At 55.7% G+C, this 114,545-nt stretch carries 106 protein-coding genes and 1 pseudogene; 51 read left to right on the top strand and 56 right to left on the bottom strand.

Translation table 11 applies throughout. The annotated features are described in order from the left end of the window. Positions 1-1,621: 1,621 nt before the first annotated feature. Both ACT3RU_RS13345 and ACT3RU_RS13340 read right to left on the bottom strand, forming a co-directional pair. Positions 1,622-1,747: a hypothetical protein gene (locus tag ACT3RU_RS13345; RefSeq protein ID WP_483392730.1), complete on the bottom strand. Its 126-nt coding sequence runs from the start codon at positions 1,745-1,747 to the stop codon at positions 1,622-1,624. Continuing rightward, a complete protein-coding gene (locus ACT3RU_RS13340) occupies positions 1,744-2,040 on the bottom strand; it encodes a helix-turn-helix domain-containing protein (protein WP_087111202.1) in 297 nt (98 codons plus the stop codon). Before ACT3RU_RS13340 ends, ACT3RU_RS13345 begins: the two co-directional genes overlap by 4 nt. 204 nt (positions 2,041-2,244) lie before the next feature. Here ACT3RU_RS13340 and ACT3RU_RS13335 point away from each other — a divergent pair, with 204 nt between their 5' ends. Further along, positions 2,245-3,255, top strand: coding sequence for a serine hydrolase domain-containing protein (locus tag ACT3RU_RS13335; RefSeq protein WP_483392729.1), 1,011 nt, complete (start codon positions 2,245-2,247; stop codon positions 3,253-3,255). Positions 3,256-3,272: 17 nt separating this feature from the next. Here ACT3RU_RS13335 and ACT3RU_RS13330 read toward each other — a convergent pair whose 3' ends face one another. The 13 genes from ACT3RU_RS13330 to ACT3RU_RS13270 form a co-directional block, all read right to left on the bottom strand. Then, positions 3,273-3,776 carry a tellurite resistance TerB family protein gene (locus ACT3RU_RS13330; protein ID WP_483392728.1) on the bottom strand — a complete coding sequence of 168 codons (504 nt, stop codon included), beginning with the start codon at positions 3,774-3,776 and terminating at the stop codon, positions 3,273-3,275. A 36-nt stretch (positions 3,777-3,812) separates the two neighbouring features. Next, positions 3,813-4,817, bottom strand: coding sequence for a nucleoid-associated protein YejK (gene yejK, locus ACT3RU_RS13325; RefSeq protein WP_483392727.1), 1,005 nt, complete (start codon positions 4,815-4,817; stop codon positions 3,813-3,815). Between the two features lie 58 nt (positions 4,818-4,875). Further along, the gene (locus ACT3RU_RS13320) at positions 4,876-5,637 is read right to left on the bottom strand and encodes an ABC transporter permease (RefSeq protein ID WP_483392726.1); all 762 of its coding nucleotides are present in this window, start codon (positions 5,635-5,637) and stop codon (positions 4,876-4,878) included. Further along, a complete protein-coding gene (locus tag ACT3RU_RS13315) occupies positions 5,634-6,569 on the bottom strand; it encodes an ABC transporter ATP-binding protein (RefSeq protein ID WP_483392725.1) in 936 nt (311 codons plus the stop codon). The genes ACT3RU_RS13320 and ACT3RU_RS13315 overlap by 4 nt, the downstream gene beginning before the upstream one ends. A gap of 183 nt (positions 6,570-6,752) precedes the next feature. Continuing rightward, entirely contained in the window at positions 6,753-7,031 is a 279-nt protein-coding gene (locus ACT3RU_RS13310) for a peptidylprolyl isomerase (RefSeq protein ID WP_087111190.1), read from the bottom strand. 86 nt (positions 7,032-7,117) lie between these two features. Further along, positions 7,118-8,266: a serine hydrolase gene (locus ACT3RU_RS13305; protein WP_483392724.1), complete on the bottom strand. Its 1,149-nt coding sequence runs from the start codon at positions 8,264-8,266 to the stop codon at positions 7,118-7,120. Between the two features lie 11 nt (positions 8,267-8,277). Further along, complete coding sequence (locus tag ACT3RU_RS13300; protein WP_483392723.1) at positions 8,278-9,384, bottom strand: acyltransferase family protein; 1,107 nt, start codon at positions 9,382-9,384, stop codon at positions 8,278-8,280. A 172-nt stretch (positions 9,385-9,556) separates the two neighbouring features. Then, positions 9,557-9,844 carry a hypothetical protein gene (locus tag ACT3RU_RS13295; protein ID WP_192527929.1) on the bottom strand — a complete coding sequence of 96 codons (288 nt, stop codon included), beginning with the start codon at positions 9,842-9,844 and terminating at the stop codon, positions 9,557-9,559. A 501-nt stretch (positions 9,845-10,345) separates the two neighbouring features. Next, positions 10,346-12,091 carry an IlvD/Edd family dehydratase gene (locus ACT3RU_RS13290; RefSeq protein WP_483392722.1) on the bottom strand — a complete coding sequence of 582 codons (1,746 nt, stop codon included), beginning with the start codon at positions 12,089-12,091 and terminating at the stop codon, positions 10,346-10,348. A 57-nt stretch (positions 12,092-12,148) separates the two neighbouring features. After that, entirely contained in the window at positions 12,149-13,159 is a 1,011-nt protein-coding gene (gene araH, locus ACT3RU_RS13285; protein WP_192527928.1) for an L-arabinose ABC transporter permease AraH, read from the bottom strand. Positions 13,160-13,196: 37 nt separating this feature from the next. Beyond that, the gene (gene araG / locus ACT3RU_RS13280; protein WP_483392721.1) at positions 13,197-14,690 is read right to left on the bottom strand and encodes an L-arabinose ABC transporter ATP-binding protein AraG; all 1,494 of its coding nucleotides are present in this window, start codon (positions 14,688-14,690) and stop codon (positions 13,197-13,199) included. 40 nt (positions 14,691-14,730) lie between these two features. Then, positions 14,731-15,723: an arabinose ABC transporter substrate-binding protein gene (locus ACT3RU_RS13275; protein ID WP_172117990.1), complete on the bottom strand. Its 993-nt coding sequence runs from the start codon at positions 15,721-15,723 to the stop codon at positions 14,731-14,733. 75 nt (positions 15,724-15,798) lie between these two features. After that, a complete protein-coding gene (locus ACT3RU_RS13270) occupies positions 15,799-17,019 on the bottom strand; it encodes an aldose epimerase family protein (protein WP_483392720.1) in 1,221 nt (406 codons plus the stop codon). 180 nt (positions 17,020-17,199) lie between these two features. Between ACT3RU_RS13270 and ACT3RU_RS13265 the strand changes: the two genes are divergently transcribed. Then, entirely contained in the window at positions 17,200-18,168 is a 969-nt protein-coding gene (locus ACT3RU_RS13265; protein WP_192527925.1) for a LysR substrate-binding domain-containing protein, read from the top strand. 111 nt (positions 18,169-18,279) lie between these two features. Here ACT3RU_RS13265 and ACT3RU_RS13260 read toward each other — a convergent pair. The 12 genes and pseudogenes from ACT3RU_RS13260 to ACT3RU_RS13205 form a co-directional block, all read right to left on the bottom strand. After that, positions 18,280-18,526, bottom strand: a pseudogene (locus ACT3RU_RS13260) (dihydroxy-acid dehydratase); the annotation flags it as partial. Between the two features lie 73 nt (positions 18,527-18,599). After that, a complete protein-coding gene (locus tag ACT3RU_RS13255) occupies positions 18,600-20,105 on the bottom strand; it encodes a tripartite tricarboxylate transporter permease (protein ID WP_192527924.1) in 1,506 nt (501 codons plus the stop codon). Continuing rightward, positions 20,093-20,587, bottom strand: a complete 495-nt coding sequence (locus ACT3RU_RS13250; protein WP_192527923.1) for a tripartite tricarboxylate transporter TctB family protein — start codon at positions 20,585-20,587, stop codon at positions 20,093-20,095. Before ACT3RU_RS13250 ends, ACT3RU_RS13255 begins: the two co-directional genes overlap by 13 nt. Positions 20,588-20,596: 9 nt before the next feature. Continuing rightward, positions 20,597-21,583 (bottom strand): tripartite tricarboxylate transporter substrate binding protein, encoded by a 987-nt coding sequence (locus ACT3RU_RS13245; RefSeq protein ID WP_225733861.1) that lies wholly within the window; start codon positions 21,581-21,583, stop codon positions 20,597-20,599. Between the two features lie 68 nt (positions 21,584-21,651). Then, positions 21,652-22,449 carry an HpcH/HpaI aldolase family protein gene (locus ACT3RU_RS13240; protein WP_192527922.1) on the bottom strand — a complete coding sequence of 266 codons (798 nt, stop codon included), beginning with the start codon at positions 22,447-22,449 and terminating at the stop codon, positions 21,652-21,654. Positions 22,450-22,715: 266 nt separating this feature from the next. Continuing rightward, a complete protein-coding gene (locus ACT3RU_RS13235) occupies positions 22,716-23,702 on the bottom strand; it encodes a tripartite tricarboxylate transporter substrate binding protein (protein WP_192527921.1) in 987 nt (328 codons plus the stop codon). A gap of 127 nt (positions 23,703-23,829) precedes the next feature. Beyond that, positions 23,830-24,963: a 4-hydroxybutyrate dehydrogenase gene (locus ACT3RU_RS13230; RefSeq protein ID WP_192527920.1), complete on the bottom strand. Its 1,134-nt coding sequence runs from the start codon at positions 24,961-24,963 to the stop codon at positions 23,830-23,832. A 114-nt stretch (positions 24,964-25,077) separates the two neighbouring features. Continuing rightward, on the bottom strand, positions 25,078-26,661 hold the full coding sequence (locus ACT3RU_RS13225; RefSeq protein ID WP_192527919.1) for an aldehyde dehydrogenase (NADP(+)): 1,584 nt from the start codon (positions 26,659-26,661) through the stop codon (positions 25,078-25,080). 66 nt (positions 26,662-26,727) lie between these two features. Beyond that, entirely contained in the window at positions 26,728-27,732 is a 1,005-nt protein-coding gene (araD1, locus tag ACT3RU_RS13220) for an AraD1 family protein (RefSeq protein WP_225733860.1), read from the bottom strand. 7 nt (positions 27,733-27,739) lie between these two features. Further along, positions 27,740-29,002: a TRAP transporter large permease gene (locus ACT3RU_RS13215; protein ID WP_192527918.1), complete on the bottom strand. Its 1,263-nt coding sequence runs from the start codon at positions 29,000-29,002 to the stop codon at positions 27,740-27,742. Positions 29,003-29,011: 9 nt separating this feature from the next. Beyond that, the gene (locus ACT3RU_RS13210; RefSeq protein WP_192527917.1) at positions 29,012-29,515 is read right to left on the bottom strand and encodes a TRAP transporter small permease; all 504 of its coding nucleotides are present in this window, start codon (positions 29,513-29,515) and stop codon (positions 29,012-29,014) included. Positions 29,516-29,572: 57 nt separating this feature from the next. Further along, entirely contained in the window at positions 29,573-30,583 is a 1,011-nt protein-coding gene (locus ACT3RU_RS13205) for a TRAP transporter substrate-binding protein (protein WP_483392719.1), read from the bottom strand. Between the two features lie 261 nt (positions 30,584-30,844). Here ACT3RU_RS13205 and ACT3RU_RS13200 point away from each other — a divergent pair, with 261 nt between their 5' ends. From ACT3RU_RS13200 to ACT3RU_RS13180, 5 genes are all read left to right on the top strand, one after another. Then, positions 30,845-32,374: a UxaA family hydrolase gene (locus tag ACT3RU_RS13200; RefSeq protein WP_192527915.1), complete on the top strand. Its 1,530-nt coding sequence runs from the start codon at positions 30,845-30,847 to the stop codon at positions 32,372-32,374. Between the two features lie 28 nt (positions 32,375-32,402). Continuing rightward, a complete protein-coding gene (locus ACT3RU_RS13195) occupies positions 32,403-33,371 on the top strand; it encodes a GntR family transcriptional regulator (RefSeq protein ID WP_192527914.1) in 969 nt (322 codons plus the stop codon). Positions 33,372-33,438: 67 nt separating this feature from the next. Next, positions 33,439-34,317, top strand: coding sequence for an NAD(P)-dependent oxidoreductase (locus ACT3RU_RS13190; protein WP_192527913.1), 879 nt, complete (start codon positions 33,439-33,441; stop codon positions 34,315-34,317). A gap of 38 nt (positions 34,318-34,355) precedes the next feature. Further along, positions 34,356-35,411 (top strand): Ldh family oxidoreductase, encoded by a 1,056-nt coding sequence (locus tag ACT3RU_RS13185; RefSeq protein ID WP_192527912.1) that lies wholly within the window; start codon positions 34,356-34,358, stop codon positions 35,409-35,411. Between the two features lie 83 nt (positions 35,412-35,494). Then, positions 35,495-36,403: an NAD(P)-dependent oxidoreductase gene (locus tag ACT3RU_RS13180; RefSeq protein ID WP_192527911.1), complete on the top strand. Its 909-nt coding sequence runs from the start codon at positions 35,495-35,497 to the stop codon at positions 36,401-36,403. A 58-nt stretch (positions 36,404-36,461) separates the two neighbouring features. Here ACT3RU_RS13180 and ACT3RU_RS13175 read toward each other — a convergent pair whose 3' ends face one another. The 4 genes from ACT3RU_RS13175 to ACT3RU_RS13160 form a co-directional block, all read right to left on the bottom strand. Continuing rightward, positions 36,462-37,388 (bottom strand): Gfo/Idh/MocA family protein, encoded by a 927-nt coding sequence (locus ACT3RU_RS13175; protein WP_192527910.1) that lies wholly within the window; start codon positions 37,386-37,388, stop codon positions 36,462-36,464. A gap of 73 nt (positions 37,389-37,461) precedes the next feature. After that, positions 37,462-38,232 (bottom strand): FadR/GntR family transcriptional regulator, encoded by a 771-nt coding sequence (locus ACT3RU_RS13170; protein WP_192527909.1) that lies wholly within the window; start codon positions 38,230-38,232, stop codon positions 37,462-37,464. Positions 38,233-38,263: 31 nt separating this feature from the next. Then, a complete protein-coding gene (locus tag ACT3RU_RS13165; RefSeq protein ID WP_192527908.1) occupies positions 38,264-39,208 on the bottom strand; it encodes a DMT family transporter in 945 nt (314 codons plus the stop codon). A 1-nt stretch (position 39,209) separates the two neighbouring features. After that, complete coding sequence (locus ACT3RU_RS13160) at positions 39,210-41,012, bottom strand: IlvD/Edd family dehydratase (RefSeq protein WP_192527907.1); 1,803 nt, start codon at positions 41,010-41,012, stop codon at positions 39,210-39,212. 324 nt (positions 41,013-41,336) lie between these two features. On the opposite strand from ACT3RU_RS13160, the gene ACT3RU_RS13155 reads away from it, so the two are divergent. The 5 genes from ACT3RU_RS13155 to ACT3RU_RS13135 all read left to right on the top strand — a co-directional run bounded on the left by ACT3RU_RS13155 (position 41,337) and on the right by ACT3RU_RS13135 (position 47,011). After that, complete coding sequence (locus ACT3RU_RS13155) at positions 41,337-42,413, top strand: TRAP transporter substrate-binding protein (RefSeq protein ID WP_192527906.1); 1,077 nt, start codon at positions 41,337-41,339, stop codon at positions 42,411-42,413. A 106-nt stretch (positions 42,414-42,519) separates the two neighbouring features. Then, positions 42,520-43,110: a TRAP transporter small permease gene (locus tag ACT3RU_RS13150; protein ID WP_192527905.1), complete on the top strand. Its 591-nt coding sequence runs from the start codon at positions 42,520-42,522 to the stop codon at positions 43,108-43,110. Positions 43,111-43,113: 3 nt separating this feature from the next. After that, entirely contained in the window at positions 43,114-44,397 is a 1,284-nt protein-coding gene (locus ACT3RU_RS13145; RefSeq protein WP_192527904.1) for a TRAP transporter large permease, read from the top strand. Between the two features lie 26 nt (positions 44,398-44,423). Continuing rightward, positions 44,424-45,422 (top strand): AraD1 family protein, encoded by a 999-nt coding sequence (araD1, locus tag ACT3RU_RS13140; RefSeq protein ID WP_192527903.1) that lies wholly within the window; start codon positions 44,424-44,426, stop codon positions 45,420-45,422. Positions 45,423-45,433: 11 nt separating this feature from the next. Beyond that, on the top strand, positions 45,434-47,011 hold the full coding sequence (locus ACT3RU_RS13135) for an aldehyde dehydrogenase (NADP(+)) (protein WP_192527902.1): 1,578 nt from the start codon (positions 45,434-45,436) through the stop codon (positions 47,009-47,011). An 11-nt stretch (positions 47,012-47,022) separates the two neighbouring features. Here the strand turns inward: ACT3RU_RS13135 and nanR are convergent, their stop codons facing one another. The 5 genes from nanR to ACT3RU_RS13110 form a co-directional block, all read right to left on the bottom strand. After that, positions 47,023-47,745: a transcriptional regulator NanR gene (nanR, locus tag ACT3RU_RS13130; protein ID WP_192527901.1), complete on the bottom strand. Its 723-nt coding sequence runs from the start codon at positions 47,743-47,745 to the stop codon at positions 47,023-47,025. Between the two features lie 76 nt (positions 47,746-47,821). Beyond that, entirely contained in the window at positions 47,822-48,898 is a 1,077-nt protein-coding gene (locus tag ACT3RU_RS13125) for an Ldh family oxidoreductase (RefSeq protein WP_192527900.1), read from the bottom strand. A gap of 55 nt (positions 48,899-48,953) precedes the next feature. Then, positions 48,954-50,333 (bottom strand): TRAP transporter large permease, encoded by a 1,380-nt coding sequence (locus ACT3RU_RS13120; RefSeq protein ID WP_225733859.1) that lies wholly within the window; start codon positions 50,331-50,333, stop codon positions 48,954-48,956. A gap of 42 nt (positions 50,334-50,375) precedes the next feature. Further along, complete coding sequence (locus tag ACT3RU_RS13115; protein WP_192527899.1) at positions 50,376-50,918, bottom strand: TRAP transporter small permease; 543 nt, start codon at positions 50,916-50,918, stop codon at positions 50,376-50,378. 57 nt (positions 50,919-50,975) lie between these two features. Then, a complete protein-coding gene (locus ACT3RU_RS13110; protein WP_192527898.1) occupies positions 50,976-51,977 on the bottom strand; it encodes a sialic acid TRAP transporter substrate-binding protein SiaP in 1,002 nt (333 codons plus the stop codon). 327 nt (positions 51,978-52,304) lie between these two features. Here ACT3RU_RS13110 and ACT3RU_RS13105 point away from each other — a divergent pair, with 327 nt between their 5' ends. Genes ACT3RU_RS13105 through ACT3RU_RS13095 form a run of 3 tightly spaced genes read left to right on the top strand, consistent with a single transcriptional unit; the run spans position 52,305 to position 56,241 of the window. Beyond that, positions 52,305-53,468, top strand: a complete 1,164-nt coding sequence (locus ACT3RU_RS13105; protein ID WP_192527897.1) for a fumarylacetoacetate hydrolase family protein — start codon at positions 52,305-52,307, stop codon at positions 53,466-53,468. 35 nt (positions 53,469-53,503) lie between these two features. Then, entirely contained in the window at positions 53,504-54,808 is a 1,305-nt protein-coding gene (locus ACT3RU_RS13100) for an L-fuconate dehydratase (RefSeq protein WP_192527896.1), read from the top strand. Beyond that, complete coding sequence (locus ACT3RU_RS13095; RefSeq protein WP_192527895.1) at positions 54,805-56,241, top strand: FAD-binding oxidoreductase; 1,437 nt, start codon at positions 54,805-54,807, stop codon at positions 56,239-56,241. Before ACT3RU_RS13100 ends, ACT3RU_RS13095 begins: the two co-directional genes overlap by 4 nt. 54 nt (positions 56,242-56,295) lie before the next feature. On the opposite strand, the gene ACT3RU_RS13090 is transcribed toward ACT3RU_RS13095, so the two are convergent. The 4 genes from ACT3RU_RS13090 to ACT3RU_RS13075 form a co-directional block, all read right to left on the bottom strand. Continuing rightward, positions 56,296-57,591: a TRAP transporter large permease gene (locus tag ACT3RU_RS13090; RefSeq protein WP_192527894.1), complete on the bottom strand. Its 1,296-nt coding sequence runs from the start codon at positions 57,589-57,591 to the stop codon at positions 56,296-56,298. Further along, positions 57,588-58,127 (bottom strand): TRAP transporter small permease, encoded by a 540-nt coding sequence (locus ACT3RU_RS13085; RefSeq protein WP_192527893.1) that lies wholly within the window; start codon positions 58,125-58,127, stop codon positions 57,588-57,590. Before ACT3RU_RS13085 ends, ACT3RU_RS13090 begins: the two co-directional genes overlap by 4 nt. A 57-nt stretch (positions 58,128-58,184) precedes the next feature. Next, positions 58,185-59,171 carry a TRAP transporter substrate-binding protein gene (locus ACT3RU_RS13080; RefSeq protein ID WP_087111111.1) on the bottom strand — a complete coding sequence of 329 codons (987 nt, stop codon included), beginning with the start codon at positions 59,169-59,171 and terminating at the stop codon, positions 58,185-58,187. 299 nt (positions 59,172-59,470) lie between these two features. After that, a complete protein-coding gene (locus ACT3RU_RS13075; RefSeq protein ID WP_192527892.1) occupies positions 59,471-60,373 on the bottom strand; it encodes a LysR family transcriptional regulator in 903 nt (300 codons plus the stop codon). 150 nt (positions 60,374-60,523) lie between these two features. Here ACT3RU_RS13075 and ACT3RU_RS13070 point away from each other — a divergent pair, with 150 nt between their 5' ends. After that, complete coding sequence (locus ACT3RU_RS13070; RefSeq protein WP_192527891.1) at positions 60,524-61,729, top strand: CaiB/BaiF CoA transferase family protein; 1,206 nt, start codon at positions 60,524-60,526, stop codon at positions 61,727-61,729. Positions 61,730-61,739: 10 nt separating this feature from the next. After that, entirely contained in the window at positions 61,740-62,681 is a 942-nt protein-coding gene (locus tag ACT3RU_RS13065; protein ID WP_192527890.1) for a hydroxymethylglutaryl-CoA lyase, read from the top strand. Positions 62,682-62,713: 32 nt separating this feature from the next. On the opposite strand, the gene ACT3RU_RS13060 is transcribed toward ACT3RU_RS13065, so the two are convergent. From ACT3RU_RS13060 to ACT3RU_RS13050, 3 genes are read right to left on the bottom strand one after another with little or no spacing between them, the layout of a single operon-like run. After that, positions 62,714-63,910, bottom strand: coding sequence for a WD40/YVTN/BNR-like repeat-containing protein (locus tag ACT3RU_RS13060; protein ID WP_483392718.1), 1,197 nt, complete (start codon positions 63,908-63,910; stop codon positions 62,714-62,716). 8 nt (positions 63,911-63,918) lie between these two features. Next, on the bottom strand, positions 63,919-64,818 hold the full coding sequence (locus tag ACT3RU_RS13055) for a hypothetical protein (RefSeq protein WP_192527888.1): 900 nt from the start codon (positions 64,816-64,818) through the stop codon (positions 63,919-63,921). A 2-nt stretch (positions 64,819-64,820) separates the two neighbouring features. After that, positions 64,821-66,980, bottom strand: a complete 2,160-nt coding sequence (locus tag ACT3RU_RS13050) for a type VI secretion system Vgr family protein (protein ID WP_225733858.1) — start codon at positions 66,978-66,980, stop codon at positions 64,821-64,823. Positions 66,981-67,266: 286 nt separating this feature from the next. On the opposite strand from ACT3RU_RS13050, the gene ACT3RU_RS13045 reads away from it, so the two are divergent. The 5 genes from ACT3RU_RS13045 to recQ all read left to right on the top strand — a co-directional run bounded on the left by ACT3RU_RS13045 (position 67,267) and on the right by recQ (position 73,394). Next, entirely contained in the window at positions 67,267-68,394 is a 1,128-nt protein-coding gene (locus tag ACT3RU_RS13045; RefSeq protein ID WP_192527887.1) for an ABC transporter ATP-binding protein, read from the top strand. A 17-nt stretch (positions 68,395-68,411) separates the two neighbouring features. Next, complete coding sequence (locus tag ACT3RU_RS13040; RefSeq protein ID WP_192527886.1) at positions 68,412-69,692, top strand: ABC transporter substrate-binding protein; 1,281 nt, start codon at positions 68,412-68,414, stop codon at positions 69,690-69,692. Between the two features lie 60 nt (positions 69,693-69,752). Then, positions 69,753-70,637: a carbohydrate ABC transporter permease gene (locus tag ACT3RU_RS13035; RefSeq protein WP_192527885.1), complete on the top strand. Its 885-nt coding sequence runs from the start codon at positions 69,753-69,755 to the stop codon at positions 70,635-70,637. 35 nt (positions 70,638-70,672) lie between these two features. Beyond that, on the top strand, positions 70,673-71,494 hold the full coding sequence (locus tag ACT3RU_RS13030) for a carbohydrate ABC transporter permease (RefSeq protein WP_412767838.1): 822 nt from the start codon (positions 70,673-70,675) through the stop codon (positions 71,492-71,494). 79 nt (positions 71,495-71,573) lie between these two features. Then, positions 71,574-73,394, top strand: a complete 1,821-nt coding sequence (recQ, locus tag ACT3RU_RS13025; RefSeq protein WP_192527883.1) for a DNA helicase RecQ — start codon at positions 71,574-71,576, stop codon at positions 73,392-73,394. A gap of 12 nt (positions 73,395-73,406) precedes the next feature. Here recQ and mtnA read toward each other — a convergent pair whose 3' ends face one another. Next, positions 73,407-74,423 (bottom strand): S-methyl-5-thioribose-1-phosphate isomerase, encoded by a 1,017-nt coding sequence (mtnA, locus tag ACT3RU_RS13020; protein WP_192527882.1) that lies wholly within the window; start codon positions 74,421-74,423, stop codon positions 73,407-73,409. A 140-nt stretch (positions 74,424-74,563) separates the two neighbouring features. Here mtnA and mtnB point away from each other — a divergent pair, with 140 nt between their 5' ends. From mtnB to ACT3RU_RS12990, 6 genes are all read left to right on the top strand, one after another. After that, a complete protein-coding gene (mtnB, locus tag ACT3RU_RS13015) occupies positions 74,564-75,151 on the top strand; it encodes a methylthioribulose 1-phosphate dehydratase (RefSeq protein WP_192527881.1) in 588 nt (195 codons plus the stop codon). Continuing rightward, positions 75,148-75,867 carry an acireductone synthase gene (gene mtnC / locus ACT3RU_RS13010; RefSeq protein WP_192527880.1) on the top strand — a complete coding sequence of 240 codons (720 nt, stop codon included), beginning with the start codon at positions 75,148-75,150 and terminating at the stop codon, positions 75,865-75,867. Before mtnB ends, mtnC begins: the two co-directional genes overlap by 4 nt. Positions 75,868-75,915: 48 nt before the next feature. Next, positions 75,916-76,464, top strand: a complete 549-nt coding sequence (locus tag ACT3RU_RS13005) for a 1,2-dihydroxy-3-keto-5-methylthiopentene dioxygenase (protein ID WP_192527879.1) — start codon at positions 75,916-75,918, stop codon at positions 76,462-76,464. Positions 76,465-76,632: 168 nt separating this feature from the next. Next, on the top strand, positions 76,633-78,126 hold the full coding sequence (locus ACT3RU_RS13000; protein WP_192527878.1) for a sugar ABC transporter ATP-binding protein: 1,494 nt from the start codon (positions 76,633-76,635) through the stop codon (positions 78,124-78,126). Next, entirely contained in the window at positions 78,062-79,150 is a 1,089-nt protein-coding gene (locus ACT3RU_RS12995) for an ABC transporter permease (protein WP_217883891.1), read from the top strand. Before ACT3RU_RS13000 ends, ACT3RU_RS12995 begins: the two co-directional genes overlap by 65 nt. 40 nt (positions 79,151-79,190) lie before the next feature. Next, positions 79,191-80,243 (top strand): substrate-binding domain-containing protein, encoded by a 1,053-nt coding sequence (locus ACT3RU_RS12990; protein ID WP_225733856.1) that lies wholly within the window; start codon positions 79,191-79,193, stop codon positions 80,241-80,243. A gap of 89 nt (positions 80,244-80,332) precedes the next feature. Here the strand turns inward: ACT3RU_RS12990 and mtnK are convergent, their stop codons facing one another. After that, on the bottom strand, positions 80,333-81,610 hold the full coding sequence (gene mtnK / locus ACT3RU_RS12985) for an S-methyl-5-thioribose kinase (protein ID WP_192527877.1): 1,278 nt from the start codon (positions 81,608-81,610) through the stop codon (positions 80,333-80,335). Between the two features lie 127 nt (positions 81,611-81,737). Next, entirely contained in the window at positions 81,738-82,493 is a 756-nt protein-coding gene (locus ACT3RU_RS12980; protein ID WP_192527876.1) for a DeoR/GlpR family DNA-binding transcription regulator, read from the bottom strand. 145 nt (positions 82,494-82,638) lie between these two features. Here ACT3RU_RS12980 and ACT3RU_RS12975 point away from each other — a divergent pair, with 145 nt between their 5' ends. From ACT3RU_RS12975 to ACT3RU_RS12940, 8 genes are all read left to right on the top strand, one after another. Beyond that, a complete protein-coding gene (locus tag ACT3RU_RS12975) occupies positions 82,639-83,631 on the top strand; it encodes an ABC transporter substrate-binding protein (protein ID WP_192527875.1) in 993 nt (330 codons plus the stop codon). A gap of 2 nt (positions 83,632-83,633) precedes the next feature. After that, positions 83,634-85,334, top strand: a complete 1,701-nt coding sequence (locus ACT3RU_RS12970) for an ABC transporter permease (RefSeq protein WP_192527874.1) — start codon at positions 83,634-83,636, stop codon at positions 85,332-85,334. Next, positions 85,322-86,368 carry an ABC transporter ATP-binding protein gene (locus ACT3RU_RS12965; protein WP_192527873.1) on the top strand — a complete coding sequence of 349 codons (1,047 nt, stop codon included), beginning with the start codon at positions 85,322-85,324 and terminating at the stop codon, positions 86,366-86,368. Before ACT3RU_RS12970 ends, ACT3RU_RS12965 begins: the two co-directional genes overlap by 13 nt. Further along, positions 86,365-87,438 (top strand): MBL fold metallo-hydrolase, encoded by a 1,074-nt coding sequence (locus tag ACT3RU_RS12960; RefSeq protein WP_192527872.1) that lies wholly within the window; start codon positions 86,365-86,367, stop codon positions 87,436-87,438. The genes ACT3RU_RS12965 and ACT3RU_RS12960 overlap by 4 nt, the downstream gene beginning before the upstream one ends. Continuing rightward, positions 87,435-87,884 carry a phosphatase domain-containing protein gene (locus ACT3RU_RS12955; RefSeq protein WP_192527871.1) on the top strand — a complete coding sequence of 150 codons (450 nt, stop codon included), beginning with the start codon at positions 87,435-87,437 and terminating at the stop codon, positions 87,882-87,884. Before ACT3RU_RS12960 ends, ACT3RU_RS12955 begins: the two co-directional genes overlap by 4 nt. A 253-nt stretch (positions 87,885-88,137) precedes the next feature. Beyond that, positions 88,138-89,166: an ABC transporter substrate-binding protein gene (locus tag ACT3RU_RS12950; protein WP_192527870.1), complete on the top strand. Its 1,029-nt coding sequence runs from the start codon at positions 88,138-88,140 to the stop codon at positions 89,164-89,166. Then, positions 89,163-90,230, top strand: coding sequence for a FecCD family ABC transporter permease (locus ACT3RU_RS12945; RefSeq protein ID WP_192527869.1), 1,068 nt, complete (start codon positions 89,163-89,165; stop codon positions 90,228-90,230). Before ACT3RU_RS12950 ends, ACT3RU_RS12945 begins: the two co-directional genes overlap by 4 nt. Then, positions 90,227-90,991, top strand: coding sequence for an ABC transporter ATP-binding protein (locus ACT3RU_RS12940; RefSeq protein WP_192527868.1), 765 nt, complete (start codon positions 90,227-90,229; stop codon positions 90,989-90,991). Before ACT3RU_RS12945 ends, ACT3RU_RS12940 begins: the two co-directional genes overlap by 4 nt. A gap of 6 nt (positions 90,992-90,997) precedes the next feature. On the opposite strand, the gene ACT3RU_RS12935 is transcribed toward ACT3RU_RS12940, so the two are convergent. The 5 genes from ACT3RU_RS12935 to ACT3RU_RS12915 form a co-directional block, all read right to left on the bottom strand. Then, on the bottom strand, positions 90,998-91,171 hold the full coding sequence (locus ACT3RU_RS12935) for a DUF1289 domain-containing protein (RefSeq protein WP_087111050.1): 174 nt from the start codon (positions 91,169-91,171) through the stop codon (positions 90,998-91,000). Beyond that, positions 91,171-91,536: a hypothetical protein gene (locus ACT3RU_RS12930; protein ID WP_087111048.1), complete on the bottom strand. Its 366-nt coding sequence runs from the start codon at positions 91,534-91,536 to the stop codon at positions 91,171-91,173. Before ACT3RU_RS12930 ends, ACT3RU_RS12935 begins: the two co-directional genes overlap by 1 nt. A 49-nt stretch (positions 91,537-91,585) precedes the next feature. Next, positions 91,586-92,752 (bottom strand): MFS transporter, encoded by a 1,167-nt coding sequence (locus ACT3RU_RS12925; protein ID WP_192527867.1) that lies wholly within the window; start codon positions 92,750-92,752, stop codon positions 91,586-91,588. Beyond that, entirely contained in the window at positions 92,743-93,789 is a 1,047-nt protein-coding gene (locus tag ACT3RU_RS12920) for a GlxA family transcriptional regulator (protein WP_192527866.1), read from the bottom strand. Before ACT3RU_RS12920 ends, ACT3RU_RS12925 begins: the two co-directional genes overlap by 10 nt. A gap of 87 nt (positions 93,790-93,876) precedes the next feature. Then, positions 93,877-94,560: a GntR family transcriptional regulator gene (locus ACT3RU_RS12915; RefSeq protein WP_192527865.1), complete on the bottom strand. Its 684-nt coding sequence runs from the start codon at positions 94,558-94,560 to the stop codon at positions 93,877-93,879. A 155-nt stretch (positions 94,561-94,715) separates the two neighbouring features. On the opposite strand from ACT3RU_RS12915, the gene ACT3RU_RS12910 reads away from it, so the two are divergent. The 5 genes from ACT3RU_RS12910 (at position 94,716) to ACT3RU_RS12890 (ending at position 100,543) form a co-directional block, all read left to right on the top strand. Further along, positions 94,716-95,711 (top strand): TRAP transporter substrate-binding protein, encoded by a 996-nt coding sequence (locus ACT3RU_RS12910; RefSeq protein WP_192527864.1) that lies wholly within the window; start codon positions 94,716-94,718, stop codon positions 95,709-95,711. An 89-nt stretch (positions 95,712-95,800) separates the two neighbouring features. Further along, positions 95,801-96,322 (top strand): TRAP transporter small permease subunit, encoded by a 522-nt coding sequence (locus ACT3RU_RS12905; protein WP_087111039.1) that lies wholly within the window; start codon positions 95,801-95,803, stop codon positions 96,320-96,322. A 2-nt stretch (positions 96,323-96,324) separates the two neighbouring features. Continuing rightward, positions 96,325-97,659 carry a TRAP transporter large permease gene (locus ACT3RU_RS12900; protein WP_192527863.1) on the top strand — a complete coding sequence of 445 codons (1,335 nt, stop codon included), beginning with the start codon at positions 96,325-96,327 and terminating at the stop codon, positions 97,657-97,659. An 11-nt stretch (positions 97,660-97,670) separates the two neighbouring features. Beyond that, the gene (locus ACT3RU_RS12895; protein WP_192527862.1) at positions 97,671-99,023 is read left to right on the top strand and encodes a malonyl-CoA decarboxylase; all 1,353 of its coding nucleotides are present in this window, start codon (positions 97,671-97,673) and stop codon (positions 99,021-99,023) included. Then, a complete protein-coding gene (locus ACT3RU_RS12890) occupies positions 99,020-100,543 on the top strand; it encodes a malonate--CoA ligase (RefSeq protein ID WP_192527861.1) in 1,524 nt (507 codons plus the stop codon). The genes ACT3RU_RS12895 and ACT3RU_RS12890 overlap by 4 nt, the downstream gene beginning before the upstream one ends. On the opposite strand, the gene ACT3RU_RS12885 is transcribed toward ACT3RU_RS12890, so the two are convergent. Beyond that, a complete protein-coding gene (locus ACT3RU_RS12885; protein ID WP_192527860.1) occupies positions 100,540-100,800 on the bottom strand; it encodes a hypothetical protein in 261 nt (86 codons plus the stop codon). The two genes, ACT3RU_RS12890 and ACT3RU_RS12885, sit on opposite strands and share 4 nt — an antisense overlap. A 214-nt stretch (positions 100,801-101,014) precedes the next feature. On the opposite strand from ACT3RU_RS12885, the gene ACT3RU_RS12880 reads away from it, so the two are divergent. From ACT3RU_RS12880 to ACT3RU_RS12855, 6 genes are all read left to right on the top strand, one after another. Next, the gene (locus ACT3RU_RS12880) at positions 101,015-101,470 is read left to right on the top strand and encodes a DUF2170 family protein (RefSeq protein ID WP_087111029.1); all 456 of its coding nucleotides are present in this window, start codon (positions 101,015-101,017) and stop codon (positions 101,468-101,470) included. Positions 101,471-101,492: 22 nt separating this feature from the next. Continuing rightward, the gene (locus ACT3RU_RS12875) at positions 101,493-102,188 is read left to right on the top strand and encodes a PspA/IM30 family protein (protein ID WP_087111027.1); all 696 of its coding nucleotides are present in this window, start codon (positions 101,493-101,495) and stop codon (positions 102,186-102,188) included. 105 nt (positions 102,189-102,293) lie between these two features. Next, positions 102,294-103,019, top strand: coding sequence for a DUF2491 family protein (locus ACT3RU_RS12870; protein WP_192527859.1), 726 nt, complete (start codon positions 102,294-102,296; stop codon positions 103,017-103,019). Between the two features lie 65 nt (positions 103,020-103,084). Continuing rightward, on the top strand, positions 103,085-103,495 hold the full coding sequence (locus ACT3RU_RS12865; protein WP_172117914.1) for a DUF350 domain-containing protein: 411 nt from the start codon (positions 103,085-103,087) through the stop codon (positions 103,493-103,495). Between the two features lie 11 nt (positions 103,496-103,506). Then, complete coding sequence (locus tag ACT3RU_RS12860) at positions 103,507-104,118, top strand: DUF1190 domain-containing protein (protein ID WP_172117913.1); 612 nt, start codon at positions 103,507-103,509, stop codon at positions 104,116-104,118. 18 nt (positions 104,119-104,136) lie between these two features. Beyond that, positions 104,137-105,303, top strand: coding sequence for a glutathionylspermidine synthase family protein (locus ACT3RU_RS12855; RefSeq protein ID WP_192527858.1), 1,167 nt, complete (start codon positions 104,137-104,139; stop codon positions 105,301-105,303). Positions 105,304-105,324: 21 nt separating this feature from the next. Here the strand turns inward: ACT3RU_RS12855 and ACT3RU_RS12850 are convergent, their stop codons facing one another. From ACT3RU_RS12850 to ACT3RU_RS12840, 3 genes are read right to left on the bottom strand one after another with little or no spacing between them, the layout of a single operon-like run. Beyond that, entirely contained in the window at positions 105,325-106,530 is a 1,206-nt protein-coding gene (locus ACT3RU_RS12850) for a molybdopterin molybdotransferase MoeA (RefSeq protein ID WP_192527857.1), read from the bottom strand. After that, positions 106,523-107,041, bottom strand: coding sequence for a molybdenum cofactor biosynthesis protein B (moaB, locus tag ACT3RU_RS12845; RefSeq protein WP_192527856.1), 519 nt, complete (start codon positions 107,039-107,041; stop codon positions 106,523-106,525). The genes ACT3RU_RS12850 and moaB overlap by 8 nt, the downstream gene beginning before the upstream one ends. A gap of 4 nt (positions 107,042-107,045) precedes the next feature. Further along, positions 107,046-107,372 (bottom strand): DUF1244 domain-containing protein, encoded by a 327-nt coding sequence (locus ACT3RU_RS12840; RefSeq protein ID WP_192527855.1) that lies wholly within the window; start codon positions 107,370-107,372, stop codon positions 107,046-107,048. Between the two features lie 268 nt (positions 107,373-107,640). On the opposite strand from ACT3RU_RS12840, the gene mobA reads away from it, so the two are divergent. Genes mobA through ACT3RU_RS12820 form a run of 4 tightly spaced genes read left to right on the top strand, consistent with a single transcriptional unit; the run spans position 107,641 to position 111,511 of the window. Beyond that, entirely contained in the window at positions 107,641-108,243 is a 603-nt protein-coding gene (mobA, locus tag ACT3RU_RS12835) for a molybdenum cofactor guanylyltransferase MobA (RefSeq protein ID WP_192527854.1), read from the top strand. Then, positions 108,240-109,487 carry a molybdopterin molybdotransferase MoeA gene (moeA, locus tag ACT3RU_RS12830; RefSeq protein ID WP_192527853.1) on the top strand — a complete coding sequence of 416 codons (1,248 nt, stop codon included), beginning with the start codon at positions 108,240-108,242 and terminating at the stop codon, positions 109,485-109,487. Before mobA ends, moeA begins: the two co-directional genes overlap by 4 nt. Further along, a complete protein-coding gene (gene moaA / locus ACT3RU_RS12825; RefSeq protein WP_192527852.1) occupies positions 109,484-110,476 on the top strand; it encodes a GTP 3',8-cyclase MoaA in 993 nt (330 codons plus the stop codon). Before moeA ends, moaA begins: the two co-directional genes overlap by 4 nt. 3 nt (positions 110,477-110,479) lie before the next feature. Then, on the top strand, positions 110,480-111,511 hold the full coding sequence (locus ACT3RU_RS12820) for a CobW family GTP-binding protein (RefSeq protein ID WP_192527851.1): 1,032 nt from the start codon (positions 110,480-110,482) through the stop codon (positions 111,509-111,511). Between the two features lie 2 nt (positions 111,512-111,513). Here ACT3RU_RS12820 and ACT3RU_RS12815 read toward each other — a convergent pair. Further along, on the bottom strand, positions 111,514-114,545 hold a 3,032-nt coding region (locus ACT3RU_RS12815), incomplete at its 5' end, for a bifunctional diguanylate cyclase/phosphodiesterase (RefSeq protein WP_483392717.1).

Genomic DNA, 114,545 nt, shown 5'->3' with positions numbered 1-114,545 from the left:
CTAGCCTTTCTAGTTGCAATAACTGGGAACTCGAGAGAGCTTGATGACACTGCCCTTCTGATACGTCCTTTACCTCTTCTGAAAAGGCTTTACTGAAAAAAATCATTCTTTCATCCTCTTTACGTATGCGGAAAAGAGTATTCCTTGTGTTTGTTTCACTTTTTGTACTCGTTAGCGTTTTTTAGATGCTTCAGGTTCGTTTGCAACGTTTAAAGACATTTTATTCATATCCAGCACGCCACCCCTCTTTATCGCTACATCATTCACTATTTTGCGGCTATCAACGGTACCGCACAGCTATTACTGCTTTTTTATCGGTTAAAATCAATCATCCCCCTGTGGCGGCAGCCTGCCACTAACCACCTTTAAAGCAAACGTTTGAACCATTAAAACGCCGCCACTTAAAAACGATCCTCGATAAAAAACATGAGCTTAACTGATTAATATCAGACATTTTCTGTGTTAATTTTTTATTTAACAAAAATTAACGACATACCCATTTTCGACAAAATATCTTATATAGTAACGATATACTGCATCGCTTACTTATCCCCTTGGCGCGTTACAAAAAACACTATTCATTTGATTTTTAATAGAAAAAACATCCTGGATAATTATACAACGCCTTACCGTCAGCAAAAAACATATCTACACCATACTTTGGCTTTTAGTATGCCTGCTTAATCCGTCGCGTTTGTGAAGTTTTGTTTTTTTCTGCAACATTATTAATCGACCTCTTCGGCCTCAGCCTTGGGCTATCGGTATTTACAATGCTCCAAAATGGGTATCTTCAGCGCTCAACTTGGCCTTTGCTACTGCTGCTCTAAGTAATAGAACTCGCCTTGCGATACCGGTGACGGCTTTGCGCACATTCCGGTGGCCCAGCACTTTTTTACTGAGCGATAACAGCTATTCGAGGCAGGCACGCGGCTACGTTTAATGCCTATAGCCGCTGGGTTATGGCAGTGATGCGGCGATGGTCGCTATATGAAATGTTTGTTTGAAGAGCGAGGTTAATAACGCTTGTGTCGTGCTTACCGCGTCACTTTTGTCACAAGATTGCGTAAGCGGGTGCGTAAAAAGCCCGCAGGGGAAATCTGCGGGCGTGCTGGCGGTCGCTGGCGTTAGCGCAGGCCGAGCAGTGAAAGGATAAACAGCACAACGACGATTAGGCCTACGATATAGATAATATTACGCATGTTGGCACTCCTTGCTGGTTTGCGTTTTGGTTGAAATCAAAGGGTTGCTTACGCCCAGTAACGATTAAAGCCTAGCAGGCTTTTCAACTTTTTGCGTAATGCTCTGCATTTCCCTACCAGAAGGTAGAAGGTGGCTGGGTTTGCGTGGCCGCATGGCTAGCGTTATCCGAGACGTTGGCGGTTCTCGTCGAATGCTCGCTGAATCACTTTCTGTTGCTGGGTATCGATTTCCAATTCACAGCAAAGGGACGACCATTCGGATAAAGCATCAAGGGCTTGCTCAATATAGAGATCCGGGGTTAAGTACCTGAAGGGAGCACACACCTGTTTGAGTTTTTTACGCGTAGCCAAACCTGCCCCACTGAAAGATGTTGTATGCTCGTCTGCATAGCTCCGAACAGGGGCGTAAGTTAGGTCATAAATTAAAGCCCTCCGCCCTCCGCCACCCACTGAGGGTCATAAGCAAAGTAGGTGCCCTGTCGGCTAGCGACCAGCTCACCCACACGGTTATCTGCTAACAGCACCTCTACGGTGTTGATACGCTTCATTTTCGCCCCCGAACACGCCCTGCCTGCTTGATCTCTTCAAGTGATATGGGATGCTCATATGTGAATAGCTCGGCAATTTGGCGTGTGGCGCCCAGCGCCGTGGCAATGAGCACCAAGATATCGAGGGTTATTTGCCCACTGGATTCGAACCGTTTAATGGTGGACTCGGAAACACCCGTCATCTGCGCCAAGGTTTTACGGGAGAGGTTCTTCGCCAATCGTGCTTCTCGTGCATTGGCACCGACCTGCTGAGACAGTTCGCCAGGAGCAAGCAAGGAGTGAGTAAGGGCCATAAAAAAACCTCTACATAATGGGCTATTTATAACCCATTATAGACTAAAATTGACTTTAAAAGCTCAAATATAACCTTTAATAATTATTCGATTAGCTTTATATCTAGAGAGTGCTATCGCACTTTAATTTTAGCGTCTGTGTATGGTGGAACCTCTCTCACTTCTAAACCTCGAACCTTTGCCACTTATACCGAAGGTGTTGTGATGCGCGCCACTGCTTTGCTTGTTTCATTAGCGGTTACTTCATTGCTACCCACCGCCTATGCAGCCGCTAATGAACCTTCTGCGCATGCACTCCAGGCGCTGGATCAGCAAGCCCGCCAATTAAACCGCCTTCACAACGTTGTGGTCGCTTACGACGGCGAGATTATCCACGAGCTTCACCAGGGTGGCCCCGGCGTTGCGCAGCCTGCCAATATCAAGTCACTTTCCAAAACGGTGCTGGCGGCGATAACAGGCGCAGCCATTGAAGAGGGCATTATTGAATCCACTGAGCAGCGCTTGGTAACGCTCCTGGGTGAGCCATTGCCCGCCGGGCTGGACCCGCGCGTGGAAGACATTACCGTAGGGCATTTGTTGGCTCAGCAGGCGGGGCTTGAGCGTACATCCGGCGCTAACTACAGTGCTTGGGTGGCAAGCTCAAACTGGGTTAACGATGCCCTTACTCGCCCATTTGTCGATGAACCCGGCGGGCGGATGCTGTACTCCACCGGCACTAGCCACCTGCTTTCCGCAGCCCTTACTCAGACAAGCGGTGAAACCACGCATGTGCTCGCACAACGCCTGTTGGGGGAGCCGCTTACTATTTCGATTCCCGTATGGCCGCGTGACCCGCAAGGCATTTATTTTGGCGGCAACAATATGCAACTTTCGCCACGCGTGTTAATGGAGGTGGGTGAGCTTTATCGTAACGACGGCGTGATGGAGGGCGTGCGGCTATTGCCAGAGGGGTGGGTGGAGGCTTCATGGACACCCCGTGGTATCTCTGCCTGGACGGGTGATGGCTATGGATATGGCTGGTTTATTACCGAACTCGCGGGGGAGGCGGTGTACTACGGGCGTGGCTATGGCGGACAAGCGCTGTACGTGATCCCTGAACGCGATATGACCGTTGTGATCACCGCAGACCCCACGCCGCCCTCCCCAGGCGGCCAGTTTCAGCAACAGCTGCATCGCTTGGTCGAGGGCCTGCTCAGCGCACCTGAAGAACAGTAACGCAGGAAACTAATATGTTAGTGAGATACGCCGCCTCGTTCAGGCCCATCTTGCGCTGTTCGGCGCTCTTCAACCTGTACTTCAACCTGTAGCTTGGTGCGAATAAAATCACTGTGGCTAACATGCAGTAAATCGGCCAGCCGCCGAATACGGTGCTCTTCAAGCGGGTCAACGCTGCCGTCTGCCCACGCCAGTTGCCACATCAGCGCCACCAGCTCGCAGCGCTGGTCGTAGTGATAGTGCTCTTTGATTAGGCTCACAAACTGGTAATGATCGACGGCCTCATCCACTTCTGCTTGTGCCAACGTCATCAGCTCTTCTACATCGCTTGTGCTGAGCTGGTAGCGCTCGGTAAGCATAAGACGCAGCGCGGCAAGCTCTTCATTGGTGGTGTCGTAATCGGCGCGGACGATTTCACACAGTAGTGCTGCGGTGGCCAGTTCCAGGGTGAGCGTTTGATTTTCGCGCTGCTCGGGCTGCGCAAGCGTGCGCTGGAAGAAATCACTAATAGCGTTCAGCATAAGGGGCTCCTGGGTTGCTACAGCATCGTCCTTACCTCAATCCTTCTTGGTAAGCTGCTCTCTTAACTGCTTGGGCACTTGCTTGATAATCAGGCGATCTTGAGTGGCGTCGTACTCGATGCTTGAGCCCAGCAGGTGGGAGTCAAAACTAATCGAGACACCGCCCGCTCGGCCGGTAAAGCGGCGGAACTGGCTTAAGGTGCGCTTATCGGGGGGAATCTCCGGTGAAAGCCCGTAATCGGCGTTGCGAATATGGTCGTAAAAGGCTTTCGGCTGCTGTTCGTCCACCAGCCCAGAAAGCTCTTCCAAGGTCATTGGCTCGCCACGGCGAAGCTGTTCATTGGCGTAGTCCACCAGCGTGTCGGTTTTTTCTCGACTCACCTCGTCGTCGAAATCCTCTTTTTCCACATAGTCGCTGAAGGCCTTGAGCAGCGTGCGGGTTTCAGCGGGCGCATCAATCCCTTCTTCCATGCCCAACAGGGCTACCATGCCTTCGGCAAGCTTTTTACCGCCACGATCTTTCAAGAAAGAGACGTACTGCGCGCCAGGCGACTCGCTCTGCCACTGGGTTAAATTGACCCGTGCCGCCAAGGTAAGCTGGCTGGTATTAAGCTGCGCGGCAGGCACGGCCTGGTGAGCCTGGTTAATGCCAATACCTTCACGCTGATGTACCAACGCGATAAATAGCGTTTCGGTATCCCCCTGGCGCATGTGCGCAAGCAGCAAATAGCCACTGACGGATAGCTGCTCTTGTAGCTCACGCGCCAGGCGCTCAGCAATTGCGGTCGAAAGCTGGGTAAAGTCCTGGGCACCCGCCATATAATCCCGCAGCCAAGCAAGTAGTGGGCCAGCCTGCTCGCCCTCTTCAGCAAAGCGCCCCCAACCTTTAGCCTTGGTGTTATACGTGTCGTTCAGCGTATTCACCAGGCTTGTCATGGCCGGGTCATCACTTTGGGCAAGCGATGGCGCGGCGGTAAGCGTTAAGCGTTCACCGTCAAGCGAAGGGTCCAAGCGGTGAACAATGCTTTGCAGTAGTGGCATAAGGGCCTTGGCTCCTGGCGTCAATAAAAAGAAGTGCTATGCAAAAAAATACTGCGCGTTAGGGTTTCAGGCGATAGCCGGTACGAAATATCCACGCGATAGTGGCCAGGCTCGCTAGTAAAAACAGGCTGATCATGGCCACACTGGCCACCACACTGACATCGCTAATCCCGTAGAAGCTCCACCGAAAGCCGCTGACCAGATACACCACGGGGTTGGCAAGCGTGACGGTCTGCCAGAAAGGGGGCAACATATCTATCGAGTAGAAACTGCCACCCAGAAAGGTCAGCGGCGTAATGATCAGCAAGGGCACAAGCTGCAGCTTGTCGAAGCCATCCGCCCAAATGCCGATAATGAACCCCAGCAAACTAAACGTGACGGCGGTGAGCACCAGAAACGTCAGCATCCAGAAGGGGTGCGCAATTTCCAGCGGCACAAAAAAACTCGATGTCCCAAGAATGATCAGCCCCAATAGAATCGACTTTGAGGCTGCCGCTCCCACGTAGCCAATCACTATTTCAGGATAGGAAATGGGCGCCGATAAAATCTCATAGATACTGCCCGAAAACTTGGGAAAGAAAATCCCGAAGGAGGCGTTGGACACGCTTTGGGTCAGCAGCATGAGCATAATCAGCCCAGGCACGATAAAGGCGCCGTAACTGACCCCATCAATCTCACTGATACGTGAACCGATGGCCGCGCCGAACACCACAAAGTAGAGCGAGGTTGAAATAACCGGCGACACAATGCTTTGCAATAACGTGCGCCGCGTACGCGCCATTTCTGCCATGTAAATGGCGCGAACAGGATACAGGTTCATGCACGCTCCTTAACCAAGTCGACGAAAATATCCTCAAGCGAACTCTGCCGTGTATGCAGGTCTCTAAAGGCGATGCCTTCACGCTCAAGATTAGCTAACAGCGCTGATATTTTGTGGCCCTCTTGATCCTGACGGCCATCATAGGTGTACACCAACTCATGCCCATCGGCGGTCAGGCTTAACGCCGTTTGCTGTAAGGCGGCTGGTAGCGCCTTTAACGGCGTTTGCAGTTGAAGGATTAACTGCTTGCTACCCAACTTTTGCATCAAGGCCGCTTTCTCTTCCACCAGCACGATTTCACCTCGATTAATCACCCCGATGCGGTCGGCCATCTCTTCGGCTTCTTCAATATAGTGGGTGGTGAGAATAATCGTGACGCCACTTTCGCGCAGCCCGCGAACCACTTCCCACATATCCCGGCGCAGCTCAACATCGACACCCGCCGTCGGCTCATCCAAAAATAGAATACGCGGCTCGTGAGAGAGCGCTTTGGCAATCAACACGCGGCGCTTCATGCCGCCGGAAAGGGTCATTAAGCGGTTATGACGTTTATCCCATAACGCCAAGGACTTAAGCACTTTTTCAATGTGGGCAGGGGCAGGCGCTTTACCGAACAGGCCACGGCTAAAACTGACCGTATTCCACACCGTTTCAAAGGCTTCATTGGTCAACTCCTGAGGCACCAGGCCGATACGCTCACGCGCCTGGCGGTACTGACTAACGCTATTAAAGCCGTCAATCACCACCTCGCCCTGGGTCGGGTTTACTAGCCCACACACCACGCTGATCAGCGTGGTTTTGCCTGCCCCATTGGGGCCAAGCAGCGCAAAAATCTCACCACGCTGAATGGTGAGGTCCACCCGCGAGAGCGCTTGAAAGCCGCCTTCGTAGGTTTTATTCAGGCCGTTAATCGAAATAATTGGGTCGATCATGGTTTTCTCCTCACACCGCAACGTAAACGCCACGACGCTGGAGGCGATTTAACGCGAGATTAAACATGCGATTCTGTCTGAAAAGTGACCGAGCATAAGCGCTTTTCAGGCAGGACCGAATGCCAAAGCGACAATAGCCATGCAGACGTCTTATCGTATTGCACGGCTATAGAGACGCAACGTTTAGGTGCGGTCAGTGATTTCGAGCAGGTGATAGCCAAACTGCGTTTTCACCGGGCCGTGTACCTGACCCAACTCACCGCTGAATACCACCTTGTCGAACTCAGGCACCATTTGGCCGGGGCCGAAGCTACCCAAGTCGCCGCCCTGGCGGCCAGAAGGGCAGCTAGAGTGCTGCTTGGCGACATCGGCAAAATCACGGCCGTTTTCGATTTCCTGTTTAAGCGCTAAACACTGCTCTTCGCTGCTAACCAAAATATGACGGGCGCTGGCGTTTGCCATAACAACCTCCTGCATGTATCAATGAAATGAAGCCGCTAGTTTATCACGCTCGCCTTGGCGGCGGGTGTACCTGCGACACAGCATACTCAAGGCTTCCCAAGCGCACCGCTATAGCGTAACGCATCGCCTACCCGCGCCAACGCACGTTCATGGTCATTCACTGCTACCGGCCCCCGGCTGCAAGCAACGATCACCCAGGGGCCATTAGCCTCCTCGTGCGTAGCAATGCCCGCATCGCAACTGCGCCGATGCTGGGTACCGGTTTTATGTGCAAAACGGGTGGTATCGCTCATCCCGGCCGTTAATCGATTGTTGCCTGATGTTGTTCGCTGCATTATCTCCAGAAGTGCCTGGCTCGGCTGGGCACCTAAGCCACCGCTCGCTGCCTCTTTATACACACTTGCCAACAGGTCGCCGTAGGCACGCAGCGTGCCTACGTTTTCACCGGTCGCCTCATAGGCATCGAACGCGTGGTCATAGTCAGGTTGCTTGAGCGTGGAGGGATCAACATCCAGCCGCTGAGCCAGCGCCGCCGCACGCTGGCTTAACCGGTGCTGGCGCAAGGCGATAAAATCCATGCCGCCCAGCGTTCGTGCGTCAGGGTGTAACTGCCCATAAACGCCCTGACGAACGCCAACCAGTTTGGTAATCGGGCCGATATCGTCAGGGTTGCCTCCACTACCCGCAATCATTGCTCTCGCCCGAGCATTGACATCGGCAAGGCCCACGCGGTCAATCAACATATCGGATGCCGTGTTATCACTGACGGTAATCATCTGTTCAAGTAGGTAGCGAATCGAGATCGGCGTCCCCGGGTCGTGCCAGATCACCGGCCCCGCGCCATCCACGAAGTCACCGCGCGAAAGCGTTAAGCGCTCATCCAGTGACAGCGTGCCCGCTTGACGTTCGGCAAGCACTTGGGCGGCAATAGGCACTTTTACCAACGAGGCCAAATACCAGGGCCTGTCCGCGTGCCACGAGTAGGCCTCTCCGGTGGCCAGGTTTTGTACATATACCCCTAACGTACCTTCAAAGATGCCCTCAATAGCGGCGATTCGGGCATTCAAGTCAGCCTGCCATGTGCTCTGTTTATCAACTTCGTAGTACCAGTTCGTCTCAAAAGCCTGTGCTTCAAGCTCCTGTGTCTCAAATTCCTGTGCTTGAGTACCGTCGGCATAGGCTGGCAGTGCCATTAAACACACTATGGCCAGCAGCCATCGTTGCTGTCGTTGCAAACCATGTCCTCTTAGCGGTGCGCTGCGATCCAACGTGTCACCCAAATCCACACGGCGGCGCCCAGTATCAACACGCCGCTAATCGCCAGCGCCTGTGGATAGGTATACATGCCCTCGCCTTGCAGCAAAAAACGCAGCACGAGAAAGATCATCACAATATGAAAAATAAACGCTTTTAGCGCGTCGCTGCCGACCACGGTGAGCGGCAAAAGTGCCCTGGCGGCAGCCGCTCCACCGGCTAGTGCCAAGGCGAGCAAAATAAGCGCGCCACCTACACTAAACAGCATGAATTCCAGGCCTGGCGGATGTTTGCCTGCGTTATTGGTAACGGCCATCATGGCGGCATAAACACGGTTATCCGCCAACGCGAGACCATAAAACGCCATTACCATTAACGCGCCTACCGCCAGCAGTATTAACACCAAGCGGCGGCGCAAGTGAGCCGTAAAGTAACAGCGCAATAGCGCTTCGCCTACCAATAACCCCACCAGAATAAGGGGCGCCCGGCTAATCTGCCCCCAGGCATAGTGGTCGGGGTGGTCAACCAGTAAGGCTTTCAGGATATCGTTACCGCCAAAGCTCAGCCCTTGTAGCCAGGCAGAAAGTGCGGTTAAGCCAACCAGTGTGGCAATCCGGCTCCAAAGGGGCGCCCGTGCCCATAGCGGTAGAATAAGCGGCACCCAAAGCAGGGCAATGGCATAAAAGCCTAAAATCTCGACCCAGATCCCAAAGCGCCCATAAAGTAGCGTATCGACAATATCGGCAGGGCTACTAAACGGCAGCATCTCGATAATAATGAGCGCCTTGTACCAGAACCACACTTCAATCGCGCGTAGCCATAGTTTAAGGCGTCGTTTAGGCCAATCATCGCTTTGGGTGTGAGAAAGAAAGGCCACTGCCAAGGCAATGCCGAACACCAAAATAAACAGTGATGAGGAGAATTTTGTTAATAGATGAATAGGCACCATGCCCCAGTCAGGCACATTACGTATGCCTATCAACCCGCTAACCGTGTGACTGACAATCATTAAGCCAATCGCAATGCCTCGCGCCAAATCGATAGCCGCGATTCGCCCTTCCGCTTTAGGAAGCTGCGGCGCCTCTTTCCAGTTCACCACTATACAGGCTTCCTTATAGTCATAACGGGCCAAGGGGTACGTAATGTTAACAATAGACGATAAGGCAACAACGTTTGCTTTGGGCTTTAAACGCAAAAATGCCCCGCAAGCGGCGGGGCATTTTGTGGCTCATCCGTAAGCCAGAGCAAGTGTTATTCCATTAGCGGGTTAATTACCACTGGGTGTCGTCATCGTCATCCGTGGTTTCGTACTCCTGCTCCTCTTCCTCTTCTTCATAGGTGAATTCTTGCTCTTCCTCTTCATACTCAGTGGTTACATCTTGATCTTGCTGCTCAGTGTCATACGAATTAAAACTGCCTTGCTCGTCCTGCGTCGTCTCTTCTTGCGGCACGGGCTCTTGCTCAGTGCCACTTTCCATTTCAGCAAACGCAAGAGGGCTTGCGATCAGACCAAATGATACGCCTAAAATACCTAGTTTTTTCAGAGCTTCCATTTTCATGTCGTGCCTCCTAAGTAATCTGCTTTCTGTTGCTTCGTAAAAATAAATCAAACAAGGAACATCTAGCCAAGAACCAACCATCATCCTGATGCTGGGTTCTTGTCCTGGTTACTGCACGCGTCGTACCAGGTTTTTCTAAAAAACAAAAAACATATATAAAGTCAAAAACTTAAACTCAACAAGAGCATGCCAACCTATTGATTTTATGAAATATATTTAATAATTTACTGTTTAACCGTGGCACATGAGCCCGCTTTGGTCATGCCGGGTGCGGTTAATGGCTTCGTCATTTAGGTTTTAAATGAAAACGGGCAGCGACTGATCCACAAACACAATAGACCTTCCCAACAGCTGGCATCAGAACATCCATCTTGAGCAACAGGATGCTGAGGGAAGTGCTTAGACAACATGTGCAAAATACAATAAAAAGTTCAGGAAGGAGGCCCTGCCCAGGCCACTCACGCCATCGATCATAGTTAAAAAATCATCAGGAAAGTCTTATCAGTGAGAATGACGCGGCACGTCAGAGCCTCGACAGCCGATCAGGAAGTCAAAGTCACAGCCTTCATCGGCTTGCAGCACTCGCTCAATATAGAGCTGGCGATAGCCGCCTTGGCTTGCGATGAGGGTCGAGGCCGCCGTGGCATCAAACGCGGCGAGGCGTGCCTGAATCTCCTCTTCACTGACGTCCAGGTGCAGCCGGCCGCTGGCGCAGTCCAATTCAATCCAGTCGCCGTTACGCACCGCGGCCAAGGGGCCACCCGCAGCAGCTTCGGGTGCCACGTGCAGCACCACGGTGCCATAAGCGGTTCCACTCATGCGCGCATCAGAAATACGCACCATATCGGTAACGCCCTGAGCGAGTATCTTAGGCGGTAGCCCCATATTGCCGACTTCCGCCATGCCGTGATAACCGCGAGGCCCGCAGTGTTTCATCACCAGGATATCGTTGGCTTCAACGTCCAGGTCCGGGTCGTTGATGCGCGCTTTATAATCGTCGAAGTCTTCAAACACGACGGCACGACCACGGTGTTGCATAAGTTCGGCGGTCGCTGCCGAGGGCTTTAACACCGCGCCATTGGGTGCAAGATTGCCGCGCAGCACGCAGATGCCACCATCTGCGGTCAGCGGGTTATCCAGCGGACGAATAACATCGTCGTTATACAGCGGGGCGTCCTGGACGTTTTCCCACAAGGTTTTACCGTTAACGGTGAGCGCGTCTTTAAAGGGCAGACGATCGGCATCCCCCAAGCGTTTTAGTACGGCGGGCAGGCCCCCGGCGTAGTAGAACTCTTCCATCAAATAACGCCCGGAGGGCTGTAAATCTACCACCGTGGGCGTACCGCGCCCCACCCGGCTCCAGTCGTCCAGCTTAAGGTCTACCCCCATGCGTCCGGCAATTGCTTTCAGGTGGATCACCGCGTTAGTGGAGCCGCCAATCGCTGCGTTGGTACGAATGGCATTCTCAAACGCTTCTTTCGTGAGAATTTTGGAAAGCTTTAAGTCTTCATTAACCATCTCGACAATACGGTTACCGGAAAGGTGAGCAAGCACATAACGGCGTGAATCCACCGCAGGAATTGCCGCATTGTGGGGTAGCGAGGTGCCCAGGGATTCCGCCATACAGGCCATGGTAGACGCGGTCCCCATGGTGTTACAGGTGCCCGCCGAACGCGACATGCCCGCTTCAGCGGCCATAAAGTCGTGCAGTGAAATCTCGCCCGCTTTGACCTGCTCAGAAAGCTGCCAGACCACGGTGCCCGAACCGATGTCCTTGCCCTTGTGCTTGCCGTTAAGCATGGGGCCGCCGGTCACGACGATGGTGGGAATATCACAGCTCGCCGCGCCCATTAACAGCGCCGGGGTCGTTTTATCACAACCTACCAGCAGCACCACTGCATCAATCGGGTTGCCACGAATCGCCTCTTCAACATCCATGCTGGCAAGATTACGGGTAAACATTGCGGTCGGGCGGAGGTTGGATTCACCGCTGGAGAAGACCGGGAATTCCACCGGGTAGCCACCCGCTTCCAGTATGCCCTGCTTTACATGCTCCGCCAGCTTGCGAAAGTGAGCGTTGCAAGGCGTTAGTTCTGACCAGGTGTTACAGATGCCGATAATCGGCTTGCCTTGGAACTCATGATCGGGAATGCCTTGGTTTTTCATCCAGCTGCGGTACATAAAGCCGTTTTTATCGGCGGTTCCAAACCACTGGGCAGAGCGTAGGGGCGGCTTTCGTTCAGACATGGACGTCTCTCCGTACAATTCGGTAAAAGATAGAAACAAAACAGGAAAAAAGTGTCGTTAGGCGCGCTGGCGTCGCGTCTGTTTCCAGCGGTCAAACATTACCGCCAGCAGCAGAATTGCCCCGCGTACCAGGTACTGGTAGAACGTTGGTACGTTGAGTAGCCCCATGGCGTTCTGCACGCAGCCCATAATCAGCACGCCGACGACTACACCGGTGATAGTGGCAACGCCGCCCGATAGCGCCACCCCACCCAGTACACAGGCAGAAATCACCGCAAGCTCTAGCCCCATGGAGGTATTGGGGTCGCCCAAGCCCATCCGCGAGGCCAGTAACACGCCCACTACGCCTGCAACAACGCCTTGTAAACCAAAGACAATAATCTTGAGTCGGCGGACATTGACCCCCGCGAGCGACGCGGCCTCCGAGTTACCGCCCGTGGCCAGCACATTGCGTCCGAAGGCGGTCATATTGAGCACCACACCGAAGATGACAAAGCAGGCCAACATGGTCCACACCGGCAGCGTCAGGCCTAGAAATGAAGCGCTACCCAGGTCAAAGAAACCCGGCACGGTAATCATCACCGCATCGCCGCCCGAGGTGATATAGGCCAGCCCGCGAACAAACTCCATCGCCGCCAACGTGGCAATCAGCGAGTTAATACCAAACCTGGCAATCACAAACCCGTTAAAGGCCCCCACCGCGCCCCCGGCAACAACGCCACCTATAACGCCGATAAAAACGCTACCGGTGCTAGAGGTCACAACCGCTGCCACTACCCCCGCAAACGCCACGATTGAGGCCACCGAAAGGTCCACCTCGCCCAGCGCCAACACCAGCATCATCGTGGTCGCCAGACTGCCTATCAGGGTGATCGAAAGCAGCAGCCCCACCATGTTTCGCCCGGTAAGAAAGTCGGGGATAAACACCGCCAGGGCGATAAAGAGCAGCATAAAAACGGCGATCAGCCCAGAGGTGTCCAACAGCGTGCGCAGTGGTTTAATGAGCCCTTGGCGCCCCGCAGGGCGCGTTGGCTCAGCACCTTCTTGGGTTAATTTGTTCGATGTCATCACAGGTGTCCTGAACGTGTTCGATAATGGGTACCGCTTAGGCGGGTAGTGCCAGGCCTAATAGTCGTTCGGGCGTGGCGGCGTCTCTTGGCACCACGTCGACCAGCTCACCGTCGCGCATCACTGCGATGCGGTCACAGATGGAGCTAACTTCGGCAAGGTCGCTGGAAATCACGACAATGCTTTTCCCCTGCTCGGCCAAGTCGTAAAGCAGGCTATAAATGTCTCTACGCGCGCCCACATCAATCCCACGCGTGGGCTCGTCCATCACGAAAAGGTCGATCTCTTCCGCGAGCCAGCGGGCCAAAATCACCTTTTGCTGATTGCCCCCGGATAGCTTTCCTATCGGTGCCCGATAGCTGGGGGTTTTAACGCTAAGCTGCTGAATATAGGCTTCAGCATTGCGTCGTTCGCGGCCAGGGTGACGGAAAACGCCCCAGCGCTTAAAAAACCGCCGGCAACTGATATTGAGATTGTCGGCAACACTCGCCACGGGGAAAATCCCTTGAGATTTTCGATCCTCTGGGCACATGGCGATACCGGCACGAATCGCCTCTGCGGGGCTTTTAAAGCGTCGCGATTCGCCCTGGAACGTCACGCTACCCGCTTTAGGGGCTTCTACCCCGCATACCAGCCGCAATAGCTCACTGCGACCGGCACCTACCAGGCCAAACAAGCCGAATACCTCGCCACGCTTCACGGAGAAGCTAACCGGCGCATTCAGGCCGCGCCCTTGAATCTCGTCAACAGACAGCACCACATCGCCCTGCTCGCGGGCGCGATAGCCGTATACGTCATCGATGTCTCGCCCTACCATCTCGCTAACCAATAGATCATGCGTCAGCTGCGACATATCTTCGTGGGTACGAATATGCTGGCCGTCGCGAAAGATAGTGACCGCATCGCACATCTCAAACACTTCTTCCATGCGATGGGTCACGTAGAGCACCACCCGCCCCTCGTCGCGCAGGCGTTTGACGATGCGTTTAAGCTGACGGATTTCCTGAATGGAAAGGCTACTGGTAGGTTCATCGAAAGCGATAACGCGGGCATCACGCAGCAATGCACGGCCAATCTCAATCATCTGCTGCTGACCGATAGAGAGATCGCGCACCTTGGTCGAGGGATGAATGTCACCCTCGCCAAGGTCAGCCAGAATCGCCAGCGCCCTTTCCCGCATCTTTCGCCGATTCACAAACCCCTGCCGCGTGGGCAACTGGCCCAGCAGCAGGTTTTCAGCGACCGACATATTGGGCGAGAGCGTTAGCTCCTGGTAGATAATGGCGATTCCTTCGCGCAATGCTTCACGAGCGTTGCTGAACACGTGGCGCTGTCCATCGATCCAGAGAGCCCCCTCTGCAGCGCGGTTCACCCCGCTAAGCACTTTCAGCAGCGTCGACTTACCCGCGCCGTTTTCGCCCATCAGCGCATGCACCTGACCGGTATGAGCAGAAAAACTCACCCCATCCAGCGCGCGCACCCCAGGGAATACAACACTGATATTGTCAAAGCGAAGATATGGATCAGACATACGTGAGCACTCCACCAAATAGCCCGTCACAAAAAGTCAGTTACAGACCGAGCGCATCGCGCACTTCTTCCCAGTTATCACGCGTCATTAACGTACCAGACGTTTCTGTAATCGCCTGAGGCTCCTGGTCTTCGCTGATCCAGCGGTAAAGGTCTTCAGCCGTTTGTCGACCGTGCATGGTAGAACTCACCGCAACGGTGCCGTGGAAGCCAGTGGGGTTGTCGCGGGAAAACTCAGCAAATGCCGCGCCTGAACCATTGATGCCCACTCCAATGACATCCTCAGCAGCCAGGCCGTACTGTTCGGTCGCCCGAACGCCCCCCAGCACACTCTCTTCATTCAGCGCGTAGATTACCCAGTGCTCATAATCACCGCGCTGAGAAAGCACCGGTGATGCAGCGGAAAATGCACCACTCGTATCCGTACTTTGTTGAGGCGCATCGAAGATGTTCTCTTCGGGGAAGCCTGAAGCAAGCAGTGCTTGGGTCGCTCCATCCGTCCGTTCAACAGCAGTCGGTAGCTCGTTATTGGTAATACGCAGCGCACCGACGTTCTCAACATCCCAGCCACGGGCTTCCATTTCGGCGGCAATTGCCTCACCGACCTGCTGACCAATTTTGGTGCCGGACATACCTAGATGCGGTACGCCTTCCATAGGCTCACCACTGGCGTTAACAAACTGGTCATCGACGGTCACCACTTTCATGCCGTACTGTTCGGCGCGATTCATGATCGCAGGCCCAAGACGTACATCTGGCGGGCAAATGACAAACCCTTGAGCGCCTTGTGAGTAAAGGTTATCAATCGCGCTAAGCACCTCTTGACCATCTTCACCACCCAGACGAACAACCTGGAATCCGAGTTCCTCGCCCGCCTCTGTTGCGGCGCGCTGTTCGTTAATAAACCAGGCTTGTTCCGGCTTTTTGACGATAAAGCCCATCTTCACGTCGTCCTGTGCCTGCACAGAACCCAGCGAGGCCAGCATGACGGCGCTACCCAGCGCCAGGCGCGTAAACGTGGTTACGATGCTCATTGTTGTGCTCCTGATATTCCAATTATTATTGATGTTATTGCTGCAATCGCCGTCTGCTGCTCGTCAGGCGCATGGCTAGACGCCCATATCGTCCTGGGCAGAGAAGCGGAAGATGGTACGTGAACGGTAGGTCTCTCCAGGCTGTAGAACCGTGCTGGGAAAGGCGTCCTGATTAGGCGAATCGGGAAAGTGCTGCGTTTCCAGTGCAAAGCCAGAGCGCTGTGGATAGGCATTGCCACTTTTGCCCGTTAAATCACCGGCCAAAAAATTCCCCGAATAAAATTGAATACCAGGCTCAGTGGTTTCAATTTCCAGCAGCCGTCCACTTTGTGGCTCCCACACCTTGGCGGCCATCACCAGATCGCCTTGCTCGGCGTTATCTTGGTTAAGCACAAAGTTATGGTCGTAGCCCTGCCCAAAGCGCAGTTGATCGTTATCTTGCTCAATACGCTCGCCAATCGACGTGGCCTGGGTGAAATCGAACGGCGTGCCTGCAACAGGCTGCAGCTCGCCCGTCGGAATCAATGATTCACTCACCGGGGTAAAGGAATCGGCATTGAGCATAAGCTGATGATCAAGGATGGAGTCGTTCCCCTCCCCCTTAAGGTTGAAGTAACTGTGCTGGGTAAGATTGACGGGCGTTGCCTTGTCGGTCTCGGCCTGGTAATCGACAATCAGTTCATTTTGATCGGTAAGGGTATACGTCACTTCAACCGTCAGTTCTCCAGGATAACCTTCTTCGCCATCCTCACTGACATAGCTCAGCACCAGCCCCGTCCCTTCATCATTTTCAAAAGGATCGGCCTGCCAGAGCACACGGTCAAATCCTTGCTCGCCGCCGTGCAGGTGGTTATCACCATCGTTGGTGGCTAACGAGTAGGTTTCACCCTCCAGCGCAAACTGACCTTCGGCGATACGGTTGCCGTAGCGGCCGATGAGTGCACCAAAGTAGGGATTAGCTTGCTGGTAAGTGTCAGACAGATAACCATCCAGCGATTCAAAACCCAACGCGATATCGTCAATGTTTCCGTCTATGTCAGGTACTTTCAGGGATACGATTGTGCCCCCGTAATTAATGACCTGAAGCTCAATTCCATTGGCGTTCGTCAGCCGGTAGCTTTGTACCTCACGGCCGTCCGGCAACTGGCCGAACGTCGATTGTTCAACGACGTTCTCTGCTTTACTGTTCGCCATGGGTTCCTTATCACTCTGGGCCTGGGCTACGTTTGTCATCAGCGCGATGACGCCTGCGCTCAGTAACAATCTTGAGCCAACGCTACCTGTATGAGAGGGCATGGTGTTCCTCCTGTTAACATCATTATTGTTATTCGTGCGGTATGCGGTTCACTACCAGGTTCTCTACTAGGTTCACTACTACACGCCCTACACTAGACAGCTCTTACATAACTAACCAATATAGGAACACGTTAATTCCGATACACTTATTGCTATCAAAAGCACTGAAAGGCTTATTCCATGAGCGTTCTTGACAGTAACTGGTTTCTCAACGCTCGACTAAAGTTGCGTCATTTTCAGCTATTTTTGGCGCTTGACGAGCACCGCAACCTGCATCGTGCCGCTGCCCAACTCAACATGAGCCAGCCCGCTGCCTCAAAACTGCTCAGCGACCTGGAAGCGAACCTGGGTATGCGTCTGTTTGATCGTCAGCCGCGTGGGCTAACCCCTAACTGGTATGGGGAGGTCATGATTCGTCATGCGCATAGTGTGCTGTCGACACTACACCACACCGCTGAAGAGCTGACCGCGCTGCGCAACGGCAATACGGGCACCGTGGCTATCGGCACCGTTATGGCACCCGCCGTTACGCTTCTAACCAGCGCTATTGAACGGGTCCACAGAGACCGCCCGGAGCTTAAAATCAGCGTGGATGTGGATGTCAGCAAAGCGCTGGTGCCACGTTTGCTGGAAGGTGAGCTGGATTTTGCAATTACACGCCTCCCGCCAGGAAGCGATCTTGAGCGCTTTGTCTTTGAAGAAATTGGCGAGGAGGAGTTGTGCTTCGTCTGTCGTGAAGGGCATCCGCTAGTAGGCAAAACTTCGTTAAAACTGGCGGACATGGCCGTCTATCCGTGGTCACTGCAGCCACCCGGCGCACTCATGCGACAGCTTGTTGACAGTCTGTTTCTGCATCATCAGGTCGCGCCACCTCGACAAGTCGTTGATACTGCCGACTTATTGGTGTCACTAGCGCTGGTCGATAAATCTGACACCATCACCGTGACCACGCGCGAAACTGCCGATCTACTCTGTACCCCCCAACGCTTCCACCAGTTGCCCTTCGTCGAAGCGCTTAGCGTGCAGCCCTACGGCCTGGTCAGTTTACGCCACCAACGACTCTCACCGGGGGCTGCGCTATTAATGAGCACCCTCCGCGAGATTATCGCTCAGAACGCGCAGCGCGAAGATGGGCGCAGTGAAACATAACGAGGTAGTCGCATGCGAATAATGCGGCACTCGCTCGATATAGGGCTGGTGATAGCCGCCTTGGCATCAAACTCGGCGAGACGTGCCTGAATCTTCTCTTCACGGACTCCAGGGGCCACCAGCGGCAGCTTCTGGTGTCACGTGAGTGCCACGGTGCCGTAAGCGGTTCCACTCATGCGCGCATCAGGGATGCGCACCATATCGGTAACGCCTTGAGCAAGGATCTTGGGCGACAGGCCCATATTGCCGACTTCCACCATGCGGTGATATCTCCGCGGACCGCAGTGCTTCATGATCAGAGTGTCCTTGCTTCAACGTCCAGGCCCGAGTCGTTGATGCGCGCTTTATAATCGTTATAGGGTTTTACCGTTAACGGCAAGCACTTTATAAAGCGCTCTTTTGCAAGCCAGCATGACCCTTGTCAGCACAGATTATGCTGATGCCTCTTCTTTTCTACGCTTCTGATAGCGATAGGCTTTAATCAGCAAGGGGGAGCACCACAGTAAGATGACCGCAATGCCAAGCCCGGCACTGATGGGCCTTGCAAAGAAGCTGGTCAGGTCGCCACCAGTTCGCAACATGGCGCTCATAAAGTTGTTTTCAACAACGGAGCCCAGAACCAAACCGAGTATGGCGGGCGCCATCGGGAAGTCATTGACGGCGAGTAAATAGGCCACTAAGCCAACGATTAGCATTAACCAGATATCCACAACGCTATTATTGATAGCGAAAGCACCCACAATGCAAAAGCACAATATAATGGGCATCAATACTCGGCTGGGTGTAAGGATGAAAAGTTTTGACAATCTAATGGCTATATACCCAATAGGTAGCATCATCAAATTAGCCAATATAAACACAATGAAAAGTGCATAGATTAGGCCACTCCCATCCATAAAAATGGTGGGGCCGGGGTTCATCCCCTTCATATATAAAACGCCAATCACGATAGCGGTAATGGAGTCGCCGGGAATCCCGAAGACCAGAGCGGGCACCCATGCGCCACTGATTCCGGAATTATTGGCCGAGCTGGCATCGACAATGCCCTCGATATTGCCAGTACCATATTTGGAACTGTCTTTTGACCTGCCTTTTCCCACACCATATGAGATCCAGGCAGCGATATCCGCGCCCGCACCGGGTAGCGCACCAATCAATGTACCAATCGAGCTGCCACGCACCATATTGCGCCAATAACGTTTAATGTGTCTCGGCACATTGTGGAAAACACTATCTTTATCAACAACGCTGATGGTTTTTTTCTCGGATTTTGATCCGTAGTAACTCATCAGTTCATTGAGGGCAAACATACCGATCATAACGGGTATGAAGTTAACGCCAGCCATAAGATCGGGCACTCCAAACGTGAAGCGAGGAGCGCCACTCATCATATCCAGCCCTACCGTTGATAGCAGGACGCCAAACAGTAGTGACAGAAATGCTTTTGTTCTAGAGCCTACAGAAATAAAAATTGAGCAGCTTAGCCCCAATACCGCGAGCCAAAAGTATTCAAACGCACTGAACTTGAGCGCTACTTCCGCAAGTGACTGAGCAACGACAATCAAAATGATGGTGCCAAAAATACCGCCGAAAACGGAGCAGACCAGATTAATACCCAGCGCTTCCCTTGCCCTGCCCTTTTTCGCTAACGCATGCGATTCACCCACATAGGCAGCAGAGGCAGGTGTGCCTGGTATATTGAGATATGTACCGGGAATATCTCCCGCAAATATTGCCATGGCCGATGTGGTTACAATGGCAGCAATAGCGGGAATAGTGTCCATATAGAAGGTTAAAGGAACTAATAGTGCGACAGCCATTGTTGCCGTAAGCCCGGGGACTGCGCCAACAAATATACCAAATAATGAAGCTGCCAAGATAACCAATAGGGTATCAACATTTAAAACCAGCCCCACTCCATTCATCAAGATATCCATGGCAGGCTACCCCTTAATAAAACCCCTTGCGGCAATGGAATAAGCAAATAGTGAGAGAAAATAAAATAAATAGCGGATGACATAACCACCGAGGTTACCAGAGCCACGTAAACCTTTGTTTTTCTAAATAACATGAGCAAACACATAATGATCGTTATGGTAAGCATTGCCCCCAGGTAATCGCTTGCCAGGATATAAAAAACAATCGCTATGGGGGGCAGCACCATCGCCCAACTCTTTTTTTCAGATGGCGGGGTAGCGAGTGTCGGATCATCCTGCATTTCTTGAGCAGCCGCTTTTCGTCTCTGCCATAGCGCATTTAAGGTAAGTACCGCGCCGCCGATGCAAAATCCCCCTCCAACAAGAGAGGGAAACAGAGAAGGCCCATACTGAAGGCTGGGTAGAGTAGGAAATTGCTGAGCTGTGATAATCGTCACAACCCCTGCAATCATAAATCCTATGCCGGCGAAAACATCTCTCATTGTCATTCCTTAGTTAGCCAAGCCAACTTGTTCAACAATTTCACCGAGAATACCGTCCATCTCTTCCATCATTTGGCCAAATTCTTCCGCATTGCGCCACTCGGTTCCAAACCCTCTCTGCGTCATGAAATCCTGGTACGTATCACTTTGGTAAGCAGCCTCGAGAGCTGACTCAAGCGTTGCGACAACCTCTGGGTCCATCCCTTGAGGACCAACGATGCCTCGCCACGCACCTACTTGGTAATCACTACCCACAAGCTCGTTGGCGGTAGGAATATCGGGGAAGGCTGAAAGACGCTCTGCAGCCATGACGGCAAAACTCTTTACACGCCCTGCATCCATCATCGAACGAGCCTCAGGCACCGACGTAGAAACAATATCGATCCCACCAGACGCCAGCTCCATCATCGCGGGCGCCGAACCTTCGCTGGGGATCCAGATAACCTGATCGGCGGGAATGTCCTGGTCCATCAAAAAGCCTGTAAAGGCCAGATGCCAGATCCCCCCCTGCCCGGTTCCCGAAGCGGTAAAGCTACCTTTCGGCTCAGTACGAACAACCTCCAGCAACGCATCCAGACTCTCGTATGAAGAATCAGCGGCAACCTGGAGACCCGGGGAGTCGTAGTTGATTTGCGCGATGGGTGTGAAGTCTTCGTAGGTAAGCTCTGTCAAGCCTTGCCAATGCATAGTGTTAACTTCAACAGTGGCTAAGCCGAGCGTGTAGCCGTCGGGTGCTGCGTTAAGTATGGCGGTATGCCCAACCACGCCGCTTCCGCCGGTACGATTCACCACGTTGACGTTCTGGCCCAACTCCTCTTCCAAGGCGCGGGCAATGGTGCGAGCTGTTGCATCAGTACCGCCACCTGCAGCCCAAGGCACAATCAGCGTGATGGGGCGTTCTGGATAATCCGCCAGGGCCGAGCCAGAGGCGACCATAACCGCCGCCGCTATACTGGAAACAAGAATGGTTTTGAGAGAATGGTTTGTCATTATCATTTTCAATATCCTCTAGTAATTGCTTACCTACGTTTTATAGTTATGAAGACGGCTTAAAGCGCCTTATATCAGTACGTTCTGGTTGACGGCTGAGCAGGCAGCTCTTTATAGCGGGCAAGCGTTGCCAGCGCCCCCTGACGGAGCAGGCTGATATCAATACCTACCGCAATAAATTGGCAGCCTAACGCCTGGTAGCGACGTGCATCCTCCTCGAGCGGAGCCAAAATCCCTACCGGCTTGCCTGCCGCATGAACTGTATTAATCACTTTCTGTATCGCACTCTGGACATCGGGGTGGCCAGGATTGCCGGGATAGCCCATTCCCACCGAAAGATCTGCCGGACCAATAAAAACCGCATCGACGCCGTCGGTGGCGGCAATCGCTTCTACCTGCTCAACTCCTTTAGGTGACTCAACCTGGACAATCAGACAAAGCGATTCATGCGCCTTATTCAGGTAGTCATCCACGCCATCCCACCGGGTTGCACGCACAAGACCACCCCCCACGCCACGTATGCCATGCGGTGGGTATCGCGTCGCGCGTACCAGTGCAGCCGCTTGCTCAGCACTCTCCACCATCGGCACCATTAATGTTTGTGTGCCTATATCCAGTAACTGCTTAATCAACGCAGGATCATGGTTAACGCTACGCACAACAGGCGCGGATGAATAAGGCGCCACGGCCTGCAGTTGGGCCAGAATGGTGGGTACCGTATTCGGGGCATGCTCGCCATCGATTAACAGCCAGTCGAACCCCGTGTTGGCGATTATTTCAGCGGCATACCCCGTCGCAAAGCCAGCCCAGCAACCCCACATGGGTTCGCGCTTGATCAGCATGTTTTTAAAGGGATTAGAGGGCAATTGCATGCATTGACTCCTTTGGGAGGTAGATGAAAACCACTGACTGAAGATCACCTACATCATTGACTGACCAAGTTTTATAAGCACTGGTTTCTTGAACGCTACGTCTTTGTTTATTCCATAGCGCGAATACGACCTGTTTAAGACACACTCCTCCCGGTGAGGGAGGAGAAAAGCAAGGGCCATATAAACGTGGAAAATCAGGAAACAGCTAAATAGTGGCGGTTTCTACAACAGATCCTATTGTGAGAAACCGCCTACCGTGTCGTGCCTCAGTTAGCTAAGCCAACCTGCTCAACAATTTCACCAAAGACGCTATCCATCTCTTGCATCAGTTGCCCGAACTCTTCCGCGTTACGCCATTCGGTACCAAAGCCTTGCTGATCCATAAACCCCTGATAGGTATCGCTGTTGTAAGCAGCTTCTAAGGCTGACTCAAGCGTTGCCACTATCTCGGGATCCATACCTTTAGGACCGGCGATACCTCGCCACTCGCCCACTTGATAGCTACTGTCGATCAACTCATTGGTAGTCGGAGTATCAGGAAAACTGGGTATACGCTCAGGCGACATGACCGCAAAGCTTTTAACCCGACCGGCTTCCATCATTGAGCGGGCTTCAGGCACAGAGCTTGGTACGATATCAATACCTCCAGATACCAGCTCTACCATCGCTGGGGCCGCGCCTTCACTAGGAATCCACGTCACCTGGTCGGCGGGAATATCCTGATCCATCAAAAAACCCGCAAAGGCTAAATGCCAAACACCGCCTTGACCGGTGCCGGAGGCAGTAAACGTGCCTTTAGGCTCAGTACGTATAGCGTTGAGCAGTTCTTCAAGGCTTGCATAAGGGGAGTCTGCGGCGACCTGTATGCCGGGGAAGTCATAGTTGATTTGCGCAATCGGCGTAAAGTCTTCATAGGTAAGGTTGGTTAGGCCCTGCCAATGCATCATATTCACTTCGCCGGTCGCCAGGCCAAGCGTATAGCCATCTGGCTTGGCATTAACCATGGCAGTATGGCCGACAACGCCGCTGCCACCGGTGCGGTTAACCACGTTGACGTTCTGACCCAACTCCTCTTCCAGTGCACGGGCGATGGTTCGCGCTGTCGCATCAGTGCCGCCGCCCGCAGCCCACGGCACAATCAACGTAATAGGGCGTTCTGGATAATCCGCAAGGGCTGAGCCAGAGGCCACCAGAACCGCTGCTGCTATGCTGGAAGTCAGGAGTGTCTTGAGAGAATGGTTTGTAATTGTCATATCCACTTTCCTTTAGTCGTTACTGCCTGGATTTGATTATCGTTTTTTGAAACTACCGGATTCCATCCTTTATTGCTTTCCTGCCAAAAACTTCCTTTATTTCTATTAAGTCGAGAAACCTTATCGCTTAGAAAGCCTCATTAAGCATCTTGAAAAAGTCTTCCTTAGAGGGTGCACGCGGATTGGTAGCCGTAGAGTGGTCTTCCAATGCCCACTGTGCCACTTGATCTAGATGCTCTTCCTTAACGCCCATTTCACTCAGGCTGGAAGGCATTCCCAACTTAATATTGAGCTTTTCAAATGCTTCGGCTAAATCGTCATCCTGAGCAAGCCCCATCGCGACTTTGAGGCGAGCGTATTTTTCCTCGCAATCGCGCTGGTTAAACCTGAGAACAGTCGGCATTAACAGGGCGTTGAGCGTGCCGTGGTGGAGTTTTAGCTCATGCAGGCCGCCTAACGCATGGGATAGAGAGTGCACCGCCCCCAACCCTTTCTGAAACGCCATGGCACCTTCCAGAGCCGCCATCATCATTTCATTCCTAGCGGTTAAGTTAGTGCCGTTTTCAACCGCCTCGACCAGATAGGCACTTGCGCGCTTCAGGCCGTCCAATGCAATCGCTTCAGCAGGAGGGTTCACTTTAGGGCTTAAAAAGGTTTCAACGCAGTGAGCGATCGCATCCATGCCCGTTGCGGCAGTTAGAAACGGTGGTAAACCGAGCGTTAAACGTGGGTCGCAGATAGCGACAGAGGGAATCAGGTACGGAGAAAGAAAACCCAGTTTCCGATCATCTTTCATAGTAATCAGAGAGGCTCGCCCCACCTCACTGCCCGTCCCCGCGGTGGTGGGTACCGCAATCAGCGGCAGCACATCGGCATTGATCTTAGCGACCCCGCCCTCGATCGCCGCGTACTGGCGTAATGGCGCGGGATGGTTAAAAAGTAAAGCGACCGCTTTAGCCAAATCAATGCTGGAACCACCGCCCACGGCTACGATGCCATCACACTCGCTTTCTCGCAGGAAAGTCAGGGCTTGCTCTACAGCAGCTTCAGTAGGATTGGAAGGCGTGCCATCGAAAACGCATGCTTGCTCATTAATGCTTGCAGATTCAATCACCTGCGTAATAAGAGGAGTACTACTCAGCCCCTTATCAGTTACAAATAAAGGCCTTTTCACCTTGAGCAACTTCAGCTCATTCGCTAGCTCTGCAATCGCGTTCTCACCGAACTGAATTTTTGTTAAGTAGTTGATGATATAGGGCATTTTAATTTCTCATTATTGTTTTGCTTGAAACCAAATATGCATCTTGCTTAAAGGTGTCATACAGCATACCTGCATGACAATAGTTTATTGATGAATTTTTGGCCACTCATGTCTTTAGAAATTGATTTGTTCACGCTGGCCGTCCACTAAGCGATTTATTTTCAGAGGGTTGCTGTCTTTCAGAGCCTCCGGTAGCAAAGCCATAGGGAGATCTTGATAACAAACCGGCCGCAAGAAACGATGAATAGCCGCGCTACCCACTGAGGTGGTACGCGTATCCGACGTGGCCGGGAACGGGCCGCCATGAACCATCGCATGGCACACCTCGACACCGGTAGGCCAGCCGTTTACCAGGATGCGCCCGACTTTCCGCTCGAGTGTGGGTAACAGGGAACGAGCAGCTCCCATGTCACCTTCATCCATCTGTAAGGTGCCCGTCAGCTGCCCTTCGAGCTGTTTAGCGACACTTAGCATTTCGCTTTCGTCTCTGCATTCGATAATCAAGGAAGCGGCGCCGAATACTTCTTCCTGTAGCGCCTTGCTGCTTAGGAAATCGGCCGCTGGGGTGGTGTAAAGTGCCGTCTGACATTGATAGCCGTCCCTACCTGGCACGCCACGCGCGATTTCCTGGGCGTTATCACTTAGTTGCGATACCCCCTGCTCATAGGCCTGATGGATCCCCGGCGTCAGCATCGTTTGGGAGGCGCTTTCGTTCACAGCGATACCTGCCGCTTCAATAAACGTATCCAGCCCATCGCCTTTCACCACGACAACCAGCCCCGGGTTGGTACAGAACTGACCGGCCCCCATATTGAGCGAGCCGATAAACCCTTCACCCAGCGCCTTGGCGCGAGCGCTGAGCGCTTCTGGAAGTACGAACACCGGATTGATCGAACTCATTTCCGCGTAAACGGGAATAGGCTGAGGCCTTGACTGGGCGGTCGCCAACAGCGCCATGCCGCCTGACCGAGAGCCCGTAAACCCTACGGCCTGAATGTTAGGATGGGCGACCAGGGCCTGGCCGACTTCCCGACCAGACCCAAACAGCAAGGAGAAGACGCCTTCCGGAAGCCGGCACCGGGAAACCGCTTTCTGTACGGCCTGGCCCACAAGCTCCGAGGTACCGGGGTGCGCGGAGTGAGCCTTGACGATCACGGGGCACCCGGCCGCCAGGGCCGAGGCGGTATCGCCGCCCGCCACGCTAAAGGCCAACGGAAAGTTGCTTGCCCCGAATACCGCAACGGGGCCCACTGCGATGTGCCGCTGACGAAGATCGGCGCGGGGCAGCGGCTGGCGATCCGGCAGTGAAGGATCGATACGCACATCAAGCCACTCCCCCGAGCGAACGACATCGGCGAATAGGCGCAGCTGTCCGCAGGTGCGCCCACGCTCGCCTTCCAGGCGGGTCTGCGGTAGACCGCTTTCAGCCATGGCGCGCTCGATCAGCGCCTCACCCAGCGACTCGATTTCGCTGGCTATGGTCTCCAGAAATGTCGCCCGCTCTTCAAGCGAGGTTTCTCGGTAGCTATCGAAGGCCGAACTTGCCAGCTCACTGGCCTTTTCCACGTCTGCCTCACAGCACCCCTTGTAGGGAGGATTCAGCGTTTCACCCGTTGCCGGGTTGATGGCACGAATCTCCTTGCGCGTGCCGTCTATCCAATGCTGGCCGATCAGCGACTGACCTTTAAGTGAACTCATAGCGTCATTCCTACCATTGTTAATCAAGATGATCGTACTTCGTTATTAAGCCGTGCCGCTTCCCTTTCACAAGGCCGTTACACCAACGCTCTCGTCCGGCATCACTTTGATGCGGTTGATCAATGGTTTTGTCATTAGATCGCACTCAATGCGCATTTCGTCACCGTCCTGAAGTTTCACGGCGTCGGCGAAGCTTAGAACCGCGGCGCCGAAGAAATGCACGTGGAGTTGCCCGGGAACGCGAAACGTTGCGTACTTGAAGTGGTGGTGCTCAAGGTTTTCGATCGAGTGGCACATATGCTGTTCGCCACTTGCAAAATCGTGCTGCCATACGACCGAGCCGTTACGGTGAATCGAAACCTTACCGCGGACTTCTTCGGGCAGCTTACCGATGACGATCTCGGGGCCGATGCTGGCATCGCGAAGTTTAGAGTGCGCCAGATAAAGGTAATTCTGTTTTTCCGTGACGTGATCGGAAAACTCGTTGCTCAACGCATAGCCGATCCGGAATACCTGCCCTTGCGCATTAACGATATAAACGCCCGCCAGCTCGGCTTCTTCGCCACCGTCGAGTGCGAAGGCAGGCATCTGAATATCCTGGTACGGTGCGCGAAGCGTATGGCCCGTTCCTTTGTAGAACCACTCGGGCTGTACGCCAGGGCCTCCGCCTGCGGGCTTGCCACTTTCCACCCCCCACTCGAAGATGCGCTGAGTGTCGGTGATGTCTTCTTCGCTATTGCTCTTTTCTCCCTCTTTGCCGTGCATTTTATGGCGTGGCGCCGCGCTGCCCAGATGCGTAAGCCCAGTACCGGTAAGCAGCAGATGGGCGGGGTCCGGATGGGTGATCGGGGATAGCAATCGGCCAGCTTCGATCATATCGTTATAATCGAGCGCCTCGTCAGTGGCAGAGGCCTCCACCACGTCGCTTAATGCACGGCCTTCATTGGCCGCCAGAAGCGCTAGGTCATAAAGCGATGCCGAAAGCAGCTGTAACTTTTCTCCTTTCACTTGCGCAGCAATCACGGCGCCATTCTCGGAACGAATCTGAACAACATGGATATTATTTTGCATATGGACCTCAACGAATTAACGCAAGCGATAGCCAGGGCACGTAAGTCACCAGCAGCAAGGCGATTAACAAGGTAAGAAAGAAAGGTGCCGACGACCGCAGAAACTGCATGGTGCCCAATTTGGCGATATTGCAGCTGACAAACATCAGAACACCCAGCGGTGGGGTAATCTGGCCGATAAGAAGATTGAAGAGCATGATGATGCCGAAATGAACCAGATTGATATCCAGGGAATTCAGCAAAGGAATTAGAATGGGCACTAATACGATAATGATCGCGATGGTTTCCATGAACATTCCAATCGCCAGAAGCGCGACATTCAATAGAAGAAGCACCGCCCAAGGATTATCTGTAAGGCCAGTGATCCAGCCAACGACCTCCTGAGGTGCCTGCAGGATACTCAATGACCATGCCAAGGGCGCCGAAGCGGCGATGATGATCAGAATGGACGCCGCTTCTCGTGCTGTTGAAACCAGCAACTCGCCCATGTCACGCCAGTCCAGTGACTTGTAGACGTACTTGCCCACCAAGAAGGAGTATGCAACAGCAATGGCGGCTACTTCAGTGACGGTAAACACGCCCAGCCTGAACCCCACGATAATGATGACAGGCATCAACAGGGCCCAAGCGGCGGTCTTGGCACTGGAATAGAGTCTTTTCTTGTTGAAGCGCTCATCCTTAGGGTACTGCTTGATCATACTGATCAGCGTAATCAAAAGTGTTAGGCAAAAAGCGATTAATAGCCCAGGCAAAATACCTGCAAGAAACAGATCTCCAATCGAAATATTGGCCTGCCAACCGTAGACCACCATCAAGATCGACGGTGGAATGATCGGGGAGAGCGTAGCGGAAGACGTGGTGAGCGCGACCGAAAACCCACGGTCGTAACCATGTTTTTCCATTTGCGGTACCATCACGCGAGTCGTGGCCGCGCAGTCGGCGAGCGAGGAGCCGGATATACCAGCCATCAGGACGCTCGACAAGACGTTCACGTGAGCCAGACCACCTCGCAAATGACCGACCAGCGCCCGACAAAAACCGAAAAGCCGCTCGCTGATGCCGCTCTTATTCATTATGCCCCCTGCCAGCATGAATAGCGGAATAGCCAGTAAGGGGAATGACTCGACACCCGAGGAAACGCGCTGAGCCAAGACATTCATAGGAATATCCAGTGCCAGGATCGCGATAATGGACGCCCCCATCATGGCGACGGCAATCGGCATTCCTAATAAAATCAGCACAAATAGAAGTAGAACGATCGCAGCTAGCATAGTAAGAACCTATATTTCATCTAACGCTGATTCGAAGACCAGAAAGTCACGCTTGAGAAAGACGTTAACGAAGATGTGTAAAAGCCCAATAAAAAAGGTGATCGGCATGGCCATCGAGAAATAGGCGAGTGAAATACCCAGCATGGGCGACGTGTTACGAGAAACGCTCAAGCAGTAGAGGTAGCCTAGATAGGTCATGTAACCAAGCGTTACCGCCACCAGAGCAAAGATGCACACCCTGATCACTGGTCTCGCTATACTCGGAAGGAAGTAAAGAATTGAGTCCACGGTAATATGCTTTTTCTCGGCAAAAGCGATGCTACTTCCGATGAACGTAAGCCAGACGATCAAGAGCCTTGAGACGCTTTCACTCCAAACAAACGGCGTCCCTACCACATAGCGAAAGAACACCCCTGCGACGAGCAACAAGGCCATCGCGCCTAGCAGCGAACCCGCAATCCACTTTTCCACCGTTAAAAGTTGCGAATCAAGACGCAGTAACACTGATTTCATAGCAATGCCTTTAGAGTTTACAGTCCCCGCCTTTTTACGAGACGGGGCTGTACGGAATCAGTCCTGCTGGCGGTAGCTTTCGATAGCATCCAATACGCGCTGAAAATGCTCTTCGCCCCAGCGGCTTGTTAAGTTGTCGTGAGCACTTTGTGCGGCTTGCTCGAAAGGCGCGCGGTCGATATTGTCCACCACGTCAATCAGACCCGAGTCCTTCATGCTTTGAAGCATTTCTTCCTCACGCGCGCTCTGCATGGCGTAGTTTTCATCGGCTAGCTCGGCCATGATGTCCTTGAGCGCTTCTTGCTGGTCACTGTCGAGCGAGTTGAAGCGATTGCTGTTGATCAGAACCACCTGGCTTTGAAGCATGTGGCGGCTCATGACAAGCTGGTCTTGAACTTCGAAGAACTTGCGCGCATAGATCGTGGGGATAGGGTTTTCCTGACCATCGACGGTACCCTGCTGAAGCGCCAAATAAACCTCACTAAACGGAATAGGCGTTGCGGACGCGCCAAAAGCACTAATCATTTCTACCCATGCTGGAGACTCGGGCACGCGAATTTTTAAGCCTGCCATATCTTCAAGGGAATTAACGTCAGCCCCTTTGAAGGTAAAGTTACGCCACCCCCAGTACCAAGATTTTGCTAAAGGCTGTAAACCGTATTGCTCATCTAGCTCTTCAAAAATGGGTTGATAAGCTTCCCCTTCTAAAATATGCCGCGCCTCGTCCCAGCTTTGGAACATGAAAGGTGCGTTCGAAATTTCGAGTGCGGGAACTAATGTACTGGCTCCTGAATACCCTGGAACGACTATATCTACAGAACCATTACTCGCTTGCTGTAGCAACTGCACTTCAGATCCCAACTGTTCGCTCGGAAAGACCTGAACGCGCACTTCACCACCAGTGCGTTCTTCAACTAGCTGGGGGAGCTTTGAAAAAAGCTCGTAGCTTGCCTCACCTGGATTAAATGTATGGGCTAAGCGCAGCGTAGTAGCAGCATTCACTGTAGAAGCACTTCCAAACACCCCGCCGACGCACAAGGCAATTCCTAAAAAGCGTACATTTTTCATTATTGAAGCCATTGGTCACTCCGATTCTTATTAAAAATTAGCAGGCTTTATTATTTCTATGATTTAACTTATGAAGCCATTGCGTGCTCAACACATGAAAGCAATCTAGAGCAAATGAACATTGCATTCAATGACCATTATATAGGACGATAGTCTAATCGACGTACGCGGCCTGCTTGTTAGAGTGCATCTACAATGACCGCTTTTGAGCTTGCGCTTGGCTCTTGTATCGAAAGCTCAATAACCAGTTTGAGGTAAACAATGGATCTCATTAATCCCCCGTCAGTTATTATTCAGCTCAACCCTCGGGATAACGTGGGCGTAGCCTCAAAAGCGGTACCCAACGGGTTTCCAATTGATAAAAATGGCACACTTGCTAAAGAGAATATCGATGCTGGTCATAAAGTTGCGTTAACTAACATCAATAAGGACGAGGCTGTTTATAAATATGGTCAACTTATTGGGATAGCAGCGCAGGATGTAGAACCCGGTGAGCATGTGCACACCCACAACCTCACCATGATTGAGCTAGATTCTTCGTTAAAAGATTTCCAGCCTCACCCGCAAACAGAAACCAAGCGTAGCTCACGAACCTTCCAGGGTTTTCAACGTGATGACGGTAGCGTAGGCACGCGTAACTACATTGGTATTCTATCGACCGTTAACTGCTCTGCGACGGTCGCTAAAGCAGCAGCAGACACGCTCAATCAGTCTGATGAACTAAGCCAGATGGGCTTCGATGGTGTCGTCGCAATCACCCATGGCTCGGGTTGTGCCATGAACACGGACTCAGAAGGCTTTGCCTTTCTTGAGCGCGTCATCGCAGGTTATGCCCAGCATCCCAATTTTGCCTTCGTACTCATTATCGGTTTGGGCTGTGAGACCAACCAGGTCAAAACACTCGTCGCAAAAAAAGGGTTAGAAGACGCCTCGCGGCTTGCTTACTTTAATATTCAGGATGCAGGAGGCACTCGCACCAGTATTAAAACCGCGTGCGATCACATCATGCAGATGGCTGCTCAGCATGGGCAGATGCGGCGTGAACCTGCATCTCTAGAGCACCTGGTGGTTGCACTGCAGTGCGGCGGCTCAGACGGTTATTCAGGGATTACGGCGAATCCTGCGCTTGGCCACGCGGCTGATCTTATCGTGCAACACGGGGGCAGCGTGATCCTTGCAGAAACTCCCGAGATTTACGGCGCTGAGAATCTTTTGATAGACCGCTCTATCAATGAAAACGTCGCGCAAAAACTGCTTGATCGTATTACATGGTGGAAACATTACACCGAAATAAATGGTGCTGAATTAAACAACAACCCGTCGCCGGGCAATAAAGCAGGCGGGCTTTCGACGATTCTTGAAAAGTCCCTAGGAGCCGTTGCGAAAGGTGGCAGTTCAAGCCTAAACGACGTGCTGCACTATGCCGAAAAGATAGCCACTCGTGGCTTTAACTTTATGGACAGCCCGGGCTACGATCCCGTTTCTGTAACTGGGCAAATTGCTTCTGGGTCAACGGTTGTCTGTTTTACTACCGGACGTGGGTCGGTTTCAGGTTTTAAACCCGCGCCCTGCCTGAAGCTCGCAACCAATACCTCCATGTATGAGAAAATGCATGAAGACATGGATATAAATTGTGGCGTTATCGTCGATGGCACTGCCAGTGTAGAAGACGTCGGGGAACAGATTTTTGAGCGTATCATCGCCATTGCCTCAGGCGACATGAGCGCTAGCGAGTCACTGGGTTATGGTAGTAATGAGTTCGTTCCCTGGCTGGTCGGTGCCATCACCTAATCGTATATTGAAAGGCAACTAACTAACCATGACACAAACGCTGCGCGACCAGCTCTATACGGCTCTTAAGCAGGGTATTGTTGGAAAGCGCCTGGAACCTGGCCTTGTGCTGCTTGAAGGGAATATAGCCGAGCTGTTTGGTATCAGCCGCTCCCCTGTTCGCCAAACCTTGAGCCGGTTGCATGAAGAGCAGTATATCTGCCGATTTGAGGGGCGCGGCTATCTGGTGGGCGCATCGCCAAGTGAGATAGTACGTCGCTCCCTCTGCGAGCGTGATTTCAAGCAACTTGGCCATGCCCCCAAAGTAGATCGTACCGCGTCCTGGCGTGCCCACATCGACAGCGTCGAACATGACATTGTCCTATGCTCAATCAAGGGCACCTTTGAACTTAATGAACTGCAGCTTTCCAAATCACTGAATGTCAGCCGCACGGTTACCCATCAAATTCTTCTCCATTTGCAATCCATCGGCCTGGTCGAAAAGATTAAATACAATAGTTGGAGCGTAGTCCCCTTAGACGACAAGCGACTACACAACCTTTATGAAGCACGCCGCCAATTAGAGCCTTACATGATTGCGCGTGCCACCAACAATATTTCAGAAAGTGCACTCAACGGCTATATTGCCAAACTCAAACACGCCGCAGACAGTTATCCAGATATTAAAGGTGAATTACTGGATGAGTTAGAAAATGACCTTCATCACACCGCCGTCAGTCTAGGTGATAACCAGGAGGTAATGAATATGCTACGGCGCACTCATCCTATCTTGTTAATCAGCAAACACCTGCTTGGGCGGGTGCTTAAACTTCCCGATCAAGATCCTTTTTTTGATGAGCACTTGTGGATATTTGAGAAAATACGTCTGCAAAAGCCTCACCAGGCTGCAAAATTATTAATGGTCCACTTGGAGCGCTCAGAATCTAAGGTACTTGAACGTCTTATCAATTTCAGAGAATCAGGCGATATCAAAATACCGCTTTATCTACGAGGATAAGCCAATAGCATTACTCAATAACAATAAAAGCGGTTCAACAGCCTCCCCACCGTTAGAGGAACTAATAATGACAACGTTACGGTCTATCGGCTTTATTGGCACCGGCATTATGGGTGCTCCTATGGCACGGCGCTTGGCCAAAGCAGGTCATCAGGTGCGCGCCTGGAACCGGACAAGAAGCAAGGCCGACAGCTTGGAAGCGGTAGGTATCGAGACAGTGGAAAGGCCTGAACAGGCAGTCACCGAAAGCGAGGTTGTGATCGTTATGCTCAGCTCGGGTCCGGTGTGCGATGAATTACTGTTAGGTTCAGATGGCCTGCTCAACGCCATGCAGCCCGGCGCCACTCTGATCGTCATGAGTTCTATTCCGGTCGAGACGGCACGCCGCCAAGCTAAGGAGGCCTCAAAGCATCAGATTCACTACTTGGACGCGCCGGTATCCGGTGGTGAGCAGGGAGCGATTGACGGCACTCTGGCCATCATGGCGGGCGGAGATGCTGAAAGCTTTAAAGCCGTTGAGCCTATCCTTTTATCGCTCGGCAGACCGGTCCATGTTGGCCCTGCGGGCAGCGGTGAGCTGGTCAAGCTTGCCAATCAGATGATCGTGGCCAACACCATTGCTACCGTGGCCGAAGCCATATTACTGGCAGAGCGAGGGGGAGCTGATCCTGCGCAGATGCTGAATGCGCTAGAAGGAGGCTTTGCCGACTCGACTGTTCTGCGTATCCACGGCCAGCGCATGATCAAGGAAGATTTCACTCCCGGCGGGCCGTCGAAATGGCAATTGAAAGACACCCAGACTGCCATGGCTTTAGCCCAGGAATGGCAGCTGAAGCTGCCGGTATCCTCGTTGGTCAACGGGCTTTATGAAGCGCTTATCGCCCAGGGAGAGGGTGATCTTGACCATAGCGCCCTGATACGCCAGCTCAGACGCCACAATCAATAAACCTTCTGTCCACCCATAACGCCGGGAAAATAAACACAATGAGCCAACATTACGATGTTCAGGAAATAACGCGATTCAGCACTGATTTACTTTTAGCCGCAGGGCTCGATGATGGTAAAGCCAATGCCGTCGCTGAAATGCTTGTCGAAGGCGATCTGATGGGGCACACCACTCACGGGCTGCAACTCCTTGCGCCTTATCTTGAGGAAATACAGTCAGGCCGCATGCCAGTCACTGGTGATTATGAGGTGATTTCTCAACGAGCCGCCGTACAAACCTGGGATGGCCGTTACTTACCCGGGCCGTGGTTGATTCTCAAAGCCATGGAAGCTGCGGAATCCATGGCGCGTTCCTGCGGTACCGGTACGGTGGTGATTCGGCGCTCTAACCATATTGCCTGTCTGGCTGCCTACCTAAAGCGTGCTACCGATCAAGACCTCGTGGTGGTGATTGAATCATCCGACCCGGCGACCAAATCCGTTGCCCCCTATGGCGGGTTAGTGGCGACCCATACGCCCAACCCTATCGCCGTGGGCTACCCGACTGATTCAGGCCCTGTTCTTTTGGATGTCAGTACGTCCATTACCACCAATGGCATGGTCGGGCGACTTAACAAGCAAAATAGCCGCTTGCCTTATCCGTGGCTTAAAGACAATCAGGGCCAGGCAACCGATCGCCCCGAGGTACTTTTCGACGAGCCCAAAGGCAGCATCATGCCCATCGGCGGGCTAGATCACGGCCATAAAGGCTACGCACTAGGGCTCATGGTAGAAGCCTTGACGTCTGGCCTGGCAGGGTTCGGGCGCGTCCAGTCACCTTCGCAGTGGGGTGCTTCGGTCATGGTGCAGGTACTGGACCCGGAAGCCTTTGGTGGGCTTGAAGCGTTCAAGCGTGAAACCGGCGCGTTGGCCGATGCGTGCCGTAACAATCCCGTCGCCGAAGGCGATCCTCAGGTACGCATTCCTGGAGAGCGCGGGCTCGATCTCCATAAGCGCTACTCACAACAAGGCGTTCCGCTTCCGGAGGGTGTTCCCGAAGCGCTTCACGATTGGTCAGAGCGTTTAGGTGTTGCCTTCCCTCAGGCACGCCAATAACCGCTTTCTGCTTAGGTTTATGGTCAAGTTCAGACAAGTGAGCGTTATCCAGGACGTCATCAAATAACTGATCGGAGGTCACCATGAAACAGGAACGTATCGGATTCATCGGGCTCGGCTTAATGGGTAAGGAAATGGCCCGCAATATAGTGCGTAATGGCTACCCGCTAACTGTTATGGCACACCGCAATCGCTCGCCTTTAGAGGTGCTCTCTGCCGAAGGAGCAGTTGAAGCCGCAAGTGCTGCCGAGATGGCCAAAAACAGCGATATTGTTTTTATCTGCGTCAAAACATCCGAACAGGTTAGCGAGATTGTGACCGGAGCCGATGGTTTGATGGCCGGGGCCCATGAAGGGCTAATTATTGTCGACTGCTCTACGGCTCATCCTGAATCGACCGAGCGTCTTGCTGAAACCGTCGCAGAGCAAGGAGTGGTGCTAGTTGACGCGCCGTTAGCTCGCACGCCTCGCGAAGCCCGGGAGGGGCGGCTCAACGTCATGCTGGGGGGCGATGCCTCAACGGTTACACGCATTACGCCGGTCATCGAAAGCTTCGCCGAGAACATCTTTCATGTGGGAGAAGTCGGGTCAGCGCATAAGCTGAAGCTGATTAACAACTTCCTGTCGCTGGGCGCAGCAGCACTTGTTAGCGAAGCCGCTACCATGGCTGCCGGAATGGATGTCCCGCAGAATAAATTGCTGGAAATCTGTTCTCAGGGCGGCGCCAACAGTGCCATGCTGGCCCCGGTTATGGAGTGGGTGCTGCAGAAAGAGTGCACAAAATTGCAGTTCAGTCTCGGAAATGCCGAAAAGGACATGCGCTACCTGGCTGAAACGTTAACCGAGTACCAGTTAACGTCCGACATGCTTCCCCCACTTTGCGAGTTCCTGACACTGGCTCGAAATGACGTGGGGGAAGAGAGCTTCGTTCCCCAAGCTTACGACAGCTGCATGCAGCGTAATGGTATGGGCTCAGACGGCAACAAGCACTGAAATCACCCTAGGCTGCCTCGTCATCGCAGCTTAACTTTCCACCGCGAGTTGGCAGCGTTCACTCTACAAACGCGTCGGTAGCCTCGCGGTGGCCATATAAAAAGGCATCTGCCACTTGGCGGAGTGGCGCTACATCCACGTCACTACGCCCACTGGCGACAAGCTCAACAAAGTGGTTATAAAGGCCTGCATACTCGCGCTCCTCCTCATCCACTATCAGTTCGTCGTTAATCAGCAGGCGCCGCCCGCCCTGGGTCAAGCTTAGATGGCCGTTATCCGTAACGACGCGAATATCCCAGGTTTGCGGGCCGGTTTGGCGAAAATCAAAGACCGCCTCAATCTCGGCACCATCTGGATCGGTAAAAGACAGCTCAGCGGCAATTGGGGTCTGGCAATTAGTCGGTACCCATAACTGTGCCTGGCGCAGAAAAAACGCCTGAGGAAGAATGGTGGTGACGATCGAAAGTGCGTTGATACCTGGATCAAATACCCCCATCCCGCCCGGTTGCCATATCCACGCCTGCCCTGGGTGCCATACCCGTACGTCTTCTTTCCATTCGATCTCAACGCGCTGAACCTGACGCTCTGACAGCCACTGCTTGGCTTGCGCAACGCCGGGGGCAAAGCGTGAATGCCAGGCGGCAAACAGGCTAACGCCCTGCTCGGCAGCCAGTGAACTCAAGCTTTCCACCTCACTGAGCGTGGCCCCGGGCGGTTTCTCCAGCAGCACGTGTTTGCCGCGCAGCAATGCCAGGCGCGCCTGAGAGTAGCGCAGGTGCGTCGGCGTACAGATTGCCACGGCGGTTATTTCAGGGTGGGCATCGAGCATCGCGCCCAGGTCTTGATAGCTGGGCACATCCGGTACCGCAGCGTGAGGATCTGCCGTGGCGACAAGCTGGCAATGCGGGATGGTGGCTATTGCCGGAAGGTGCTGGTCGCGTACGATTTTGCCCACACCCACTAAGCCGAGGTTGAAGTCAGACATGTGCTTGCCTTTGTTTTGATGTGAAAGGTTTTAATATGAAAGGTTTAATGTGAAAGCTTAACGAGACATGAATTCAGGGAGCAGCGTGGGGCAGCTCAACGCTGCGCCCTAATGAGCTGACGCTACGCTCAAGCCCTAGCGCTTCTGCCGTTCCTGCCAATACCGCCTGAGCCGCCAGAAACGCCTCGCGAGGGCGACGCAGCCGGATGCTTTCCATCAGTTGGCGATGACGCTCCAGGCTCTCTTCCGGATCAGAGGCGCTTTCGTTCGACATCGAGACCAGCAGGTAGATCGAGGGCCGCAGGATATGTGATAGCTGCGCCCAGACGATATTGTGGGTCGCTTTGAAGATAGCTTCGTGGAAGGCAATATCACATTCGCTGTGTAAACGCCGCTCCTCGTGGCAGGTCGCATTGCGCAGGTTCTGGCCCAGCCCTTCAAAGGCTTCTTCGATAGCCACTAAGTCGCGCGCCTTGGCGCGCTTGGCGGCGGTCATTGCCACATAGGGTTCAACATCCAGGCGAAACGCGAGAATTTCGCGCTGAATATCTGGATTAGGAGCTGCATAACGGGTAAGCCAGTCGGTCACCTGAACATCGAGAATATGCCACTCTGAGTACTCGCGCACCTTGGAGCCGTGGCCTGAGATACGCTCGATAATGCCCGCCTCCACCAGTTGGCGCAGATCGCTACGTACCGCCGAGCGGTTAAGCGAAAAGCGTTCACATAGGTCCAGTTCACGCGGCACAAAGTCGCCGGGGCGGTAGCGCCCGCCAAAGATCTCCTCGGCGAGATATTCAGCGATACTGGGGCGAGCTGGTGGCTTACTGAGAGATGATGTCACTGCGATAAGACCCTATTTCAATTCCAGCCAATCATAACGTACTTGACCGGTCGACTGTGACCAGTGGCGTAGCCTCAAGCCCGGCACGCTGCCTAAGCTCCAGCCGCCGTTCATAAAGGCCCTTAGCACTTAAGGTGCCGAGCACCAAGGCGCCGCCCACCATGGCGACCGGTGCGGGCTGTTCGGCCAGAATCCACCAGGCCAGCAGCGTACCTACCACGACTTCCAGCAACAGCAGCAAACCGACTTCAGCGGAAGGCAGATACAACGGCCCACGCTGCAACAGTGTGACGCCACATGGCACGATGAACAGACAAAGCAACACCACCACGGCAAGTTGATTCGTGGCGGGTATGGACGGCTCGCTTCCTGCCAGCCCGAAAAGCCCTGCAGTGCTCCCCACAATAAGTCCGTTGAATACCAGCATCGGGCTCATATCCACACCCGGCCGCGTACGGCAGAGAGTAAAGTTTATCGCCAGGGTCGTCGCCGTCACCAAAGCGAAAGCGTTGCCTACCCACGAGCCTGCGCCCGAGTCATCTAGCGCAATCATGGCAACGCCCGCCATGCACAAACAGATCGCAAGCCACGTGCGTCGGGGCAAGCGCTCCTTAAGAATGACCCAAGAGAGTACCGCCGCGATTAACGGCGCGCTGGCCAGGATCATCAACACGTTACCTGCCTTGGTGTATTGATTACCAAGCACAAAACCGCAGGTTGTCAGGCTGAACAGCAGCGCCACGGCGATGCCGGTCCAGCCACAGCGACGATAGGCCGCCAATGTGCCGCGGCCATAGCGCGCCAGGGCGATGAGCAAAAAACCCAGCGCGGAGAGAAAACCACGCCACATGAGTATCTCGGCATCGGGCAGGTCGGCTACCTTGATCAACAAGGCATCCGGCGCCATGATCATCGCACCACCACCGGTCAACAGTAGCCCCTGCTGGCGATGCGATAAGGCACTAAAGCGGCTCATGCTAGTGATTATCTCTGGGCGGATGCTGGCGGGCGACATCGCGGTACTTGGTCGCAGGTTCTAACGTCATGCCGCGATCCAGCGGCTCGACCATGCTGCGCTGAATCTCTTGCCAAGGGGTCTGGTGGCCTGGATAGCGGTAGCCGCCCTGCTGAGCCAAACGCTCGCGGCGCGCTTCCAGCTCACTGGCGTCAATCAGCAGCTGCACCTCGCCACGCTTAAGATCAACCCGCAGCCGGTCGCCGCTTTCAAGCAGCGCCAGCCCGCCTCCGGTGGCCGCTTCCGGAGACGCGTTGAGAATCGACGGCGAGCCCGAAGTGCCCGACTGGCGCCCATCACCTAGGCAGGGCAGCGACTCGATTCCCTGTTTGATCAGCGCTTCTGGCGGCTGCATGTTGACCACCTCGGCGCCGCCGGGATGCCCCACTGGGCCAGCGCCGCGCATCACTAGAATGGTGCGGGCGTCGATGTCCAGCGCCGGGTCGTCGATACGAGCGTGATAATCCTCCGAGCCATCAAACACCACCACCTTGCCTTCAAAGGCTTCAGGGTCGTTGGGATCATTCAGAAACCGCTCGCGAAAATCCTGGGAGATAACGCTGGTTTTCATCAGCGCTGAGTCGAACAGATTGCCCTTGAGGTTAAGGAATCCTGCATGGGCCACCAGCGGCTCGGTATAGCGGCAGATCACGTTAGGGTCCTGAGTTTCCCGGCCCTGCAAATTATCGCCTAGAGAGCGGCCATTCACCGTCAGCGCATCGCTATGCAGTTTGCCGGCCCTCTGTAGTTCATGGAGGATCGCGGGCACGCCCCCCGCACGGTGAAACTCTTCACATAGAAAAGCGCCGGCGGGCATCACGTTGGCCAGCAGCGGAATCTCGTGGCCCAAGCGCTGCCAGTCGTCGTTATCCAGCTCAATACCTGCATGGCGGGCGATAGCGTTAATGTGAACCGGCGCGTTGGACGAGCCGCCCATGGCCGAGCAGGCCACAATAGCGTTCTCAAATGCTTCGCGGGTCAGAATATCCAGCGGGCGCAGGTCTTCCCAGATCATATCGACGATTCGCACACCGGTGTCATAGGCCGCCATCGCGCGCTCTTTATAGGGTGCGGGGATGACCGCTGATCCCGGCAGGCTCATTCCCAATACCTCAGCCATGGAGTTCATGGTGGACGCCGTGCCCATGGTATTGCAGTGACCAATCGAAGGCGCTGAGTCGCTGGCGCGGGAAAGAAACTCTGCGTAGTCGATATCTCCCGCTGCCAGGCGCTTGCGCAGCTCCCAGATAATCGTACCTGAACCCACCCGTTCGGCGCCCCGCCAGCCGTTTAGCATCGGCCCACCGGAAAGCACAATCGCGGGAATATTCACCGTTGCCGCGGCCATCAGCGCAGCGGGGGTGGTTTTGTCACAGCCGGTGGTTAGCACCACGCCGTCCAACGGATAGCCATGAAGTACTTCCACCAGCCCCAGGTATGCAAGATTACGATCCAGCGCCGCGGTAGGCCGCCGCACATTCTCATGGATAGGATGCATGGGGAATTCGAACGGCACGCCACCCACCGCGCGAATGCCGTCTTTAACCCGCTTGACCAGATCAATATGGTGACGGTTGCACGGGGTTAAATCAGACCCCGATTGGCAGATACCAATAATTGGCTTACCGCTTGTCAACTCATCCAACGTAATGCCGTAATTGAGGTAACGCTCAATACACAGCGCCGTAGTGCCGGGATGATCAGGGTTATCGAACCAGTAACGTGAACGCAACTGCTCAGGGGTTATTCGATGAGGATTGGCCATGGCTACGCTCCACGCCTAAAGTAAAGGTAAAACGTCAGTAGGCGTGCCTAAACCACGCAACCGACCCTACCGACATTCTCAATTAAATAATCTCCTTTAAACATAAGGAGAGGGTCGCCATGACGGTACGCGTTCTTTACAGCGCCGTCGACACATACAAAAGTATATGTTGAACATATTATCAAAACGTTAGACATTCAGTGTAAGCTGCGGTGCTTACCCTACGAGGAAAATACCGCTCAATCATAACAACAACCATGTTGCAGCTCGCTTGCAAGATGTTCTTAGCGAAGTGACTTGCAGCTCGCCAGGAGAGTGATAACGATGCATTATCTTTGGAAACGCACCCTGTTAATGACCGGTGCTACGCTGCTCAGCTCGGGTATGGCTTACGCGCAGACGCCCGACCTTTCTGACCCACCCGAGATCGAAGGCGGCGTCGTAGGCGATCACGGCAGCGTGACTCTACGCATGGGGCTTGGCCTGGCCGAAAGCTCGCCTCAGTACATCTCCAGCCAATACTTTGCAGATATTCTCGACCAGCGCAGCGAAGGAAGAATCAGCGTCAACATCTTCCCCAACAGCCAGCTCGGTGATGACGTACAGATGATGGAAATGCTCCAAACCGGCACGTTGGACATGACCTACCCTTCTTCTTCCCCCGCGACTGGCTATGTTGAAGAGCTGGCCGTTTTTGACCTACCGTTCCTGCTCCCTACTCGTGAAGCTGCCATCGAGGCTATGCGTAGCGACGCTGCCCAAGAGATGCTTGATGCGTTTGACGGCACCGGCATCAAGGCATTGGCCTTTGCTGAAAACGGCTTCCGCCAGCTTTCTAATAGCGCACGCGAAGTTTCATCGCCGGAAGATGTAGCCGGTTTGGACGTCCGCGGCCTTTCCGTACGTACCATGGAAAACCCCGTTCACTTGGCTATCTGGCAGGCACTTGGCGCCAACCCGACACCCATGGCGTTCGGCGAGCTGTTTTCAGCCATGGAGCAGGGCGTTGTCGATGGCCAGGAAAACCCTTGGAGCACCATTCTGACATCCAACTTCTATGAAGTGCAGGACTACGGCTCCGAAACACGCCACGTTTACACACCCTTTATCAAGATGATTTCCGAGCGCACTTGGGATCGACTCGACCCTGAGTATCAGGAGCTGGTTCAGGAGGCTGCCCTGCAAGCCGCCGATTATGAAATCCAGCTTTCGGCCGAGTACGACGATTGGGCACGCGACCAGCTTGAAGAACGGGGCATGCAGGTAACTCGCTTGAATGACGAGCAGATAGCCGCTTTCCAGGAAGCAGTACAGCCCGTTTATGACGAGTGGGCACCGCGTATTGGTGAAGACTTGGTAGCTGAGTTCCAGCGGATCGCCGGATCGACAACAGCCCAATAGGCGTCCGCTGATACTTCGGATTGCTCTCGTGCGCATTTTTCACGACTAGACCATGCAAGAGGCAAACGTCTCTTGCATGGTCGTTACCTGTCTTTTCGGAGAACTCATGGATACACCTGATACTCCCATTCCGGATACCGCGGCTTTCTTCGACGATCCCCAGCGCCAGCCGCTGGAGATCGATACCGAGCAGCGCCGCGGTCCTGCGCTGTTCCGATGGCTAACACTGGCAATGGAGCACACAATTGCGGCTCTGCTGGTAGCGCTCATTTTGTCGGTGTCGGCCAACGTCGTGGGCCGCGCCGTATTGAATCATTCGCTGCCCTGGGCCGATGAGTTGGCACGTATGTTGTTTATCTGGCTGATTTTCCTGGGTGCCGCGGCGGCATTTGCTCGCTATGAGCATATTGCGGTGGATATCTTAGTGCGCAGGTTAAAACCGCGCGCCGCCCATGCGCTGTATCTGTTTCAACACTTGGTGATCACCGTGTTGATGGGGATCATTGTTTGGGGCGGCTTTCTGGTGATGTCGCGTGCCTCCGGGCGCACCGCGATCCTTGGCGTGCCGTGGAATATAGTGAATGTCTCGCTGGTGCTCTGCGCCGCCTTTATTGCCGCCGTGGCCATCTGGCGCGCCTGGCAAAGCATTTTGCAGATACGCTCACCTAGCGTTACCACCACTGATGGAGACCGTTAGATCATGCTATGGATTTTTCTAGGCATTCTGTTCGCCTCTCTAGCCTTGGGCTTACCCATCGCCTTTGGTTTGGGCGTTGCGGCGGTGGTGATGGCGCTACTCTCGGATATACCTCTTTCCATCATGATTGAGCAGTCAATACGTGGGGTAAATAGCTTTCCCCTACTGGCCATTCCATTCTTTATTTTGGTAGGCGAAGTAATGAGCAATGGCGGCATTGCTCGTCGCTTAATGGAGCTTGCTGGGGCTTTGGTCGGTTTCGTACGCGGTGGCCTGGGTCAGGTTGCAATTACCGGATCAATGTTCTTTGGCGGTATTAGTGGTTCTGCCGTGGCCGATACTGCCGCGACCGGCGCGATGATGATCCCCTCCATGACCAAGCAGGGCTACACTGCCCCACAGGCCACGGCGATCAATACTGTTTCCTCGGTCATCGGCATTATTATTCCGCCGTCTATACCTCTGATTTTGTTCGGCATCGTGACTGAAACCTCCATTAGTCGCCTGTTTATCGCTGGTATCGTTCCGGGGATATTGATTGGTTTCGGGTTAATGGCCACGACCTTCATCATGGCCACCATCGGCCATGCCGGACAGACCCGCAAGTTCCGCTTCGATGCGCTGTGGAAAGCCTTCAAGGCGGCGTGGCTTGCCTTGGTGTTGCCGGTGATCGTTATCGGCGGGATTATCGGTGGCGTATTTACCGCTACTGAGGCCGCCGTTGCCGCGCTGCTCTACTCGCTATTTATCTCGTTGGTGATATATCGCGAATTCCACATCCGCGAGCTGTGGGGTATGTTGATTCGTACGGCTCGATTAACCGGGATGGTGTTACTTCTGCTGGCCTTTGCCACCGTCATCGCCTGGTTTCTGACTATCAATATGGTGCCGCAAACGCTGGTTACCCAAGTCCAGGCAATCACCCAGGATCCCTTCTTACTGCTATTAATCGTTGCGGGCTTACTACTACTCGTAGGATTCGTGATGGACCTGACGCCTGCCATGGTCATTATGGCGCCTATGCTGACACCCATTGTCACCTCTGTGGGTGTCGACCCGGTCTACTTTGGCGTGCTCATGGCGTTCATTCTGGGTATCGGCCTTTTAACACCGCCAGTGGGCACCTGCCTTTACGTTGGCTGTGGCGTCGGTAAGGTCTCCATGGAACAGCTGGTTAAGGCCATGCTGCCCTACTACGCCGCCCTGCTGGTGGTACTGGTTATCTTGATTGCCTTCCCTGGGATTGTGACATGGCTACCGGACCTCACCGCTGTGCGCGGCAACTAATCACTGACATTATATAAGGAAATCATATGCGCTTGATTCAGTACCTCGACCAGAACCAAGTTCACGTTGCTCTGGTAGAGGATGCCCAGACGGTTCGCCCCATCACCATAGAGGGTGGCACTTACGCGCTAGCCAAAGCCGCTATTGCCGCTGGGGAATCGCTTGAACAAGCCATTAAATCACGGCTTGGCGACACGCAGATTGATTACCAAACGCTAATCGACGAGCAGCGCCTGCTACCGCCGCTCACGCATCCCGACCCCGCCCACTGCTTGGTAACCGGCACCGGCCTCACCCACTTGGGCAGTGCCGATACGCGATCCGCCATGCATGCCAAAACTCAAGTGGCTGAGGAGGAACTGACAGACTCCATGCGCATGTTCAAACTCGGCGTTGAAGGCGGAAAGCCTTCCAATAACGCCGAAGGGTCGCAGCCGGAATGGTTCTATAAAGGCGATGGCGACTGCATCGTCGCGCCGGAAGCAGACATGCCTTCTCCCGCGTTTGCCCAGGATGCTGGTGAAGAACCAGAGCTTGCGGGGCTCTATATTATTGCTGACGATGGCACTCCATGGCGGATTGGCTACGCTGTGGGTAACGAATTTTCCGACCATGTTACTGAGCGCTTTAACTACCTATGGCTGGCGCACTCTAAATTGCGCGCCTGTAGCGTTGGCCCAGAGCTGTTGATCGGAGAGTTACCTGCCCACCTTGAAGGCACCAGCCGCATTGTGCGCGATGGCCAAACGCTGTGGGAAAAGCCGTTTTTAACCGGTGAGTCCAATATGGCCCACAGCCTCGCCAATCTTGAGCACCACCACTTCAAATACGCAGGCTTTCGCCGCCCGGGCGATGTCCACGTCCACTACTTCGGCACTGCTACTCTTAGCTTCGCCGACCAGATTCAAACCCGCGATGGTGATCGTTTCGAGATCACGCTTAACGATTTTGGCCGCCCACTACGCAACACGCTACGCATGCCAACGAATCACAAGCACGAAACAACCATCGTCAACGCGCTTTAACAGGAGGCTACATGACACTGCAAGGCACACAACTTATCGGTCAACAGGCCGTCACCGGTACTCAAGTCGATATTGTTGCCGTTAACCCGGCCACCGGCGAAACGCTGGAGCCGCGCTATCCCGGTGGTAGCCGCGCCGAGGTTGAAAAAGCCTGCCAGCTTGCCGAGGCGGCGTTTGATCAATACCGCGAAACCTCACTTGAAGCGCGCGCTCACTTCCTGGAAACCATTGCCGAAGAAATTGAGGCCATTGGTGCTGACCTGACCCAGCGTGGCGTGGCCGAAACCGGCCTGCCTGAAGCACGCCTTGAAGGCGAGCGGGGTCGGACCTGCGGCCAGCTACGGCTGTTCGCTTCGGTAGTGCGCGCAGGCGAATGGCTGGATTTACGCTACGACCCGGCCCAGCCTGATCGCCAACCCATGCCGCGTGCCGACTTACGTCAGCGCCATATTCCGCTTGGCCCCGTGGCCGTGTTCGGTGCCAGCAACTTCCCATTGGCTTTCAGCGTAGCAGGGGGCGATACCGCCTCGGCACTGGCAGCAGGCTGCCCGGTGGTGGTCAAGGGCCACTCTGCCCACCCCGGCACTTCTGAGCTGGTAGGCCGCGCTATTCAACGCGCTGCGGCCAAGTGCAACATGCCGGAAGGGGTGTTTTCGCTGCTGTTCGGCTCAGGTCGCGATATTGGCCAGGCGCTGGTCTCAGACCCGCGTATTAAAGCGGTTGGTTTTACCGGCTCGCGCAGCGGCGGCATGGCCTTGATGGCGACTGCCCAAGCGCGTCCCGAGCCTATTCCTGTTTATGCCGAGATGAGCAGCATCAACCCGGTATTCCTGTTCCCCGAGGCGCTGAAAGCACGCGGCAACAAGATTGCCGAAGGCTTTGTTGCCTCGCTAAACATGGGTGCTGGCCAGTTCTGCACCAACCCTGGCCTGGTCATTGGCCTTAAAGGCGCTGACCTGGATGCGTTTATCTCTACCGCTGGGGAAGCCGTTAAAGCCAGCGGCGCCCAAACGATGCTGACGCCCGGCATCCATGAGGCGTATCAAAGCGGTGTCTCCGCCCTTTCGGACCAACCAAGCGTCAAGGAAGTAGCCCGTGGTCAGTCAGGTAGCGGCCCGTATAGCTGTCAACCGGGGCTATTTGTAGCCAGCGCTCAGGACTTCCTTAACGATGACGCGCTTCAGGGCGAAATCTTCGGCGCTGCCTCGCTGGTCATTGAGTGCGCTGATGCGCGGGAGATGCAGCGTGTTGCCGACCAGCTCGAAGGTCAGCTGACGATTACCCTGCAAATGGACGATGGCGACCTGGAGGCCGCACAATCACTTCTTCCCACGCTTGAGCAGCGCGCCGGCCGACTCCTGGCCAATGGCTGGCCGACCGGGGTCGAAGTGGGCCACGCGATGGTGCATGGAGGACCGTTCCCGGCAACGTCCGACAGCCGCACTACGTCTGTCGGCAGCGCCGCGATTTATCGCTTCCTGCGCCCGGTTTGCTATCAGGACCTGCCTGCTGGCTTACTGCCTGAAGCATTGCGCGACGATAATCCTTTTAAGGTTTCGCGACTGGTGGATGGTAAGCGTGAGGGCTAGCCCCAGCAACGTTAAGAAGCATCCGATAGGCGCTTTTTAAGCTGCCTATAGGTACCGTAATGACGGTCGAGGTGGCGCCGCATGGCCGCCTCGGCCGCATCAGGGTCCCGGGACTCGATCGCTTCGATGATTTCAGTATGAGCAGCAGTGGCCGCCTTATCTTCGTCCTTTTGCTGTAATACCAAAGCGCGTCGATCATCCAGCCACTCAGAAAGCGCCACGTGAATAGCATCAAAGATCGGGTTGCGGCCGATACTCGCCAATACGCCATGGAAGTCGTTATCGGAGCGCTTGAAACGAGCCTCATCTCCAATAGCGTCACGATTGTCTGACAGCGCATCGCGCAATCGCATCAAATCCTCGTCGCTTGCGTGGCGCGCAGCATGACGCGCCAGCGATATCTCGAACATCGCCCGGGCTTCCTGAAAATACTGCTGCCCATCAGGCTTGGAAAGCAATTGTCGGGTAACGCCAGAAAGCCTCGCCATGACGGCTTCGGCAGTAGGTCGGATCACCCTGGCACGCGTACCGCTGTTGATCGCGATTAGCCCAAGCTGCTGCAAATGGAACAGCGCTTCACGCACGGCGGGTCTGCCCACACCAAACTGCTCCATCAATTCCCGTTCTGAAGGCAATTGATCATTTTCGCTTAGCCGCCCCTCAAGAATCTCTGCCTCGAGCTGTTCGGCGACCTGTTCAGACAGCGTTTTACGCTCGATCCGGTATCTGCTCATAGGCAGTCGCTCCTGATTAACCTGGAATTCACCGCCACTTTACTGCATTTCCCATTGCAATCCTTCAACTGTACCTTCAATCGAGCCGAAACAGCGGCGCTAGCTGGTACTGCTTAGCGATCTCTGCATAAGCCGACTGATTGGCAGAATCCAGCGGAATGCCGCCGGCATCGCGCTGCGCTTGGCAGCGCCATTCGCGATCACCTGGCGCCATTACCTGCGTGCCTTGAGTGGCAGGCTGGGCACGTAGATCCGCTAAATATTCAGCCAGCCCGCGTGCAAAAGTGCCTTCTTCCACAAACGCATCGGGCTTCATCGCTAAAAAGAAATGCCCCACGCCACGCGGCGTCGACATATCTGGTCCACCCATGGGTAAAAGTTTGAAGCCGTGCTGCATTCCCGAGAGCATCGAACTAAGTATCTCGACCATGCCGCCAAGCCCTGCGCCTTTAAACCCAAAGCTACTGCCTCCTAACGGCAGCAATGCTGTAACCTCGCTAGGCACGCGGCTCACCTTACCTTCAGCATTAGCAGCCACCTGATCCGGCAGTTCGCGACCAATCGCCCCGAACTGCCGCACGCGGTTCCAGGGAATCGAGCTGGTCGCCATATCCAGCAAATACGGCGCGCCCCCAGCTACCGGCGCCGCAAAGGCGATAGGATTAGTGCCGTGAAAAGGCTTGGCGCCGTCATGGAGCAGCACGAACGGATCCGAGTTACAGAACGCCATGCCTAGGTAGCCCTTTTCGGCCGCGGCCAACGCATAGCATCCCGCTGCCCCAAAGTGCGATGAGTTACCGACCGCCACAGCCCCCATTCCCACGTCGCCTGCCATCATCATGGCATGCTCGATGGCGGTGTAGCCTGCCAGATGGCCTAACCCATCATCGGCATTTAAAGAGCCCGTTGCTGCCAAGCGCTGGTGGAACACCATGTCAGGCGCGCCGTTGATACGCCCGCCTTTCAGCGCCTGTAAATAATGCGGCAATAGACGTAACCCGTGGCTATCTGTACCCATGCGTGAGGCGGTTACCAACGCTCGGCTCACGGCATCGGCAGATGCTTGATTGGCGCCAGCAGCCACAAGCGCCGCTTGCATAAAGCGCGTTAAATCCTCACGGGTAACGCGAAAACCCAATGACGTATCGGTCATCAAGCAATACTCCAAAGCCTAATATTGTTGTTAACGGCTAATCAGTCGGTCGTGCTCAACGGTATATCAGCGTGGGAAGCCACATGGAAATAGCCGGAATAAAAGTTACTAACAGCAAGCAGATCACCAGCGGAATCAGGAACGGAATGGTTCCTCGCATGCAGCGCTCAAAGCTGACATTGGATACTCGGGAAAGTACGTAGAGCACCATTCCCACCGGCGGCGTCAACAGGCCGATCATCAGGTTGAGCACCATAATCACGCCAAAATGAACGGGATCAACACCGACGGCAACCGCCATGGGCAACAGGACCGGCACCAGGATGGTGATCGCGGCAATAGTTTCCATAAAGCAGCCGACAATGATGAGTACAATGTTGGCCATCATCAGTACGGCGAGTTTGCTATCGGCAAAGGGCCCCATTAAGGCAATCACGTTTTGGGTAACCTGATTACTAGTGAGTATCCAGGCAAATATCGATGCTGAAGAGACAATGAACAGGATTACCGCGGTTGTCTCGATGGTTTCCATACTGACTTTTAACAATTTCCGCCAGGTCAGGGTGCGGTAAACCACTACTCCCAGTATCAGCGCATAAAACACAGCAGCGACCGCCGCCTCGGTAGGGGTAAAAGCACCGGTGATAATACCGCCCACGATAATGACGGGCGTCATTAAGGATAGAAAAGCCCGCTTAAAGGTATGCCCAAGCACGCGCATCGAAAATATCGCGTCACGCTGATAGCCCCGCCGGCGCGAGATGATAAAGATCATCAGCATTAACATCCCCCCCATTAACAGCCCAGGAATTAACCCGGCTGCAAACAGTTGGCCCACAGAGGCTGAGGCCATAACGCCGTAAATGACCATGGGTAAACTCGGCGGGATAATCGGCCCGATGGTGGATGAGGCCGCGGTAATACCCACCGCAAACTCCTCATCGTAGCCCGCATCTTTCATCGCCTTCACTTCAATCATGCCAAGGCCACCGGCATCCGCCACGGCCGCCCCTGACATTCCAGAGAACACGATACTGGCGCCCACGTTCACGTGCCCCAACCCACCGCGCATCCAGCCCATCAGGGCCTTGGCAAAATTGAAAATCCGCTCTGTGATGCCGCCGTTATTCATCAGGCTGCCAGCAAAGATAAAAAACGGAATGGCCAGCAGTGGAAAGCTGTCGATGCCGTTGATCATGCGGTGCGCTATGACGATGCTGGGCACTTGGCCTGTGATCAGTACAAACATCAGACAGGCGCCCGCCAAGCTAATCGCAATGGGGACCCCGAGCACCAACATGGTGAATAATGCGAAAAACAAGAAGCCGAGGTCATAGCCCATCAGCGGTAATATCACGCAACCCAGCACGGCCAGTGCCGAGAGCAGCGGCGACACTAACGGTTTTTGCCAGCGCATCATGGAGATTCGGGACATAGCAGGCCTCTCGATAAAAATGGCATGATGGGAAACCACTTTTCAAGCGACATCGGTACGATCCCGGTACCTCAGATAAAGCCGCTGGATGGTACGTAGCGCCATTAATAAAAATGCCGCACAAACCGTGAAATAGATGATGCTCTTGGGCAGGTCAACCGACACCATCAGGCTATTGGTACGTGCTGCCAGCTGATAGGCGATCCACGCCATTGCTATATAAAAGCCAAGGCTAACCAGCCCCACCAAGCGCTCCAGTAAGCGTGCCTGCCACTCCGGCATGTAATGGTAGAAGAACTCCACCATGATGTGGCTGCCGTTGCGGGCGGCCATTACGCTGCCCAAAAAGCCAACCCCAATCAGCAGATATCGGGCAATTTCCTCGGTCCAGCCGATAGAACTGCCCAGCACATAGCGGCTAAAAAACTGAGCGAAGACCACTAGGATAAGTGCCCAGAACAGCGTCAGGGTCACAAAGTCTTCAATTCGATAATCACTCAGCTTGAAGGGGGCATCGTCGAAGGCGGATTCAAAATCCACCATCGGGTCAATGCTGGGCGGTACATCTTCGCGTGCGTCACTCATGGCACAATACTCCAGACACTTCGCTAAAAAGTTAGCGAAGTGCTCGCTGAGGTTGGATTATTGGCCGATAGCCTGCAGACGATCGTAGATTTCCTGGTCCCAAGTGGCGGCAGTGCCGTTATGAGCGGGCATGACGGCCTCGCGGAAGATGTCGCGATCTACTTCGTTGATGGTATTACCCTGTTCCTCAAACCAGGCGACCAGCTCTGCCTCAGCCTGCAGGATATCCTGGGTGTTGTTCTCAGCAGCTTCCTGGAACACCTCGCGGAATATTTCCTGATCCTCTTCGCTCAGTTGGTTCCACCGCGGTCCACCTACGATCGTGATCAGCGAATCAGTAATATGGCCGGTCAGATTGATGTAATCCTGTACCTCATGAAATGCCTTGGCGCGAATGGTTGGCAGCGGATTTTCCTGCGCGTCAACCACGCCTTGCTGCAGGGCCAGGTAGACTTCATCGAAAGCAATCGGGGTGGGGTTAGCGCCTACTGCGTTAGGCATCATCATGTACATCGGCGCGTTGGGCACACGTATTTTGAGGCCAGCCATATCCTCGGGTGTATTGATCGGCGCATTCGACGTTACATGGCGTTCGCCATAATAATTGAGCGTCAATGGCACGTTCCCGGTTGCATCCTGGTAGCCCCGGGCAATTTCCTGAAACAGGTCACTGTCAGCAAAGGCCTGCCAGTGATCAAAATCACGGAACATATACGCAGCCCCCGCAATACCGATTGGCCCATAACCGCGGCCAGCAAACTGCGTGCCGGTATAAATGACATCCACCGTACCTAGCCCAAGCCCTTCGTTAATATCTTCCTCTTTACCCAAAGAAGAAGCGGCGTATACCTCCATGGTGTAACGGCCATCGGTGCGCTCTTCAATTTCATCCGCCGCCCACAGTGCCCACTTATGGAAAGGTTCCGACGTTTCATAAACGTGGGCAAAACGCAGGTTCTCGGCGGCCTGTACCGCACCGGCCACGCTGATACCTGCAGCGATTAGCGTAGCGGTGAACAGGCGAGACATGGCTAGGTGGTATTGGCTTTTGTAGCGCATCTTATTTTCCTCACAACCATTGGATTTATTGTTGGTTATTTGCGAGTAGCACTTGCGAATAGCAATAGCGGATGTAGCTGACCATCTTGCTGTATACGTATCATACCAGCAGTTTAAAACCTAGCTGGTGGCCTTCAATTGCGCAACTACCTTCATCTAAACAGATTTACCTATCGACCCGAAATGTAGCGGTGCGCTAGAGTAAGTCATGCTCTGGTATACCTGTCATACAGAACAACCATCTATAACAACCATCTATAACAGCATCTATAACAACATAGGCGACCCGGTATCAACGGCCGGTCGCCTGAACATCAGGAGGCGCTCATGCAACCACTATCTCTGACCGATACCCTTCCCACCGACCTGGATAACGCCCTGCTTGTGGGCCGCGTATGGCTGGATGGCACACACCCGGGCCCCGCATTGGTCACGGTGCACGAAGGCAACGTCATCGATATTACAGAGTTTGGCCCCACCATGGCTGACCTACTGGAGCGCGACGATGTGCTGGAGGTGGTGCGGCGCGCAGAGGGTGCATCATTGGGCAGCATCGAGACGCTGCTGGCGAATTCCCAACAGGCTCAACCTCAAGCGCCCTACCTGCTTGCCCCCTGCGATGTTCAGGCCGTTAAAGCCTGTGGCGTCACCTTCGCCGTCAGCTTACTTGAGCGGGTAATCGAAGAGCAGGCGGGCGGCGACCCGGCTAAAGCCGTTGCGCTGCGGGATGACCTGCAGGCACTGATTGGCACCGACCTTTCCAAGATTGCCCCCGGGTCTGAAGAAGCCATGGCGCTTAAGACAGCGCTTCAGGCGCGCGGTGGCTGGTCACAATATATGGAAGTAGGTATCGGCCCCGATGCGGAAGTGTTTACCAAAGCACAGCCGCTTTCCTCGGTAGGCTTTGGTGCGCCAGTGGGGTTGCATGCCTCCTCGGAGTGGAATAATCCTGAGCCCGAAATCGTGCTGGCCGTGGACAGCCGCGGCCAGGTGCGTGGCGCCACCCTGGGCAATGATGTCAACTTGCGCGACGTTGAAGGGCGCAGCGCTCTACTGCTTGGCAAAGCGAAAGATAACAACGCCTCCTGCTCGATCGGTCCGTTTATTCGCTTGTTTGATGACCACTTTACTATCGATAGCGTGCGCAACTGCCAAGTCTCACTGCGTATTGAAGGCGAGGATGACGACTTCCTGCTTCAAGGCGAGAGCGATATGCGTGAAATCAGCCGCGACCCGCTGAACCTGGTACGCCAAACCATCGGTGATCACCACCAGTACCCTGATGGTTTCATGCTGTTTCTGGGTACGATGTTCTCCCCTATCAAAGACCGCGATGGCAAAGGCCAGGGCTTTACTCACCACCTAGGTGATCGCGTCACTATTTCTACCCCAGCCTTGGGTTCACTGGTTAACCCGGTGGGCAGAAGCGATCAGTTGCCGCCCTGGACCTACGGCATTCGCGAGCTGATGCGTCACTTGGCCCGCCGCTGATCTTTTCACTTTTTAAATCACACCAGGAGAGTGCAATGACAACAATTACACACATTGATATCCAGGATATCCGCTTCCCCACCTCGCGCTCGCTCGATGGCTCGGATGCCATGAATGCAGCACCCGATTATTCAGCCACGTATGTCATCCTGCATACCGATGACGATAGCCCGGAAGGCCATGGTTTAACCTTTACCATTGGCCGGGGTAACGAGATTGTAGTCACCGCCGTACGCTCCTTGGCGCCGCTGATCGAAGGTCGCGAACTTGCCTCGATTACCGACAATATGGGCGCGTTCTGGCGCGAGCTCACCGGCGACAGTCAGCTGCGCTGGATTGGCCCCGATAAAGGCGCGATTCACTTGGCTACCGCCGCCATCGTTAACGCTGTGTGGGATATGTGGGCAAAGCGCGAAGGTAAGCCGGTATGGAAACTTCTGGTGGATATGACCCCGGAGCAGCTGGTGCGCTGCCTTGATTTCCGCTTTGTGACCGATGCGCTAACGCCTGAAGAAGCGATCTGCCTGCTGCGCCGCCAAGCCCCCGGTAAAGCAGCACGTGAAGCCGAAATGCGCCGCGATGGCTACCCCGGCTACACCACCTCCGCAGGCTGGCTTGGCTACAGCGATGAAAAAGTGCGCAGTTTGGCCCGCGAAGCCTTAGCAGAAGGCTGGACCCACTTTAAACAGAAAATTGGCGGCGATATTGAAGAGGATGCCCGCCGTGCCGCGCTACTGAGAGAAGTGATCGGCTGGGACAACGTGCTGATGATGGACGCCAACCAAGTGTGGGAAGTTGACGAAACCGTCGCCAAAATGCGCCGCCTAGCTGAATTTGACCCACTGTGGATCGAAGAACCCACCAGCCCCGACGATATTCTGGGTCACGCGGAGATCCGCCACCGCGTCGCGCCTATCGGGGTCGCTACCGGCGAACACTGCCACAACAAAGTGATGTTCAAACAGTTCTTTCAGGCGGATGCCATTGATTACTGCCAGTTGGACGCTGCCCGCCTAGGTGGCCTCAATGAAGTAATTCTAGTAGTACTCATGGCCGCCAAGTTCGGCGTACCGGTTTGCCCGCATGGTGGCGGCGTTGGGCTGTGCGAATACACCCAGCACATCTCGTTGTTTGACTACATCGCGGTATCCGGCGAGCTTGAAGGGCGGGTGCTTGAGTATGTGGATCATCTTCACGAGCACTTTATTGATCCGGTAGTGATCAACCATGGCCGTTATCAGGTACCCGAGGCACCAGGCTACAGCATTGCCATGCACGCTGAGTCCCAGGCACAGCATCGCTACCCTGAGGGTGCAGCCTGGCAGGAAGTGGGCCAATGACAGACACCGCTACCTTTCTAAATGAGCTGAATAGCCTGCTGGGCGAGCGTGGCCTGCTACGCGAGCCGGAGGCCATGGCGCGCTACGTCAGCGACTGGGCCGGTGATACGCTGGGCATGCCGCTGGCCGTGGCACGCCCGGCAGATACAACCGAAGTCTCTGAGGTCGTCAGGCGCTGCTATGCACAAGGTATCGCGATGACGCCCCAGGGCGGTCACAGCGGCCTAGTGGCAGGCGCCTTGCCCGCCGCAAGCGGTCAGGAGTTGGTGATCAGTCTGGAGCGTATGAATAGCGTACGCGCCATTGATCCGATCAATTTCACCATCACGGTGGATGCGGGCTGTATTCTCGAAAACGTCAAGCTGGCTGCCTTTGAGCATGACTGCGAGTTTCCGCTTTCGCTAGGCGCGCAGGGTAGCTGCCAGGTTGGTGGCAACATCGCCACTAACGCAGGCGGACTCAATGTGCTGCGCTACGGCATGATGCGCGAGCTGGTGCTTGGTCTTGAGGTCGTGCTGCCGGATGGGCGCGTGCTGGATAGCCTGAATGCCCTGCATAAGGACAACCGCGGTTACGACCTTCAACAGCTGTTTCTGGGCAGTGAAGGCACCCTGGGGATCGTTACCGGCGCAGTGCTCAAACTCTCGCCTCGCCCGACCCAGAACCGCACCGCCCTGCTCGGCCTGCCATCGGTCCAGGCGGTGATCGACCTATATGGTTTAGCACGACGCGACTGCTGCGATTTGCTGACCGCCTTTGAACTCATTCCCCGCCGCTGCATTGAGCTTGCGATAGAGGCAACGCCTGAGCTACGCGATCCGCTGGAAAGCGCTTACCCTTGGTACGTACTGATGGAAGTCGCAGCCACGGGGCCGGTAGATCTAGGCGCCATGCTGGAGCAACTGCTGGAAACCGGTATGGCGCGTGAGCTGGTACTTGATGGAGCGCTGGCATCCAGCGATACCCAGTCCGCGCAGCTGTGGCAGTTCCGCGAAAGCATGCTGGAAGGTCAGCGGCGGCGCGGCGAGCATTTGCGTACCGATATCTCAATACCTATCTCAGCCATCCCAGACTTTGTCACTCGCGCCAGTGATGTAGTAATGAACGCGTCTCCCGAATGCGAGATCATCGCTTACGGCCACGTGGGCGATGGCAATCTGCACTTCAATATCCTGCCGCCCGCTGCGCTTCCTGACGCGGATAAAAAAGCCCATCTGCACGCCTTGGAAGAGCAACTTTTTGACGTGCTCGATGAGTTTCACGGCAGCATCAGCGCCGAACACGGCATTGGACGTACCAAGCAGGCCGCCTATCTGGCGCGGCTTTCGCCTTTAGAGCGGGAGTTGATCAGCGGAGTTAAAGCCCTGTTCGATCCGAAAGGGTTGATGAACCCCGGGCGTATTCTGCCTAACTACTCACCTGACAAAGGCTAATCGCCAAACCAACCTCGCCGCGCAGGGATTTCCAGCGCGGCGAGATTAGCCATATCAATAGCCCATCACCCCAGGCAGCCAAGTGGCCAATCCTGGTACAGCAATCAACAGCAGAATGGTCGCTATAATAGGCAGCAAAAACGGCAGTACCGCCTTGACCACCTGGCCGTAACGCAGTCGTGTAATGCCTACCATCATGAACAGCACCGTGCCGAACGGCGGCGTAATCACCCCAACCGATAGGGTAATTACCATCACGATACCGAAATGCACCGGGTCCAAACCGGCACTCAACGCCGCCGGTACCACAATGGGTGTAAAGATCAGGATGCTTTCTATCACCGACATAAAGCAGCCGATCAGCAAGAAGAACAGCGCAAAGCAAATCAACAGCGCAATAGTGGGCATATCGACACTGGCCACTTGACCGGCCAGCGCCTGGGGAATGCCCATACGCACCAGAATCCAGCCATAAAAGCTTGATACCGCAATGATCAGCAGGATGACCGCGCTGAACATCAGCGTGCGCCGAAACGCGTCGTACAGGCTCTTCAAACTCAAGTCACGATAGATCACCCCACCCAGTATCACCGCATACAGCGAGGCAATCGCGCCGGCTTCTGTCGGTGTGAAGAAGCCGCCCCAAATACCGCCAACGATGATCGCAGGCATCATCAAGGGTAAAATGGCCCGCTTGCCGGTTCGTACGACCTCGCCTGCATCAAAAGGCACGGGAGCGGGCATCACGACTTTTCCCGTAGCGCCGAGTAAAACGGTCATGCCCATAAGCAGCAGCGCCATCAAAATACCCGGCACGAGTCCCGCCATAAAGAGCCCACCGATGCTTACATTGGCGAGCCAGCCGTAAACCACCAGCGCGATACTAGGCGGTAAAATCGGGCCGCCTACACTCGAAGCTGCGGTAATTCCAGTCGTATAGTCCAAGGCATAGCCGCGCTCTTTCATCGCCTTGATTTCGATACTGCCAAGCCCCGCGGCATCGGCCACCGCCGTGCCGGACATGGTGGCAAAGATAGAACTCGCCACTACGTTGGCGTGGCCCAGCCCGCCTTTGGTAAAGCCCACCAAAGCCGTCGCAAAATCAAATATCCGGGTAGTGGTCGATCCCAGGTTCATGATGTTGGCCGCCAGGATAAACAGCGGAATCGCCATCAAGGTGAAATTATTAAGCGTTTGCACCATGCGCAGAGAAAGCAGCTCAACCGGCAAACCGCCAGCCCCGGTTACCGCCAGCGCAATAAACGAGGTAACCCCAATCGACACCACCACGGGCAGGCCAATCATCATTAACAGCAGCAACCCGCCGACGAATATCGCGAGTTCCATCATGGCGTTATCTCCTCGTGAGCAGGTTTATTCAACCACGTGACGGGGCCACGTAAAGTCTGCCAGGTGGCAATCAGCGCCATGGCCACAAAACTGAATAACAAGCCGTAATAGAGATAGGAAAAGCTGATACTCAACGAAACTGTTTTATTGTTGGCGCTCATATCGGACATGATCCAGGCGCCCCAGCTCGCCAGCACGAAAAAACCGACAGAGATAATGGCCGTCATCCGATACTGCACCTGATGACCCAGCGCACTCAGCCGGTGACTAAACAGGTCCACGACCAGATGGTCGCTGCGCACCCAAGCGGAGATCGAGCCAAAACCAATGGCGTAAATAGCCAGCAGCGAGACGACTTCCTCGCTCCAGGGCATGCCCCAGTTGAGCAAATCGCGGGCAACCACGGCGGCCACGATCAAGCCTAAAATGCCGACTAATAGCGCTACACCCACGGCATCGCATAGGCGGGTGACATAGCGCAGGGTATAAAAAGCCAAACGATCGGCTCCGTTTGCGGGTGGCAGTGCTCCATCCACAAGATAACTCCTTACCTAAGACGGTGGCGGCATCATCATGCCGCCACCTGGTGATGATCAGTCGCTTGCTTGGCTCGCGCTGATAGCGTCGTCGCGTACACCGTCGGCCATTTCTGACAGCACACGATCAATGGCGGGCATGGCCGCTTCACGGAAGGCTTCAGTATCCGGCTGGACAACCGTCATACCCTCTTCCTGAAGGGCATCCAGATAAAAATCATCCAGTTCAAGCTCCTGCTCGGTGCCGTAGGCACGAGCGACATCAACCGCCTCAGAAATCAGCGCCTGATCCTCTTCCTCCAAGCCGTCCCACCAACGCGCGCTGGCAACCCAGCTCCAGGGGAACTGCACGTGGCTGGTGGTAATGAGATAGTCCTGCACTTCCCACAAGCGCCGCGTGTAGGGCGAAGAGAGGGAGTTTTCGTGGCCATCAACCTGGCGGGTCTGCATGGCGAGATAGATTTCCGGCGCGGGCACGTTCACTACCTGCGCGCCCAGTTCCTCCCAGACCTCTAGCCAGATCGGTAATGACGGCAGGCGTAGCCGGAAGCCTTGCAAATCTTCTGGCGTATGGATTTCTTTATTGGCGGTCATATGACGTGGGCCACGGTGCTGAACACCCAGAAACTTAAGGCCGCCCTGCTGTTCTGCCTGTTCGATCAGCGTCTGGCCCGATGGGCTATCGATATAGCTGTCTACCTCATCCCAGGTCGTGAACAGGAAGGGCACGGTAATGGCGTCGTACTCCGGCGCATATTGCTGGCGCCAGTTGCCACCGGTGAGTGAAAGCTGGGTCTGGCCCAGGTTGAGCAGCTCCAGTACGGAATCTTCACCGCCCAAGGAGCCCGCGAGGAAAGGCCGTACGTTGAAGCGCCCCGGCGCCTGCTCTTCCAGATACTCCGCAAAGCGTTCAACCGCTGCACTTTCAGAGCCGCCTTCACTCATGGTGTTGTTAACTTGAATTTCAATCGGGTTGGCCAGCGCGAAGGGAGCAACCGCTAAAATGCCTAACGCGGTGAGCGTGGCAAACAGTGATTTTTGCATGAGATGTACTCTCTCAATTTGTCGTTATAGGCAGAATGGTGCGATGTTGTTCTATCGATCTTGAAACAAGCCGCCGGTACGCTCAAATCGACGTTCAAGAAGGCTGACTTCGCAAAATACGATGGCTGGAGACTCCATGACAGCGGGCGTTTGAGGGCTCTCGTAAAACAGCATACGACTAAAGATGAAGAAGCACCGGCAGTCGTTAGCCTGATTTATTCAGGGGCAGCCGGTAAGGGAGGGCTCAGAATGTTAATGAGCTTTCTCCAAACGCGAACCCGAAGGGGGACGCGTAGCCTTTAAGAAGACGTCGTTTCAGCCTTAACCAGATGATCGACTAAATGACGGGCAGTGGCCGGTAGCGTGGCGTAGCGGCGCATACCGATCACCAGTTCGCGCTGCGCCCAAGGGTCGCTAAGCGGAATACTGTTCAACTCCAGATCGCCCAGTTCACGATAGATGGTCTTTTCAGGCAGTATGCCCACGCCCATCCCATGATGAATCATGCGGCAAATGGCATCGAAGCTACGCACCTGAATGCGCATCCGTAACGCCTTGCCAGCAATATTGGCTTGTTCATGCAGTAGTGCTTGCAGCGAGGCATCCTGCTGGAGGCCGATAAAATCGAAGTCGAGCGCCTCATTGAAGGCAATACTTTCACGCGCCGCCAGCGGGTGATTGCCAGGCGTTACCAATACCAACCGGTCATTCCGGTACGAAAGCTGTTGGAGGTCAGGTGCCGCGACATGCCCAGCGAAGATGCCGATATCGGTCAATCCATCGCGCACGGCGGCCACAATTTCACTACTCACCCGCTCCTGCAGGTCGATTTTAATATCGGGATAGTGGTGAGAGAAAGTGCTGAGATCCTGAGGAAGAAACGCAATAATGGCCGAGGTGTTGGAGTGGATGCGCACATGGCCGCGCACCCCTTCGCCATATTCACTTAGCTCCGCTTCCAGGCGCTCGATATTATCCATAATGCGCCGGGCGTGGTGCAGAAACGCCTGGCCAGCGGGGGTTAGCTCAACGCCTCTGGGGCGGCGATACAGCAGCGTGGTCCCGACCAGCGCCTCAAGGTCGCTAATCCGCTTACTCACCGCAGCAAGCGCTAAATGCTCACGCTCAGCCGCTGCCGTCAGGCGTCCTTCATCTGCCACAGAAATAAACAGTTTAAGGGTGACAAAGTCGAAGCGGCGCATGATCAAATCTCTTAACTAACAGTCTGCCCATGCTAGCGCATACCTTCGCCAGCCACGAACCCTTTGTTACCCATTGCCTAATTGTCGCCTCTAAACGGCTGCCCCATGCTGGCGCTCACTACGAATAACGACAAGTAGAGGAGAGCCTTAATGAACGCTCCTGAAGCGCGCAAGCTTCCCTTACAGGACCTAAAAGTACTTGAGCTAGGCCAGCTAATTGCCGGCCCCTTCGCCACCAAACTGCTGGGTGAGTTTGGCGCTGACGTAATCAAGATTGAGCCGCCCGGCACCGGCGACCCACTTCGCAAATGGCGAATGATTGAAGACGGCACCTCGCTTTGGTGGCACGTGCAGACCCGCAACAAGCGCTCAGTGGCGCTGGACTTACGCAGCGAAGAGGGCCAGGCCCTGGTGCGCCAGCTTGCCGCCGAGGCAGACGTGGTCGTGGAGAATTTTCGCCCCGGCACGCTTGAAAGTTGGGGGCTAGGCTGGGAAGCGTTATCAGCCCTCAACCCACGGCTGATCATGGTGCATATTTCGGGTTACGGGCAGACCGGCCCCTACCGCGACAAGCCCGGCTTTGGCGTAATTGGCGAAGCAATGGGCGGGCTACGCTACCTTACCGGCCAGCCGGACGAACCATCCGTGCGGGTGGGCGTGAGCATCGGCGACTCGCTTTCCGCCCTTTACGCGGTGATCGGCACCTTGTTGGCTCTTCAAGAGCGCGACCGCAGCGGCCTGGGCCAGGAAATTGATGTAGCGCTGTATGAATCAGTGTTTGCCATGATGGAAAGCCTGCTGCCGGAGTTTGATGCCAGCGGCCAGATCCGCGAGCCCAGCGGCAGCGCCCTTCCCGGCATTACGCCTTCAAACGCCTACCGCTGCCTGAACGGCGACTACGTGCTCATCGCCGGCAATGGCGACAGCATTTTTAAGCGCTTGATGGGCGTGATTGGCCGCGAGGATTTAGGAAGCGACCCAGCGCTTGCCCATAACGATGGGCGCAGCCGGCAAGCCACCATGATTGACGCAGCCATTGAAGCCTGGACGCTAGAACGCCCGCGCGATGTCATTCTACAAGCCCTGGACGATGCCCGGGTGCCCGCCGGCTACCCCTATACCGCTGAAGATATCGCCTTTGACCCTCACTACTTGGCGCGGGAGATGATTCAAACCTTTACCCGCCCCAATGGCCAACCGCTCAAAGTGCCCGGCGTACTGCCCAAGCTAAGCGCCACGCCTGGGCGTTTGGGCAATGGCGGCCCGAGCCTCGGTCAGCATACCGACGACGTACTGGACGAGCTGGGTATCGATCAAGAAACCCGCACCAAACTGCGCCAAGCAGGCATCATTTAAGGAGTTTGTTATGAGCCAGTTATCACCCTGCCCTTTGAGAATCGAAATCAATGAAGTCGCCCCCCGTGACGGCCTGCAAATTGAAGCGCGTTTTGTACCCACACAGGACAAAATCCGCTGGATTGACGCACTCTCCACCACGGGTCTCAAGCGCATCGAAGCGACGTCGTTTACTTCCCCCAAGGCGATTCCCAACCTGCGCGATGCCGCCGACGTTGTTACCGGCATTCAGCGCCGGGAAGGCGTAGATATCACCGTGCTGGTACCTAACGTAAAAGGTGCCGAGCGCGCGCTTGCCTGCAACGTTGATGAGATCAACCTGGTGATGTCAGCAAGCGATAGCCACGGCCTAGCCAACCTGCGCATGACGCCCCAGCAATCCCTTGAGCAGTTCGCGGCTATCCTGGACGTGACGCAGGGCAGCGGCGTGTTTATCAACGCCTCGCTCTCCACCACGTTTGGCTGCCCCTTTGAAGGCGAAGTGCCCGAAGCGCGGGTACTGGAACTGGTTGAACAGCTGATTGCGCTGGGCATCCAGGGTGTCACGCTGTGCGACACCACCGGCATGGCCAACCCAGCTCAGGTCAAACGTCTGTGTGAAGCGGTGCTTGAGCGCTGGCCCGAAACGCCGTTTACCCTGCATGTTCACAACACCCGCGGCATGGGCCTGGCCAATGCCCTGGCAGCCTGGCAGGCAGGCATTACCCGCTTCGACTCAGCACTTGGCGGCTTGGGCGGCTGCCCCTTTGCCCCCGGCGCCACCGGCAACGTATGCACCGAGGATCTAGTGCATATGTTTGAAGCCATGGGTGTGGACACCGGCGTTGACCTGGACGCCCTGCTTAACGTCGCCGCTACTCTCCCCGAGCTTATCGGCCATGAGGTACCGGGGCAGGTGGTGAAAGCGGGTAAATCGACCCGGCTTTATGCGATGCCAGTAGCCCATGCCTGAGCGCTAGTTCTAGTAACTCCTTTCGTTACAATTCAAGGAATTTCCCGCCGATAGAGCGAATAACCAGAGACACGCCACCGTTCGCCTGTACGGGTATCGTAATAGCCACCCTCGGCGCTGCGCCCTTCGTTTTCTATCTTCCAGTCGCCGCCGCCATCGTAGCTAACGGCGGTGACATCCTTGCCCAGCAGGCTGCCTTCGTTAACGCCGTCAAACAACAGTCCTTCTTCCGGCGTGATATACAGGGCATAGCCCACCAGATCGCTATCAAACTCATGCAGCTCGGCTAACTGCTCGCCATTCCAGTGCCAAACAGAGCTGGGGTGGTGAACAAGCTGTTCCCTGGGCATTAAGGACATGGGGCGCCCCTTGCGGGCCAGAATATAGACCTCGCCCTGTTCATTGGCGGCGATGTCGTTAACCCCATAATCACCTATTGCTACGTCGAAGATTGGTTCGTCTTCGCCCCAGGGAAGCGAGTAGATGACGCTCTCGCCACGGGCCTCATCGAAGAACGCCATGCGCAGCGCGTCATCCTGCCCCAGCGCGACCAGGTCGAAACGCTGACGTTCGTTTTCAGGGTTACGCGCGCCCTTTGGAACAGGAATTTCCTCCCAATGCTCACCGCCGTCCTCGGTACGCCAAATATGGGGGCCCCAACCAATCAGGTAACCGCGCTGGGCATCGATAAACCGCAGAGCCGAAATATTTTGATTTTCGGGCCAGCGCATTTTTTCCCAGGATTCGCCATGATCAGTGGATTTAAATAGCTGAGTGGCTTGTGGGTGATAACGCTGTCCTCGGGGCTTATTAACAGAACGATCCGACCAGCCTGTCGCAAGATAAAGCGTGTTCCAGTCGGGAGAAAGCCACCAGTCTGCCTGCTGTGCGTACTCTTCGAAGCGCCGCTCTATGCCCTGCTCAAGCGAACCTCCAAGGATGCGTACGGAGCGACGATTGGCTGATTCACCCGGGTCATACATCCAACTCTCGGTAAACTCAGCTCGGTCTGGGTCACTACGCTCCTCAACAGGTTTAGTGGTAACCTCTGGATTCGTTAGCTTCATTGATAGTACTTGCTCGCCATGCACCCGAAAATCCCCAGGGCCATAAGGGGTATCTTCCTTGATAAAGTCGTTACTAATACTCTCCCACATATCTCCACTCCCTATGACATATCCGGCTATTGCAATGATCAGTACGGCGATTGCCCATCGAACTCGACGCATAGTTACTCCTAACGAAGATGCTGCATTAACCGCGAGAGCGCCTGCTCTACAGCACTGATGCTTTCACTCACGGCTCCGGCCGCTGCATGTGCACCGCTTGAGATGGCATTTCCAGCACCCTTAAGTTTATCCTTACCTACCTCGAAAGCGCTGTCAGTTGCTTGCTTCCATGTCTCGCCATCTAACCACTCTTCAGCGTTGGGTTGGGTGCCGATTCGCATCAAATCGGTAATCGATAAGTCAGCAAGCCCTGCATCCAGGTAAGCTGGCACATGGGTATTGAAAGCAAAAGTCTTGAAAGTGACAGGATTGACCTCCAACTCATACTGAGGAACTTCCATCTGCACAGTGCGATTGGGGTAACGGCGGCATACCACTGTGATTTCATCACCGTCCATATTGTCGTTAAGACCAATCTCTATATTTCTTTGTAAGAACAACCTAGCGTCAGATAGCCATTTTTTTCCGGCTTCGCTTAAGCGAGGCTCCAGCCGCTCTCCATAGGTATAGCAATAGTAATAACCGTAGCTAATGTAATAGTCAGGCGGCAGATGTCCACAGCCGATATGGCGCATCATGAAATTAGAGTGCCGCGACCAGTGAGCATGGGCACTCTCCGGCGCAATCAGTTCATCACGGTTGGCCAGGAAGCGTCGAACTACGTCAGAATCACTAAAGGGATTCCACCAAGTGGCCCACGCTTTCAAGGCTTCCCAGCTTGCCACACCACTTTTCTCAATGAACTCGTCATGCAGGGGTCGATAATACCATTCACAGTTGCCTAAAAAGCTCTCGTTGGCTGGGGGTACCTGCTTGTTACACACATGCAGACTCACGGCGACAGGCTGGGTGTCGTCGGTGGGGGTGTAGGCCGCGTCAGTAGCACCTAGAACGTCATTCGTAGACACGCTTAGTCTCCCAGAATATCAATGTGCAAGCGGCCGGGTACGTCGCTTTCGGTAAGCCCGGTTTCACCCAGATTGTTCGTGCGCCCCTCTTTGACGACACTACCTTGTGCATCGGTAATGCGATAACGCATATTGGCAGCGGGTATATCGGTGCCGCTCCATGTGGCGATGAATGCCTGATTATAGCTACCGGGCAAGTGCTCCCCACCTGTTGGCTTGAGCGGCTTCAGAACTGCCTGCCCACTCCCCACGCCGGGGCTGCCACCGGAGTTGATGCGTACCTGAGGGCCTGAAATGGTAACACCGCTGGGGTCGAGCTTAACGAAGCTCCCGCCAGCCTTGAGGGTGATTTCCGCCCCGGCATCGATAACGGTTTTTGCCCCTGCTTTTTGATGAACCTCCTGCCCGGCTTCCACCAGCAGTGCCTGGCCGACTTTTTCATGGCGGGTGCCGCTGATGATCAGATGGTCATCACCGTCTACCTGGGTATGACGGTTGCCATGCACCGTATGGTGGTCGTCGTTGTCAATCTCACTGATACGGTCGTTACGTACCTTGAGGTGACTATCGTTCTGGATCTCTTCAGTGCGGTCGTTAAGCGTCAACAGCCCCAGGTCTTTCTGGGCGTGGAGCCAGATCTGCTCCTCACCGGCTTCATCTTCAAAGCGCAGTTCGTTGAAGCCTTCGGCCTTGTGACTTTGGGTGCGAATGACCGTGCGCGTCTTGTGTTCGGGCAACGGATATGGGGCGGTGTTCACCGCGTGGTAGGTACGCCCGGTGACCAACGGCTGATCCGGATCGCCTTCGAGGAAGGAAACGATCACTTCGTGGCCGATGCGCGGAATCGCAATACTGCCGTAGCCGCCGCCTGCCCAGCCCTGAGCCACGCGCACCCAGCAACTGGCCGTTTCGTTGGGTTCGGCATAGCGGTCCCAGGGGAACTGTACTTTTACGCGGCCGTGCTCGTCGCAGTAAATTTCCTCGCCTTCCGGGCCGACCACAAACGCCACCTGCGGCCCATTCACGCGCGGTTTGGGATTAGGCGTGGCACGCCAGGGAGCGTCGCCGGGCATGAGGGTGACCTGATTGACGTATCGCGTCATGCCGCTGGCATCGCTGTGCGTCATACCGTCCTCTTCCAGCGCCTGGGGCTGCTCGCCCGTATGGTGTACTGCTACCACCTGCCAGTCGCGGTTAAGGCTTTGCGTGTCGTGGTCGGTCAGGCTGAAGCGCACTCCGGGGGCAAGTTCGGGCAGGTCACTTTCGGCGCTGGCGGTGATAGCGTCGCGGCGCAGCTCTTCCAGGCGGATGCGGGTAAACGGCTGGCCGGAGGCGTCCTGCTTGTAGCGGCCGGGGTAATCGAAGTGCTCGTAGTCGGTCTGCTGACCGTGAGCGTCCACGTCGCGGCCCAGGTGTTCGTGCAGTTGGGCGTAGGCCGGGTTCTTGAAGCTGTAGTCTTTTAAGGTGGCAGTGGCCGCTGCCACGCGGGCGGTGTGGCTGAGCTTGCGCACATGGCGGGTGGGGGCGGTGCCGCCGGCGCGGCTGTGGTAGGTGCGCTCGCCTAAATTTGCCAGCACTTGAGGATCATCAGCAAAGACCAGCCGGTGGGCGCCCTCTTCAAATTCATGGAAATAAAACAGCCCCTCTTCGGCAGCCAGACGTTCGACAAACGCCAGGTCGGTCTCGCGATACTGCACGCAGTACTCGCGCTCCGGCAGTTCCCGGGCCACGGCAAACGTCACATCGGTAATACCCCGCTCATCGCATAGGGTATTGATAATGGTAAGCGGGTCGACCTTTTGAAAAATACGCGAATTCTGGCGCAGCGAAAGCCGCCAGAGTGCGGGGCGTAGCACCAGGGAATAGAAGGTGCGACGATGGCCTCGATCGCCCTGGCTAAACTCGCTGATGATGCCGTGTATCCGGCGTAGCGGTTGGCCGTCCTGCCAAATGGTCAGAGTGGCTTCGCGATCCAAGAGGTCACTGGCGTCCAGACTGCCATCACGGCTAGCCAGGCTCACCACTAGCTCAAAGGGCTGGGAGAGCGCTTCGTGGTGGGTAAAGTCAATCACCGCGATATCGTCAACGTCAGGCAAGGTTAGGGTAAATTGCAGACCCGTATTCTCTGCCCCAGTACCTTCTGGCCCAGTACCTTTTGACATGCTGCCGCTCCCTGGGTCGTTATGCTACTAGTGATAAACGAGTAGCATAACGACCTAAGGTAAGAGGACAACCCTCTGAGGTCACGAAGCGGTAATGGCTTACAGGGCTGTAAGATATTGCTTACAAATAGAATATTTAAATTTTTTTAGCACACCGTTTTACTTGCCTTTTCAATCCTGCCAACGTAACACCTCAGCCATACAAACGTCACACAACAGCAACACCTTCAACGCAAGCTGGCCAACAATAATCAACCGCTGGTGGTGAAGACATGAGCCTGTGTGTATGAGCCAATCGCGTATCCGCCTGGAGCGCGTTACTAAACGCTGGGGCGCGACGGCCGCTGTCGATGAAATTTCTTTTGAGGTAACGCCCGGCCAGTTTGTCATTCTGCTGGGCCCCTCAGGTTGTGGAAAATCGACCACGCTGCGCATGATTGCGGGCCTGGAAGAGGCAAGTAGCGGGCAGATCCATATCGGTGAGCGCGATGTTACACGCTTGCCGCCGGGCGACCGTGGCTTAAGCATGGTGTTTCAATCCTATGCGCTATTCCCGCATTTAAGCGTTGCCGACAATATCGTATTTGGCCTGCGCAGCCGCAAGGTGCCCAAAGCTGAACAGTGCGAGCGGCTGGCCAAGGTGGCTGAGCTTGTCGACCTTACCGATTACCTGAACCGTAAACCTGCCCAACTCTCTGGTGGCCAACGCCAGCGGGTGGCGCTTGCCCGTTCGATTATTTCTGAACACCCGATCTGTTTGATGGATGAGCCACTCTCCAATCTGGATGCGCGGCTGCGCAGCGATATGCGCCGGGAAATCAAGGCGCTACAAAGCCGCCTGAACATGACGGTGATTTACGTGACCCACGATCAGGTCGAGGCCATGAGCATGGGGGATCGCGTGATTCTGATGCAGCATGGCCGCATCGTTCAGGACGGGTCGCCTGACGAGCTTTATAACCAGCCTGCCAGCGCCTTTGCCGCTAGCTTTATAGGGAGTCCTGCCATGAACTTGCTGCCACTTGTTAAAGGCGACCAGGGTGCTGTTATCGACGGCGAACCGACCACCACGGTAGCGCCGCTGGAAGCCGTTGGCGGTCAGCTAGGTATTCGTCCGGAGGATATTGAGTTGCGCCCGGCGTCGAAGCCAGGCGTGCTGGCCACCGTACTTAGCGAGGAGTATTTAGGCGCCGACACGATTGTCCATGTGGCGGTGGGTGCACACAGCCTGCGCGTACGCATCAACGGCAAACCCGCACTGACTGACGGCACTTGTCGGCTCTATTGGGCGCCAGAAAACGCCCACTTGTTTGCGAATAACGGGTTACGTCTGGATAGCGTTTTGCCAAGTGCGTTACCAGGCTCGCCTCGCGTCGTTTCTCGTCCACCGGCGGTGGGCTCTTTCCAACACTGATGTTCGTGGAGTCTTTTATGCGTTTGCGTATCCCCTTCGCTACCACTGCGCTTGTGGCTGGCATGTTAAGCGCCACCCAGGTCAACGCGAATACCGTTGACCTGACCATGTACTACCCGGTTTCAGTGGGCGGCGCGCTGACGAATGTCATTGATGACTTAGTGGCCGAGTTTGAGAGCGAGCATCCCGACATTTCGGTAGAAGCCATCTACGCGGGCAACTACGACGATACCCGCGTGCGTACCATGTCGGCAATTGAGTCAGGCGATACACCGCAGCTATCGGTGATGTTCTCCATCGATCTTTACGAACTGGTTGAGCAGGACGCCATCGTGGCGTTCGATGATCTGGTCGAAACCGATGAAGAGCGCGAATGGCTCGACAGTTTCTACCCAGGATTGATGGAAAACGGCCAACTGGATGGCAACACCTACGGCATTCCTTTCCAGCGCTCCACCATTGTGCTGTTTTGGAACAAGGACGCTTTTGAAGAGGCCGGTTTAGACCCTGAAACCCCGCCAGAAAACTGGCAGGAAATGGCCGAGATGGCGGCAACGATTCGCGAAGCCTCCAACGGAGAGCAGTGGGGGGTCATGGTGCCGTCTACCGGCTACCCGTACTGGATGTTCCAGGCGTTCGCATTTCAGAACGGCCACCGCCTGATGAGCGGAGATGGCACCGAGGTCTATTTTAATGATCCCGCCGCCGTTGAAGCGCTTGAGTACTGGGTGTCGCTAACAACCGAACATGACGCCATGCCGGATGGCACCATCGAATGGGGCACGCTGCGCCAGAACTTCCTTGAACAATCTACCGCCATGATGTGGCACACCACCGGCAACCTGACCGCCGTGCGCAATGAAGCCGGTTTTGATTTTGGCGTCGCCATGCTGCCCATGAACACCCAGCGCGGCAGCCCTACCGGCGGCGGCAACTTCTACGTCTTTAAAGACGCCTCTAAAGAAGAGCAGCGCGCTGCGATGACGTTTATCCGCTGGATGACCGCCCCCGAGCGCGCCGCCGACTGGTCGATTGAGACAGGCTACATGGGCGTTAGCCCCGCCGCGTATGAAACCGATGCACTGCGCGAGTACGTGGAGAGTTTCCCGCCCGCTGCCGTTGCCCGCGACCAGCTGGAATATGGTACTGCCGAGCTTTCCACCTATCAGGGCGGCCGCATTCGTCGCACGCTGGATAACGCCGTTCAGGCAGCGTTAACCGGCCAGATGGAACCGGAAGCCGCGCTTAACCAGGCCCAGCAGGAAGCGGACGCCATACTGCGGCGTTACGCACGTTAAGCCCTTTCTTACCCATTCGCCGGGGTTCGCCCCGGCGTTTCCTATAAGTGGCCGCTCCCCATGGCATTAACCGCCCACCACAAAATGCAGATGTATGGCGCGCTGCTGTTACTACCCGCCGCCGTGCTGTTAGCCACTTTTGCGTACCTACCCACGATTACGACCGTGATTCAAAGCCTGTTTCTGCCCGGCTTTCGCGGTGCCCCGCCGGAATTTGTCGGGCTTGAGAATTATCGTTTTTTGTTCGATGACGCCAAGTTCTGGAAGGTGGCGCGCAATAACTTGATCTACGCGTTGGGCACAATCCCCGCCTCCATCGCCCTGGCGCTCGGCATGGCACTATTCGTTAACGGCAAGCTGCCGGGGCGCGGCCTTGTGCGTATGGCCTACTTCACACCAACTATTTTGCCCATGATTGCCGCGGCCAATATCTGGATGTTTTTCTATGCCCCGCAAATTGGCCTGTTTAACAAGCTGCTCGGGGCACTGGGGTTTGCCGGGGTGAATTGGCTGGGCGACCCAAGCGTCGCGCTCGGCTCGGTGATAGTGATGTCGGTCTGGAAAGAGGCCGGCTTTTTTATGATTTTTTATCTTGCGGCGCTTCAAGGCATTCCGCCTGAGCTTAAAGAAGCCTCCGACCTTGAGGGCACCAGCCGCTGGAGCTTCTTCTGGCGAGTGACGTTTCCGCTATTGATGCCGACCACCCTGTTTGTGCTGATCAACGCATTAATCAATGCGGTACGCGTGGTTGATCACCTGTTTATTCTGACCAAGGGCGGCCCCAATAACGCGACCAATCTGCTGCTGTATTACGTCTACGAAAATGCCTTCTCGTTTTTTGATCGCACCACGGCGGCCACCATCACAGTGGTGATTCTACTGGTACTCGCGGTGGTTGCCACGCTGAAGTTCACGATCCTGGACCGCAGGACGCACTACCAATGAGTTCAACCACCACACACTCAAGCACCAGGAACTCAATGTCCAAATCTCGCCAGCTATCCATTCCATCACTTGAAACCGTGGCGGCGTGGCTATTGGCAGTGATTTGGATTTTTCCGCTGCTGTACGCTTTTTGGGCTGCCTTCCACCCCAGCGAATTTATGGTGCGCTTTGATCTATTCGCCCCGCTGACGCTGGATAACTTCGTTAACGCCTGGGCGCAGGCGCCCTTCGCCCGCTATTACTTCAACACCTTTGCTCTGGTTACCGGCGTGGTATTGGGCCAATTTGTGGTGTGCACGCTGGCCGCTTTTGCCTTTGCACGATTTCCCATTCCGGGTAAAAACCTGCTGTTTATGCTGGTGCTGATTCAGCTGTTTGTCTTTCCCGAAGTGCTGATCGTGGAGAACTACCGTATCGCCAGCGAGCTGGGGTTAATCAATACCATCACCGGTATTGGCCTGCCTTATGTGGCCAGCGCCTTTGGGATTTTCCTGCTGCGCCAAACGTTCAAGACCATTCCGCGCGAGCTTGAAGATGCCGCACGCATAGAAGGTTGCAGTTGGCTGGAAATTCTCTGGAAGGTCTACGTACCGTTGGCCAAGCCTACCTACCTGGCCTATGGACTGGTTTCCATCAGCCACCACTGGAACAACTTTTTATGGCCGCTGGTGGTCACCAACTCGGTGGAAAGCCGCACATTAACCGTTGGTTTGGGCGTATTTTCCGCTCCGGAAACCGGCGTTAACTGGGCAACGGTCAGCGCGGCCACGTTAATCAGTATCGCGCCGCTGTTAGTCGCGTTTCTGCTCTTTCAGCGCCAGTTTGTGCAGTCATTTTTGCGCGCGGGGATTCGCTAGGCTTTTTACGAAAATCCTAAGCAAACGCGTAAGAGGCTTTTCGTGCGACAATCCCCGCTCGGCAAAAAGGAGAGCGAGGATGCACGGCGAACCCAACCCGGCGGCCCTCAAGGTGCTGCAGAAAGTCTTTGGCTACGACAGCTTTCGCGGCCCGCAGCAGGCAATTATTGATCATGTGGTTGCCGGTGGCGATGCGCTGGTACTGATGCCCACTGGCGGCGGTAAATCGCTGTGCTACCAGATCCCCGCGTTGTTACGCGAAGGCACCGCCATCGTGGTTTCCCCGCTGATCGCGCTGATGCAGGATCAGGTGGCGGCACTCGTTCAGAACGGCGTACGCGCCGCCTATCTCAACTCCAGCCTCGACTATCATGAGGCGGTCGAGGTGGAGAATCGCCTGCGCTCAGGCGAGCTGGATCTTTTATACGTTGCGCCCGAGCGGCTCGCCATGCCGCGTATGCAGGCGCTTCTTGAGCAGGCCCGGATTGCCCTGTTCGCCATTGACGAGGCCCACTGTGTTTCCCAGTGGGGCCATGACTTTCGCCCCGAGTACCGCCAGCTCTCCCAGCTGCATCAGCGCTTCCCTCAAGTGCCGCGCATCGCGCTCACCGCTACCGCCGATGTACCTACTCGGGGCGATATCGTTGAGCATCTGCAGCTTCAAGATGCGGCGCTTTATAACAGCGGCTTTGATCGTCCCAACATCCGCTACCATATCGCTGAAAATCAGGGCAACGCCCGTGATCAGCTGCTGCGCTTTATCCGCGACAACCACGACGGCGAAGCCGGGATCGTTTACTGCCTATCCCGGCGCAAGGTAGATGACACCGCCGCCTGGCTTGAGCGCCAAGGGCTGACAGCACTGCCCTATCATGCGGGGCTTCCCGCAGAGCAGCGCCAGCATCACCAGACGCGTTTTCTGCGCGAAGATGGTGTGATTGTCGTCGCCACAATTGCCTTTGGCATGGGCATCGACAAGCCGGACGTGCGCTTTGTCGCGCATCTCAATCTGCCCAAGAGCATTGAAGCCTACTATCAGGAAACCGGCCGCGCCGGGCGCGATGGCCTGCCTGCCGATGCGTGGATGTCCTACGGCTTGCAGGATGTCATCACGCTGCGCCAAATGCAGCAGGACTCCAGCGCTCATGATCACCAAAAGCGCATTGAGCAGCAAAAGCTTGATGCCATGCTGGGGCTTTGCGAGATCATCAGCTGCCGCCGTCAGGCGCTTTTGCACTACTTCGGCGACCATTTGGATGCGCCCTGCGGTAACTGCGACAACTGCCTGACGCCGCCCGAGACCTGGGACGCCACGGTGGCCGCGCAAAAGGCGCTGTCGTGCGTTTACCGCACCGAGCAGCGCTTCGGCGTCACCTACTTGGTGGATGTGTTGCTGGGTAAAAGCAACGAGCGCATCACCCGCTTTGGTCACGACAAGATCAGCACCTTTGGCATCGGCAAGGATCGCTCGGCCAACGAATGGAAGGCGCTGTTTCGCCAATTGATCGCCAGCGGCTTTCTAAGCGTGGATATGGAAGGTCATGGCGGGATTCGCTTAACGGCAAACGCCAAGCCAGTGCTGCGCGGCGAGCAGTCGCTGACCCTGCGCAAGCCCAGCAAAGCCAAGGCCGCCCGACGCGGAAACAAGGGCGCCTCGGCAACGCCGGGTCACGGCGCGCTGTGGGAATCCCTACGCCAGCACCGCAAGGCGCTTGCCGAAGCCCAGGGCGTGCCTGCTTACGTTATCTTCCACGATGCCACGCTTGCCGAAATGGTCGAGCAGAAGCCGCAGAATTTGCAGGCGCTTGGCGATATCTCCGGCATTGGCGCACGCAAACTTGAGGATTACGGCGAAGGTTTTCTGGCGGTGATTCAAACCCACGGCGATGCCACGTTTTAAGTACAGAGGCCGTTACCGGCAGTGTTCACCACGGGCGATAGCGGCTTGGTCAAACACGCCGGTATCCAGCACCCAGCCGGTCACTAGCGAGGCGGGCGTAACATCAAACGAAGGGTTCCACACCGGCGCATTTTCCGGCGCCCAAACAACATCCCCGAACGCCCCGGTGGCGCCGCGTATTTCCGCAGCGTCGCGCTGCTCAATCGGAATGTCATCGCCGGTGGCACAGGCCTTGTCTACTGTGGTGTAGGGCGCCACTACGTAGAACGGCACCTTATGGTAGTTGGCGACCACTGCCAGCATGTAAGTACCCACTTTATTGGCGAAATCCCCGTTGGCGCAGATGCGGTCGGCACCGACCATCACTTTATCTACTTTGCCTGCGGCCATTAGGCTTGCGGCCATGCTGTCGGCAATCAGTTGATACGGAATATCCAGGTCCGCCATTTCCCAGGCGGTTAATCGGCCGCCCTGAAGCAGCGGGCGGGTTTCGTTCACGTAGACATGCAATGCTACGCCGCGCTTTTTGGCGACCGCCAGCGCGCCAATCGCTGTGCCGACACCGGCCGTGGCCAGGGCACCGGTATTGCAGTGAGTAAGCACTCGCTCGCCTTCTGCCAGTAGGTCCGCGCCGCGCTCGGCCATCTGCAAACAGAGCTCGCGGTCCTCTTCAAACAGCGCGGCGGCGCGCTCAGAAAGCGCAGCCGGCCCTTGGGCGAAGCAGGCCTCCATGGCATCCAGGCAATACATCAAATTAACCGCCGTGGGGCGCGTGGCACGTAAGCGGTCACTTACCAACTGCCACTCGCTCTCCTGACCGGGATGTTGCGCCGCATACTGTGCCAACACAAAGGCCGCACTCAGGCCAATCAGCGGCGCGCCGCGAATCGCTAGGCTTTTCACCGCCACCTGCCACTCCTCCGGGCTGGCACAGCACACCCACGTTTCGGCCTGCGGCAGGCGAGTCTGATCCAGATACTCAAGCGAGTCGGCATACACCCGCAAACTGCGTGACTGAAGATGAGGCATCAGGGGCTCCTTGAGTACTGAAATAAAGAACGGATGAGAAAGCACGTATGGAAAGAACGAATACGGCGCGCGGCTTATCAGCCGCGGAGCATATCATATAGAATGAAGGCCTTTGAAAGCGACGCGATACTGACCCTACGATGATATTACAAGACGAACTGCTAGCAGCGATCTCTTGGGCGGCCCAGCAAGGCTGGACGCCCGCCACGGGCGGTAATTTTTCTGCCCGTGTGCCGCAAGGTTATCTGGTCACCGCTTCGGGCCGTGATAAAACGCGCATTCAAGCCGATGACTTATTGCTTTGCGACCTTGAAGGGCGCGTACTTGAAGGCAGCGGCAAACCCAGTGCGGAAAGTGACCTTCACGCGGCACTTTATCGGATGGACGAACAGATTGGCTGCGTACTGCACACCCACACAGTGGCAAGCACCGTCCTTTCGCGTCGTTTTCCTGAAGGCATTGCGCTAAGCGGCTTTGAAATGCAAAAGGCGCTACAGGGTAATAGCACTCATGACGCCACCATTCACTTGCCGGTGGTACCCAACTCCCAGGATATGAGCGAGCTTGCCGACCATGTACGGGCAGGTTGGCCGATGCTCTGGGGCTTTCTGGTCGCGGGCCACGGTATTTATGCCGTGGGCAGCAGTATTGCCGAGTGTCGTCGCCATTTGGAAGCCATTGAGTTTTTACTTGCCTGTGTCCTTGAAGAGAGCCGGTGGTCCAAATGATCAATCGTCCAGATGTTAATAAGCCAAGTCTTGATAACACAAACATTCGCGCCGTGGTCACCGATATCGAAGGCACCACGACAGATATCAGCTTTGTGCATAAGGTGCTGTTCCCCTACGCTCATGATCAGCTCCCCGAATTTGTCTACACTCACTCAGCGCAACCCGATATAGAAGAGCAGATAGCCGCAGTGCGCGATGAGCTCAAGGAGCCGGACGCCTCGCTGGATAAAGTGATCGAAACGCTGCTCTACTGGATCGAAACTGACCAAAAAGTCACGCCGCTCAAGGCACTTCAGGGCATGATGTGGGCCGATGGCTATCAACGTGGCGCCTTTAAAGGGCATCTGTATAGCGATGTCGCCCCGCGTCTTCGTCAGTGGGCAGAAGCCGGGAAGCAGCTTTACGTCTACTCGTCAGGCTCCGTGCAGGCGCAAAAGCTGCTGTTTGGCTACAGCACAGAGGGCGATTTAACGCCGCTGTTCAGCGGCTACTTCGATACGCATATCGGTCACAAGCGCGAAGCCTTGGCGTATCAGCATATTGTCAGCAAGCTACAGCTCCCCGCCGACGAAATCCTGTTTCTATCCGATGTGGTAGAAGAGCTGGATGCCGCCAAGCAGGCGGGCATGCAAACGCTACAACTGGTGCGTGAAGGTACTCAGGCTGGTACGCAGCACGCTTGCGTGACAAGCTTCGATGAGATCAATCTCTAACAACTTAGCCTTTAACAGTTCAAGTATTAGCTAGCGGAGAGCGCCTCAATGTCACAACTTAAAGTATTTGCCGATCAAGACCCGAACAACGCGCTGGTCGATATTACCGACGGAGAGCAGATCAAGGCCGAACTCAACCGTGTAGGCGTGCTATTTGAGCGCTGGGCAACGCCGGGCGAGATCGCCGACGACGCTACCCAAGACGATATTCTGGCGCTCTACCAGGACGACATCGAACGCTTGAAAACCCAAGGCGGCTACCAGACGGTAGATGTGCTGCACATGGTGCCTACGCATCCTGAAAAGGATGCCATGCGCCAGAAGTTTTTAAACGAGCATCGCCACTTTGAGGACGAAGTGCGCTTTTTCGTGAAAGGCCAAGGGCTTTTCTGCCTGCATATCGAGGACAAGGTGTATCAGGTGCTGTGCACCCGCAACGACCTGATCAGCGTGCCCGCCAATACACCGCATTGGTTCGATATGGGCCCCGCGCCTGAATTTACCGCGCTGCGTTTCTTCGACAACGTAGAAGGCTGGGTACCCCACTGGACCGAGAGCGATATCGCCGGCAAGTTTGACCGGATTGATCAGCTGTAAATATCGGCAGTAACAAAAAGGACGCGGGTTCAATTCCCGCGTCCTTTTTGGCGCTGGCCTCAGGCTTTTTGTGCTTACCACATCCCCTGCCACGGCAATTGACTTTCCACCCCCCTTTACCGATGATCTTGCGCCCTTCACAGCGTATGCCTACCAAGGAGAAACGTCTTGCAAGCGAGCGTACTTGATATCCAGGGGATTCATAAATCCTTTGGGAACAATCAGGTCTTGCGTGGCATTGATATGCGTATCAGTGCTGGCGAAGTCGTCGTATTGATGGGCGCCAATGGGGCGGGCAAGTCAACTCTGGTCAAGGTGCTTAGCGGCTACCACGCGGCCGACCACGGCCAGATGCGGCTTGCCGATGCGCCCTACTGCCCACGCGATGCGCATGAGGCGATCCACCAGGGCGTGGTGACCGTACATCAATCCATCGATGACGGCGTCATCCCCGACCTGGACGTAGCCAACAACCTGATGCTGGATCGACTAGCCTCCGGTGCGCACGGCTTATGGGTCAGCGCTAAAAAGCTCCGCCAGCAGGCAAGCGAAGTCGCCGATGCCATGGGTCTTGACATCGATCTGAACGCTCGCGTTGCCGACCTTTCGGTGGCCGACCGGCAGATGATCAGCATCGCCAGAGCCATGGCCCACGCCCCCAGACTTTTGATTCTGGATGAGCCGACCTCGTCACTCTCCGCTACCGAAGCCGAGCGCTTGTTTACGGTGATCGTCCGTTTGCGCGCCCAGGGCGTGGCGATTGTGTATATATCGCACCGCATGTCCGATATCAGGCGCTTGGCGGATCGCATCATCTGCTTGCGCGATGGGCAGATATCCGGCGTATTTGATCAAGCGCCGCTGGATCTCACCGCCGCCGTGCATGCCATGCTGGGTCAGGCGATCAATAATGCCGATATTGAGCCGGCAACACCGGGCGCGCCTATCCTGACGCTACAAAATGTCGAACTGACTCAAGGCGCGGCGCCGGTCAGTTTGAACGTGGGTGATGGCGAAGTTGTCGCGTTTACCGGCCTGCTGGGCAGTGGGATGTCGGCGCTTGTCGAGACCCTGTTTGGGCTGCGCTCTTTAAGCAGCGGTACCATGCAGGTCGATGGTCAGCCCTATGCGCCCGCCAATGTACGCGAAGCGCTTGCCCGGGGCGTGTTCATGTCGGTAAAAGACAGAGCGACCAACGGCGTGATTGGGGATTTCAATATCGCCGACAATATGACACTGCCGTTTTTAAAAGCCTTTACCCGTGGGGCGTTTCTGAGTGCCCGCCAGCAGCGCGCCAGCACAGAGCAAATGATTGCCCAGTTGGGGATTGTCTGCCAATCCCACGCAGATGCGATTGGCACGCTTTCCGGGGGCAATCAGCAAAAGGTCATGATCGGGCGCTGGCTTCAATCTCCCAGCCGCGTGTTACTGCTGGATGAGCCCTTTCAAGGCGTGGATATCGGGGCACGGCAGGATATAGGCCGCCATATCCGGGCAACCGCCAAAGGTCGCGCAACGCTGGTGTTTGTTTCTGAACTAGACGAGGCGATTGAAATCGCTGATCGAATTATTGTGTTACATGAAGGAGCCATTGCTGGTGAGCAATCCAACCGAGATATCGACCTCAACGTCCTCGTCGCCCAGGCCTCCGGAAAAGCCTAATGCTAGCGCCGCGAAAGCTCGCTGCCTGGAGCTAGCCATTCGCTACGGTTTCTTGCTTCTGCTGGTAGCGCTGGTGGTTTACTTCAGCCTGGCGGCCTCTGGCTTTGCGAACCCGCGTTCGGCGGTATTTGTACTTCAGTCTGTGGCGATTACCGGTATTCTGGCGCTGGGCGTGACCACCACGCTAGTGGTGGGCGGGTTTGATCTATCCATTGGTGCCGTGGCCACCACGTCGTTGATGCTGGCCGCGTACTGTATGGTCGTCCTCGAACAGCCCGCCTATGTGGCCGTGGCTGTGTGTCTTTTGATGGGGGCTTTCATCGGGCTTATTAACGGTCTTCTGATCGTCAAGTTCCGCATCCCTGACCTGCTGGCCACCCTGGGCATGATGTTTTTGCTGATTGGCCTTCAGCGCATTCCTACCCAGGGCAACTCTATCGCCACCGGTATGTCGCTGGCCGATGGTTCCACCGCAGAAGGCACGTTCTCGGCGGCGTTTCTGTGGCTGGGCAGGCACCGCTTTGATCTGATTCTGGAGCGCTTGATTCCGGTGCCGGTAGTGGTGTTTGTATTGATTGCAGTCGCTATCTGGCTGTTTTTAGGTTTTACCCGTCACGGTAGGCTGATGTATGCCATTGGCTCCAACGAGCGTGCGACCGCTCTGGTGGGCGCGCCGGTGGAGCGTTACAAGATCACGGCGTACATGATTTCTGGTGTTACCGCCTCGATTGGCGGTATTTTGCTGGCAGCCCGTTTAGGCCGGGGCGATATTGCCAGCGGCAATAACCTGCTGCTGGATAGCGTGGCCGCGGCGCTGATTGGCTTTGCCGTACTGGGTGCTGCACGCCCCAACGCGTTTGGCACCGCCATGGGCGCGCTTTTTGTGGGGATTCTTCTTCAAGGCATGACGATGATGAATGCGCCCTACTACACGCAGGATTTTGTTAAAGGCGCGGTACTGGTGGTGGCACTCATGTTCACCTTTTACCTCTCCTCACGGCGTGGCCAATCAGGCCGTCATTAATACACGCTACTACTAAAACGTCAGTAACCGAGACACTATTATGCTTAAACACGTCATGCTCAAACGTTTTGCTGTCAGTTTTACCGCCGCCATGGCGCTACTGGGAACGAGCCTTGCAACGGCCGAAGAGCGCCCGGCACCCTTTGATGCGCCGGAAGATGTCACCATCGCGCTTATCCGCTATATCTCCACGGGCGACTTCTTCCAAGCCTATCTGTCGGGTGTAGAGGCGCAAGCCGCTGCGCTGGGCGTGAACCTGCGCGTGCTGGATAGCCGCCAAGATGCGGCCCTGCAGGCAGATATGGTGGACCAGGCTATCGCGCTCGGCGTAGATGGCATCATCATTCAGCACGGACTGCCGGAGTCCATGAAAGATGCCGCTCAGCGCGCCGTAGAGGCGGGCATTGATGTTGTCGCATTCGATGTGGAAGTGGATAACCCCGCCATCCCGCAAGTCGAGCAGTCCGATTATCTACTGGGCGAGTTGGTGCTTAACCAAGCGCTACAGGATAACGGTGACAGCTTTACCGCAGGCTATGTTTACGTACCAGGTATCGCGCCGCTTGATCGCCGCAACGCCGCTTGGGAAGATTTTAAAGAAGCTCACCCAGGTGTGACCGAAGCCGCCGTATTCGGCACCCTGGATAACCCCATCGCCAACTCGGTTGCCAATCAGGCCCGCGCGGTGATTCAGGCCAACCCGATGATTGATGTGTTCTTCGCGCCCTATAATGAGTTTGCAGCAGGCGTGAAAATAGCCGTGGATGAAATGGGCCTGGGTGAGGATATCGCTATTTATTCCGCCGATATCTCCACCTCCGACATTGCCGCCATGCGTGAACCCGGCTCGCCCTGGGCCGCAACGGTTGCCACCAACCCAACCGTGGTGGGTGAAGTCTCGGTACGTACGCTGGCGCTATTAATGGCCGGTGAAGCGCCCGGTCAGCAGGTTATCGTGCCGCCCACGCTGATTACCCAAGACTTCCTGAACGATAACGCTATCACCAACATGGAGACGCTGGGTGAAAATATGCCGCAGTTCTCCCATGCTGAGGTAGTACTGGCTGATTGGCTGACCCTGCCTGAGCGTTAATCCTGGACAGTGGCAAACCACCAGACATTCAAAAGCCGCGGGCCTAGTGTCCGCGGCTTTTTTATAGCACGTCTTTTATAGAATGCCGTTTATAGAACATCCTGGCGATTATACGCCTGAGCCAGTTCAATAAGCGCAGGTACCTCACGAGCCGCGTCAGGGTTCATTATAAGCGCCTGGCCCATCAACACATTGCGGGCTTCTAGCCGGGCGCGCAGGGCAGTATCTTCGATCTCTTCGAAGTCGGCGTTATGGGCCAGTGACAGCACCCGGCGGTGCATCTCGATACCGCAGTAGGCCAGCGCATCCAGGCGAATCTCATCCAACAGCGCATCGCAAGCGTCGTCCGCACTGTTGCCCTGCTCTTCAAACAGCGCCCTGGGGAACAGAATGCCGGTGCGCTCGGTTTGCCATAAGTAACGGAACTCGGCATCAAAGCTTGTGAAGCACGCCTCGATTACTTCGAGAATCCACGCCTGATAAGTAGCCAGAACGTTATCCTTGCGGTGGGCAGGCTGGCTGAAGTACGCCATCAGGAAGTTGGCTACGGCCATTCCCAGATCAAACGCCATCGGCCCGTACTGGGAAAACTCAGGGTCGATCACGCGCACGTCGGTATCGGTCGCCATGATCGAGCCCGAGTGCAAATCACCGTGGAGCATGGTTTCAGTGTTGGCAGTGAACTTCATCAATAACCGCTGAACCTTGGCTTTTAAGCGCACATTGCGGCGCAGCTCGTCCACCACCGGCGAAAGTTCCGGCGTGTGGTGGTTCATCTCGGCGCCGTAATAAGGGTCGGTGAACACCAATGATTCGGTAATCGCAGGAATCGCCACGTTACCCGAAAACAGCCCCACATCCTGCTTCTTCTCTGGGCTTGGCAGAGAAAGCTCCGAACCACGAAACGCCGTGCGTGCGCAGAACTGGCCGATGGTTTCCCCCAGGTGCGCTACCCGTTCACCTTTAATCAGCTTACGGCGCAAAATCGTGTGCGGGTAAAGATATTCCATCACAAACAGGGCCTGGGGCTTATCGAAATAAAACACCTCCGGCGCAATGTTGGGGGCACGCTTGGCCTGGCGCACCAGGGCGTAATACTCAAAATGGGCGCGGTAAAGCGGCAGCGGCCAGCTTTCGCCCACCATACGAACGTAGGGCAGCGCCTGCTTGACCACCACGCTACCTGCTGTGCCCGTCACGATAAACACCAGGTTCAGGTTGCCATCGCCCACCTCACGAATTTCCCAGCTCGCGGGCTCGCCGCCTACCCGGCTGGCTACTTCGTGTACATCACCCAGCCGCGTTGCCAGCGTATCAACGGTTAGCGCTTCGTAACGCAAGGCCGCTTCTGATTGACCGTTTTCCACAGCGTGCTCCTCAAGCAAATTTTTTGGGTATTTGTCATCACCTGAGAGCCAATGTCAAATAGATACCAGCGCCTGTCGGCTGCGGCTACCTCGCCGACCACCTTAATACCTGCTCATATCAAACTGTTCATATCAAAAACCTAACGCCCTGTGCGGCAAGAGGGCTACGCAATCGGTCGGGGAGCGCCACGTCGGTAATCACCGCGTCATAATCGGCTAGTTGCCCCGCCGCACAGCGCAGCGGTAAATCAAACTTGGTGCTATCCAGCACCAGAACGCGAAAGGCTGCATTAGCCAACAGCGCTTCACGGGCCATAACCTCATCGTCGTTGTAATCGAAAAGGTTGCCGTGAGCATCCATGCCGCCTACAGAGACAATGCCTACATCCGCCCGGTAGCGTTGAAAAAAGCGCCACGCGTCGCCACCAATCACGTCCTGGTCCCGGCGACGTACCCGGCCACCCGCCACTACCATCTCACACTCCATAGCGGATAGTTTGATAAGCGCATGAAGGTTATTGGTCATGATATGCAGGCCCTTTTTATCGTGCAGCGCGTCGGCGAGCTGCTCAACGGTGGTGCCGGTACCTAGAAAAAGCGACTGATGGTGCTGAATCAGCGAAGCGGCCTGGCGCGCAATATGGCGTTTTCCGGTTTCGTTAACGATCTGGCGCTGGTCGTAGCCGATATTTTCACGGTCGGGAAACGGCAGCACCTCGCCGTGGCGACGCAGCACCATCCCCTTCTCGGCAAGAAAGCGAATATCGCCGCGCAGCGTTTGTACTGACACCCCAAACTGACCGGCCAGCGCCTCCAGCGAATGGCGCCCCTCCTGGCGCACCCGATCAAGCAGCGCTCGGCGACGCTCGTTTAAGCCTTTCATTCCGCACTCATCTCCCTCTTTTTTATTAACGAAAGACTTTCCGATGCTTACGAAAGCTCTCCTCCTTCAAACGAAAGGGTAGTGTCACGATGTTGTAAGGTGATGACAGTAGTGTGAGCAGGGTCAACTCACTGGAGACCTTCTGATGCTTAAGCGCTCACTCTGCACCGCCATTGCTCTTACCACCACGATGGCAAGTTTGGCTCTTTCGGCAAACGCCGTTGCCGACGACAAGCTCGTGCTCTACACCAGCCAGCCCAACAGCGATGCCCAGCAAACGGTCGATGCCTTCCAGGCAGCCTATCCGGATATCGAAGTGGAGTGGGTACGCGACGGCACCACGCGGTTGATGACCCGCCTGCGCTCCGAGCTTTCCGCCGGGGTCAGTAACCCGGATGTGCTGCTGATCGCCGACAGCATGACCATGGAGTCGTTAAAGCAGGAAGACCAGCTTCAGGCGTATTTGAGCCCTAATCGTGAAGCCTTTGATGCCGAGCTTTTTGACCCCGAAGGTTTCTACTACGGCACCAAGCTGATCACCACCGGTATCGTGTATAACACCAGCGCTGACGAGCAGCCGCAAAGCTGGCAAGACCTACTCAAGCCCGAATATGAAGGCTTAGTGACCATGCCAAGCCCGCTTTACTCGGGCGCTGCACTGATCCACATGGCGGCGATTAGTGAAAACCCTGACTTGGGTGAAAGCTATTACGATGCACTACATGACAACCGCACCGAGGCACAGGGTGGCAACGGCGGTGTGTTCAACGCAGTGGCGGCGGGCACTAAGCCTTACGGCATCGTGGTGGATTTCCTGCCCATCCGCGAAGCGGCCAAAGGCTCGCCGGTCGAGTTTGTCTTCCCTGAAGAGGGTGTGAGTGCGGTCACCGAGCCCGTCGCTATTATGGCAGGCGCCAAGAACGTTGATGCGGCACAGAAGTTTGTCGACTTCGTACTCTCGGAAGAGGGCCAGCAGTTGGTCAGCGAGCAGGGGTATCTGCCTGCCCACCCAGGTGTTACGCCGCCAGAAGGCTTCCCCGCCCGCGACACCATCGAGCTGATGCCTGTTGATATCGCCCAAGCGCTTGAGCAGGAAGAAGCCCTGAAGCAGCGTTTTAGCGACCTGTTCGGCGGCTGATCATGTCACCGAGTCTTACCCAAGGCAGCCAGCATCGCTGGCTGCTTACCCTTTTGACGCTTACCGTCGTCCTGCTGAGTCTGGCGCCTAGCCTGCGCCTTTTAGTAGAAGCGTTAAGCGATTTGACACAAGGGGGCAACGCGCCGCTATGGCGTGTGCTTCAATCAGCGAGTACCTGGCGGGCGCTGTGGCACAGCCTGTATACCTCGGGGCTGGGCATGCTGATTGCCCTGGCGCTGGGCAGCCTATTTGCGTTCGTGATCACCCTCACCGACATTCGCGGCAAGGCGTGGCTGGTGTTCTGCTTTATGCTGCCGATGATGATTCCACCCCAAGTCACGGCACTTAGCTGGCTTCAGCTATTTGGCCCGGCAAGCCCGTTACTCAAAAGCATCGGCATGGCGCCGCCGTTGGGCAGCCCGCAGCCGCTCTACTCGGCGGAAGGCATCGCGCTGCTGTTAGGTATTCAAAGTGCCCCGCTGGTGTTTCTAGCGCTGCGCACCTCGCTACTTTCTCTGCCCCGCGAGCTGGTCGAAGCCGCCCGCATCAGTGGCGCCCGGCAAAACCAGGTATGGCGGCATATTGTACTTCCCGTGACGAGAAGCGGCCTGGTCGCAGGTGCCGCCATGGCGTTTATCTCCAGCCTGGGTAACTTTGGCATCCCGGCCATGCTGGGCATTCCGGCGGGCTACTATGTACTGCCTACGCTGATCTATCAGCGCATGGCCAGTTTTGGCACCGGCGTACTGGCTGAGATGGCGGCCCTTTCGCTGCTGATTGGCGTGCTGGCGCTGGTGGGTGTGGCGCTTCAACAACATTGGATGGGCCGCAGCCGTTTCGGGCTGGTAGGGCATAGCGGGCGCGCCCATGATTTCTCACTCGGCCGCTTTCGTGCGCTGGTCACGGTGCTGCTGGTCATCGTGTTGCTGGTCATTCTTGTCGCTCCGCTGGTGGCGCTGGTAGTCAGCTCGCTGGTGCCAGCCATGGGCGTACCGCTTAATGCCGATACCGCCACTCTAAACGCCTACCATGAAGTGATTGGCCGCCAGGGCGCTACGTGGCGCGCCATGCGCAATAGCTTCTGGCTTGCCGGTGGCGCAGCCGTGGTGCTCATGCTGTGCAGCCTGCCGCTGGCCTACCGCCTCCAGCGGCTTCCAGCGCGCCTGCAAAACCTGACACTGAGTATTATCGAGCTGCCTTACGCCCTGCCCGGCGTGGTACTCGCGATTGCCTGCATTCTGCTGTTCGTGCGGCCACTGCCCATTATCAACGTCGCACTATACGGCACGCTGGGGCTGATCTTCGTGGCTTATCTGGCGCGTTTTCTGGTGGTATGCCTAAAGCCGGTCAGTGCAAGCCTTGCACAGCTTGACCCTTCGCTTGAAGAAGCCGCTCAGCTCGCCGGTGCCGGCCCTTGGCGCCGCCTTGCCACTATCGTGATGCCGCTGATTGCGCCCGCGCTGTTTGCCGGTGGACTGTTGGTATTTCTGCTGGCCGTCAACGAGCTGACCGTTTCGGCGCTTCTATGGAGTGCGGGCAACGAAACCCTGGGCGTGCTGATTTTCAACCTTGATGAAGGCGGCGAAAGCGTTCTGGCCTCAGCGGTATCCGTGCTGGTCGTGCTGATGGTCGCTTCACTCATGCTCTCGCTTAGCCTTCTGGCCCCGCGTTTACCCAAAGGAGTCGTGCCATGGCAGGGCTAACCCTCAAGCAAGTCACCAAGCAGTTTGGCGAACACAACGCCGTGGATGGGCTTTCATTAACGGTTGAACCGGGCGAGTTTGTCGCCCTGCTCGGCCCCAGCGGCTGCGGAAAAACCACCATGCTACGTATGCTGGCCGGGTTCGAGCAGGTCAGCGGCGGTGAAATCCATCTGGGCAATCAGCTTCTAGCGAGCGAGCAGCACCACGTGCTCCCCGAGCAGCGCAATATGGCCATGGTGTTCCAATCCTACGCGTTGTGGCCGCATATGAGCGTGGCCGATAACGTCGGCTACCCTCTTAAACTACGCGGCGTGCGCGGGGCGGATTATCAACGCCGCGTTGAGCAGGCGCTTGCTCTGGTGGCACTTGGGCCCTACGCCCAGCGCACACCGCAGGATTTAAGCGGCGGCCAGCGCCAGCGCGTGGCACTCGCCCGCTGCTTGGTCACCGACCCGTCAGTAGTGCTTTTGGATGAGCCCCTAGCGAACCTGGACCGCCACCTGCGCGCATCCATGGAGCATAGCTTTGCAGATTTTCACCGCCGCACCGGCGCTACCATGGTGTACGTCACCCATGATCAAAGCGAAGCCATGGCGCTGGCCGACCGTATCGCGGTGATGCAGGCGGGCAAGCTGGTGCAGTGGGCCACGCCCGAAACGCTCTACCGCGAACCGCGCACATCCTGGGTGGCAAGCTTTATCGGCCAGGGCAGCCAGTTAATGATAAGCACCGGCGCACCGGGCAGGCGCCTCAGCGGCAGTGAGCTGATGCAAGGGCTGACGTCTCCCGCTTCCCAACGCCATCAGGCAGTGCTGGTGCGCCCGGAGCATATTCAGGTGCATCCCGAGGCGCCCAGCCAGCAGGATTTAACCGCCCGCGTCGAGCGCCAGACCTTTCGTGGCGAGCGCTATGAGATTCACCTGCGCATGAGGGATGGCGCAACGCTGCTCGCCTATCATCCCCACGCGCTCAAAGAGGGCCAGCAGGTGGCGCTAACGCTATTGGAAGGCTGGTGTCTGGAGCCCGACCAATGAACGCCAGCATCAACATATTAAGCGGCCTGGGCGATAAAGGCCCTGCAGCCATGGTGGTGGAAGACAACGGCAAGCGGCTTCTGTTGGATGCAGGCGGCGCGCTGCACCCGGGCGAGCCAATTACCTGGGCTCGCGGGCTTGATGTCGATGCGGTGATTATCAGCCATGACCATATCGATCATATTGGCGGCGTCAGCGAGCTACCCGCGTCGCTTCCGCTTTACTGCACGCCGCTGGTTGCTCAGGCACTTCCCAACGGGCGCGCCTGGCAACCGTTGCCCGAGCGCGGTACCTGCCAGATTGCCGGTATTCCGGTGACCACCGGCCAGGCGGGCCATTCGTTGGGCGGGGTATGGATTCACCTGGATGTCGAGGGCGGCATTTTCTACAGCGGCGACGCCTGCTTTGAGTCCCGGCTATTTCCGTTTGATACGCCGCCACCGGCGCGCATTGCGCTACTGGACGCTTCTTATGGCACCTACGATCAACCCCAGCAGGCATGTGTGGACGCCATCAGCGAACACTTGTGCCGCCCGCTGGTTTTTCCGGCACCTGAATCAGGCCGAGCGCTTGAGATGGCGCTCTGGCTAGCCGAAGAAGCGGATGCTCGCGGGCTGCCGCTCGCCATTGATCCGATTATTCGCGCCAACCTGCAAACCCTACTGGCGCTCCCCACGACGCTTCGCCGCTCCCATTCGGATGACAAAATAGAAGCGCTTCTGGGGCGCCCCGATGCTTCCCAGCCAAGCCTCAAGCTGATTAGCGACCGGGACGACACCGCCGCCACGTGGCCAGGCTTTCACCTGCTGCACACCGGTTATCTGACGCCTTCGCGCTGCGCCGAGCTTACCGCTGGCGACATCCTCTGGCAGCGCTGGAATGTGCACCTACGCGCCTCGCACCTGGTTGCGCTTGCCGATCAAGTAAACGCCGAACGTGTGGTGCCGCTGTTTACCCACTTATCCGAACCGACTCTTAGCGCCTGGCGCGCGTTACTCGGTGCGCGCCTCGCCACGCAAAAGATGCTGTTTTTAAATACTCACGCCTTGAATAACAGGAGCCTTGCATGACCCACGCCGTGATTGTCGATGTTGACGGTACGTTAGCTGAATTTCACCCCACGAAAGTACACGAATGGGTGTTAGGCCCTGCCAAGCAGTGGGACCCCTTCTTTGCGTTTATGGCCGAAGCGCCAGTGATCGAACCGGTCGCCCGGCTGGTGAAACTATTGAAAGCCCAGGGCCAGCAGATCATCATTTGCAGCGGCCGCCCGGACACTCACCGCGAACATACCCACGAATGGCTGACGCGCAACGCCATCCCGTTTGACGCCATGTACCTGCGCCCGGATGGCCATGACCACGTGGACGATGAAGCCGTCAAAGAAGCCCTGCTCAGCATCATGCGTGAAGACGGTTTTGAGCCCTGGCTGGTGCTGGATGACCGCGATGCAGTCGTTGCTCAGTGGCGCGCTCTAGGCCTTACCTGCCTGCAATGCGCCCCGGGTGATTTTTAACCAGGCGCGCTAAGCCTGCAGCTACATTACTAAAACGCCTCTGCTGCTTTATCCTGATCGTTTAATATCCCAATCTGACTCCTTCTGCTTTCTCCGCTACCCAGCACTTGGCTCTGGGTAGCGGCACGGGCGTTGCTTTTCAAGCATCAAAATATGTTATAACATAACAATAAATAAAAACGCCGTCTCTTTTCCCTCCCATTTGGCTAAAGGCGACGTTTACGTTGGTGGAACAACTTATTTGGGAATTTTCATGAACCTCATTCGCTCAATGCTGGTGGCGGTATCCGGCCTATCAGCCGGCTATGCCATTGCTGACACGACAGCTGACACGACGGGCTATCCGCTAACGCTGGATAACTGCGGCAAGCAGATTAGTTTCCCAGCAGCGCCTAACGGTACGGTCACCATTGGTCAGTCGGCGACCGAGATTCTATATGCCTTGGGGATGGGCGATCAAGTGTTGGCCACGTCCGTATGGTTTACGCCGGTGTTGCCTCCGTTTAGCGAGCTGAACGCCTCCGTTGAACGCATCGCCGATAACGACCCAAGCTTTGAGTCAGTGGTCAATAAGCGCCCCGAGCTTGTGGCCGTGCAGTACGAATGGCATGTCGGTGCCACGGGCAGCGTGGGAACACGTGAGCAGTTCGACGATCTGGGGATCGCCACATACATTATGCCCGCCGACTGCGATACCAAAGACAACACTACCGGAGGCGACGGCATGCGTACCGCGGCCTTTTCGCCTGATCACGTCTACAAGGGCATTGCCGAGCTTGCCGAAATCTTCGATATGCAACCGGCTGGGGAAGCGCTGATTGAAAGCCTTGAAACCCGTGAAGCCGACGCGGTGGCTACCGCCGCCCAGCTTGATCTACCGGACGATCTTTCCGCCGTGTTCTGGTTCTCTTCGCCGGATACCGGCGTTGCCCCCTTTGTCGCAGGTCAGCTGGGCGCACCCGGCTATATGATGAAGACGCTGGGAATACGCAACGTCATCCAGTCGGATGAGGAGTGGCCCACCGTCGATTGGGAAACCATTGCCCGCGCCAACCCGGACGTGATCGTCATCGCACACATGGACCGGCGCCGCTACCCCGCTGACGATGTGGCCGCCAAGCGTGCATTTCTTCAAAGCGACCCTGTCACACGTGAAATGCAGGCGGTTCAAAACGGCCATATCATCGAGATGGATGCCCACGCCATGAGCGCAACGATGCGCACCATTTTCGGTCTCGAAACGTTAGCGGATGCCCTGTCGGGAATGTCCTTCGAACGATGAGTACGGCATCTGCGCTAACCATACGGCCACGCTTTCAGGTTCGTGGCCACTGGTTCTGGCTGGCACCACTGATTCTTTTCTCGGCGCTAATCGCCGGAACCGCGATTGGCGAGACGTCGATACCTGTGGAAACGGTGCTCAAGGTGCTCGCTAACCGGCTGTTGGGGGCAAGCTATCCTGTCGACCGAATCGATGCCGGGATTATCTGGAGCTACCGGCTTAGCCGCGCAGTCGTCGCCGCGTGCTGTGGTGCCGGGTTGGCGCTGTCCGGGGTCGTGCTTCAGGCGCTGCTGCGCAATCCGCTGGCCGACCCTTACCTGATGGGGATTTCCGCAGGTGCGTCGACCGGCGCTGTCTTGGTTGCCGTTGCCGGGTTTGGTGCTGGCGTCGTTACTCTCTCGGCAGGGGCCATGGTCGGGGCCATCGCGGCGTTTGGGATGGTGGTTATACTCGCCTACGCAGCGTCGGATAGCCGGGGCAGCGGAACACAGGCATCCAGCGCAATCATTCTGGCCGGTATTGCCGGGTCGAGCCTGTTTAATGCGTTGACGGCGTTTATCATCGCCAAATCAGCCAGCGCCGAGCAGGCACGTGGCATCATGTTCTGGCTGATGGGGAATCTTTCCGGCGTTCGCTGGGACAACGCCCTTCTTGCCGTACCCACCGCGCTTGTCGGCCTGCTGATCTGCCTCTGGTATCGACGAACCCTGGACGCCTTTACCTTCGGCACCGACAGCGCGGCGTCCATGGGCATTCCCGTGCGCCGTGTGCGGGGCATTCTGATCGCCACCGTCGCGCTGATGACCGCCGTGATGGTTTCCATGGTAGGTGCCATCGGCTTTGTGGGGCTGGTCATTCCTCATGCCATGCGTTTTCTAACGGGGAGCCGCCATACCCGCTTGGTGCCCGCATCTGCCTTGGCGGGCGCGGTATTTTTGATCGGCGCTGATGTGGTGTCCCGCGTGCTGGTTGCCGGGCAGGTACTGCCCATTGGGGTCGTCACGGCACTGGTCGGCGCGCCGGTTTTCGCTTTGATACTAATTCGCGGAGCAAGATCACGATGAAACTCGCGGCCGAACATGTGAGCTGGAAAGTTCAGGGGCGTACGTTGCTGAAGGATGTCAGCTTTGAAATTGCCGCTGGTGAAACCTTTGGGCTGATCGGGCCGAACGGCTCGGGAAAAACGACACTGCTACGCCTGTTTGCCGGCCTTCAAAAACCCAAAGTGGGGCGTATCCGGGTCGGCGAGCAGGATATGGGCCGTATGCGCCAGCGCGACATCGCACGCTCGGTGGCCCTGGTCGAGCAACAGGCCAACACAGCCGAGCGCATCAGTGTTCATCAGGCCGTATCGCTCGGCCGGACACCCTTTCTTTCGCCGTTTCATCCGTGGTCCGAGGAGGATGAGGCGATCGTCTCACACGCGCTGGCGGATGTGGGTATGCAGTCAATGGCTGAGCGTCTCTGGCATACGCTTTCCGGCGGCGAGCGCCAGCGCGCCCACATCGCCAGAGCCCTGGCCCAGCAGCCTAGCGTATTACTGCTGGATGAGCCCACCAACCATCTGGATATCCGCCACCAACTCTCGATTCTTCAGCTGGTCAGGCAGCTCCCCATCACGGTGGTGATTGCTCTGCACGACCTCAATCAAGCCATGGACTGCGACCGTATTGGAGTGATCGAAGGCGGGCGACTGGTCGATCTGGGGTCGCCTCGGCAAGTGCTAACGTGTCGTCGGCTGCGCCAAACCTTCGGCGTGCATGCCGACATTCTTGAAGACCCCATTGGGCAAGGGCAAATCATGCGCTTTCGCCAAGCCGTTTAAAGCACGCTATTTGCTGAGCTTCTTGCACCGCTGCTCGGCCCGTTTAATGGTGGCGATTTTTTCGGGCCGTTTCATGGATTTCCAGTGGCGGATCTCCTCTATGCTTCGCCCACAGCCGGTGCACATGCCGCCCTTCAACTGACAGGCGGATATGCAGGGGCTATCGATTTTCTTGGCCATCAGTGCCTCACACTTCGCGCGCGCAGACGGCGCTGCCAGTCACCACCATGGGCGCGCTGGCACGCCTGTTCACTATCGAAGTCGATGTGCGGCGTGATGCTATCCAGCACCACACCCGCCTCAGCCAAAGCGCTGGCCGTGAAGTCATGCAGGCGCTGTTTGGCATCGCCCTTTAGCGCTGAGGCTAAATGGGCATCGGTATCAAATACCCAGATAACCACCAGGCTTTCGGGGAAGTGCTGGTAGTCCACGCAGTGAGTTAACCAGACGAACCCAACCACCTCGACCTTGGCCTGCTCACAGACTTCAGTCAGCGAAGCAACAAGCTGGCGCTCCAGCTTGCCGCGTTCCCGTTTAGCAATCATTCAACCACCTGACGTAACAAATAGAATAATATAACTATGTTATAACATTTTAAGAAAGAAGAGGCGCGTTTGCCCGCCGCTGCCATGCCAGCAGCACCATAGGCAGTAACGAAACAGGAATCAGCAGCGCATTGAGCGTTGCCCAGCCTAGGGTGTTAACCAACGGCCCCGCCAGTAGCGCCGTCAAGGCCGCCGTACCGAATACCAGAAACTCGTTGGCCGCCTGAGTGCGTGCCTTATCTGCCGGTTGATAGCTTTGCGTCAATAACCCGGTGGCGGGCAGGAAGGTGAAATTCCAGCCAAGCCCCAGCAGGATCAACGCAGCGTTAAAGCCCGCTAGCCCGGCATCAAACTGTGCGGCAATTGCGCTTGCCACCAGCAGTAAGCAGCCAGCGCTAATCATGCGTGGGGCACCAAAACGAGCCGTCAAATGGCCGGTAAAAAATGAGGGCAAGAACATGGCAACCACATGCCACTGAATAGTAGTGGCGACATGGTTAAAGTTGTGCCCGGCCCCTTCCATCGCCAGCGGTGTTGCGGTCATGGCCAGATTCATCACGCCGTAGCCAATGGCCGCCGCGCTAACGGCCAATAGAAAACCGGGCTGGCGCAGGATAGCCGACAAGGGCTTTTTCTCCCCCTCTACTGCCTGCACAAAAGCGACCGGCAACCGCGTACAAAGCAATATGCCAAGTGCCAACACGTAGAGCACGCCCAGCCCGACAAAGCTGCCCAAAAACGGCGTCTCGCTCAGCTCGCGGCTAAAGCGGGCAAGCCAAGGGCCCGCAAATGCCGCCAACACCCCACCGCCCATCACTAAACCAAGCGCTTTATCACGCAGTGCCGTGGGGGCTGCCTCAAGGGCCGCAAAGCGGTAGAGCTGCCCAAAGCCAATGCCGATGCCAATCAGCCACGTCGCCAGCAGGAACAGCCCAAAACTTTGCTGGCGTAGCGCTGCAATGGCCACGGCTGTACCTATCAAGCCGATAAGATTGCCCAGCACAAACCCACGTTTACGCCCCAGCCGCCCCATGATCAGCGAGGCGGGAATGGTGGCGCACATCAGCCCCAGCCACTGGCTGGCCACTGGCACAGTGGCCCAGTTGGCGGTAGGTGCCAGCGAGGCGCCAATGAGGGGCGACACGGCGATCAGCAGGATATTACCGCTGACCAACAGCGCCTGACACAGCGATAACAACGTAACGGTTAATGGCATGGCGATGGCTCCAAAGGCGTAGGCACAAGAGTAGGCGTGAGGGTAGACGCAAGGGTAGAGGTAGACTTAGCCGCCGCGCCAAAGCGCTGACGATAAACAGAAGGGGAAACACCGTAGTAACGTTGAAACTGGCGGCGCAACTGCTCGGCGCCGCCCAGGCGCCAACGCTCAGCTAACCGCTCAAGAGATACCGTTTGATGCTCATCCAACAGCGCCAAACGCGCCTGCTCCAAGCGTAGCTGGGTCAAATAAGTAACCGGCGTCGTGGCTAAGTGGCGCTTGAATAGCCGGGTAAGGTGACGTGGTGATACGGCCATTAAGGCCGCCATACTTTCCAGCGAATGTGCCCCGCCAGGGTCGGCATGCAGATGATCCAGCAAACGACGCAACGGGCCAGCACCTTGCTGGTAGCGTAGAAGTTCGCTGAACTGCGACTGCCCGCCGGGGCGATGCAGAAACATCACCAGTTCTCGTGCTACCTGCCCGGCAAGGGCAGCGCCGTGGTCAGCCTCTACCAGCGAAAGCGCCAGATCGATACCGGCCGTTATCCCGGCGCTGGTGTAGCGATCACCGCTTTGGATATACAGCGCATCAGGCTCAACATTAAGCGCGGGGTACTCCTCGGCAAGCTGGTCGGCATGGCGCCAATGGGTAGTGACGCGCTTGCCATCTAAAAGCCCGGCGGCAGCAAGCAAGAAAGCCCCTGAGCAGATAGAGCCTAACCGGCGCACTTGAGACGCCAGCTCACGTAAAAGAGCCAGCACGTGCGGGTCTTGGCGTAACGCCATCACACCGCTGCCGCCTGCAATGAGTAACGTATCCAATGGCAGCCGGTGGGGAAGTTCGGCATAGGTGTGGCTGGCGTACACCGCCAGGCCGCCGTTGGTCATTACCGGCCCAGGTGCATCGGCGACCAGGGTCAAGCGGTACAAGGGTTCCGGGCTTAGCGCGTTGGCGCTGGCAAACACCTGCCAGGGGCCGCTGACATCCAGCAATTGGCAATCGGGGTAAGCCAATAAGGCAATATGGCGCGTCACGTTCTCTCTCCAGATCGTTAATAGGGAGAGTTTCCGCCGAGTTCGACGTGTCGGCAAGGACCATTACCCCACCGATACGGACATTACCTACCCCGGCTGGCTGATCGGCGCTTCCATACGGCGCACGCTGGCCACAAAGTCGCTGAATCGCTCGCCCTGAATCAGCACGTGGTCGCATAGCGCCTGCTCAGCCAGTGCGGCATCGCCTTGGGTAATGGCATCGACAATGGCCTGGTGCTCGCTCAAGGAGTTATGCATGCGCTGGCGAACCTGCAATTGCAGGCGACGATAGGGCTTTAAGCGCTGTTTTAACTGACGAGCTTCGCTGGCTAGAAACGTATTGTGGCTCGCCGCATAAATGCAGTCATGAAACGCTTCGTTTTCGTAGTAGTACTCATCAGTATCGCCCGCGTGTGCCGCTGCTTCACAGCGTTTATGGGCCGCCTGAAGCTCTGCCAGCTCCGGGTCACTAATGCGTCGAGCCGCCAGGCGCCCGCACATGCCCTCAAGCTCGGCCATGACTTCAAACATCTCGATTAACTGGTCGATGCCGACCTTGGCCACAAACGTGCCTTTTTTCGGTGATACGGTGACCAAACCGCTAGCCACCAGTTGCTGGAAGGCTTCACGCACGGGCGTGCGAGAAACATTAAACGTTCGCCCTAGCTCGTCCGGGTCGAGCCGTTCACCTGGCACCCGCCGCCCATTAATAATGTCATCTTCCAACGAGTCCCTAAGCCGTTGAGCGTTGGAACGTTTGCTCTCAGCCATCTGTTCCCCCTTAAATAAGCAGCGTACTTACCGATTTTTATTGTGATGTTCAATTGACATTAGCACAATTAACGGTTATTGAAATATATATCAGATATTCTGATGAACACCTAACGATCTTCCAAACACACAACAACAAATGTTGGAGACGTAATATGAAACGCTATGTATTTTCTACCCTGACCGCATTGAGCCTCGCAATTCCCGCAAGCTATGCAAGCGCCGATACCGTGCTGCGTGCCTCTCACCAATTCCCGGGTGGGCAGGGCGATGTTCGCGATGAAATGGTGCAAATGATGGCTCGCCACGTGGCTGAGGCGGATGTCGGACTGACCATCGAAGTCTACCCCGGCCAGTCGCTTTTCAAAGCCCGTGAACAGTGGGGCGCGCTTACCCGTGGGCGCTTGGACATTACCTCGCTGCCGCTTGATTACGCGAGCGGCCGGCACCCTGAATTTTCCGCTACCCTGATGCCCGGCCTGGTGCGTAACCAGGCGCACGCCCAGCGGCTTAACGACTCGGAATACATGGAATTAATTGAAGCTGTCATTCTGGATGGGGGCGCCCGCGTTCTGTCCCATGCCTGGCTGTCGGGCGGTTTCGCGTCCAGCGAGCAGTGTATTACCTCCCCCGACAGCGTATCCGGCCAGAACATTCGCGCCGCGGGCCCGGCATTTGAAGAGATGCTGGAAGCCGCTGGCGCCTCCATTGCCTCCATGCCCTCCTCTGAAATTTACACCGCCATGCAGACCGGTGTACTCGACGCCGCCAATACCTCTTCCATGTCGTTTATCTCGTTTCGGCTTTACGAGCAGGTTGATTGCATAACCCAGCCAGGCGACTTCGCACTGTGGTTCATGTACGAGCCGATCCTGATTTCCGAGCAGGTGTGGCAAGGCCTGAATGAAGAGCAGCAAACAGCTCTGATGGAAGCGGGCAAAGCGGCCGAGCAGTTCTTTGCCGAAGAAGCGGCAGCCATTGATCAGGAGATGGTCAATGTTTACGAAGAGAACGGCGTAGAAGTGGTCAGTATGAGCGAGGAGGACTACAACGCGTGGCTCGCTATCGCCCGTGAAACCTCTTACAAGAATTTTGCCAATAACGTCCCTAATGGCCAGGCCATCATCGATGCGGCGCTAGCCGTCGAGTAAGCACTTACCTTCAGCAATCTGTGGCCATTTGCCTGTATTGGGCGAATGGTCCGGTTCGATTGACGCCTGCTTAGCTTGATGAGGGAACTATGGCAACTTCAACTACGCACCCCCCTGCCGCTCGCGGTGGGGCTCTCGGCAGCTACATACGGCTGATGGACAGGCTGTCACGCCTGTTTGCCTATCTGGCCTGCGCCCTGTTTGTTGCGGGCGTACTGGTGATTTGCCAGATGGTCTTTATTCGCTACGTACTGGGCATGAGCACCAGTTGGCAAACCGAGTTCACCGTATTCTCAGTGACCGGCGCCATGCTGATGGGCAGCCCCTACGTACTCATGACCGGCGGCCATGTCGCCATCACTATTGTCCCCGATGCGCTGGGCGGTATCGCCCAGAAAGCCATGCGCCTGGTGGCCTCGCTTTTTGGCCTGGCCTTTTGTGCAGCGCTTGCCTACGCCTCCTGGGTGTATGTACTGGAAGCCATACATGGCAACTGGACCACCGGCTCGGTCTGGAACCCGCCGCTCTGGCCGGCGCTTATGCCCATGGCATTAGGCGCTTCGCTATTGGTATTGCAATACGTGGCTGAAATTCTGCGCGGGGAGCACTGAGCATGGACCCAATTACCTTAGGCATTATTGTAGCCATCGCGCTGATTGCGCTCATGGCCATTGGTACTCCTATCGCCTTTGCACTGGGCGGCGTTTCGCTGCTGGCGCTACTTTATGATCGCGGGCCTTCCGAGATCACCTACTTTGGCGAAACGTTTTTTGACCGCATTGCGGAGTTTGGCTTTGTCGCCATTCCGATGTTCATTTTGATGGGCGCGGCTGTCGCCTCATCACCGACCGGACGCGACCTTTATCGCTCACTCGACTTATGGATGGGTCGCTTACCGGGCGGCCTGGCAGTCTCCAATATAGGTGCCTGCTCCATCTTTGCCGCCCTTTCGGGCTCGTCTCCAGCCACCTGTGCGGCAATTGGTAAAATGGGCATTCCTGAGATGCGCGTGCGCGGTTATCCGGATGGCGTAGCGGCAGGGTGTATTGCCGCGGGCGGCACTCTGGGCATTCTGATTCCACCATCGGTTACCATGATTATCTACGGTATCTCCACCGAGACGTCTATTGGTCGGCTGTTTATCGCCGGTGTAGTGCCAGGCTTTATGCTCGCGGGGCTGTTCATGATCTGGACAATAATCGCCTGCAAAATGGCCGGCGGCTATAACAACCCATTGGCGGAGTCTGCCGAGCGCCTGAAGCAGACGGTTAAACACAACATCGATAGCAACTTGAAGGCGTTAGTGCGTGTTCTGCCTTTTCTAGGCGTGGTGGCGGGTATTTTATTCGCGCTTTACGGCGGGGTAGCGACACCCTCGGAAGCAGCGGGCGTAGGCGCCTTCTTATGCTTGGCGCTGGCCATTTTAATCTATCGCATGTGGCAGCTGGGCCCGATCAAACTGATCATGCGCGACTCGCTGCGCGAAAGCGTGATGATCATGCTGGTGATCGCTACTGCCGAAGTATTCGCCTACGCACTTTCCTCAATGTTTATTACCCAAACCGTGGCCGCCGCCATTGCCGACATGGAAGTCAACCGCTGGGTGTTGATGGGGATAATCAATCTCTTCCTGCTGGTGGCCGGTTTCTTCTTGCCGCCCGTAGCCGTGATCGTGATGACCGCGCCGATTCTGCTGCCGATTATCATTGCCGCCGATTTTGACCCCTACTGGTTCGCAGTAATCCTGACTATCAACCTGGAAATTGGCCTGATCACCCCGCCTGTGGGGCTGAACCTATTCATTATCAAAGGTATCGCGCCGGATATCTCGTTGCGTGACATTCTAATGGGCAGCCTGCCCTATGCGTTATGCATGGTGCTGGGCATCCTGTTGCTGTGTCTCTTCCCGGGCATCGCGCTGTGGCTACCTAACGTGATAATGGGTTAAGGAGTTAGACCATGAACATGATGTTTTTGCAGGAGATTTTTAACAATATCACTCAGCGTGATGCGCTATTACGCCGCCGTAACCCAGGATCGCTTACCCCCGATCACGGTCATCTTGTAAACGCCTGTCAGGCACTTCTGGCAAGCGATGGTGAAGCCTCCAGCATTGCCCTGGCCAGTCGGGCATTAGCTATTTATCAACGCTTGTCTTCCGCTGAAAAAACCAGCTTTTTTAAGCGCTTGGCAAGCGAGTTTGCCGCCGACGCCGCGCAAATCGACGAAGCCTACGCGGCCTATGCTGAAGCACGCGACAACGATACGTTACAGACTCTGATTGACGCCTGCGAACCACGCCGCCAAGAGCTCTTTCGGCGCTTGAACCTGGCCCGCGACGGCACCTATGAGCTGGTCAAGATGCGCGAAGACTTGCTGGAATTGCTGCGCGAGCAGCCCGAACTGGGGCCTATCGACAACGACTTTGTGCACCTTTTTAGCTCCTGGTTTAACCGCGGTTTTCTGATGCTTAAACGGATTGACTGGAACACGCCAGCCTCCGTGCTGGAGAAAATCATCCGCTATGAAGCGGTGCATGAAATTAAAGACTGGAACGATCTACGCCGACGGCTGGATGCCCGTGACCGGCGCTGCTTTGCATTCTTTCACCCAGCGATTGGCGACGAGCCGCTGATCTTTGTCGAGGTGGCCCTGCATAAAGGACTGCCGAGCCGTATTCAGCCTATTTTGGTGGGCGAAGAAAGCGGCGATGACCCCGAAGACGATGATACAGCCGCTTTCTTTGGAATCAGCAACTGCCAAACCGGCCTGCGCGGCATTTCGTTTGGTAACTTTCTGATCAAGCAGGTGGTACAGGAGCTTTCGCAGGAACTCCCTCAGCTCAAATACTTCGTAACGCTGTCGCCGGTACCCGGGTTTGCCCAGTGGCTCACCGAGCAGCGCGAGGATGAACAGTGGCCGGAAAACCTGCGCAACACGCTTGGTGAGCTAGAAACGCCCGATTGGCACCACGATGCGGTACGCGAAGAGCGCCTGAAAGCAATCATTCGTCCTCTGGCCGCCCGCTATCTGGTCGAAGCCAAAAATGCCAAGGGCTTGCCTCTCAATCCTGTCGCCCGCTTTCACTTGGGTAACGGCGCTGAGCTGCATCGCATTAACTGGCTGGGTGATATCTCGTCCAAAGGCGTTAAGCAAGCGGCGGGGCTAATGGTCAACTACCTGTATGTGCTTGATGACATTGAACGCAATCACGAAAACTATACCGCCAAAGGCACCGTTGCCTGCTCAAATGAAGTGCGTGACCTTGCACGGCGCGCTCGTAAGCTGGCCAAGGGAGAGACCGCCAAATGAACCACAACCTGTTTGAAACCTTTGCCGCCAAGATGCGCGAGCGCGCCGACGCTGACTTTATTACCACTCGCGAAGGCCGCCACTATAGTTACACCGATGCGCTGAACATTAGCGCTCAGCTCGCCGGTGCATTGACCGAGCTGGGAGTGACACAAGGCGACCGCGTTGCCGTCCAGGTAGATAAAAGCCCTGAGGCAATACTGCTGTACTTGGCCTGCCTGCGTATTGGCGGCGTATATCTGCCATTGAACACCGGCTATACCGGCGATGAAATTCGCTACTTTTTAAATGACGCCGAACCCGCGCTATTTGTTTGCCGCCCCAAGCTTGAAGATGAGGCGCGAGCGCTTGCCGCTGAAACCGGCTGCCCAGCCGTGGCAACGCTGGGTAGTGCCGATGACGGTAGCCTGATGGAGAAATCTCGCCACGCGACGCCTTGCGAGGAGATCGTCACGTTGGGCGAAAACGATCTGGCGGCGATTTTATATACTTCCGGCACCACCGGACGCTCTAAAGGCGCCATGCTGACCCACCGCAACCTCGCATCCAATGCTGAAACCCTGGTAAAAACCTGGCTCTTCAGCGCCAATGATCGGCTGATTCATGCGCTGCCTATTTTTCATACGCACGGGCTGTTTGTGGCATGTAATGTCGTCTTGATGGCTGGCGCCAGCATGCTATTTCTACCCAAGTTTGATGCCGACATTATCTTTGAAGAGTTACCCCACGGCAGCGTAATGATGGGCGTGCCCACGTTCTATACCCGGCTGGTTCAGGACGCACGCTTAACGCCACAGGCGGCGGAAAACATGCGCCTGTTTATTTCAGGCTCGGCACCACTGACCTCTGAAACCCACGAAGCGTTTGAAGCCAAAACCGGCCATGCGATCCTTGAGCGCTACGGCATGACCGAGACCAACATGAATATCTCCAATCCCTATCAGGGGGAGCGCCGTGCGGGCACCGTGGGAGTACCACTGCCCGGTGTGGATATTCGCATTATTGATCGTGAGTCAGGCGCAGAAGTCGCCGAAGGCGACATCGGCATTCTTCAAGTTCGCGGGCCCAACGTGTTTATCGGCTACTGGCGCATGCCCGAGAAAACCCGTGAAGAATTACTCGATGACGGCTTTTTTATCACCGGCGATTTGGCCATGCGTGATGCCCAGGGCTATGTGCATATAGTGGGCCGTGATAAAGATCTGGTGATTTCCGGGGGCTACAATGTTTATCCCAAAGAGGTGGAGCAGCTTATCGATGAGCTGGAGCAGGTGGTTGAGTCGGCGGTGATTGGTTTGCCGCACCCAGACTTTGGTGAAGGGGTAGCGGCAGCGGTAGTTTGCCAAGCGGGCGCCTCCCTCGATGAAACCACCATTTTTGACCACTTGGCAGGACGCTTGGCCAAATATAAGCAGCCCAAGCGGGTCTTTTTTGTCGAGGAGCTACCGCGCAATACCATGGGTAAGGTGCAGAAAAACGAGCTGCGCAAGCGCTTTGCGGATGCATATCAAGCGCCTTAAGCATACTCTTTAACAAGCAGCGCGCGGGCATTTAAGCCGCGCCCTTCACCTTGCTCAATTAACACAGCCCGCGCTTCACTGGTCTGATGCTGCTGGCTTATATGCAGCCCTTTTAATATTAACGCCAGCCCTAGGCTCGCCACGACAGTGGCGGCGGCGCCACACCCTGGCATAGGGTTGTGAGCAAGCGCATCCCGAAAGTGGCTCAAGCGCTGCTGCCATATCGCGGTGTTGGGCGGTTGACTATCCTTATCCATGTTCTTAACTCCTTTTATCGTACGCTTAACGGAGAACTCCTCTCCTGCCTGTGGGTCTTAAATGGGTTCTCTCAAAAAGCGCTGTTGATAGTGAAACATCCAAGCGCGCAGCGTGTTAGCGTAGCCTTTTGCTCAAACGCGATAGTGCGTTATTAGAAGATGATGAATTGTCAGTGCTAACATAACCTTCATTTTGCATAAGGAGCTTGCTGCTTTGATTACTCACAATGAAACGGGCGCTTTCTCGGCAGCCGAACTCTATCGCGTTATTAACGATGCCTCCGCTCAGGAAGAAGCCGCTGAACTGGAGTGGCCAGCCGCCAATGTTAGTTTAGATGAAGCCAACCAAACGTTGATTTGGGAGCTTCACGATTACGGTAATTTAACGTTAACGCTTTCGCGCAGTGACAATGAGTGGATTGCCATGACCGCCATTGCCCCGCTGGACAGCGTATCGAATCCGGCTGAACTTAACGACGTGTTACTGCGCCAAGGCCTTGCGCTTCCGCTTGCCTCTATCGGTATCGTTTCAATTGATGAGCGCGACTTTTACGTGGCTTACGGGCAGCTGTTTGGCGATTCAAAGCTGGTGTCTATTTGTGCTGAATTACATGCCACAGCCAGCGCTGCCATGGAAGTCGCCGATTTAATTCAAGATCACTTTTCTTAATACGCGTTTAGGAGCAACCCTTATGTTAAGCAAAATCATGACGGCGTTACGTGGCAAAGCGAATGAGACCGGCCAGACCGTCGTAGACTCTCAAGCGCTACGTATTTTGGACCAGGAAATTCGTGATTCTGAAAATCACCTGAAACAGTCCAAAACCGAACTTGCGCGCTTAATGGGTCAACGCCAGTTGAACAGTAACAAAGCAGATACCCTGGAAGGCAAAATTACCGAGCTTGAGCAAAGTGCTGAAGCCGCGCTGGACAAAGGCGAAGAAGCGTTGGCGGTCGAAGTTGCCGAGCGTATGGTCAGTATGCAAGATGACCTGGACGCCGAGCGCAGCATCGTTAGCGAGTACGACGCTAGCATTGAAAGCCTGCGTGGGGCCATTCGCAATACGGAAAACCAGCTGCGCCAGCTAAAACAGCAGGTGAGCGTGGTAAAAGCGACAGAATCTGCACAGAAGGCTCAGTCTGCCGTAGCAGCGCGCCATTCCGGCCAAAATAGCGCCATGGGCAGTGCAATGGAGTCTCTTGAGCGCATCCGTGAGCGCCAGCAGCTTAACTCTGCCCAGATGGAGGCAGCTGATCAAATGGCTGCCGAAGAGAGCGGTTCATCACTGGATGCTCGTTTGAAAGCGGCGGGTATTGGTGCCAATGAGCGCAAAGCCGAAGATGTACTGGCACGCCTAAAAGCCAAGAAAAACACCCCGCAAGCATAATGTGACACAGCGCCCGCCCACCGGCGGGCCTGCACGTTACTGGGCCACTACTTATTCAGTACCCATCTGTCCGCCCTACTTGCTTGCCCTTTGGAGACCTCTCGAATGTTTAAGACACTAAAGGCCCTGTTCGGCACTTCCAATGAGGCGGCGAACCCTGCGGCAGAAAACGCATCCACCTTCACTGCTGGCCTGCCGACCGGGATGTCACAAGAAGATTTCGCAGGGCTGCGCCTGGACGGACGCGTCAACATTCAGTTGGCTGAGTTAAGCGCCTATTCCGATGCACTCTTTGGGTGGGACAGCGCGCCCTATCATCATGTTGCGGCTGTCGGGCATATCGACCTTGGCCAGGGCGCCCACTTGGTACGCTTTTATCTGGATAACGATACGTGGCTGCAAGCCAACGTCGAAAACCAGCGCGTGATTGAGTACAAGCTGTTTGATTTTTATCGTGTGACGCATTTGTCGGATATCGAGTTCGATGCGCTGATCAACGCAAGCGATAAAAAGGCAGGCCAGCTGGGCGCACAAACGATTGCTGTCGAGGCGACCGATGCTTCCGGGCGCACCTGCCAGTTTCAGCGTGTGTGGGGCGATGAAGCGAGCCTTTGGTCGCCGCCCGTCGTACTTGAAGAGCAGGTAATGACCACCGAAAGCGTCATGACGCGCAGCGTTACCCACCATGCCATGCTGTACGAGCGCCCTATTGAAGACTCCGAGCGCATGGAATATGTATTGCTGAATGCGGAAGATGACGGTGAGGGTGGGTTTATGCTGGTACAAAATCTCGGTGTTGATGTTACATCGGTCGATATTGATGCTATTTAAACGCGGCAAGCCCCAACACACGCCATCACCACAACGTTGACTCTCAACCAAGGAAGATTTTATACATGCAGTATTTACAAGGCTTACCCCACTTTTTGGGCTATCTGATCGGCGCACTCGTGCTTCTCGTTGCGTTTATGTACTGTTATAGCCGTATCACGCCCCACCACGAGTGGACGTTAATTCGCGAAGGTAATGCAGCGGCGGCCACGGCCTATGCGGGCTCTATCGTCGGTTTTACACTGCCGCTCTACAGCGCTATGGCCAACTCCATCAGTTTCATCGACTTCATCTTGTGGGGCATCATCGCGTTTGGTGTTCAACTGGCGGCTTTCTTTGGCCTGAAGATGGTGCTGAAGAATCAGGGAGAAAGCCTGTCACTGCATATCACTGAAGGTCATATGGCTTACGGTATTCTGGCGGGTAGTGTCTCCATTGCGGTTGGCCTGATTAATGCCGCCTCGATGACGTGGTAAGGAGTTTAACGATGGCACATAACGATCAGACCCCACACCTGCCGCGACGCAAACGCAGCGCCCGCCTCTCGCTTGCGATGATGGGCGCCAGCGCATTCGGGCTAACGGCGTGTGGCCAGCCAGAGCAAACGACCGATGTAAGCTTTGACAGCCCACGCAGCTACCAGAGTGTTGATGAGTGCGTGGCCGCCGATGTATATACCCGCAGCGCCTGTGAAGATGCCTACGAGGCGTCCATTAAAGAAGTCCCCCGCTTCAATACGCTTGAAGAGTGTGAGGCTGAACACGGTGAAGGAGCCTGCACGGCCCCCACCGAACAGCAGTCGCAGGCGGCCACCGGCAGCAGCGGCGGTGGCTGGTTTATGCCGGCCATGATGGGTTACATGGTGGGTAACATGATGTCGCGCACCAGCCACGGTGCGACCAACCGGGGAGTGTACCAAGAACCGGTTTACCGCAATCGTCAGAACCAGGGCAACTGGAATACCGCCACTAACCAGGCCAGCCAGCGTGTCAATCAGCGCCACCAGGCCCTGCGTACCACGGCGACTCAGAACCGCCAGGCCACACAGCGTCGCGGCTTCGGTTCTCGCTCATCCGCTCGCGGCGGCTGGGGCTCGTGATGTACCTCGGGAATCTCCATGCTTAGAGTTGATGTTGCAGAACGCGCCAACTGGAAAACCCTGGCCCACGAGCTGGGGTTTCATTTTCATACCATCGGCGGCGAACCCTACTGGAAAGAGAGCGCCTACTACCAGTTCTCGCTGGATCAAATAGAGCGGGATATTGAGGCGCCTACCGAAGAGCTGCATGAAATGTGCATGGAGCTTGTTGATCGTGTCTGTCACTCCAATGCGCTGATGCAACGCCTGGCGCTGCCGGAGTTCATGTGGGACACCATTCACGACTCCTGGGTGTCTGGCCAGCCACACCTTTATGGGCGAATGGACTTTGCCTATCCAGGCCAGGGCCACGCCAAGCTGCTTGAGCTTAACTACGATACGCCCACCTCGCTTTATGAAGCGGGCTTTTTCCAGTGGGTATGGCTGGAGCAGGCAATTCAACAAGGCATAATTCCGCGCCACGCCGATCAATATAACTCCATTCAGGAGCGGCTGATTAATGCGATGGCGCATATTGGCGACCGGCTGAGCAGCGCCGAGATGTACTTTTCATGTATCAAGGATAACGACGAAGAGCGTGCGACCGTACACTACCTGCAGGATGTAGCCGTTCAGGCCGGTTTAAAAGCGCCCTTCATTTATACCGAAGATATTGGCTACCAGCGCGACGGCGACTACTTTATTGACCTGGATAATCAGCCCATTCAGGCACTGTTTAAGCTCTACCCCTGGGAAGAGTTGGCCGACGATGCGTTTGGCGAAAAGATTCCCCAGTTGCACACCCACTGGTTTGAACCACCGTGGAAGGCGATTCTGTCTAACAAGGGCATTCTGCCCCTGCTGTGGGAGCACTTTAAGGGCCACCCTAATTTGCTACCTGCCTATTTTGAAGAGCGCTCGCCTTCACCGCTGCCGCCCGGCTGGGTACGCAAGCCGTTCTTTTCACGCGAAGGCAGCAATATTGAACTGTTAACGCCAGAGGGGCAGCGTGAGGCAGTGGATGGCCCCTATACGGACAGCCCCTGGATTCGCCAGGCCTACCACCCCATGCCGCGCTTTGGCGAACATCACGCGTTAATCGGCAGTTGGGTGGTGGGCGATCGTGCTTGCGGGATCGGCGTGCGGGAAGACGTAGGGCGAATTACCAAGGATTCATCCTGCTTTGTGCCCCACGCCATTGTTTAACGGTCAGGAGAACGCGCCTGCTTACTCCGCCAACCATAAGCAGCTAACAGTATCGCCGGGCGTTACCTGATGATGGGGAGGAATAACCGCCAAGGCATCGGCCTCAATACACGACGATAATACGCCGGAATTCTGGTCAGCAAAGGCCTGGGCCGTTATACCGGAAGGTGCAAAATTAAGCGTTACGCGCATATAGTGCTGGCGCGGTCCGGTCGAGGTCTCAAAATTCGCCGTTGCGGTTAACGTTGGCAATGCCTTCAGTGCTGGGCAAGCCAACAACGCCCCCATGAGCGGGCGCAAGAATAGCCAGGCCCCCACAAATCCCGAAACCGGGTTGCCCGGCAACCCCACAAACCTTGCCTCACTGCCGTCAGCGCGAGGCAAGCGGCCTAGCGCCAAGGGCTTGCCTGGGCGTATGGCCAAGCGCCATAAATCCAGCTCGCCCAAGGCATCAAGCGCGGCCTTAACGTGGTCTTCTTCCCCCACACTGACACCGCCAGTACTCACGACCACGTCGGCGTCAGCGGCGGCTTGGGTTAATAGCGCCACCGTTTGAGCGTAGTCATCCGGCACACTAACGATCTGCACCACGTCAGCGCCAAAGCGCTCAAGCAGGCGCTTTAACATGGGCCGGTTGGAGTTATAAATTTGCCCCGGTGCCAGCGGCGTGCAGGGGTCGACGATTTCATCGCCGGTCGAGAGCAGGGCAACTTTAGGGCGGCGGCGTACGCTCACCTGGGTGATGCCCTGCCCCGCTAAATGCCCCAACGCGGCCGCTTCTAAGCGCAGCCCTTTGTTGAGCAAACAGTCGCCCAAACGCACATCCCGCCCTTGGCGGCGCACGTTGTCGTCAGGCGGAATATTGTCCGGTATCAAGGCCTTGCCTGCCTCAACGCTAACGCGCTCCTGCATGACGACGCAGTCCGCGCCTGCTGGCAACTCGCCACCGGTAAAGATGCGTGCACAGCTACCGGGTGCAAGCGGCGCTACCTGCGTTCCTGCCGCAATGCGCTGGCTGATGGGCAGCCACCGGCCCGCATCGCTTGCGCGTAACGCATAGCCATCCATCGCACTGTTATCAAAGGGCGGGACGTTCAGCGCTGCCATCACGTTGTCAGCCAGCACCCGCCCGCCAGCGGCGTCCAAGGCGGCTTCTTCCGCACTGACGGGACTCACGCCAGCCAGCAGCGCTTCAAGCGCGGCGCTTACTGGTTGCAAATCAGCCATGCTGACCTCGCCCGGGGATCACCAGGTTGGCAAAGTTGCACGGTTTGTGACGGCTATCGAGCTGCTCTTTCAAAATGCCTTCCCAGCCCGTACGGCAAGCGCCGGTTGAGCCTGGCAGGCAGAAGATGACCGTGGCATTCGCCAAGCCACCCAGGCAGCGGCTTTGAATGGTGGAACTGCCAATCTCCTCGCCACTTAGCTGACGAAAACGCTCGCCAAATCCTTCGATGTGCTTATCCAGCAGTACCGAAATGGCTTCCGGTGTGGAATCACGGCCGGTAAAGCCGGTGCCGCCGGTGGTAATAACCACTTGCACTCCGGCGTCAGCAATCCACTGGGCCACGATAGCGCGAATCTGGTAGATATCGTCAGCCACAATACGCTTATCGGCGAGCCGATGGCCGGCGGCGGACAAGCACTCGACCAACTGCTGACCAGAGCGATCATTCTCTTCGGTGCGCGTATCTGAAATCGTCAGTATGGCTATGTTGAGGGCAACCATCGGCTCCATAACACTACTCCTGACCGCTTTTCTTGGCTTGGCGAGCGTCCAACGCCGCCAACTGTTCAGGCGTTGCAGTGCCCTGATAGTGTGCTTTCCACTCGCTGTAGGGCATTTTGTAGACGTACTCGCGCGCGGCTTCGTAATCAAGCCGCTCGCCTCGCTCTTCGGCTGCGCTCACCAGCCATTTGGAAAGGCAGTTACGGCAAAAGTCCGCCAGGATCATCAGATCGATATTCTGTACGTCCTTGTTATCGTCCAGGTGGCTCAGCAAACGCCGAAAGGCAGTTGCCTCAAGCTCAGTGCGAGTAGCCTGATCAAACTCGTTAAAATCTGACATTAGCGTTTCCCTCATAAAAAGTGACTGTCGTGCAGCATACCAAAAGACACCGCTTATCGGCGCTGTTCACTCAGATAACGTAGGCGGGCGAACCCACTGATTGATATGGGTCATAGTGCTTATCATCAAGCATCTAACGTATAGACAAGCGCATAGACAAGCATGGCCCTTGGCCGCCATCATAGCGATAAGGGATCTACACTTGAAAATGGCAAGGCTGATCGGCCAGGCTTGTTACTGCTCGCCCGTTGCTACAGGAGACATGCCGATGATCACGACCCAAGCATTAACCGGCATGGTGCTCGCTGGTGGTGAAGGCCGCCGCATGGGCGGGCGCGATAAGGGGCTAGAGCCCTTTGCTGGGCTACCTCTGTTTGCCCACACAGCGGCCAAGCTTGAAGGGCAGGTTGCTGAACTGCTGATTAGCGCTAACCGTAATCTTGACGCCTACCGCCTGTTTGGGCGTGTGATCAGTGATGTGGAACCAGGCTTCCAAGGCCCTTTAATGGGCATTTATAGTGGGCTGCGCGCAGCAAACACGCCGTGGCTATTGATAGCTCCTTGCGATACGCCGCATCTCCCGGTCGACCTGGTCGCACAAATGCTGGCAGGCATACAAAGCGCCGATATCGCCGTGGCGTTTGATGGTCAGCATCTGCACCCTACGGTGGCCTTGATACGCACCGCACTGGCGGATGATCTTCAGGCGGCCCTGAAAAGCGGCGAGCGTAAAATTCAGCGCTGGTATGCACATCATAATATGCGCCGTGTGGATATGTCCGACTGCCCCGACGCCTTCGCCAATCTCAATACCGCCGAAGAGAAAAGCCGCTTGGAAGCACAATGCCTACCTGCCAGGGAAGTACCATGACGCTCTCCTGCTTTGAGCTTGGCGACCAGATGCTGAGCGTGGAAGAAGCCCGCCAGGCGCTGACAACGCTTATTGAAAGACCGCTGGCCCATGAAGTAATCGATCTGCATCGCGCCCATGGCCGCCGCCTGGCGCACGATATTATGGCGCCGATCAACGTACCGCCCAGCACCAACGCCGCGATGGATGGCATTGCCCTTGCCTGGCCAGACACACAGCCATCCCAATGGCCGCTTATCGGTCACTCTTTGGCAGGGCATGGTTTTCAGGGCGCCGTGCCGCCTGGCGCTTGCGTGCGGATTACCACGGGAGCCCCGCTACCAGAGGGCACCGATACGGTTATTATGCAGGAGCAGTTAACAACGCACGGCGAGCACCTCCACATCGCAAACCCTGAGCGCGTTAAGCGTGGCCAGAACGTACGCCTGGCCGGGGAAGATATTCTCAAGGGCAACCTGGCGCTTTCAAAAGGAACGCGTTTGGATGCCGCTAGTATGGGGCTACTTGCATCGCTCGGCGTGGCACAGGTTTGCGTGGCCCGGCCACCGACGGTTGCACTGTTTTCCACCGGCGATGAAGTGACAGCGCCTGGCGAGCCGCTGGAGAATGCCCGCATTTATGATGCCAACCGGTTTACCTTGATGGGTTTATTAACCGAACACGGCGCTGAGATGATTGATCTGGGTATTCTTCCCGATGATCAGCAGGCGATACGTAAGGCGTTATCCCACGCCGCCCAAGTGAGCGACCTGGTGCTCACCAGCGGCGGTGTATCGGCGGGGCAAGCTGACTTTACACGGCCTGCCCTTGAACAACTGGGCCAACTAACGTTTTGGCGCGTTGCGTTACGCCCAGGGCGGCCACTGGCCTGCGGCTGGCTGGGAGAGTCGCGTACGCCCTTTGTGGGCTTGCCCGGCAACCCTGTCGCTGTCATGGTAACCTTTTCACAGTTTGTCGTGCCGTTGCTCCATCACTTGCAGGCACTCCCCATGACTCCGCCACCCAGGCTTTACGCTGTCGCAGATGAAGTGCTTAACAGCCGCTACCAGCGTACCGATTTTTTGCGCGGCATTTACCATAGCGATACGCAAGGTGTGCTCCACGTACGCACGACAGGCGCGCAAGGGTCCGGCATGTTAAGTTCGATGGTCGCGGCTAACTGTCTGATCGAGCTACCCGAAGACCAGGACGGTGCACAAGCTGGCGAGGTAGTCTGCATTCAACCACTTGTGAGATGGCCATGACTAAGCAACTAATAGATGACTTTGGTCGCCGAGTTAGCTATGTCCGCATCTCGGTGACCGACCGCTGTGACTTCCGCTGTGTGTACTGCATGAGCGAGGAAATGACGTTTCTTCCGCGTGCCCAAGTGCTTACCCTTGAAGAGATCAGCATGGTCGCCCAGGCCTTTACCGAACTGGGTGTTGAAAAAATTCGCCTGACCGGTGGTGAGCCCCTGGTGCGCCGGGACATAGAACAGCTGGTAGATGACATTGGCCAGTTGCCCGGGCTTAGCGACTTCACCATGACCACCAATGGCGCCAGCCTGCGTAAACATGCCAAACGGCTTTATGCAGGTGGCCTGCGCCGTCTCAATATAAGCCTGGATTCACTGGACCCGGAGCGCTTTAAAAAGCTAACCCGCACCGGCGATTTAACACGCGTTATTGACGGCATCCATGCTGCAAAAGAGGCCGGATTTACCCGCATCAAGTTAAATGCGGTCATTTTAAAAGGTCGTAATGATGATGAGGTGCTGGACCTTGTCGACTTTGCGCGTGACGAAGGGCTGGATATCAGCTTTATTGAAGAGATGCCGCTGGGCGATGTGTCCGATCACTCACGCGCAGAAACCTTCTACTCAAGTGATGATGTACAGGCCCTGATTGAAAAGCGCTATACGCTAACCCCGACCACCGAAACCACGCCAGGCCCGTCGCGCTACTTTAAGATGGCCGACAGTGAAAGCCGGGTTGGCTTTATATCGCCGCACAGCCACAACTTCTGCGACACCTGTAATCGTGTGCGGGTCACGGTAGAAGGCCGTTTATTGCTCTGTTTGGGTAACGAACATTCGGTCGACTTGCGCGCCGTGCTGCGCCGCTATCCCGGTGATATGCCGCGCCTTAAAGAGGCGATTGTGAATGCACTACCGCTCAAACCAGAGCGGCACCATTTCACGACCGACGGCGACATTCAGGTTGTTCGCTTTATGAATATGACAGGGGGTTAACTCGTGGCAGCGTTGTCAAAAGTGCCGGTTCATATCGTCACCGGCTTTTTGGGAAGTGGTAAAACCACCCTCATTCACCGTCTGATTGAACAAAAGCCTGCGCATGAAACGTGGGCCATTTTAGTGAATGAGTTCGGTCAAATTGGTATCGACCAGGCGATGTTTGAGCAACGTGACGATATCGTTATTAAAGGCTTACCTGGCGGCTGTTTGTGCTGTCAGCTCGCCTTTGTTATGCAGGCAGCGCTTGTTAACCTGCTGGCGCGCAGTAAGCCAGACCGCGTGATTATCGAGCCCTCTGGACTTGGCCACCCCGCCGGTTTGCTGGATCTGCTGCGCGGCGAGGCCTTTCACGATGTCGTTGATGTACGCGATATTATTGCCACGCTGGACCCACGCCGTCTGGATGATCCGCGTGCGCTCAATCATGAAACGTTTCAGGATCAGTTGGCGATCGCCGATGCGGTAGCCATCACCTTATGGGACCAGGCCACCGATCAACAGCAGCAGGCAGCGCAGCAGTTTGCCAATGCCTTATGGCCGCCGCGTAAATGGATCGAGCCGGTTACCAATGGCGAACTGCCACTTGAACGATTAACACACAGTGGCCAAAGCCCTGCCCACGACCTGGCCGTTCCGGAAGCACACCGCACGTTAACCGCGCCCCCTGGTTTGGAGGGCGGATTTTTTGACTTTCCGCCAGCCAAAGGCGCACCACAGCAGGAAACCGGTGTAGCACTGGGCTACGTGAGTCTGGGATTACGCTGGCACCCTGACGAGCACTTTGACCTGGACAGCCTGGCGCAATGTTTAGGTGAATTACCCCGTGATGCCCGTATTAAAGGCGTGTTTCATACGACCAGCGGCTGGCAGCAGCTTAACCGCGCTGATGGTGCGCTAAACGTAGAAAGTAGCGCCTGGCGACAGGACTCACGGCTGGAAATCATTATCCCTGAAGCGCTGGCGAGTACAGTGCCGGATATCACAGCTCTTGCGTCAATACTTTCCCCCGCGCCATTTCATCAAAACGGCTGACCTCAAGAAACATCAAGCTCCGCTTCCAACGCGTCGATGGTGACCGGACGCCCAAACAGATAACCTTGATAGGCGTGGCAGCCATGGGCGAATAACCACGCCTGCTGCGCCTGCGTTTCGACTCCTTCGGCGATCACCTCCAGGTTCAGGCTTTCTGCCAGCGCAATGGTACTCTCGACAATCGCCGCATTCGCGCTACTGGTCAGCACCTGGCGCACAAAACTCTGGTCTATTTTCAGCTGGTCCAAGGGTAGCTGAGCCAGGTAGGCAAGGGATGAATAACCGGTCCCAAAATCATCCAGTGAGAGGCGAACACCCAGCGCTTTTAGGAACAACATTTTATCGCGGGCGCTGTCGCGGGCATCCACAAACAGCGACTCTGTCACTTCAAGCTTTAAGCGGTCAAGCGGTGCTTGGGTACGTTCAAAGATAGCCGTGATACGCGGTATAAACTCAGCATCGTGAAACTGCAGGGGGCTGATATTTACCGACATCGTCAAGTGGCAGAACCGGTCATGCTGTGCCCAGCTCGCCAACTGGTAGCAGGCTTTCTCCAGCACCCATGCACCTACTTCAATAATCAGGCCGGTACTCTCTAACAGCGGTATAAAGTCCCCGGGTGATACAAGACCCCGCTCGGGATGCTGCCAGCGCAAAAGCGCCTCGACCCCGGTCGTCTTTCCATTTACTTCCACCTGGGGCTGGTAATAAAGCTGCCACTGGTCAAGCGCCTGTGCCTGCCGCAAATCACGTTCCAGATGCGTTGAGGCTAACAGCGTTGCCTGCATATCGGGGTCAAAAAAGCACAGCGTGTCACGGCCTCTCGCCTTGGCTTGAAATAGCGCCATATCCGCCTGCTGAAGATACTCATTTTGCTCGTCGGTCGAATAGTTCAGGAGGGTGATACCGATGCTGGCCGTCACGCTGACCGAGTGCTCAACGAGTGAACTGGTACGGCGTATGGCAACCATCAACTTATGGGCGATGAGTTCAGCCAACTGAGCCGCTTTAGTCGCATCGGCATCCAACGACTGAATGAGTATAGCGAACTCATCACCGCCTAAACGTGCCAAGGTATCGCTTTCCCGCAGCTGTTGATGAAGCAGGCGCGCAACGCCCTGAAGCAAGCGGTCACCGATAGGGTGCCCAAACACATCGTTAACCTGTTTGAAATGATCGATATCGATAAGCAGAAGCGCTCCATAAGAGCGATGTCGGCGCGCCTCTTTAAGCGCTGCGCCCAAGCGGTCCATAAAGAGACGGCGATTCGCCAGCCCCGTCACCGAATCATAAAACGCCAGTTGGTGGATCTCCTGTTCAGCGGCTTTGCGTTCGCTAATATCGACAACGGTGGCCACGTAATGGGTTAGCTGCTGGTCAGCATTACGGATTGAGCTAATAACGACCCACTCGGGAAAGATATCGCCGTTCTTGCGCTGGTTCCAAACTTCGCCTTCCCAGCGGCCCTGCTGTTTGACGCTGCGCCATAAACGGCGATAGAAACCAGGATCGTGGCGGTTCGAATTAAACATCTTTGCGTCACGGCCAATCACTTCGGCTTCGCTATAGCCGGTAATCTGAGTAAACATGGGATTGGCTTTCAGTATTTTCCCTTCGGCATCCGCGATGATGATGCCCAGGTGTGCCTGAAAAGCGGCGGCCGCGATATTAAGCTCCGCTTCACTCTGTTTGGCTTCGGTAATATCGCGCGCGACCAGCAACGTGCCGGAAAAGCGGCCATCAGGATGCACCAGGGGGCTTGCTACGGTCTGAAAAAAGTGTTCTCCCCTGGGCACCCTCAACTGATATTCAAGCGTAACTGCTTGGCGATGCTGCCTTACCTGCTCAAAGACAGTATCAAAGCGCTTGGATAAACCAGGGGGCATTACCTCGTTATAATGTTTACCTAACAGACTATCTTTGCCTTTCAGCAACATTCCTTCATCCAGGGCATGCATATAGGTCATTTGATTGTTTTGGTCGAAAACGATGATCAAATCCTGGATAGAGTTAATAAGCGTTCTGAGCTGGGCTTCTCCTGTCTGGGCCTGGGTACGCGCCTGATCAAGCTCTTTAAGGCGATGTTGTAATAACTGGGCTAACCTTATCCGCTTAAGGTAATGACGAACTCCCCATGCGCCCAACAAAACAATAGCGATAAAGATACCGATGGTAATCCCGGCGCGCTGACGCCACCCCGCTAACACCTCATCCAAATCCATACCGACAGCCACCCATATCGGATAGTTTTCGATGCGCTGTACCCAAAAAATTCGCTCACGTTGATCCAGAGAAGACCACATCACGTCCGACCACGGGGTCTGGCCGCTGTCCAGAACGCGTTGTACGGTCACTCCCTCCACTTGTCCCCCGGTTTGCGTGCGCTCGTCACCAGGATTGCGGGCGATTAATTTAAGCGTGGCGTCTACCAGGGCGATGCTTTCACCCTGGCGAATCTGCATTTGGTTAACCATGTCGGCAAATGCTTGTGATGCCACACGTGCTGATGCCATGCCCGCAAAGGCACCTGATGAATCTGTCAGACGTAACGCGTGTATCAGAGAGTAGGTTTGTTCCTCACTGGACCAGTAAAGCGGCGTAACGATGTCCTCCATGGGATAGTCAGGGTCGCTCAAGACTTTATAAAAATCCTGGTCACTAAAATCCGCTCCCTGATAGTGGTTATCTCCACTACTAGCAATCATGATTCCTTGGCTATCCAACAGAACCACTCGTTGAACCAGGGGGGCATAGCGATGACGATCGCTTAACATCCGAGACATTTGCGTGGCGCTGACCACATCAGGCATGTTCTGAAGGTCAGCGACACTGACCAGCACGTGGTACGTTTGAGAGAAGATGCTTTCTACCCACTCCCCAATCAGGCTGGCACGCGCATCGCTCTGCGCCTCAGCAGAGGCTATCTCCTGTTCACGCTGCTCCTTTAAAAACCAGCCGAACAGGCTGAACAGCAGCAGTAAAGCAATAACGTATAACGCGTAGACATTGCGACGTTGGTGGCGAAAGGCGTTAT

The organism is Halomonas sp. TP35, assembly GCF_052375975.1.
Lineage (GTDB): Bacteria > Pseudomonadota > Gammaproteobacteria > Pseudomonadales > Halomonadaceae > Vreelandella > Vreelandella citrativorans.
The sequence above is the reverse complement of the archived record's forward strand: the minus strand, read 5'-3'. Positions and strand labels throughout refer to the sequence as shown.

Excerpts from the sequence above, each read along its gene's own strand:
- ACT3RU_RS13110 (WP_192527898.1), bottom strand. The coding sequence starts at position 51,977 with ATGCGCTACAAAAGCCAATACCACCTAGCCATGTCTCGCCTGTTCACC.
- ACT3RU_RS12935 (WP_087111050.1), bottom strand. The coding sequence starts at position 91,171 with ATGGCCAAGAAAATCGATAGCCCCTGCATATCCGCCTGTCAGTTGAAG.
- ACT3RU_RS13240 (WP_192527922.1), bottom strand. The coding sequence starts at position 22,449 with ATGCAATTGCCCTCTAATCCCTTTAAAAACATGCTGATCAAGCGCGAA.
- ACT3RU_RS13210 (WP_192527917.1), bottom strand. The coding sequence starts at position 29,515 with ATGAAATCAGTGTTACTGCGTCTTGATTCGCAACTTTTAACGGTGGAA.
- ACT3RU_RS13175 (WP_192527910.1), bottom strand. The coding sequence starts at position 37,388 with ATGTCTGACTTCAACCTCGGCTTAGTGGGTGTGGGCAAAATCGTACGC.
- ACT3RU_RS13250 (WP_192527923.1), bottom strand. The coding sequence starts at position 20,587 with ATGAGAGATGTTTTCGCCGGCATAGGATTTATGATTGCAGGGGTTGTG.
- ACT3RU_RS12865 (WP_172117914.1), top strand. The coding sequence starts at position 103,085 with ATGCAGTATTTACAAGGCTTACCCCACTTTTTGGGCTATCTGATCGGC.
- recQ (WP_192527883.1), top strand. The coding sequence starts at position 71,574 with ATGCACGGCGAACCCAACCCGGCGGCCCTCAAGGTGCTGCAGAAAGTC.
- ACT3RU_RS13200 (WP_192527915.1), top strand. The coding sequence starts at position 30,845 with ATGGATCTCATTAATCCCCCGTCAGTTATTATTCAGCTCAACCCTCGG.
- ACT3RU_RS13065 (WP_192527890.1), top strand. The coding sequence starts at position 61,740 with ATGAGCCAGTTATCACCCTGCCCTTTGAGAATCGAAATCAATGAAGTC.
- ACT3RU_RS12870 (WP_192527859.1), top strand. The coding sequence starts at position 102,294 with ATGTTTAAGACACTAAAGGCCCTGTTCGGCACTTCCAATGAGGCGGCG.
- ACT3RU_RS13155 (WP_192527906.1), top strand. The coding sequence starts at position 41,337 with ATGCATTATCTTTGGAAACGCACCCTGTTAATGACCGGTGCTACGCTG.
- ACT3RU_RS12875 (WP_087111027.1), top strand. The coding sequence starts at position 101,493 with ATGTTAAGCAAAATCATGACGGCGTTACGTGGCAAAGCGAATGAGACC.
- ACT3RU_RS13125 (WP_192527900.1), bottom strand. The coding sequence starts at position 48,898 with ATGACCGATACGTCATTGGGTTTTCGCGTTACCCGTGAGGATTTAACG.
- moeA (WP_192527853.1), top strand. The coding sequence starts at position 108,240 with ATGACGCTCTCCTGCTTTGAGCTTGGCGACCAGATGCTGAGCGTGGAA.
- ACT3RU_RS12925 (WP_192527867.1), bottom strand. The coding sequence starts at position 92,752 with ATGCCATTAACCGTTACGTTGTTATCGCTGTGTCAGGCGCTGTTGGTC.
- ACT3RU_RS13075 (WP_192527892.1), bottom strand. The coding sequence starts at position 60,373 with ATGCGCCGCTTCGACTTTGTCACCCTTAAACTGTTTATTTCTGTGGCA.
- ACT3RU_RS12930 (WP_087111048.1), bottom strand. The coding sequence starts at position 91,536 with ATGATTGCTAAACGGGAACGCGGCAAGCTGGAGCGCCAGCTTGTTGCT.
- ACT3RU_RS12990 (WP_225733856.1), top strand. The coding sequence starts at position 79,191 with ATGCTTAAACACGTCATGCTCAAACGTTTTGCTGTCAGTTTTACCGCC.
- ACT3RU_RS12945 (WP_192527869.1), top strand. The coding sequence starts at position 89,163 with ATGAGTACGGCATCTGCGCTAACCATACGGCCACGCTTTCAGGTTCGT.
- ACT3RU_RS13215 (WP_192527918.1), bottom strand. The coding sequence starts at position 29,002 with ATGCTAGCTGCGATCGTTCTACTTCTATTTGTGCTGATTTTATTAGGA.
- ACT3RU_RS13345 (WP_483392730.1), bottom strand. The coding sequence starts at position 1,747 with ATGAAGCGTATCAACACCGTAGAGGTGCTGTTAGCAGATAACCGTGTG.
- ACT3RU_RS12890 (WP_192527861.1), top strand. The coding sequence starts at position 99,020 with ATGAACCACAACCTGTTTGAAACCTTTGCCGCCAAGATGCGCGAGCGC.
- ACT3RU_RS13135 (WP_192527902.1), top strand. The coding sequence starts at position 45,434 with ATGACACTGCAAGGCACACAACTTATCGGTCAACAGGCCGTCACCGGT.
- ACT3RU_RS13100 (WP_192527896.1), top strand. The coding sequence starts at position 53,504 with ATGACAACAATTACACACATTGATATCCAGGATATCCGCTTCCCCACC.
- ACT3RU_RS13295 (WP_192527929.1), bottom strand. The coding sequence starts at position 9,844 with ATGAAAATGGAAGCTCTGAAAAAACTAGGTATTTTAGGCGTATCATTT.
- ACT3RU_RS13320 (WP_483392726.1), bottom strand. The coding sequence starts at position 5,637 with ATGAACCTGTATCCTGTTCGCGCCATTTACATGGCAGAAATGGCGCGT.
- araD1 (WP_225733860.1), bottom strand. The coding sequence starts at position 27,732 with ATGCAAAATAATATCCATGTTGTTCAGATTCGTTCCGAGAATGGCGCC.
- ACT3RU_RS12910 (WP_192527864.1), top strand. The coding sequence starts at position 94,716 with ATGAAACGCTATGTATTTTCTACCCTGACCGCATTGAGCCTCGCAATT.
- ACT3RU_RS12895 (WP_192527862.1), top strand. The coding sequence starts at position 97,671 with ATGAACATGATGTTTTTGCAGGAGATTTTTAACAATATCACTCAGCGT.
- ACT3RU_RS12975 (WP_192527875.1), top strand. The coding sequence starts at position 82,639 with ATGCTTAAGCGCTCACTCTGCACCGCCATTGCTCTTACCACCACGATG.
- araD1 (WP_192527903.1), top strand. The coding sequence starts at position 44,424 with ATGCGCTTGATTCAGTACCTCGACCAGAACCAAGTTCACGTTGCTCTG.
- ACT3RU_RS13235 (WP_192527921.1), bottom strand. The coding sequence starts at position 23,702 with ATGACAATTACAAACCATTCTCTCAAGACACTCCTGACTTCCAGCATA.
- ACT3RU_RS13005 (WP_192527879.1), top strand. The coding sequence starts at position 75,916 with ATGTCACAACTTAAAGTATTTGCCGATCAAGACCCGAACAACGCGCTG.
- ACT3RU_RS12965 (WP_192527873.1), top strand. The coding sequence starts at position 85,322 with ATGGCAGGGCTAACCCTCAAGCAAGTCACCAAGCAGTTTGGCGAACAC.
- ACT3RU_RS13045 (WP_192527887.1), top strand. The coding sequence starts at position 67,267 with ATGAGCCAATCGCGTATCCGCCTGGAGCGCGTTACTAAACGCTGGGGC.
- ACT3RU_RS13265 (WP_192527925.1), top strand. The coding sequence starts at position 17,200 with ATGAGCGTTCTTGACAGTAACTGGTTTCTCAACGCTCGACTAAAGTTG.
- ACT3RU_RS13160 (WP_192527907.1), bottom strand. The coding sequence starts at position 41,012 with ATGGCCAATCCTCATCGAATAACCCCTGAGCAGTTGCGTTCACGTTAC.
- ACT3RU_RS12905 (WP_087111039.1), top strand. The coding sequence starts at position 95,801 with ATGGCAACTTCAACTACGCACCCCCCTGCCGCTCGCGGTGGGGCTCTC.
- ACT3RU_RS12915 (WP_192527865.1), bottom strand. The coding sequence starts at position 94,560 with ATGGCTGAGAGCAAACGTTCCAACGCTCAACGGCTTAGGGACTCGTTG.
- ACT3RU_RS13095 (WP_192527895.1), top strand. The coding sequence starts at position 54,805 with ATGACAGACACCGCTACCTTTCTAAATGAGCTGAATAGCCTGCTGGGC.
- ACT3RU_RS13145 (WP_192527904.1), top strand. The coding sequence starts at position 43,114 with ATGCTATGGATTTTTCTAGGCATTCTGTTCGCCTCTCTAGCCTTGGGC.
- ACT3RU_RS12860 (WP_172117913.1), top strand. The coding sequence starts at position 103,507 with ATGGCACATAACGATCAGACCCCACACCTGCCGCGACGCAAACGCAGC.
- ACT3RU_RS13035 (WP_192527885.1), top strand. The coding sequence starts at position 69,753 with ATGGCATTAACCGCCCACCACAAAATGCAGATGTATGGCGCGCTGCTG.
- ACT3RU_RS13120 (WP_225733859.1), bottom strand. The coding sequence starts at position 50,333 with ATGTCCCGAATCTCCATGATGCGCTGGCAAAAACCGTTAGTGTCGCCG.
- ACT3RU_RS12980 (WP_192527876.1), bottom strand. The coding sequence starts at position 82,493 with ATGAAAGGCTTAAACGAGCGTCGCCGAGCGCTGCTTGATCGGGTGCGC.
- ACT3RU_RS13340 (WP_087111202.1), bottom strand. The coding sequence starts at position 2,040 with ATGGCCCTTACTCACTCCTTGCTTGCTCCTGGCGAACTGTCTCAGCAG.
- ACT3RU_RS13070 (WP_192527891.1), top strand. The coding sequence starts at position 60,524 with ATGAACGCTCCTGAAGCGCGCAAGCTTCCCTTACAGGACCTAAAAGTA.
- ACT3RU_RS13205 (WP_483392719.1), bottom strand. The coding sequence starts at position 30,583 with ATGAAAAATGTACGCTTTTTAGGAATTGCCTTGTGCGTCGGCGGGGTG.
- ACT3RU_RS12950 (WP_192527870.1), top strand. The coding sequence starts at position 88,138 with ATGAACCTCATTCGCTCAATGCTGGTGGCGGTATCCGGCCTATCAGCC.
- ACT3RU_RS12840 (WP_192527855.1), bottom strand. The coding sequence starts at position 107,372 with ATGTCAGATTTTAACGAGTTTGATCAGGCTACTCGCACTGAGCTTGAG.
- ACT3RU_RS13275 (WP_172117990.1), bottom strand. The coding sequence starts at position 15,723 with ATGAGCATCGTAACCACGTTTACGCGCCTGGCGCTGGGTAGCGCCGTC.
- moaB (WP_192527856.1), bottom strand. The coding sequence starts at position 107,041 with ATGGAGCCGATGGTTGCCCTCAACATAGCCATACTGACGATTTCAGAT.
- ACT3RU_RS13245 (WP_225733861.1), bottom strand. The coding sequence starts at position 21,583 with ATGATAATGACAAACCATTCTCTCAAAACCATTCTTGTTTCCAGTATA.
- ACT3RU_RS13090 (WP_192527894.1), bottom strand. The coding sequence starts at position 57,591 with ATGATGGAACTCGCGATATTCGTCGGCGGGTTGCTGCTGTTAATGATG.
- nanR (WP_192527901.1), bottom strand. The coding sequence starts at position 47,745 with ATGAGCAGATACCGGATCGAGCGTAAAACGCTGTCTGAACAGGTCGCC.
- araG (WP_483392721.1), bottom strand. The coding sequence starts at position 14,690 with ATGTCTGATCCATATCTTCGCTTTGACAATATCAGTGTTGTATTCCCT.
- ACT3RU_RS13040 (WP_192527886.1), top strand. The coding sequence starts at position 68,412 with ATGCGTTTGCGTATCCCCTTCGCTACCACTGCGCTTGTGGCTGGCATG.
- ACT3RU_RS12885 (WP_192527860.1), bottom strand. The coding sequence starts at position 100,800 with ATGGATAAGGATAGTCAACCGCCCAACACCGCGATATGGCAGCAGCGC.
- mtnA (WP_192527882.1), bottom strand. The coding sequence starts at position 74,423 with ATGCCTCATCTTCAGTCACGCAGTTTGCGGGTGTATGCCGACTCGCTT.
- ACT3RU_RS13255 (WP_192527924.1), bottom strand. The coding sequence starts at position 20,105 with ATGGATATCTTGATGAATGGAGTGGGGCTGGTTTTAAATGTTGATACC.
- ACT3RU_RS13050 (WP_225733858.1), bottom strand. The coding sequence starts at position 66,980 with ATGTCAAAAGGTACTGGGCCAGAAGGTACTGGGGCAGAGAATACGGGT.
- ACT3RU_RS13190 (WP_192527913.1), top strand. The coding sequence starts at position 33,439 with ATGACAACGTTACGGTCTATCGGCTTTATTGGCACCGGCATTATGGGT.
- ACT3RU_RS13080 (WP_087111111.1), bottom strand. The coding sequence starts at position 59,171 with ATGCAAAAATCACTGTTTGCCACGCTCACCGCGTTAGGCATTTTAGCG.
- ACT3RU_RS13225 (WP_192527919.1), bottom strand. The coding sequence starts at position 26,661 with ATGAGTTCACTTAAAGGTCAGTCGCTGATCGGCCAGCATTGGATAGAC.
- ACT3RU_RS12955 (WP_192527871.1), top strand. The coding sequence starts at position 87,435 with ATGACCCACGCCGTGATTGTCGATGTTGACGGTACGTTAGCTGAATTT.
- ACT3RU_RS12855 (WP_192527858.1), top strand. The coding sequence starts at position 104,137 with ATGCTTAGAGTTGATGTTGCAGAACGCGCCAACTGGAAAACCCTGGCC.
- mobA (WP_192527854.1), top strand. The coding sequence starts at position 107,641 with ATGATCACGACCCAAGCATTAACCGGCATGGTGCTCGCTGGTGGTGAA.
- ACT3RU_RS13030 (WP_412767838.1), top strand. The coding sequence starts at position 70,673 with ATGTCCAAATCTCGCCAGCTATCCATTCCATCACTTGAAACCGTGGCG.
- ACT3RU_RS12940 (WP_192527868.1), top strand. The coding sequence starts at position 90,227 with ATGAAACTCGCGGCCGAACATGTGAGCTGGAAAGTTCAGGGGCGTACG.
- ACT3RU_RS13195 (WP_192527914.1), top strand. The coding sequence starts at position 32,403 with ATGACACAAACGCTGCGCGACCAGCTCTATACGGCTCTTAAGCAGGGT.
- ACT3RU_RS13290 (WP_483392722.1), bottom strand. The coding sequence starts at position 12,091 with ATGTCTGAACGAAAGCCGCCCCTACGCTCTGCCCAGTGGTTTGGAACC.
- ACT3RU_RS13060 (WP_483392718.1), bottom strand. The coding sequence starts at position 63,910 with ATGCGTCGAGTTCGATGGGCAATCGCCGTACTGATCATTGCAATAGCC.
- ACT3RU_RS13330 (WP_483392728.1), bottom strand. The coding sequence starts at position 3,776 with ATGCTGAACGCTATTAGTGATTTCTTCCAGCGCACGCTTGCGCAGCCC.
- yejK (WP_483392727.1), bottom strand. The coding sequence starts at position 4,817 with ATGCCACTACTGCAAAGCATTGTTCACCGCTTGGACCCTTCGCTTGAC.
- ACT3RU_RS13165 (WP_192527908.1), bottom strand. The coding sequence starts at position 39,208 with ATGAGCCGCTTTAGTGCCTTATCGCATCGCCAGCAGGGGCTACTGTTG.
- ACT3RU_RS13185 (WP_192527912.1), top strand. The coding sequence starts at position 34,356 with ATGAGCCAACATTACGATGTTCAGGAAATAACGCGATTCAGCACTGAT.
- ACT3RU_RS13180 (WP_192527911.1), top strand. The coding sequence starts at position 35,495 with ATGAAACAGGAACGTATCGGATTCATCGGGCTCGGCTTAATGGGTAAG.
- moaA (WP_192527852.1), top strand. The coding sequence starts at position 109,484 with ATGACTAAGCAACTAATAGATGACTTTGGTCGCCGAGTTAGCTATGTC.
- mtnB (WP_192527881.1), top strand. The coding sequence starts at position 74,564 with ATGATATTACAAGACGAACTGCTAGCAGCGATCTCTTGGGCGGCCCAG.
- ACT3RU_RS12850 (WP_192527857.1), bottom strand. The coding sequence starts at position 106,530 with ATGGCTGATTTGCAACCAGTAAGCGCCGCGCTTGAAGCGCTGCTGGCT.
- araH (WP_192527928.1), bottom strand. The coding sequence starts at position 13,159 with ATGACATCGAACAAATTAACCCAAGAAGGTGCTGAGCCAACGCGCCCT.
- ACT3RU_RS12960 (WP_192527872.1), top strand. The coding sequence starts at position 86,365 with ATGAACGCCAGCATCAACATATTAAGCGGCCTGGGCGATAAAGGCCCT.
- ACT3RU_RS13115 (WP_192527899.1), bottom strand. The coding sequence starts at position 50,918 with ATGAGTGACGCACGCGAAGATGTACCGCCCAGCATTGACCCGATGGTG.
- ACT3RU_RS13310 (WP_087111190.1), bottom strand. The coding sequence starts at position 7,031 with ATGGCAAACGCCAGCGCCCGTCATATTTTGGTTAGCAGCGAAGAGCAG.
- ACT3RU_RS13150 (WP_192527905.1), top strand. The coding sequence starts at position 42,520 with ATGGATACACCTGATACTCCCATTCCGGATACCGCGGCTTTCTTCGAC.
- ACT3RU_RS13315 (WP_483392725.1), bottom strand. The coding sequence starts at position 6,569 with ATGATCGACCCAATTATTTCGATTAACGGCCTGAATAAAACCTACGAA.
- ACT3RU_RS13105 (WP_192527897.1), top strand. The coding sequence starts at position 52,305 with ATGCAACCACTATCTCTGACCGATACCCTTCCCACCGACCTGGATAAC.
- ACT3RU_RS12900 (WP_192527863.1), top strand. The coding sequence starts at position 96,325 with ATGGACCCAATTACCTTAGGCATTATTGTAGCCATCGCGCTGATTGCG.
- ACT3RU_RS13270 (WP_483392720.1), bottom strand. The coding sequence starts at position 17,019 with ATGCCCTCTCATACAGGTAGCGTTGGCTCAAGATTGTTACTGAGCGCA.
- ACT3RU_RS13230 (WP_192527920.1), bottom strand. The coding sequence starts at position 24,963 with ATGCCCTATATCATCAACTACTTAACAAAAATTCAGTTCGGTGAGAAC.
- mtnC (WP_192527880.1), top strand. The coding sequence starts at position 75,148 with ATGATCAATCGTCCAGATGTTAATAAGCCAAGTCTTGATAACACAAAC.
- ACT3RU_RS12970 (WP_192527874.1), top strand. The coding sequence starts at position 83,634 with ATGTCACCGAGTCTTACCCAAGGCAGCCAGCATCGCTGGCTGCTTACC.
- ACT3RU_RS13335 (WP_483392729.1), top strand. The coding sequence starts at position 2,245 with ATGCGCGCCACTGCTTTGCTTGTTTCATTAGCGGTTACTTCATTGCTA.